Below are 114,542 nucleotides of genomic sequence, written 5' to 3' on the forward strand. Positions count from 1 at the left end.
CGCCGTCGCGGCCTGCAGGCCCGCGTGGCAGGCAGCGCCGTAGCCACGGACGTCGCAGTCGACCACCGTGGCGCCAAGCCGGGCCGCGATGTCCGGCGAGCCGTCGGTGGAACCGTTGTCGACGACAACGGCCCGTACGCCGGCCGGAAGCCTGCCGAGCACCCAGGGCAGGGCAGCGGCTTCGTTCAGGCACGGGAGGATGAGATCGACCTCTGCTGCTGGCACCCTTCGACCGTAGGGAAGATCCGGCCGCGAACGAGCCGGAACGCGGCTACGGATCGCTTACGGCAGGTCATCGGCTGCTCCTGCATGGCGCTTGGCAGCGATCGGAAGATCTACTCTCGTGCCGTGGCTACTCGCGTACTTGTGGTGGACGACGACCCGACGGTGTCCAACGTGGTCTCGGCGTACCTGACGAAGGCCGGGTACGACGCCCGCGTCGTCGCCGACGGCGTACTGGCACTCGAGGTCTGGCAGCAGTGGAAGCCCTCGGTCGTCGTACTGGACGTGATGCTGCCCGGCCTGTCAGGGCTCGACGTGCTCCGCCGGATGCGTGCTGCCGACGACAGCGCGGCCGTGATCATGCTGTCCGCCCGCGGCGAGGAAGAGGACCGGCTGGTGGGGCTGGAGGTCGGCGCCGACGACTACGTCGTGAAGCCGTTCAGTCCGCGCGAGCTGACCCTGCGGGTGCAGGCGATGCTGCGCCGTGAGGAGCGGCTGGGTGGTGTGGACCTCACGCCGACCAAGCTGACCGCCGGACCGATCACCGTCGACACAGCGGCTCGCAGTGCTTACCTGTCGGGTGCCGAGCTGTCTCTGACGCACCGCGAGTTCGACCTGCTCGCCTTCCTCGCCGCACACCCTGGCAAGGCCTACACGAAGGCGGAGCTGCTCCGGCGGGTCTGGGGCTGGGACTTCGGTGACTCCTCGACAGTGACCGTGCACGTCCGCCGGTTGCGGGAGAAGATCGAAGTCGATCCGTCCGACCCGCAGTTGGTGCTCACCGTCCCGCGCACGGGCTACCGGTTCGCGGGGGTGGCCGAATGAACCGCGACACGATGACGATCCTGGCGTTGACCACGCTGTGGACCCTGGTGGTCGCTGCGCTCGGCGGTGCGATCCTGTGGCAGTTCCGGCGTCGCTCCCTGCGGATCACCATGATCGTCGCCGCGCTCGCACCGATGGCGGCCGCGCTGGCCGCAGTACTGCAGAGCGTTCGGGCGATGTTCATCTCGCAGCACGACTCGCTGGTGGTGCTGTGGACATTGGCGTTCTCGGCCCTGCTGGGACTGGCCATGTCGGTGCTGCTGGGGCACTGGATCACGACGGGCTCACGCGATGTCGGGCTTCGCCTGCGACACCTGGGTACGTCGTACGAGCCTGCTGTCGTCGGCAGTAGGGGCAGCGTGCCAGCAGAGCTTGCCGCGCTTACCGATGAGCTGGAGATGACCCGGAAGCGGCTGGCGGCGTCGTCCGAGCGGGAGCGCGCTCTGGAGACCAGCCGGCGAGAACTGGTCGCCTTCATGTCCCACGACCTCCGTACGCCGCTCGCCGGGCTGCGGGCCGTCTCCGAAGGGCTGGAGGACGGGGTGATCGAGGACGTGCCCGGAGCGCTCCGGCAGATGCGGAGCACGGTCGACCGGATGACCGGGCTGGTGGACGACCTGTTCGAGCTCTCGCGGTTGTCGGCCGCGCCGCCACCGCGGCGCAGGTCCGCGGTGAGTCTGCGGGAGTTGGCCGAGGACGTGGCGGGGGAGACGTGTGAGCACGCGCGATCGGAAGGCGTCCTGCTGACCGTGGACGCGCCTGATGGGGACGACCGGCTCGCTGTGCACGGGGACGCGGACGAGTTGACCCGCGCGGTCACGAATCTGGTCGGCAACGCGATCCGGCACACCGAACGCGGCGGGACCGTGCGGTTGTCGGTCGGTCGCGAGTCCGACGGCCGGGTCCGGCTGGCCGTGACCGACGGCTGCGGCGGCATCCCCGACGACGATCTCGAGCGCGTCTTCGACATCGGCTGGCGGGGTGACGAGCAGCGTACGCCGGCGAACAGCAGCACGGCCGGCAGTACGAGCAGCAGTGGCGGTGGTCTGGGCCTGGCGATCGCCCGCGGCGTGGTCGAGTCCCACGAGGGCACCATCGGCGTCACGAACGTTGCCGGTGGGTGCGCCTTCCAGATCGACCTACCGCCGGTCGTCGCCACCCCGTAGCAGGTCGCCACCCCGTAGCAGGTCGGCGATCCCGGTTGCCAGGTCGTAGTCGGGTTTCCAGCTGAAGGCCTCGCGGAGCCGGGCTGAGGATGCCGTGATGTGCCGGACGTCGCCCAGGCGGTAGTCACCCGTGACGACCGGCGACGGACCGCCGTACGCGCTTGCGAGTTCCTCTGCGAGGTCGCCGATCGTGCGCACGGTTCCGCTGCCCACGTTGTACGCGGCGAATGGGGGGCTCTCGTCGAGCGCTCCGGCGGCGGCACCCACGGCACTGGCGATGTCGCGGACGTGGACGAAGTCGCGGCGCTGCCTGCCGTCCTCGAAGACTCGTGGTGCCTCACCGCGGTCCAGTGCGGAGCGGAAGAGCGCAGCGACCCCGGCGTACGGCGTGTTGCGCGGCATCCCCGGTCCGTACACGTTGTGGAACCGCATGGCTGCGACCCGGCCGCCTGTCTCGCGAGCCCAGGCCGCGGCCAGGTGTTCGCCGTTGAGCTTGGTGGCGGCGTAGGTGTTGCGGGGATCGGTCGGAGCCGTCTCGTCGACCAGCCCGGGGCGCAGCGGATCGCTGCAGATCGGGCAGGGTGGCTCGAAGCGGCCGCGGTCGAGGTCCTCGATCCGGCGCGGGCCGGGTGCGACGACTCCGTGCCGGTCGCACTCGTAGCGGCCTTCGCCGTAGACGACCATCGAGCTTGCGTAGACGAGCTTCTGCACTTGGTGCCGGCCCATGGCGCGGAGCAGTACGGCGGTGCCGAGGCTGTTGCTGCTGACGTAGTCGTCCATGTCGTCGAGATCGACGCCGAGTCCGACCTTCGCCGCAAGGTGGATCACCGCGTCGACGCCGCTGAGCGCATGGTCGACGGCTTCGGGGTCGCGGATGTCGCCGACGACCAGGCCTTCGAGCTGCGGCCGGTGGTGGTGCACATCGGGGCGCAGTGAGTCGAGCACGACAATGTCGTGGCCGTCAGCAACTAGTTGGTGGTGGACGTGACGGCCGATGAAGCCGGCGCCGCCGGTGAGCAGGATCCTCACCAGAGGTCCGCCGCGGCCGTGCCGTCCAGTGAGTGTCTGCATTGGCAGTCCTCGTCGGGCTTGGGCAGTTTGCCGATCACCTCGGCCAGTAGTTCTTTGAGGCGCTCGATGCTGCGGCCGAAGACCGCGTAGACCTCTGCCTCCGTCACGCCGTCGCCTGTGGCGATCCCGGCGTCGTGATCGGTCACCACCGCGATGGAGGTGTAGCAGAGCGCCAGCTCCCGGGCGATCGACGTTTCCGGCGCGCCGGTCATGCCCACCACGGACCAGCCCTGCGCCGCGTGCCACCGGGACTCGGCGCGGGTGGAGAACCGCGGCCCGTTGATCACCACCATCGTCCCGCCATCCACGACAGCACCTTCGCCGGACCCTTGTTGGTTGCCAGTGGCAAGCACAACGGCGCGGCCGGTGGGGCAGTAGGGATCGGCGGGAGAGACGTGGACGACCGGGCGGCCGTCGGCGTACACGGTGTGTTCGCGGCCCCAGGTGCGGTCGACGTACTGGTCGGGGACGACGAAGGTGCCGGGGGTGAGCTCGGGTTTGAGGGAGCCGACGGCGCACGGTGCGACGACCTGGCGTACGCCGAGGTGGTGCAGCGCCCAGAGGTTGGCGCGGTAGTTCACCTGATGGGGTGGAAAGCGGTGGTCCGCGCCGTGCCGGGGGATGAACGCGACCTCGCGGCCGTTCACCTCGCCGATCACGGGAGGTTCGCTCGGCCGCCCGAACGGGGTGTCGAGCTCGACCGGCCGCGCGCCGGACAGGAACGAGTAGAAGCCGGATCCACCGATCACACCGATTTCCGCCATACCGCCGACCCTAGGAGCCGCAGCCGCCTCGACTACCCGATTCGGGCCGACCGTCAGCACTCCGTAATCGCGTCCCGACGAACAGGAGGTGCGTGCGCCGACGCTCTGGCTCCAGGCTCAGCGGGGCGCCGGCGAGGTGTGCGCGCCCGGTCGCCGGCTCGATGCTCATCCCGGCGCGGCAAACCGCAGTACCGGTCCTGCCTCCTGTGCGTCGGGACGAGCGCAGTGGTGTGCAATGGGGGTGTGCAGGCGTCGTGGGTGTTGGCCGTGATCGGCGGCTTGCTGTTGTTGCTCGGCGCCTACATGAGCTGGACTGCCGGGCGGCTGGATCGGCTGCATCACCGCGTCGCGACGGCGCGAGCGTCGCTGGAGACCGAGCTGGCGCGAAGGTCCGCCCTGGTCGCCGAGCTGGCCAGTAGCGGCGTACTGGATCCCGCCTCGTCCCTGCTGCTGTTGGACGCGGCGCACCGAGCTCGGACGGCCGGTCCCGAGGATCGCGAGCAGTGCGAGTCAGCGTTGAGCAGGGCGATCGCGGCGACGGGTACGGACGTGGAGCCGTGGGCAGTCGAGCTGGGGGTCGCCATGCGGCGGGTGCAGATGGCGCGGCGGTTCCACAACGACATCGTGGTGTCGACCCGCGACCTGCGGACCCGGAGGCTGGTCAGCTGGTTCCGGCTGGCCGGACATGCGCCGTTGCCGTGCACGATCGAACTGGAGGACGGCAGCTGATGACCGAGGAAGCGTTCGCCGAACAGGTGGAGCGGCACCGGTACGAGTTGCGCGTGCACTGCTATCGGATGCTGGGCTCGTTCGACGACGCCGAGGACCTGGTGCAGGAGACCTTCCTGCGCGCTTGGCGGCGGCGGGCCGAGTTCGAAGGCCGGTCCAGCTTCCGCGCGTGGCTGTACCGGATCGCCACCAACGCCTGCATCGACCAGACCCGCCGACCGCAGCGGGTGCTGCCGTACCAGCTGGAACCCGCGTCCTTCCCAGCTGCGCCGCTGCCCGCGCGCGACGACCTCCCCTGGCTGCAGCCGTTCCCCGACGTACTGCTCAACCCTGCCGAGGAGCCCGACGCAGTAGTCGTACGGCGGGAGACGATCGAGCTGGCGTTCCTGGTAGCCATCCAGCAACTCCCGGCGCGGCAGCGCGCAGTACTGATCTTCAGGGACGTGCTCGGCTGGTCGGCCAAGGAGACGGCCGAGGCAACCGAGCTGAGCGTGGCGGCCGTGAACAGTGCACTGCAACGTGCCAGGCCCGTACTACGGGAGCACCTGCCCGCTCGGCGTACGGACTGGGCGCCTGCCGCGGACCCTTCGGCCGCGGAGAAGGCGCTGTTGTCCAAGTACATGGACGCATGGGAACGGGCGGACCCGGCAGCGATCGGCGCACTGATGCACGAGGACGTGCGGCTCACCATGCCGCCGTACCCGTTCTGGTTCTCGGGACGTGCCGCCGCACACCGCGTCATGGCCGCGAACCTCGAACCCGACGGCAACAGCAACCGCGGCCACTGGCAGTTCATCCCGATCGGCGTCAACCGCCAGCCTGCTTTGGCTGCCTACCTCCGCGCCCCCGGCGACATCGTCTACCGCCCGTTCGGCGTCGACGTCTTCCGCATCGAAGACCACCTGATAGCCGAGATGACGGCCTTCGAACTAACCGACTTCAGCCCCCTCAACCTCCCCAACCAGCTTCCAGCTGAGTACTCCGTGGGCAGTTGAACGTGGTCGAGCCGGCGGTCGCGTAGTACCGGCGGCTATTTGGCGTCCGCGTAGCACTCGACGACGGCGGTGTCGAAGGGGAAGCGGGTGGGGGTGTCGCCGAAGGTGATGCGGCCGGCCAGGTCGGCGGCGGCCTGGATTGCGGCGGCTACCTGGTCGGCTTCGTCGGCGGGGCAGTGGACGATCACTTCGTCGTGCTGGAAGAAGACGAGCTCGGCCTTGAGCGTCGCGATGGACTGGCGGAGTGCGGCCATCATCAGCAGCGCCCAGTCGGCGGCGCTGCCTTGCACCACGAAGTTTCTGGTGAAGCGCCCGCGGGCGCGAGCCCGGCGGCTGTCCTTCTGCGGCTCGTCGACCGGCGGACCTTCCAGCAGCGCGGCGTCGATCGGAGCGCCGTCGGGAGGGCAGGTGCGCCCGAGCCACGTCCGCACGAGCTTGCCCTCCTCACCGGCCCGCGCGGCGTCGTCGACGTACGCGACGGCCTTCGGGAACCGCTTCCGCAGATCGGCGAGATTCTTCAGTCCGTCACCGGACGTCTGCCCGTAGATGGCACCCAGTACGGCGATCTTGGCCTTCGCGCGATCGCCGGAGAACGCCGTGTCCGAGACGGCCTTGTAGAGGTCGCCGGCGTTCCCGGCGACCTCCATCAGCCCGGGGTCGCGGGAGATCGCGGCGAGCACCCGCGGCTCCATCTGCGCGGCATCGGCGACGACCAGCCGCCAGCCGGGATCGGCGATCACGGCCCGGCGGATCACCTTGGGGATCTGCAGCCCGCCGCCGCCGTTGGTGATCCAGCGGCCGGACACCGTGCCGCCGGGGACGAAGCCGGGGCGGAAGCGGCCGTCGTGAACCCAGTCGTTCAGCCAGCTCCAGCCGTTGGCGGTGTAGATCCGGTAGAGCTTCTTGTACTCGATCAGGGGCTCGACCGCCGGGTGGTCGATGGTCTGCAACTCCCACCGACGCGTCGTCTTCAGCTGGTGCCCGGCCTGTTTGAACGCCTTCAGTACGTCGGCCGGCAGGTCGGGGCGCACCCGCCGCCCGAAAGCGGTCGACACCTGGTCGGCGAGCTCGGTCAGCCGGCGTGGCTCGCCACCGCCGGCGAACCGCTCGCCCAGGAGCTCGCTCAGCAAGGCGCGGTGGGCCTCCGCACTCCACGGCAGCCCGGCCCGGTCCATCTCGGCGGCGATCAACCAGCCGGAGGACTCCGACGCGGTGAGCAGCCGCATGCGGTCCGGATACTCCGCTTGCTGGTGGCGGCGCAGTTGCTCGGCGTACACCCGCAGCAGCGCTTCGAACGACAGCGGCTCGGTCTGGATCTCGAACAACGACGACTGCTCGCCGGGGTCGACTCCCCGCAACGGCGGATCGGGCGGCACCGGGGCGCCCGTCATCCGCGCCCACGCAGCCGCGGCCGAATGCGGCTCGCCCAGGCGTCCTTCGTGCCCGAGCAGGAGGGTTTCACTGTTCTCCACGTCGTAGCACCGCTCGACCCGTACGCCGGACGCCAGCAACCGTGGGTAGATCTCAGCAGTGGACCGCCACACCCAGCGACTCACCTGCGGACGCGCTCCGACAGCGGCCGCCAGGTCAGGCTCCCGCACCACCTCACCGGCCGGCTGCCCATCCGGATGCAGCGCGACGAGAACCGCCCCGCCACCCTCCTCCGGCGCAATCGCCCACCGCTCGTCCACACCCCGATCCTCACACCCCCCACCGACATTTGCTCCCGGCAGCTCCCCACGGCATGGGGTGGTAGTCCAGTGGTGTCAGACTGGACTTATGTGGCGGGGGAGTGATCTGGATCCGGCGGACGGGACGAAGACCGAGCAGGTCGAAGCTCTGGTGTTGCGGCGGATCGAGCGGGGAGAGTTGTCGATCGGGTCGCGGTTGCCGTCCGAGCGGGTGTTGTCGGAGCGGCTCGGGCTCAGTCGCGTCACCGTGGTACGGGCTCTGGATCAGTTGCGGTCAGATGGCGTACTGGAGACGAAGCGTGGCTCCGGCACACATGTGCGCCCGCTGGACCGGTTGCTCGACCCGATCGCGCCGGCGTCGACCGTCACCGCAGGGGATCAGCCGATGCTGGATCTGCGGTTCGCCACGACCGCTGCTCCACATGACGTAGCCGAGGTCGCAGCGCAGATCGTGGCCGAGGGATTGCCGCAGGCTATGGGTGGGGACGGCCCACCGCCTGGAGGCTCGCTGGAGCTTCGTACTGCGTTGGCCGAGCGCCTCACCAAGGAGGGTGTGCCGACAGAGCCGGGCCAGCTGACTCTCACCGTCGGCGCGGCCGCCGGGCTGAACGCGGCACTGGCAGGGCTGGACCTGGGACCCGGAGTAGCCATCACCGAGTCTCCGACGTACCCAGCGGCTTTTGACCTTCTCCGCAAGCACCGCCTCGACGTAGTGGGCTGGCCGGCCGGTGTCTGGGACACGGACCAGCTCGCCCACCTGTGCAGGCGGCACAAGCCGAAGGTGATCTACCTGCAGGCGGACAACCACAACCCGACCGGACTGAGCCTGCCGGCCGATCGCCGTACTGCGGTGGTCGAGATCGCCAGACGGTACGACGCTGCTCTGATCAGCGACGAGACCATGCGACCCCTCTGGCTGGCCAGTGGCGACCAGCCCGAGCCGCTGAGCCGCTACCCGCGCACTGTGAGCGTTGGCTCGCTCAGCAAGACCGTCTGGGGCGGACTGCGGGTCGGGTGGGTCCGGACCGGTCGGCAACTGCGCAGGCGCATCAACACCTCGGCCCAGCTCAGCGTTGTCTCGCCCAGTGCACTGGACGACCTACTGGCCCAGGCGATCCTCGGCAGGCTCGACCGGGTGATCTCCCGGCGCAAGACGCGGCTGCGAGCCAACCTGCAGGCACTGGAAGCCGGACTGAAGACGCTGGACGGAGTGGCCTGGGCGACGCCGACCGGGGGAATGACGCTGTGGCTGGAGCTGACCGACGTCCGGGCTCGGCGGGTGCTGGACGCGGCGCGCGAGCAGGGACTGCTGCTGGGTGCCGGGGATCTGTTCACGCCCGACGGTACGGACCGGCGGCACATCCGGATCCCGTTCACCGCTCCACCGGCCACACTGCGCCTGGTCGTCGCCCGCCTCGGCGCCGCGCTGGCCCAGGCTCGCTGACGAAGCGCTCAGTCCAGTTGATCTGAGGTGGACTGAAGATCGCCATACCGTTCGACCTACGCTGGGGACGTGTCCAGCGACCAGGAGGATGTAGTGACCGAGACCCAGAACAGCCCGCAGACCGGTACCGCGAAGGTGAAGCGCGGGATGGCCGAGATGCTCAAGGGCGGCGTGATCATGGACGTGGTCACCGCCGAGCAGGCGAAGATCGCCGAGGACGCCGGTGCCGTCGCGGTGATGGCGCTCGAGCGGGTCCCGGCCGACATCCGCGCCCAGGGCGGCGTCTCCCGGATGAGCGACCCCGACATGATCGACTCGATCATCAGCGCGGTCTCGATCCCGGTGATGGCCAAGGCCCGGATCGGTCACTTCGTCGAGGCGCAGGTGTTGCAGAGCCTCGGCGTCGACTACATCGACGAGTCCGAGGTGCTCACCCCGGCCGACTACGCCAACCACATCGACAAGTGGAACTTCACCGTTCCGTTCGTCTGCGGCGCGACCAACCTGGGCGAGGCGCTGCGCCGGATCACCGAGGGCGCGGCGATGATCCGCTCCAAGGGCGAGGCCGGCACCGGTGACGTCTCCAACGCGACCACCCACATGCGCCAGATCCGCCAGGAGCTCCGCAAGCTGCAGAACCTGCCGGAGGACGAGCTGTACGTCGCCGCCAAGGAGTTGCAGGCGCCGTACGAGCTGGTCAAGGAGGTCGCCCAGGCGGGCAAGCTCCCGGTGGTGCTGTTCACCGCCGGCGGGATCGCGACCCCGGCCGACGCCGCGATGATGATGCAGCTCGGCGCCGAGGGCGTGTTCGTCGGCTCCGGCATCTTCAAGTCGGGCAACCCGGCCCAGCGCGCCGAGGCGATCGTCAAGGCCACGACCTTCTACGACGACCCGGACGTGCTCGCGAAGGTCTCCCGCGGCCTGGGCGAGGCCATGGTCGGCATCAACGTCGATGAGATCCCCCAGCCCCACCGCCTCGCCGAGCGCGGCTGGTGATCAAGGCCCACGGCGCCCGTCGGGCGAACCGATGACGGGTGGCGCGGCGGCAGGGTTGGACGAGCGGACCGGACGGGAGCTGCGCGGGCTCGCCCGCGTGCTGGTCCGGTCGGGCTACGCCGACCGTGCCGCCGTCACCGCCGCCCTCACCGAGGCGGTGACGGAGGATGCGCCCAGCGCGGACCCGGCGACGCTGGTTCCGGAGCTGATCGACGAGGCTCTCCAGGCCGTGCGTGAGGACGCGAAGGGCTGGCCTGGTGAGACGGACGTCGACCGGCTGGACGTGGTACTGGGTGAGTTGGAGGCGCTGGGGGTCGTGGTGGTGCGGTACTGCGCCGATCACCACGAGGCGCGGAAGGCGCTGGAGGCAGCGGCGGATCCGAAGGGTCTGGTGTTCTTCACCGACACCGATGTCTGGCACGCGGTCGACTTCGGGATGCTGGAGTTGAAGGTCTGGCACCCGGACACGGCCAATGTCGCACCCGGCGAGCCGCTGCTGGACGACGTACTGGCTCTGCTTCATGAACGTGACCTCCCCGCGGTCTTCGACGAGGGCCGCATCGAGGTCTCCCTGGACTGGCATCGGAGGGTTCGGCTGTGACGGTGATCGGCGTGTTCGCCCTGCAGGGCAATGTCCGCGAGCATCTCGCGATGCTGGCGCAGGTCGGCGTCGAGGCACGCCCGGTACGCCGGCCGTCGGAGCTGGCCGAGGTCGACGGGCTCGTGCTGCCCGGCGGCGAGTCGACCACGATGGACAAGCTTGCCCGCTCGTTCGAGTTGTTCGAGCCGCTGCAGAAGCGGATCGCGGACGGGATGCCGACGTTCGGGACCTGCGCCGGGATGATCATGCTGGCGAACGAGATCACCGGCGGGATCGAGGGCCAGGAGACGCTCGGCGGACTCGACGTGACCGTACGGCGGAACGCCTTCGGGCGGCAGGTGGACTCGTTCGAGGCCGACCTGAAGTTCGCGGCTTTCGACTCGCCGTACCACGCGGTGTTCATCCGGGCACCGTGGGTGGAACGGGTCGGTAGGGACGTCGAAGTACTCTCGACGGTGAGGTCGGGCCCCGCCGAAGGTAGGATCGTCGCGGTTCGCCACGATCGGCTGCTGGCCACGTCGTTCCACCCCGAGATGACGGGTGACGCCCGGCTGCACGGATACTTCGCCGATCTGGTGCGCGACCTCTAAGTCAGCAGCAGGCGGTAGAAGGGTTGGGTTCGCGATGTCAGGCCACTCCAAATGGGCCACCACCAAGCACAAGAAAGCGGTCATCGACTCGAGGCGCGCCAAGCTCTTCGCGAAGCTGATCAAGAACATCGAGGTGGCCGCCCGGACCGGCGGCGGTGATCTGGCCGGCAACCCGACCCTGTACGACGCGGTCCAGAAGGCGAAGAAGTCGTCGGTCCCGAACGACAACATCGACCGCGCGGTCAAGCGTGGCTCCGGCGCCGAGGCCGGTGGCGCGGACTGGCAGTCGATTACGTACGAGGGCTACGGGCCGAACGGCGTCGCGATGCTGATCGAGTGCCTGACCGACAACCGGAACCGGGCCGCGGCCGACGTCCGGACCGCGATGACCCGCAACGGCGGCTCGCTCGCGGACCCGAACAGCGTCGCGTACCTGTTCAACCGCAAGGGCGTCATCGTGCTCGCCAAGGAGCAGGACGGCAAGAAGTTCACCGAGGACGACGTGATGGAGGCCGTCCTGGAGGCCGGCGCCGACGAAGTGAACGACCTCGGCGAGTCCTTCGAGGTGATCAGCGAGGCCTCGGACCTGGTCAAGGTCCGGACCGCGCTGCAGGAGGCCGGGATCGACTACGAGTCGGCCGACGCGTCGTTCGTGCCGTCGATGACGGTCGAGCTGGACGCCGAGGGCGCCGGCAAGATCTTCCGGCTGATCGACGCGCTCGAGGACAGCGACGACGTGCAGAACGTCTACGCCAACTTCGACATCTCCGACGAGGTCATGGAGCAGGTCGGCTGAGCCGACCCTCCGCTTGAACAGCAGGGCGTGTCTGGAAACCAGACACGCCCTGCTGTGCTTCTGTCATGACTTCACGACCGGTACGGCGGTCGCGCTCAGTCCGCCCAGTAGCGGTCGCCCACCAGCCCGAGCTCGCGGAGTCCGACGGCGACCAGGTCGGCATAGACGGTAGCGCCGTACTCCGGCGTGTGCGTGTCGTCCCGCTTCTCGCGGGTGAGGTAGAGCGCCTTGGCCTGCTCAGGACCGAGCCCCTCCACCACTGCTCGGCTCCGGGCCGTCAGATCGATCAGCGGCACGGCCTCGGTCGCCGCGACCGACCGCATCTCCGCAGGCAGGTCCACGCCCAGTCCGTTGACGATCAGCCCGGTCGAGTTGAGCGTGCTCCCGGTGAACCAGCGCCGGACGATCGGCGTCACCAGCACCGGCGACGCCCCACTCGCACGCACGCCCCGCACGATCTCGGTCAGATTGGCCCGGAACTGTTCGGCGGTCGTCTGCTTGTCGTTGTGGCCGAACTGGACCAGTACGACGTCGCCCGGTCGCAACTGAGGCTGCAGACCAGCCCACATCGCCGGCTCGGCCAGGAACGACACCGAGCTCTCACCCGAGCCGGAGTGGTTGACGACCGACAGTCCATGCCGGAACCACTTCGGAAGGCGCTGACCCCACCCGGTGTACGGCGGTGTCTCCTGGTCGGTCACGGTCGAGTCGCCGGCCACGAACAACCGGGGCGTCGCCGAAGCAGCCGACGCCAGACCGATCCCGCTGACCTTCGGCGCCGACCCGGAGAAGGTCAGCGTGAGCCCCGGCGTACCGGGGCCGCCGAAGCCGTTCTGCTGTCCCTCGGGTGACCTGACGTTCACGGTGAACGTACGCCGTACCAGCTCGCCTGCCCCCGTCTCGGTCGAGGCAACCATCAGCCGGCGCGCCTCGGCGTACACCTCGGTCCGAGCAGCCTCGTGCCGGTCGCCGAGCATCACCGTCACGTCGTAGTGACCAGGCGGTACGTCGAAGGTGCACGTGATCGGCTGTACGCCGCTGCAGTGCGAGAGCAACGCGGGGTCGGGATGCGGCGCCGGGCCGAGACCGCCGGCCGCCGCTGGCTGCGTGAAGGTCAGGCCGGCGCAGAGGGCCAGTGCGCCGGCGACGATGCGCGGGGTCATGGGTTCACGATCTGGTCGCCGACCAGGGCCAAGGTCTGGATCGCAGCAAGGCCGTAGAGCGCTGTGGTGTTGGTAGAGACCCACGTGGCGGCCTGTGTCGGGTTGAGCGTCTTGGTGACGGGCTGCGCGCTCCACGGCAGCGTCGGTGCATAGCCGTCGCCGGTGTAGAACTCCTTCCAGGCACGAGCGGCGAGGTCGTCCCGGTTGAGTCGTGCCGCCGCGTAGGCGGTGAGTCGCGCGTGGCCCTGCCGCAGGATGAGGTTGGGGAAGTACGCGCCGCACTCGGCCGTCTGCTCCTCGCGGGTGGCGTTGTAGAGCCGGCAGTACTGCAGCCAGGCCTTCTCGAACGCCGGCAGCTCCACCAGGTCGAGTAGTTCGGCGCAGATCTCCACCTGGCCGAACATCGCGCTCAGGTGCGAGACGTTGACCGTCTTCTCGGTGACCGGCGCGAACCGCCCGGTGTCCAGGTCGTACAGGCCGCTACCCGTCACGAGGCCGTTGGGCATGGCACCGATGGTCTCCATCGTCGCCAGCAACTTGGTCTTCGCCAGTTCGGCCTTCGGCCCGTGGCGTTCCCACTCGGTCAGCCAGGCGGCCGCCAGTCCACTCCAGTCGGTGCCGAGCCCGATCGACAAGGCATGCGGGTCCGGTGTGTACGGCTCGGTGCGGATCTTGCGGAGCGGGTCCAGTACCAGGAAGGTCCGGTCGGAGTCGACCAGTTCGGACAGTAGATCACCGGTGCGTTCGTCGGCCGTGAGGTAGTAGTAGAACCGCCGGTAGATCGCAGTACTGATCCGCTGTTGTTTGGCGCTGTCCGCCCAGTGCTGTACGCCGTGCCGCGTCCCCAGGCCGGCCCACTGGCCGAGGTGGTAGACGTCGACCTCACCAGTGTGTCGCGTCATCGCCTCGGCGAAGCGGAAGATGTCGGCCCGGCCGGACCGCAGGAACGAGTACCAGAGCCACAGATCCGGTGACAGCTCCGAGTTGTCCCACGCGTAGCCGCCCACGTCGTACCGCCAGACCAGCCGGTCCTCGTCGAACGTGTGCATGATGTCGCCGTAGTCCCAGAACCCGTACCAGTGCCGCTGCTCCACCTGGCCGCGGTAGTAGTCGAACAGGAAGTCCAGGTGGTCCTCGATCGCCTTCTTCGCCGGGTGCGAGCGGTCGACCGGCGTGACGAGGCCACCGAACACCTTCGTCGACACCAGTTGGTCCACCGGGTTCACCAGCTGCGGCGGAGTCCGCACCTGGTCGGCCATCGAGCTGAGCCGCTCGGCCGTCGGCGTCGCGGCCAGCGCCCAGAACGTCAACTCGCTGGTCCTGGCGATCCCGTACGGCGTACCGAAGCCCGGCTCGTAGTCCTCGTAGGTGATGTTGAGGCCCTCGAGCTGCTCCGGATAGGTGTCCTCGCCCATGTCGTCGTGGTAGAACCGCGTGTCCATCGCCCCGGCGTCGGGCGACCAGAGCCACACCGTCACCTCGGCTTCGGCGGTGTGCGCGTCGCGGATGTCGAGCTGGGTCGGATGCCGCTGCCAGAAGTCGCGCAACCCGAACGCCAGGCCACCACTGACCCCGCCCACGTAACCGAGACCGGGCGCGCGTTTGCCCTGGTCGACCGCGATCCAGCCGTACCCCTTCTTCGTCCGCTTCTTCACGGTGAAGCCGTCGGCCGACAGCTGGCTCAGCGTGTAGTCGCCCCATTCTGGGATGTACTGCAGCCGCGTCGTCACCCGCTGGTCCCAGGTAGCCGGATCGGGCAGCTTGGTCCCGGCGATCTGTGCAGCCCGGACAGCAGCCCCCGGATCGCGACGCAGCCCCGTGATGCCCTTCACCGCTTCGCTCAACGCGCCACCCGACTCACCGGCGAAGCGGATGTGCCGGTCGTACGACGCGTCGCGCAGCGGCACCCGGAACCGCACACCGAGCCCGGCGATGTAGTCGTGCTGACCATCGCGGTCGTACACGAACGTGTGCATCATCCGGACGTTCTCAGCGCCCGCGTAGAAGTACAGCCGGACCGTGAACGGCAGCCACGCCTTTCCCTTGGTGTTGGTGGTCGTGTGCTTGCCGGTGATCCGTACGACGGCGCGAACCGGACCGGACTGCTCGACGACCACGCTCTCGACGGAGCTCTCGAACCGCTCCCGGCTGACGCTGCCCTGCTCGTCCTCGGCGATCTTGTCCTGCTTGAGGTTGACCAGGGTGCCCTTGCGCGCGATCTCGACCCCGTCCCGCCAGAGCTGGCTGATCAGCTCCGAGCCGCTCTTGCGGATGCGAGCCTTGATCACCCCTGTGTCGACGTCGAGGTAGCTCTTCTCGTCCTTCACCGTCACAGCCGTGGCGGGTACGGCCGCAGTACCGGGCGCCAGTGTGTAGGAGTGAGCAGGGTTCGACGCGGCAATGGCGTGTGCGCTCCACTTCAGCGTGCCGTCCGGCCAGTACGCCGTCGGCCAGCTCTGCACCGGTACTGCGCTGCCGTCCGCCGCGGTGAGCGAGAACGTCTGCTCCGCACGTACCGCTCCCTTAGGCCAAGGCGTGCCCCACGTCGTCACGGCCGCGCTCGCCGGCCGGCCTTCGAGCCACGTCAGGTTCACCGCCGGTACTGCGGCCGGCCGCGCGGCCGCGGTGGGCAGGTCGATCAGGGAGGCCACCGGGGCGGCAGCCAAGGTGGCTAGGATTTGTCGACGGGTGATCTCCATGCTGTGGCACCTCTGTCAGGTCGATGGTCGGGGCGGTGTTCTCGAACGAGGGCAAGGTTCTGGATGGCGGCCAGGCCGTACTGGGCCGCGTCGTTGGTGCTCACGAAGGGCGCCTCGTCGACGGGCATCAAGGCACCGTCGATCGCGGTCGTTCGCCAGGCCGGTTCGCGTTGCAGGGCGTTGCGGTTGAGCTGGTCGCCTTCGTCGAGGAAGAACTTGCGCCAGGCCAGCTCCGCGAGCCCCACGTCGCCGGTGCGCGCGGCGGCGTACGCGGCGAGGCGGCTGTGCGCCTGGACCAGCGAGATCCCGGTCAACGCGTGGCCCAACTCTGCGACCTGCTGCTCGGCAGGAGCGAGGTACAGCCGGCAGTAGTCGAGCCATGCCTTCTCGAACCCTGGTACGTCGAGGTCGAGGTCGATCAGCTCGGAACAGATCTCGGGTAACCCGAAGACGGCAGACAGGTGCGACACCGAGACCGCCTTGCGGCCGGTGCCGAAGCGGCCGGTCGACAGGTCCAGCAGCGCTTGTCCGGTGAGGAATCCGTACGGCAGTGCGGCGATGTCGGCCATGGTTCCCATCAAGCGGGCCCGCGCCCGCTCGTCGCCGTACCGCTCCCACCGGGTCAGCCACGCCGCGGCCAGTGCTCCCCAGTCCACTCCCAGCCCGACCGACAGGGCCTGCGGGTCGGGAGTGTAGACATCGGTCCGCACCTTGCGCAGCGGATCGACCGCCAGGAAGGTGTTCTCGGCGTCGGCGAGCTCGTCGAGGAGGTCGCCGGTGCGCTCGTCGGCGGTCAGGTAGTAGTAGAAGCGCCGGTAGATCGCGCTGGAGATCCGGAGCTGCTTGCAGCTGCAACCCCAGTGCTGCACGTTGTGACGGGAGCCGAGCCCTTTCCAGCGGCCCAAGTGGTGTACGTCGACCTCGCCGGTGTGCCGCGTCATCGCCTCGGCGAAGCGGAATACGTCGGCGCGACCAGTGCGCAGGTACTGGTACCAGAGCCACAGATCCGGCGAGAGCTCCGAGTTGTCCCAGGCGTACCCGCCCACGTCGTACCGCCAGGTGTGCCGGTCGGCGTCGTAGGTGTGCATGACGTCGCCGTAGTCCCAGAAGCCGTACCAGCGACGCTGCTCGCGTTGACTCACGTAGTACTGGAAGAGGAAGTTCAGCCGGCCTTCGATGTCCTGGTGGTCCGAATCCGGGAGATCCCAACTGCCGAAGACACCGGCCTCGAGCAGGCGAGCGGGTGAGGCGGTCAGGAGACCGGGGGAGTTGAGGAGTTCCCCGTGCTCGGCCAGGTCGGCGGCAGTGGGGGTGGTGTCGTGGGCGCGCAGCGTGAGTTCGTGGGTGCGGGCGATGCCGTGGGCGTTGCCGAAACCCGGTTCGTAGTCCTCGTAGGTGATCTCCAGGCCTTCGAGTTGCTCGGCGAAGCTGTCCTGGTCCATCCCGTCATGCCAGTAGCGCAGGTCCATCGCCGGTGCGCTCGGCGACCACATCCAGACGGTCGCGGTGGCCGCGTCGGTCGCGGCGCCGCGGATGTCGAGGCGGGTCGGGTGCAGCTTCCAGAAGTCCCGCAGGCCGAAGCCGAGACCGCCGCTGACACCACCGACGTACCCGTACCCCGGTGACCTCGTCCCGGCCGGGATCGTCACCCAGGCCTGGCCCGGGCCGGTCCGCTTGCGAAGGGTGAAGCCGTCGGCGCTGCTCTGGTCCAGCGTGTAGTCGTTCCACTGCGGGATCAGGTGCAGACGCTCGGACACCTCCCGATTGCCGATCTCCCCGACCGGACGCCCGGCCACCTGCGCCCGCCGTACTGACTCGCCCGGGTCGCGGCGCAACCCGGTCAGGCCGCGCACCGCCTCGGTGAGAAATCCGGCCGGCCCAGCCAGCCGGACGTGGCGGTCGTGCGGCTCGTCGGACAGGGGTACGTCGGCGCTGAGTCCCAACCCTGCAAGGAAATCCCGGTCCGGATCACCGTCCCAGACAAAACTGTGAACGATCCGTACGTCGGTCGCGCCGGCGTAGAAGTAGAGGCGAACCGTGTACGGCAGCCAGTCGCCGTGGCGGCCTTCCAACCTGACCACCGCACGCACCGGGCCGTCCTGCTCTACGACGATCCGGTGCGTGGTCGCGGTCGTCTCCTGGCGGTCGCGACTGCCGTCCTCGTCCGGGGCGTCCTGGCGGAGGCTGACCAGCCGGACGTTCCGCGAGACCTCGCGCTCGCCGTACCGGATGGACGCGATGAGCTGCGGCTTCCGTAGTACCCAAGTGATCTCACCGGTGCTGACCCGGATCTCGTCATCGGTCGTGTTCACTTCGACCGGGTCGTCGGGAGCCGACGGCCTCTGGTTCGGCACGAGATCGTAGGAACCCGCCGGGTGTGCGGCCGGGCCGATTGCGTGGGCCGACCACTTGACCGAGCCGTCGGGCCAGGTCGCCGTGACCCAGCTCTGCAGCGCGGTGCCGTCGGCCAAGGCGAAGGTGCTGTCGGCAACGACCGTCCCACGCGGCCAGGGAACGCCACAGGTAACGCCTTGCCTGCAAGGGGTTTCGAGCCAGTGCAGGGTCGTCATTCCTTCACCGACCCGATCAGCACACCCTTGGCGAAGTGCTTCTGCAGGAACGGGTAGAACAACAGGATCGGCAGCGTCGCGACCACCACGACCGCGAACTTCAGGCCCTGCTCAGGGAACGACACGGTCTCCAGTTGCTGCAGTACGTTGGCCGAGTCCGCGTTCGCCGCGGTGAGTTGGCGGACGATCATCTGCAACGTCCACTTCTTGCTGTCGTCGATGTAGAGCAGCGGTGACATGTAGTCGTTCCAGATCGCCACCGCGTAGAACAGCGAGAAGGTCGCGATGATCGGTTTCGACAGCGGCAGCACGATCCACCAGAACACCTTCAGCTCGTTGCAGCCGTCGATCCGGGCCGCTTCTTCCAGCGCCTCGGGGAGTTCCTGGAAGAAGCTCTTCACGACGATCAGGTAGAACGGGTTGATGGCCAAGGGCAAGATCAACGCCAGATAGTTGTCCAGCAGGCCGAGATCACGCACCACCAGATAGGTCGGGATCATCCCGCCGCTGAAGACCAGCGTGAAGATCACCAGATTGAGGACCAGAGCCCGGCCCGGCAGGTACCGCTTGGCCAGTGGGTAGGCCATCGTCAGCGTAAGCAGGAGTTGCACGACCGTGCCGACGGCCGTCACGCAGATCGTCGTCAGCAGCGCCCGGACGAAGGTGTCGGTGGAGAAGATGTACTGGTAGGTGCTGATGACGAACTTCTGCGGCCAGAGGAAGAACGGCCGGGAGCTGATCTCGGACTCGGAGGCGAACGAGCCCGCGAGGACGTAGAGCAGCGGCAGCACCGTGACGACGGCCAGTCCCGTCAGCAGCAGCACGTTGGCGATGTCGAACGCGCGGCTGCCGGGGGAGTCGTAGTACCGGACGGTTTGTTTTCTCGCCATGATCACAGCCCCTTCTCAGAACAGTCCCCGCTGGCCGAGACGCTTGGCCAGCCGGTTGGAGCCGAAGATCAGTACGACGCCGATGACGCCCTTGAACAGGCCGACGGCGGTCGCGTAGCTGAACGAACCCTGGGTGATGCCGACGTAGTACACGAAGGTGTCGAACACGTCGGCCACGTCGCGGTTGAGCGAGGTCGTCATCAGCCAGATCTGCTCGAAGCCCGAATCCATCAGGTGGCCCGAGGTGAGGATCGCCATCACCACGATGGTCGGCTGGATCGCCGGCAGCGTGATGTGCCAGAACTGCCGCCAGCGGCCGGCGCCGTCCACCCGGGCCGCTTCGTACAGCTGCGAATCGACACCGGCCAGCGCCGCGAGGTAGATGATCGTGCCCCAGCCGGTCTGCTTCCAGAGCAGTTGCAGCACGATCAGCGGCCGGAACCAGCCGGCCTGCGCGACGTAGTCCACCTTCGGCCCGCCGGTCAGGCTGTGCACCCAGCCGGCGATCACGCCGAAGTCCACCGAGAACAACAGGTAGGTCAGCGACGCGACGATCGTCCAGGACAGGAAGTGCGGGATGTAGATCAGCGACTGCACGGACCGCTTGACGACCTTCATCCGCAGTTCGTTCAGCATCAGCGCGACCACGATCGGTGCCGGGAAGACGAACACGATCGTGAGCAGCGCCAGCAGCAGCGTGTTGAACATCAACCTGCCGAAGTCCGGCCCGGTGAACAGTTCGCGGAAGTGCTCGAGTCCCACCCACTGGCTGCCGGAGTAGCCGAGGAAGGGCACGTAGTCCTTGAAGGCGATCGTCAGGCCGTACATCGGCAGGTACTTGAAGAGGGCGAAGTACGCCAGGCCGGGCAGCAGCATCACGTACAGCCAGCGGTAGCGCAGCAACTCGCGTCCCAGCGGTCGTCGCGGCTTCCGCGGCGGGGCCTGCTTCACCTCAGCGGCGGGGGGCACCACCTGGTTCGGCGCCAGATCGGTGGCCATGGCGCCCTCCCTTCGGATCGAGGGGGCCCGGACACCTCCGGGCCCCGCGCAAGTGGGTCAGCCGCCGACCTTGGCAGCCAGCTCGTTGGTCTCCTTGGCGATCTGCGTGCCGCCGCTGTCGTACCAGCGCTTGATCTCCGCCTTCAGCTGGTCCTCGGTGATCGCACCGGACAGGTACTTGATCCGCGCGTCGGGGATGATGTTCTGCAGCGACTGACCCTTCGAGATCGAGGTCGGCGCGATCACCCCGAGCACCGGATTGAACACCGCGGTCTTCAGGTCCTCGTTCATCAGCACGTCGAACTCCTCCCGCATCGCCCGGCTGGCCGCGTCGTTCGGCTTCAGCTGGTAGGCGCCCATCCCGACGCTGGCCCGGGTGCCCAGCTGGATGAAGGCCTTGTCGACGTCGTTCTGGATCGCCTTCACCTTCGGGTCGTCCTGGTTGATCGGTACGGCGTACTTGCCGTCGGCCTTGAAGTTGCGGCCCTCGATCCCGTTGGTGAGCAGGACCGAGCCCTCCTTGGACTCCAGCTTGTCCAGCGCCTGCAGCACCTGGTCGAGCTGCTCCTCGGTGCGGATGTGCTGCTTGGAGACCGCGATCACCATGTTGTAGCCGGTGAACGGGTAGGAGTACTTCTTGCCGTCGGGAAGCGACAGGTTGCCGACCAAAGTGACCTTGTCGAAGTCCTTGGGGTTCTTCTCCTTGAACAGGTCGAGCAGCTGGGTCGCCCGGACGTTGACGTCGATGATCATGCCGCCCTTGCCCTGCACGAACGGGTCGTTCCAGTTCGCGCTGTCCAAGGTGGCGAAGTCAGGATTCACCAGGCCCTCGGTCACCCACTTGCGCAACCAGCGCTCCGCCGTGAGGAACTCAGGCGTGTCGAAGCCCGGGACCAGCTTGCCGTTGCGCTCGCCCCAGCCGTTCGGCGCACCGAACCAGGTCTCGACCACGTCGTACGGGCTGGCGCTGGCGTAGAAGCCGGGCCACTTCGGGATGATCAGGCCGTAGGTGTCCTTCTTGCCGTTGCCGTCCGGGTCGCGCTCGGTGAACGCCTTGGCGACGGCGTACAGGTCGTCGACGGTCTTCGGCTCCTGCAGGCCGAGCTTGGCCAGCCAGTCCTTGCGGATCACGATGCCGGAGCGCAGCAGCGGCCGGACCCGGTAGATGCCGTAGGTCTTGCCGTTGACCGTGGTGTTCTTGGCGGTCTGCTCGTCGGCGGGCTTGAGGTTCGGGTACTTGTCGAGCTTGCCGGTCAGGTCCCAGAAGGCGCCGGCCTCGGCCGCCTTGACGAACGACGGGCCCTTCTCGTTGACCACCATCAGGTCGGGGATGCTGTCCGAGGCCAGCGTGACGTTGGTCTTGTCGCCGTACTCCGCGTTCGGCACCCAGGTGATCTTGAGTTTCTTGCCGACCAGTTTCTCGACGGCCTGCTGCAGTTCGCCGCTGGGGTCGGGTGCGGTGCCGAACAGCGGCGCCATCACCGTCAGTTCGTTGCTCGAGGCTTGCTGTTCTTTGTCGCCGCTGCCGGAGCAGGCGGTGGCGAGCAGTGCCGTCGCGGAGACGACGGCGACGGCGAGGCGCCGACGGGACAGGATGGTCATGAGTTCCCTTTCAGATGCAGGCGCGCCTCGTTCTCGGCGAAGAAGCGCAGGCAGAGCCAGGTGTTCAGCTGGATCCAGCCGCCGGCCGCCAGGACCAGCCCGACCACCGGCAAGGTCGTGGACAGGTAGGCGATGGTGACGAAGACGAAGAGCAGGACGACGGACGACGCCGGGTGCGAGATCGCCATCAGCGAGGCCTTGGGCAGCAGGTCGCGCGGCCGGAGGTCGTAGTGAACGGCCATCGGCAGCAGGTAGGCCGCGATCACCGTGAGCACGCCCAGCGCGACGAAGCAGGCGAGCCGGGGGATCGACGCCCGCGCCCCGAGGGACGCGAAGTACAGGTAGTTGCCGGTGAGGACGACCGCCACGGTCAGCAGCGGCAGCACCACGACAGCGCCCCGGGCGAATTCCCGGCGAAAGCCGGCCCGGAAGGCAGGCAAGGCGTGAAACGATTCACCCGAAGACCTGCGTCTGGCCAGGGAATATGCTGTGAGCGTGGCCGGGCCGACACCCAGCGCGACACCGCCCAGCAGCGTGAAGGCGAGCAGGAGGAAGTTGAGCTTGATCGCCCAGACGAGTTCGTCCGCCGCGTCGTAGAGACGGATCGACCAACCCTGCGTACTCATCTGCGGCCAGGGCCGGGCCGCGGCCACGTCCTGATCGGGGTTTGTTTCACGGACCTACCTGCCTTGAGACGAGGCTGTTACGGGTGAAAAGTGTTGTGACCGTATAGTTGAATCGTCTCAATGTCAACGCTTCGGAAAGCGTTTGTCAGGCATCGGGCAAGCGGTTGCCCGAAGCCGTTCTCAGGGCCGGGAAATCCGCAGGTTCGCGTACTCGCCGATCATCGGCGCCATCTGCCGGAAGCCGAGCTTGCCGCCGCCGAGCGGATGCTCGTCGCGCCAGCTGAACGAGACCAGGCCGTTGATCGCGAAGGTGATCAGGCCGTCCTGGATCGACAGCCTCAGTGCGTACGGGCCTGCGGCGTCCATGACCGAGGGGAGCGGGTCGGGTCCCTGGGCGACGAGGTGAAAGCCGTAGCTCTTGCGCAGATTGCAGGTGTGCAGAGCGCGCTCGGCCGGCCAGCGGCGGCGGAAGTACGACACGTGATAGGTGTCCAGGTCGCCGTGGTGGTACTGCTCGTACGGCCCGGTCCTCGGTGCGAGGTCGAAGAGATCCTCGCCGTCGCGGCCCTTGGCGTGGAAGAACAGGATGCACAGCCCGGGCTCGCGGATCGGCCAGAAATCCCACTCCACCGTGACGTCGGGCCCGAAGTCCTCCGGGCACCAGAGCACGACGTTCGCATCCTGCCCGTCCGCCGGCGGACGCTTGCTCTCCAGCCGCAGCCGGCCGAGCGGGAAGGAGACCGCGCCGTCGCCTTCCAGTCTCCAGCCGTCCAGGTCGGCAGCCGAGGCCAACGCGTTCCGGTAGCTCATCATCAGTCCCGGGTGTAGTCGCTGGACTGGCGGACGACGAGATCCGGCTGGAAGATCACCTGGCGGTGGCTGTGCCGCTCGGCGTCCTCGACCTCCTCCTGCAGAAGCTGCATCGCGGTCCGGCCGAGCTGCCCGGCCGGCTGCCGGACCGACGACAGCGGTACGGCGGCAGCGGCGGCGAACCCGATGTCGTCGTACCCGACGATCGCCATGTCCTGCGGCACCCGGAGACCCGCCGCGGCCATCGCCTGCAGGAATCCGAGCGCCAGCAGATCGTTGCCGCAGAAGGCCGCGGTCGGGCGGGAGCGGCGAGGGAGGGCGGCGATCTTCTCGCCGGCCTCGCGACCGTGCGCGACGCCCATGACGGCGACCTCGAAGGTCTGCAACTCGACGTCGCCGGCCTTCTCGACGGTGCCGGTGATCCCGGCCAGCCGGTCCGCCACCTGTTGCATGCCGAGCGGTCCGCCGATGAAGGCGATCCGCCGATGGCCCGACTCGATCAGGTGCTGGCCGGCCAGTCGTCCGCCGACCTGGTCGTCCACCGAGACCGAGCACAGGCCGCTGTCGGCGGTTCGGTCGACGAGGACCACTGGCGTACCGCGGGCGACCAGCGCGTGCAGACCTGGGTCCGTGCTGTCGTACGGCGTGATGAGAATGCCGAACACGCGTTGCTGTTCGAGCTGGTCGAGGTGATGACCCTCGCGCACCGGATCGGTCTTGCTGTTGCAGAGCATCACCACGATGTCGTGCTCGTAGGCGACCTCGTCGGCGCCTTCGGCGAGGTCGGTGAAGAACGGGTTGGCCACGTCGAACACCACCAGGCCGACGGTCCGGCCGCGACCGAGGCGCAGATGCCGGGCGGCCTCGTTGCGCACGAAACCGAGCTCGCGGATGGTGTCCAGCACCCGTTGCCGGGTCTTGGGCGCCACGATCGACGGACGGTTCAGGACATTGCTGACCGTCCCGACCGAGACCCCGGCGTGCTGCGCGACCTCCTTGATGCTGGGAGTTGCCATCGCTCCTCATGTCACCGCCGCCGACTCGGACGACCAGCTTATCGGCGCCGGATTGAATCGTCTAAATCACCGGTTCAACGCCGCTCGACAAGCTAAGTGACTGCCGAGTAACATCCTCGCCATGGCCACTCAAGTGCTCGGCATGTGGGAGAGACTGCGCGGGATGCCCGGTGGGACGAGGCTGTTCTCGGTCGCGTTCACCTGGAAGGCGCCCTACTTCCGTTCGGTCCGGCCGCGGTTCGTGCAGGTCAGCCCGAACTACGCCGCACTCGTGCTGCCGAAGCGGCGGGCGGTGCAGAACCACATCGGTACCGTGCATGCCATTGCCGTGTGCAACGGTCTGGAGGCGGCCATGGGTGCCCTTGCCGAGGCGACGGTGCCCAGCGGGAAGCGCTGGCTGCCCAAGGGAATGGAGATCGCGTACCTCGCCAGGTCGACCTCGGATCTCACCTGCTCGGCCGAGACCGACCCGGACGCCTGGAGCGCCGGTCCCGACGTACCGGTGCGGGTGAAGGCGGTCCGCTCCGACGGTACCGTGGTGGTCGAGGGCACGATCAACCTGTGGGTCACCGACCGGAAGAAGTAATGCCCTCGCCTGGCCTCAACCAGGCGTCGTAGGGTCGTGCCGTGACTGATGCTTTGCGACTCGTCGACATCGCCGCCGAACACCTCGACGACGTGGTCCGGGTCCGGTCCAGATCGTTCGGCCCACTGGACGCGGCCAGCCGGGAGAACTGGATCAAGGACGCCAAGGAGTTCGTCGACGACGGCCGTTTCCTCGGGGTGACGGACGGCGACGAGGTCGTCGCGGGCGCCCGGTTCTGGGACTTCCAGCAGTGGTGGGGCGGCCGGCAGGTGCCGATGGCCGGAGTCGCGGGAGTCGTCGTCTCACCGGAGTACAGAGGTCGTGGCGTCGGCAGTCTGATGATGCGCGGCGTGCTGCAGCGAGCGGTGGAGAAGGGGTATCCGCTGACCGCGCTGTATCCGGCGACCACGGTGATCTATCGCCAACTCGGGTACGAGTTCGGTGGCGGGCGCTATCGGTTCAGCTTCCCCGCGGCCGGCCTGCGAGCCCTTGGTGGCAAGGAAGTCGCCGTACGCCGGGCAGGTGCCGACGACGCCGCTCGGATCCTCGAGTTGGTCGCCCAGGCACACACTGCGGGTCGTACCAGTGGTCCGCTGGTCTGGGCAGAGTCCAAGGTCGCCGACTGGCTCGCGGACGACGACAACTTCGGTTATCTCGCAGAAGACGGCTTCGTCGTCTACAACTGGGACGGCGGCGACCTGCGGGTCGACGAGATCATCGCCGGCTCCGAAGCGACCGCACGCGCTCTGTGGGCCACTGTCGGCTCCGGCTCGTCCATCGCCCGCACTGTGAATGCGTACGTCCCACCCACCGACCCGATCCATCTCCTGATCGAGCACGAGGCCGACAAGCAAGCGCAGCTCCAGCGATGGATGCTGCGCCTTCTCGACGCACCCGCAGCCATCGCGGCCCGCGGCTTCGCGCTCGGAGCGTCGCTGGAGGTCGACTTGGAACTCGACGACCCCGAACTGCCGAGCAACACCGGCCGCTGGCACCTGTCCGTCGCTGACGGCGCCGGCGCGCTCACATCCTCCACCGCCAGCGGCGAGGCCCTTCGCCTCAACGCCCGCGGCCTGGCCGCCCTGTACGCCGGTACGCCGCTCGCCACCCTGCGCCGCGCCGGTCTCGCCCTCGGCGGCTCACCGGCGAACGATCCCGCTCTGGACACCGCCTTCACCAGCGCGTCGTACATGCTCGACTACTTCTAAGCAGCGGCTAAGAATCGCGTCCCTACTCTGTGCCCTCCTCAACTTCTACAGGAGGGCACCGCCCCATGTTCGACACGATCAACGGTCTGCCGATCCATCCCCTCGTGGTCCACGCCGTCGTGGTCCTGTTGCCCGTCACGATCCTGGGCGTGCTCGCCCTGGTGATCCGCCCGGCCTGGCGAGCTCGGTACGGCGTGCTGGTTGCCGCCTGTGCTCTGGTCGTCACCCTGCTCATCCCGGTAGCCACCTCCAGCGGCGAGTCTCTGGAGAAGCACGTCGGGGATCCGGGGGAACACGCCGAGCTGGGTGACCAGCTGATCTGGTTCGCCGTGCCGTTGCTGATCACGGCCGTCGCTCTGGTGCTGGTCGACCGGGGGATCACCGACCGGATCGCACGACGCCCGCTGGCGGGGACTGTGATCTCTGTGGTCGCAGTGCTCGCGGCAGTTGCCGCAGGCGTACAGGTCTACCGGGTCGGCGAGTCGGGAGCACGGGCTGCCTGGGGCGACCAGGTCGGCGGGCAGGCACAGCACCGCTGAGCGGTCGGCGCGTCGATTTCTTGGTGGGCGAGTGGGCTACTAGGGTTGTCGAACACACGTTCGGAGGTAGTCCATGCGCGTACTGGGTGTCGACCCTGGTCTGACCAGGTGCGGCCTCGGCGTCGTCGAGGGGACCCCCGGACGGCCGCCGAGGCTGATCGCCGTCGGCCTGATCAAGACGCCCGCCGACCTGGACGTGGCCAAACGGCTGGTCCGGATCGAGGCCGGGATCGACGAGTGGATCACCGAGCATCAGCCGGACGCGGTCGCGGTCGAGCGCGTGTTCGCGCAGCACAACGTGCGGACGGTGATGGGGACGGCCCAGGCCTCCGGGGTCGCGATGGTGGTTGCTGCCAGGCGTGGCTTGCCGGTGGCGCTGCACACGCCGAGTGAGGTGAAGGCTGCCGTCACCGGATCGGGTCGCGCCGGCAAGGAGCAGGTGACGACGATGGTCACCCGGATCCTGAAGCTCGATGTGCGTCCGACCCCTGCCGACGCCGCGGACGCGCTCGCCCTGGCGATCTGCCATGTCTGGCGCGGTGGCGTGACGAGCAGGCTGCAGGAGGCCGCTGGAAGCCGGGCCGAGCTGGAGGCGAAGGCCCAGGCGCAGTCCCGGCTGCAGGTGGCGAGGCTGCGGGCCGCGGTCGCGGCGCAGAGTGGGCAACGATGACGACGGCGGCGCGCCTGTTCGCAGTACGGGACGGCGGCGCGGCTCTTGGTAGGACGCAGGCGACGGCGGGCGGTCGGCCCGCAGTACGGGGAGGTTGGCGATGATCGCGTTCGTGCGTGGCCCGGTGGCCGCGATCGGGCTGGACAGTTGCGTGATCGAGGTCGGGGGAGTGGGGCTGCAGCTCTACTGCCACCCGGGAACGCTGGCGACGCTGCGGCCGGGGCAGGAGTTCAAGCTGGCCACCTCGATGGTGGTGCGGGAGGACTCGCTGACGCTGTACGGGTTCGCGGACGCAGACGAGAAGGAGCTGTTCGAGCTGCTGCAGACCGCGTCGGGTGTGGGTCCGAAGCTGGCCCAGGCGGCGCTCGCGGTACTGAGCCCGGATCAGCTGCGACAGGCTGTCGCGCACGAGGACCTGGCGATGCTGGTGAAGATCCCAGGCGTAGGTAAGAAGGTCGCGCAGAGACTCGTGCTGGAGTTGAAGGACAAGATCGGTGCGCCGTCGCGGGTGGTGGCCGGACGGCCGCTGCACTCGAGCGAGGCTTGGCGCGAGCAGGTTCATGCCGGTCTGGTCGGCCTCGGCTGGTCGGCGCGCGACGCGGACGACGCGGTCATCGCGGTGTCGCCATTGGCCGCGGACAGTACCGAGCCGTCGGTGCCCGATCTCCTTCGGGCCGCCCTGCGCGCCCTGTCGAAGGCATAAGGGATGGAAGACAACGTCCGGCCGCTGGTGTCGGCAGACCTGGCGGATCTCGAGGAACGCAAGATCGAGTCCGCGCTGCGACCGCGCACGCTGGCGGAGTTCGGCGGTCAGCGCCGGGTGAGCGAGCAGCTCGAACTGGTTCTGCACGCGGCCCGCGGTCGCAACCGGGCTCCTGATCACGTGTTGCTGTCCGGTCCGCCCGGGCTCGGCAAGACCACGCTGGCCATGATCATCGCCAGCGAACTGTCGGCGCCGCTGCGAGTGACGAGCGGGCCGGCGATCCAGCATGCGGGTGACCTCGCCGCGATCCTGTCCGGGCTGAACGAGGGCGAAGTGCTGTTCCTGGACGAGATCCACCGGATGTCGCGTCCGGCCGAGGAACTGCTCTACATGGCGATGGAGGACTTCCGGGTCGACGTGATCGTCGGCAAGGGGCCGGGCGCGACCGCGATCCCACTGGAGATCCCGCCGTTCACGCTGGTCGGGGCCACCACCCGGGCGGGCCTGCTGCCGGGGCCGCTGCGGGACAGGTTCGGGTTCACCGGGCACCTGGAGTTCTACGAGGCCGCCGAGCTGGAGAAGATCATCAAGCGCTCGGCCGCGCTGCTCGAGGTCGACATCACCAACGAGGCCGCGGCCGAGATCGCGTCCCGGTCCCGGGGCACACCCCGGATCGCGAACCGGCTGCTCCGCCGGGTCCGCGACTTCGCCGAGGTGCGGGCGGACGGAATCGTCACGATCGCCTTGTCGAGATCCGCGCTCGAGCTGTACGAGGTGGACAAGATGGGCCTGGACCGGCTGGACCGGTCGGTGCTGGAGGCGCTGTGCCGGCGCTTCGGCGGGGGACCGGTCGGCCTGTCCACGCTCGCGGTCGCCGTCGGCGAGGAACGCGAGACGGTGGAAGAGGTCGCCGAGCCGTTCCTGGTCCGCTCCGGCTACCTGGCCCGTACGCCGCGTGGCCGGGTCGCCACCCCGGCGGCCTGGCGGCACCTCGGCCTCGCCGTACCGAAGGGTGCGACGTTCGCCGACACCCTCTTCGACACCGAGGACGAGTAATTCCGCGTCGGTACGGTCGTTTCGACCCAGCTTGCAGCTTTTGACATCGGTCCCGGGCGCGGGTCGGATGGTGGGCACGATCCGGCCGCCGGGGTCGTTGGAAGGGGTGACGAGTAACGCAAACGTGACCCCCTGTCATGAGGTACTTCTCGCCGCTCAGGGTTAGACTCCCCGGTGGCCTGACCTCGGCCATCCCGCCGTACCCTGCGCGCCTGAGCAGAGCGCGCAGGACACCCGTACTCTCGACGAAGGATTCTGAGTCCCGATGCAACTGATCGCCGTACCGATGGCCTCCTCCGGCGGAGGGGGCATCACGCTCCTGCTTCCGCTCGTCCTGATCGTCGGGATGATCTGGTTCATGAGCCGGACCCAGAAGAAGCAGCGCCAGAAGCAGGCCGACACGGTCGCCATGCTGACGCCCGGCACCAAGGTGATCACCACCAGCGGGATGGTCGGCATCGTCGAGGAGGTCGACGACGAGTACGTGACGCTGGAGATCTCCGAGGGCGTCCTGATCCAGCTCGTCAAGGCCGCGGTCGGCCGCGTGATCCCGGACGACGCCGAGGCGCCGGCCGACGAGGCCGCCGGCACCGAGGAGCCGGCCGACGAGGTCGCGGCGGAAGAGGCCCGTGACACGGTCGACGTACCGGAGACCGGTGGCAAGGTGCAGGACAAGGCGAAGCTGCCGCCCACGCACACCGAGAACTGATTTTCCGTCCTATCGGCGTGCGGCGCGCAAGCGTCCTGGTGACCCTGCGGCGCGCCCAGTAACGCAAAGGTTGAATCTGACGTGGCAACGACGACGACATCCCGCCCGGGACGGCTCCTGATCGTCCTGGCGGTCATCCTGGTCCTGCTGTTCGGGATCATGGGGCTGACCAGGTCCTGGAAGCCCAAGCTCGGCCTGGACCTGCGCGGTGGCACCACCATCACGCTGACCGCGAAGTCATCGGCCGGTGGCGGCCAGGTGACCGCCGACCAGCTCTCCGAGGCGAAGAACATCATCTCGCAGCGGGTGAACGGTGCGGGTGTCGGTGAATCCGAGATCACCACGTCGGGTCGCAACCTGATCAACGTGGCGGTGCCGGGCTCGAACCAGGAGAGCCTGATCAAGCAGGTCGGCCAGACCGCGCTGCTGTACTTCCGGATCGTGTACGACGCGCAGGCGGGCGGCCCGGTGCCGACGCCGACGGCCACGCCGACCGGTACCCCCAGCGGAAAGCCGTCGACCAGCGCCACCCCGAAGCCGAGCTCGACGATCAAGCCACCGTCGACTCCGGCGACGACGCCGAAGGGCCGGGCCTGGAGCAGCGTGCTGTCCAATGCCACGCCGACCCCGACTCCCAACCCCAGCGCGACGCCGACGGCCACGCCGAAGCCCAGCACGCCGGCCACGCCCGCCGCGGAGCTGCCGAAGGTCACCGGTGACCCGCTGAAGTGGACGCCGGACGCGACCACCCAGGCAGCGTTCGCGGCGGCCCAGTGCGCGACGCTGAACAAGGACGACCCGAACCGGGACCTGCCGGACAAGCCGCTGATCTCCTGCGACAAGGCCGGTACGTCGAAGTACCTGCTCGGCCCGGCGATCCTCAAGGGCACCGATCTGTCGGACGCCTCGGCGGGCATCCCGCAGGGTGGGTTCGCCTGGCAGGTCAACCTGAAGTTCACCGGTGACGGCGGCAAGAAGTTCCTCGACGCCACCACCAACATCTCCCAGCGCGGCCAGGGCCAGAACCTGTTCGCGATCGTGCTGGACGGCGTCTCGATCTCGACCCCGAGCGTGTCCGGCCCGATCCCGGGTGGTCAGGCGCAGATCACCGGCTCGTTCACCGAGTCCGAGGCGCGCGACCTGGCGAACGTCTTGAAGTACGGCGCGCTGCCGGTCACCTTCGACCTGTCCTCGGTCGAGACGATCTCCCCGCAGCTCGGTGGCGACCAGCTGTCGGCCGGCATCACGGCCGGCATCATCGGCCTGATCCTGGTGCTGATCTTCTCGTTCCTGTACTACCGCGGTCTGGGTCTGGTAGTGGTGCTGTCGCTGGCCATCTCGGCCGCGCTCACCTACGCCTCGGTCGTACTGCTCGGCAAGGCGATCGGCTTCACGCTGACGCTGGCCGGTATCGCCGGTCTGATCGTCGCCATCGGTATCACCGCGGACTCGTTCGTCATCTACTTCGAACGGCTCCGTGACGAGGTCCGCGAAGGCCGCAGCCTGCGCTCCTCGGTGGAGACCGGCTGGGCCCGCGCCAAGCACACCATCATCGCGGCCGACTCGATCTCGCTGCTCGCCGCCGCGGTGCTGTACATCCTCGCGGTCGGCGGCGTGAAGGGCTTCGCGTTCACGCTCGGCCTGACCACCCTGATCGACCTGCTGATCGTGTTCATCTTCACCAAGCCGCTGGTGACCCTGCTGGCCCGGACCGACTTCTTCGGCCACGGTCACAAGCTGTCCGGGCTCGACCCGGAGCATCTCGGCGTCGAGCGGTTGCCCGGCCAGATGAAACCGACAGCCCGTCCGGCCAAGCCGTCGACGCGTAAGCCCGTGGGAGGCGAGGTCTGATGTCGAAGCTCGGAAGCATCGGTGCCAAGTTGCACCGTGGCGAGGTCTCCTACGACTTCATCGGCCACCGCAAGCTGTGGTTCAGCATCTCGATCGCGCTGGTGGTCATCTCCCTCGGCGGCCTGTTCGCCCGGGGCCTGGCCCTCGGAATCGAGTTCAAGGGCGGCGTCGAGTACCAGACGACCGTGAAGGTCACCAGCAACACCATCGACGACTTCACCGCCGCGGTGAAGTCCACGAACGCACACGACCTGGGCGACCCGGTCGTCACCACGGTCGGCTCCGACAAGGTCCGGGTGCAGACCCGGCCGCTGAGCCAGGACGACGTGGTCAAGGTCCAGGCGGCGATCGCCAAGGAGGCCGGCGTTCCGGCCTCGAACGTGAGCCGTTCGCAGATCGGCGCCTCCTGGGGTGACCAGATCGCGAACAAGGCGATCCTGGCCCTGGTCGTGTTCCTGATCCTCGTGTTCGGGGTGATCTGGGTCTACTTCCGGGAACCGAAGGCGTCGATGGCCGCGATCATCGCGCTGATCCACGACGTCACCATCACGGTCGGCGTCTACGCGCTGATCGGTTTCGACGTCACGCCGGCGACCGTGATCGGCGTCCTGACCATCCTCGGTTACTCGCTGTACGACACCGTCGTGGTCTTCGACAAGGTCCGCGAGAACACCCGGGCCATCACCGGGAACAACCGCTTCACCTACAGCGACGCGACCAACCTCGCCGTGAACCAGACCGTCGTACGGTCGATCAACACCACCTTGATCGCGCTGCTGCCGGTCGGGTCGATCCTCGTGGTCGGCACCGTGGTGCTCGGCACCGGACCGCTGAAGGACCTGTCGCTGGCGCTGTTCGTCGGTATCGCCGTCGGTGCGTACTCCTCGGTCTTCATCGCCCCGGCCCTGCTGGCCACCTTCAAGGAGCGTGAGCCGGGCATGCAGGCGCTGCGTCGCCGGGTCGAGGCCAAGCGTGGCGGGACCGTCGCTGCTGCCGCAAGCAAGCCGGTACCGGCCGCCGCTACGGCAACGGTCGCGACGAGCGAACCGGCAGCCCGCAAGCAGGACCGCCCGAAGGCCGGTACGCCGGTGACGTCGAGCCGGCCGGTCAAGTCGTCGACCGGGGCAGGCCGCCCGCAGCCGACCCGCAAGCCGCGGTCCAAGCGCGGTAAGTGATGCGCTCGCTCGAGAAGGTCCTCACCGACGGCATCCGCGACATCCCGGACTACCCGCAGGCAGGGGTGGTGTTCAAGGACATCACCCCGCTGCTGGCGGACCACGAGGGATTCAGCCTGGTCGTCCAGGCGCTGGCCACCGCCGGCCGGGACGCCGACGGGAAGGTCGTGATCGACAAGGTGGTCGGGATCGAGGCCCGCGGCTTCATCCTGGCCGCTCCGGTCGCGCTCGCCCTGGGCGCCGGGTTCGTCCCGGTCCGCAAGAAGGGCAAGCTGCCGTCGGCGACGTACGAGGAGTCGTACGCGCTGGAGTACGGCGAGGCGACCATCGAGGTGCACCAGGACGCCTTCGAGCCGGGTGACCGGGTGCTGGTGATCGACGACGTGCTCGCCACCGGCGGCACGGTCGAAGCCTGCCTGCGGCTCATACGGCGGTGTGGCGCCGAGGTCGTCGGGACGACGGTGTTGCTGGAACTGTCCTTCCTGCCGGGCCGCAAGCGGCTCGACGGGGAGCAGGTCAGCGCTCTCGTCACTGTCTGAAGTCGGCCCGCCGGGCACCTTCGCCGTCGTACCAGCGGGGCCGGGTCGGCGTGTTGTCCACAGGCCGTGTCTGACTCGTTGACGCCTTCCCCCTAGACTGGTGGTCTGTCGGCGGAGGGATACGAAGTGGGCGAAGACCCGGCGATGACTTCTGCGGTACCGGATGTGGTCCCGCACGAGCCTCCGCGCGCGCCTGCCGCCGTGCGCCCGGTGCCCAATCCATCGCCGCCCGCTGCCGCTCCACCCAGTGCTCAGCCGCCGCGGATCGCGCCCGCCCGGGTGCGAGCCCGGCTGGCCCGGCTCGGCGGCACCCGGCATCCGAACCGGGCACCGATGCTCGAGCCGCTGTTCCGGGTGGTTCGCGCCACCCACCCCAAGGCCGACCTCGCGATCATCGAGCGCGCCTACCGGACGGCCGAGAAGCACCACACCGGCCAGCTCCGCAAGAGTGGCGACGCCTACATCACGCATCCGCTCGCGGTGGCGACCATCCTGGCCGAGCTCGGTATGACGGCGCCGACCCTGTGCGCGGCCCTGCTGCACGACACGGTCGAAGACACCGACTACACGATCGACGAGCTGAAGAAGGACTTCAGCGAAGAGATCGCGATGCTGGTCGACGGCGTCACCAAGCTGGACAAGGTCAAGTACGGCGAGTCCGCGCAGGCCGAGACGATCCGCAAGATGGTCGTCGCGATGGCCAAGGACATCCGGGTGCTGGTGATCAAGCTCGCCGACCGGCTGCACAACATGCGCACGCTCGGCTTCCTGCGGCAGGAGAAGCAGGAGCGGATCGCCCGCGAGACGCTCGAGATCTACGCCCCGCTGGCGCACCGGCTGGGTATGAACACGATCAAGTGGGAGCTCGAGGACCTGTCCTTCTCGACCCTGCACCCGAAGGTGTACGACGAGATCGTCCGGCTGGTCGCCGAGCGCGCCCCGTCCCGCGACGAGTACCTGGCGTCCGTGATCGACCAGGTGCACGAGGACCTGCGCGCGGCCAAGGTGAAGGCGACCGTCACCGGCCGGCCGAAGCACTACTACTCGATCTACCAGAAGATGATCGTCCGCGGCCGCGAGTTCGGCGACATCTACGACCTGGTCGGCATCCGCGTGCTGGTCGAGTCGGTCCGGGACTGTTATGCCGCGCTCGGTGTGCTGCACGCGCGGTGGAACCCGGTGCCCGGCCGGTTCAAGGACTACATCGCGATGCCGAAGTTCAACATGTACCAGTCGCTGCACACCACCGTGATCGGCCCCTCGGGCAAGCCGGTGGAGCTGCAGATCCGGTCGTTCTCGATGCACCGCCGCGCGGAGTACGGCATCGCCGCGCACTGGAAGTACAAGGAAGACCCGAATTCGCCGGCCCCGGAGGCGGGCGCCCCGCCGACCACCGACGTCAGCACGCCGAACGAGATGCCCTGGGTGCGGCAACTGGTCGACTGGCAGCGGGAGACCTCCGACCCGTCGGAGTTCCTCGACTCGCTGCGGTTCGAGATCAACAACTCCGAGGTCTACGTCTTCACCCCGCGTGGCGATGTGATGTCGCTCCCGACGGGGTCGTCGCCGGTCGACTTCGCGTACGCCGTGCACACCGAGGTCGGCCACCGCTGTATCGGCGCCCGGGTGAACGGGCGGCTGGTGCCACTGGAGAGCACGCTGGAGAACGGCGACGTGGTCGAGGTGTTCACCTCGAAGGCGCAGGGCGCCGGCCCGTCGCGTGACTGGCTCACCTTCGTCAAGAGCCCGCGCGCCCGCAACAAGATCAAGCACTGGTTCTCGAAGGAACGCCGCGACGAGGCGATCGAGCACGGCAAGGACGCGATCGCGAAGCAACTCCGCAAGGAGGGCCTGCCACTGCAGCGCCTGCTGTCGCACGAGACGTTGACCGCGGTCGCGAACTCACTGCGCTACCCGGACGTGACGGGTCTATACGCCGCGGTCGGCGAGAGCCACGTGAGCGCGCAAGCCGTAGTACGGCGTCTGATCGAGACGTATGGCGGTGAGGAAGGCGCGGCCGAGGATCTGGCCGAGGGGCTGCGGTTGCCGCAGACCCGGGAGCGCCGCAAGCGCACCGCTCGCGGCGATGCCGGTGTCATCGTCAAGGGCGCGACCGACGTGCTGTCCAAGCTCGCCCGCTGCTGTACGCCGGTGCCGGGCGACGAGATCATCGGCTGGGTCACCCGTGGCGCCGGCGTCTCGGTGCACCGGGCCGACTGCGCCAACGTGGAGAACCTGCAGACCCAGCCCGAGCGCATCGTCGAGGTCGAATGGGCCCCGACCGCGCAGTCGGTCTTCCTGGTCGCGATCCAGGTCGAGGCGCTGGACCGGGCCCGGCTGCTGTCGGACATCACCCGGGTGCTGTCCGACTACCACGTGAACATCCTGTCGGCGGCGCTGACGACCACCCGCGACCGGATCGCCAAGTCCCGTTTCACCTTTGAGATGGGCGATCCGACGCACCTCGGCCATGTGCTCAAGGCCGTTCGCTCGGTGGAAGGCGTCTTCGACGTCTACCGGGTCACCCAGTAGCGGGTCGATCAGCAGGCCGCAGCTGACCAGGCGCGGCCTGCTGCTGCTCGGCGCCGGCGCACTGGCGGGCTGCAGCGACGGCTCGGGTGGCTCGGGTGGCTCGGGTGGTGATGGCGGCGGCTCGAAGCCGTCGGCATCCTTCGCGGGGCCGACGCCGTCGGGTCCGCTGACACCGACACCAGCGGGTCCGGTGACGCCGACGACTTCGGGCCAGCTGACGCCGGCGCCTTCCGCTTCCTCGACTGTGCTTCCGACGCCGCCGGTGACTCTGCCGTCTGTCAAGGAGTGGACGCCCGGCCCGGGGGAGATCAAGCCCGAGGTGAAGGCTGCCGCAGTACGCGCGGTGCAGGGCTTGCTGATCCAATCGGGGACGCCGTCCGAGGTCGAGGTCATCGACGCGCAGTACGGCGGCATCCTCTCGGACTCAGCCAGTGTGCTCGTGGTCTGCCGCCAATACATGCTTGCCAGGGGCAACTTGATCACCGGCGGCACGACGGTCGACGTACGGCTCACCCGGTCAGGTCGGACCTGGCGGGTGACAGCGATGCACCCAGCTCGGCCGGGCGCGCCCGCGAAGACGCTGACTGCGGCCGCCCGCCAAGTCCTCGCGAACGATCGCATCTCGCTCCCACCGGCTTCGGCAGCCGACGTCCGCTCCGGCACGATCCACGACACCGTCCTCACCGCGATGCTCCAACTGGCCAAGACCTACCGAATCGGCATCTCGGTCATCCGCTCCGGCCACCCTCTCGACGTCTTCGGCACCACCCGCCCCAGCGACCACCCCCGAGGCCGAGCCTTCGACACCTGGCAGATCAACGGTCGCGCCGTAGTCGACCCGGCCACCCCCCGCGCCCTCATCACCTCCTACATGCACGCCGCCGCCTCCACCGGCTCCTACAACGTAGGCGGCCCCCACCAACTCGCCGGCCCAACGTACTTCTCCGACAACACCCACCACGACCACATCCACGCCGGCTACCGCACCTGACCCTTTCGCGCTGCGCTCGCTCCTGCGTCGCTCACTCGCCGGCTCACCCACCCACCCCCGCGGTCGCGGGCCTCCTACGTCGCCCCGCTGGCGAGAACGACCCCGTCGCGCGTCGGCCATGTCGCGAGACGTTGCTCGGGTTCTCCGGAGGATCGCAACCTGCTTCGCGCTCGACCCGCCAACCGGTACGAGGCCCCCTTTCGCGCTGCGCTCGCTCCTGCGTCGCTCACTCGCCGGCTCGCCCACCCACCCCCGCGGTCGCGGGCCTCCTACGTCGCCCCGCTGACGAGAACGACCGCATCGCGCGTAGGCCATATCGCGAGACGTTGCTCGGTTCCTCCGCAGGATCGCAACCCGCTTCGCGCTCGACCCGCCAACCGGTACGAGGCCCATTTCGCGCTGCGCTCGCTCCTGCGTCGCTCACTCGCCGGCTCACCCACCCACCCCCGCGGTCGCGGGCCTCCTACGTCGCCCCGCTGGTGAAGACGACCGCATCGTGCGTCGGCCATGTCGCGGGATGTTGCTCGGGTTCCTCCGCAGGATCGCAACCCGCTTCGCGCTCGACCCGCCAACCGGTACGACTCGTGTTCGCTTCTCCTGCTCACCATCTGCGGGGCAATCGTGGTTGGCGGCAGAGGAAGCTGCCCACAGCCAACTCAAGGGCTGGATAGGAGCCCCACAGATCGGGCCGCCGGACAGAGATGATGTGCCAGCCGAGCGCTTCCAATTCTGTACGGCGTGCTTCGTCGCGCACCTCTTGGTGGGGTCGGGAGTGCCAGCGGTCGGAGTCGTATTCGAGGCCGAGGCGGCGGCCGTCGTCGAGGGGGTCGGGATAGCCGAGGTCGATGAGGTAGTCGCGATGTGGGCCGCGAACCCGGACTTGCAGATCGGGTTGGCCGAAGTCGGCGTCGATCAGGCGTAAGCGCAGCCAGGATTCGCCGGGCGAGGCGGCCCGGCGGTCGGCGTACCGGAGGATCTGGCGAGCCTGGATGATGCCGGGTCTGCCCTCGTAAGCAGCGGAAGCGGCGCGCACCGCCCAGCGGTCGGCGATCCCCGAGCGAAGCATGGCGTCCACCGCTGACAAGGCGAACGGACGCGGAAGTTGCATGGCGAGTTCAACCGTCGTGGCGATCGGACTGGTCACCTTCAGTTCGCCCACCTGCACCACGTCGGTGGCCTCGCGGGTCCACTGCACGCCGACTTCGCCCTTGGCATGCAGCGCTGTGGTCTCGATGCCGTGGACCCAGGCGGCGGTCCGCCCGCAAGCGATGCCGTCCGGAGGTAGTAGCAGCGCAACCGCCGCGGCGCGGAGGTCGACCGTGTCAGGCACGCGCACATCGACATAGACGTCACTGAGTACCTGGCGGATCTCGCCAGCGCCGAGCAGCCAGCCGAGCTTCTTGCGGACCTGATGGGCTCGGAAGGGGAGGCCGCAGAAGTACAGCGGGAACTCAGCAGGCAGCATCCGAGAAGGATGACTGAATCAGCAGATCCGCTGCGTTGCGTTGTCCACAGGCTTGCGCCACCGCCTGCTTGGGTCGCCGGCATCACCTGGCCCGGGCCGTCGCGGACTGACGGTTCAGGCACTCCGCGACGGCACGATTACGCGGGCGTTGATTCGCCAGCCGTTCGTTGTCCGTACCACCTCGTCCTCGTAGATGACGGTGCCCGCGTGGCCGTTCGCCATTACCGAGAGTCCTTTGGAACGCACTGTGGCGCGGTCGTCGAGTTCGGGGTCGGCTGTGACTATCACGTTGGTGACGTGATGTCCGACGGGCTGGTCGCCGGGGGCGGACTTGAAGAGGTCGATCAGTGCGGGCAGTCCGCGGACAATGCCCAGCCCGTAGGCAGATACGTCGTACGACGCGTCGGGTGTCAGTAGTAGCCCAAGGTCGTCGGATCGGCGATCGTCCGCGAGGTGCCCGTGTAGCGACACCAGTTCGTGTATGGCCAGCCGGTCTTCGGTGGTCAGTGGCATCGGCACTCCTGAGCGGTCGTGGGGGAGGATGGTGGGGATGACTGATCATAAACGGGGCGCGCGCCCCGCTTCAACTGGGCCTCGCCGAGCTGATGCCATCGCCAATCGTGCCAAGGTGGTGGCGGCGGCCCGTGAGGCGTTCGAGGCAGAGGGACTCAGCGTGTCCCTCGACGAGATCGCCCGGCGGGCCGGCGTCGGTGCGGGCACGGTTCACCGGCACTTCAGGACGAAGGCGGAGCTCGTCGACACGGTCCTCGCCGCCGCGGTTGAGGACCTTGTGGTGGCGGCGAACTCCTATGCCGCGTCGGACGACGCCGGCTCGGCGCTGCGGGACCTTCTGGTGCGACTGGTCACCGAGGGAGCAGCGGCCCACGAACTCGCCGCGCGGCTGCAGATCGGCGCAGGCAGCGTCGAGGCGGCAGTGTCGGGACCGGTCGCCGAGCTGAACCGTGCGATGGGCCTACTGCTGTCCCGCGCCCGCGACTCGGGAGCTGTACGTCACGACGTCGATGACCGCGACCTGGCCGCGCTCATTGCCGCCGCGCACGCCGCGTACGTCCATCCCACCGGCGGCGACCACGCATTGATGCTGGTGCTGCGATCGCTCGAGGCCCCCACTTGAGGACCTGAGCTGATCTCGCCGGGGCTGACGGTCCCGGACGAGGCGCGAGGTAGGAGCGCGGTACGCCGTGGCGTTGCCCCCGGGTGTGGACACCCGGGGCTTGGCCGCTGTCGGGTGGTGGTGTGTGAGTTCGTATTGGGCAGAGCTAGTCATGCCGTCGGCGGGGCGGCCGGGGGCGGCGGCGAAATGGGTACGCCTTGCGTCTGAGCCGCGACGGAGGAGCGGCGAGCTGGGGTGGGTGGGTGAGCCGGTCAGTGAGCGACGGAGGAGCGAGCGCAGCGCGAAAGGGCGTCGTACGAGCGGGCCGGACTGCCGGCCCGCTCGCGGCAGGCTCAGCTGAATTCGGCTAGGGCGTTTTGGGCTTGGGTCAGCCATTCTCGGCGGGCTGCGATGGATTCGCGGGCTTCGGTGGCCTTCTTGGTGTTGCCTTGGGCCTCGTGTTTGGCGGCTTGTTTCTCCAGGTCGGCGATGAGCGACTGGAGTTGCTTGACGGTGGCTTCGGCGCGGGCGCGGGCCTCGGGGTTGCTGCGGTTCCAGACCTCGTCCTCGGCGGACTTGACGGCTTGCTCGACGGCGCGCAGGCGGGCGTCGATCGAGCGCATCGAGTCGCGCGGGATCTTGCCGATGGCGTCCCAGCGGTCGAGCAGGTCGCGGAGTTGCTCGCGGGCCGCCTTGGCGTCGGTGACGGGCAGGATCGCCTCGATCTCGACCAGGAGCGCTTCCTTCAGAGCCAGGTTGGCGACCTGCTCCTGGTTCTCCTCGGCCTGTACGGCGTCGCGCGCGCCGAAGAACGCGTCCTGGGCGCTGCGGAAGCGGGCCCACAGCTTGTCGTCGACCTCGCGCGGCGCGGGACCGGCAGCCTTCCACTGCCTCATGAGGTCGCGGAAGCGGCCCGACGTCGGTCCCCAGTCGGTCGACGACGACAGCGATTCGGCCTCGGCGGCGAGGCGTTCCTTCACCACGGCCGCCTCGTCGCGCTTGGAGGACAGCTCGGCGAAGTGCTGCTTGCGGTGCCGCGTGTACGTCGTCCGCGCGGAGGAGAACCGGTGCCACAGTTCGTCGTCGCTGGACTTGTCGAGCCGGGGGAGCGCCTTCCATTCGTCCAACAGCTCGCGGAGCCGGGTGACGCCGTGCCGCCAGTCGGTGCCGGCGGCGATCGTCTCGGCCTCGACGGCGATCTTGGTCTTGGCCTCGCGGGCCTCCTCGACCTTCGCCGCGCGCTCGGCCTTCTTCTTCTCCCGCTGCTGGGCGACCAGTGGGGTGAGCGCGTCGAGCCGGGCCCGCAGCCCGTCGAGGTCACCGACGGCCTGGGCCTCGTCGATGGCGGCGGTCACCTTCTTCACGGCCGCGCGGGCGTCGTCGGGGGAGACCGTGCCGGCCTGGACCCGCTTCTCCAGCAGGTCGACCTCGAAGGCGAGGGCGTCGTACCGCCGGGTGTAGAAGGCGAGCGCCTCGTCGGGGTTGGCGTCCGGCCACTGGCCGACCGCTCGTTCGCCGTCCTTGGTCCGTACGAAGACCGTTCCGTCGTCTGCTACCCGGCCCCAGCTTTCCTCGGCCACAACTCGCCCCTTCCGGCGGTATGTACTGCGCTCGTGCCCATTCTGGTCAGTCGCCGGTTCAACCGGGTCAACAGGGGTCCAGCCGGGCGCGTCGGGACCTGTCCCGACGCTTATCCCTGAACAATCACAAACTCGCCGCCGCTACGCAACGGGGTTGCCGTCACAATCGGGGACAATCGCGCGAGCGACCGGGCCCGATCGCGGTCCAATCCGGTGCGGAGCCGGTACCACGGGACCGGTAACCTTGGCTGGTCCCCATCTGTTCCAGGAAGGTCAGTCGTGCTCATCGCCGGGTTCCCCGCGGGTTCGTGGGGTACGAACTGCTACGTCGTCGCCACCGGCCAGGGCGCGGAGTGCATCGTCATCGATCCCGGCCAGGACGCGGCCGCGGGTGTGGACCAGGTCGTCCGCGAGAACAAGCTGAAGCCGGTCGCGGTCCTGCTCACGCACGGCCACATCGACCACATGTTCTCGGTCCTGCCCGTCTGCGGCAGCTACGACGCCACCGCCTGGATCCACCCGGACGACCGGCACCTGCTCAGCGACCCGATGGCCGGGATCAGCCCGGAGAGTGCCCGGATGCTGCTCGGTGGGAACCACACCTTCGCCGAGCCGGACGACGTGGCCGAGCTCAAGGACGGTCTGAGCGTCGAGCTGGCCGGCCTGCGGTTCGCGGTCGACCACACCCCGGGGCACACGAGAGGCTCGGTCACCTTCACCACGCCGTACGACGGGCCCGAGGACGTACCAGCGATTCTTTTCTCCGGTGACGTGTTGTTCGCCGGGTCGATCGGCCGGACGGATCTGCCAGGCGGCGACCATCCGGCGATGCTGCATACGTTGGCCACCAAGATCCTGCCGATGCGCGACGAGATCGTCGTCCTGCCGGGTCATGGCGGCCAGACCACGATCGGCCGGGAAAAGGCGACCAACCCTTACCTGCAGGACCTGGAGATATCGAAATGAGCAAGGCGGCATGAGCAAGATCGGCCCCATGAGCGGGTTCCCCGAATTCCTTCCCGCGGATCGGATCGTCGAGCAGCACTTCCTCGACGTGATCCGCGAGACCTTCGAGCTGCACGGTTTCGCGTCGATCGAGACGCGGGCGGTGGAGCCGGTGGAGCGCCTGTCCAACCAGGGCGAGGACGCGGACAAAGAGATCTACGGCGTACGACGGCTCGCCGCGGCCGCCGATGACGAGGGCCCGGGCATCGGGTTGCACTTCGACCTGACAGTGCCGTTCGCGCGGTACGTGCTGGAGCACGCCGGCAAGCTGGTGTTCCCGTTCCGGCGCTACCAGATCCAGAAGGTGTGGCGGGGTGAGCGCCCGCAAGAGGGCAGGTATCGCGAGTTCACCCAGGCCGACATCGACATCGTGGACATCGGCACGCTGCCGAGCCACTACGAGGTCGAGTTGCCGCTGGTGATCGCCGATGCGCTCCGCAAGCTGCCGGTGCCCGAGTTCGTCATCAAGGTGAACAATCGCAAGATCCCCGAGGGCTTCTACCGCGGTCTCGGCCTGGACGACGTGGCGACCATGCTGCGGATCGTCGACAAGATCGACAAGATCGGTCCGGAGAAGGTGGTCGAGCGGCTGATCGAGGCGGGCGCGACCGACAAGCAGGCCAAGCTCGCCGTCCAGTTGGCCGACATTTCCAGCACCGACACCTCGTTCGTGGAGAAGGTCCGGGCGCTCGGGGTCGAGCACGAGATCCTCGACGAGGGTCTCGAGCAGCTCAGCCAGGTGATGGCTGCCGCCGAGGAGCACGCGCCCGGGTTGCTGATGGCTGACCTGCGGATCGCTCGCGGACTGGACTACTACACCGGTGCGGTCTACGAGATCTACCTCGTCGGCCAGGAGTCGTTCGGCTCCGTCGGCGGCGGTGGCCGGTACGACGCGCTCGCCAGCGACGGCAAGACGACCTACCCCGGTGTCGGGATCTCCATCGGCATCTCGCGGCTCGTGCACCGGCTGGTCAGCCAGGGCCTGCTGAAGAGCACCCGCAGTACGCCGACCGCGGTACTCGTTGCCCTCAACAACGAAGACGAGCGCTCCGACGCGCTCCGGACCGCGGCGGTGCTGCGCGGCCGGGGGATCCCGGTCGAGGTGGCGCCGGCGGCGGCGAAGTTCGGCAAGCAGATCAAGTTCGCCGATCGCCGCGGGATCCCGTTCGTCTGGTTCACCACCGAGAACGGACCGGAAGTGAAGGACATTCGCAGCGGTGAGCAGGTGCCGGCCGATCCGGCGACCTGGGCCCCGCCCGCGCACGACGTACGACCCAGTATCGAAACCCCTCAGGAGAACTCGTGATCCGTACCCATTCCGCCGGCTCGCTCAGGGCCGAGCACAACGGGCAGACCGTCACGCTGGCGGGCTGGGTCGCGCGGCGGCGTGACCACGGTGGCGTGGCGTTCATCGACCTGCGCGACTCCAGCGGCACGGTCCAGGTCGTCATCCGCGACGAAGAGGCCGCGGGCGAACTGCGCGCGGAGTACTGCCTGAAGATCGTCGGCGCGGTCTCGCCGCGGCCCGAGGGCAACGCGAACCCGAACCTGCCGACCGGTGAGATCGAGATCATCGCCAGCGAGGTCGAGGTCCTCAACGAGGCCGCCCCGCTGCCGTTCCCGGTCGAGGAGCACCACGCGACCCCGGTGAACGAGGAGGTCCGGCTGAAGTACCGGTACCTCGACCTGCGCCGCCAGGGTCCGGGGGCCGCGCTGCGGCTGCGGAGCAAGGTGAACAAGGCGGCCCGCGACGTGCTCGCCAGGCACGACTTCGTCGAGATCGAGACGCCGACGCTGACCAAGTCGACGCCGGAAGGCGCCCGGGACTTCCTCGTCCCGGCCCGACTGAACCCGGGTTCCTGGTACGCGTTGCCGCAGTCGCCGCAGCTGTTCAAGCAGTTGCTGATGGTGGCCGGGATGGAGCGCTACTACCAGATCGCCCGCTGCTACCGCGACGAGGACTTCCGCGCCGACCGGCAGCCGGAGTTCACCCAGCTCGACATCGAGATGAGCTTCGTCGACCAGGACGACATCATCGCGCTGTCCGAGGAGATCCTCACCGAGCTGTGGAAGCTCGCCGGCCACGAGATCCAGACCCCGATCCAGCGGATGACGTACGCCGAGGCGATGGCCCGCTTCGGCAGCGACAAGCCCGATCTGCGGATGGGCCTGGAGCTCGTCGAGTGCACGGACTACTTCAAGAACACGCCGTTCCGGGTCTTCCAGGCTCAGTACGTCGGCGCTGTGGTGATGCCGGGTGGCGCCGACCAGCCGCGCAAGCAGCTGGACGCGTGGCAGGACTGGGCCAAGCAGCGTGGTGCGCGCGGTCTCGCGTACGTGCTGGTCGGCCAGGACGGCGAGCTGGCCGGTCCGGTCGCCAAGAACCTGTCCGAGGAGGAGCGCGCCGGCCTGGCCGACCACGTCGGTGCGAAGCCGGGTGACTGCATCTTCTTCGCCGCGGGCGCGGTCAAGGCCTCGCGGGCACTGCTCGGCGCGGCCCGGCTGGAGATCGGCCGCCGCGGCGGGCTGATCGACGAGTCGGCCTGGTCGTTCGTCTGGGTGGTCGACGCCCCGCTGTTCGAGCCGGCCGACGACGCGACGGCCGCTGGTGACGTCGCCGTCGGTTCGGGCGCCTGGACCGCGGTGCACCACGCGTTCACGTCGCCGAAGCCGGACTCGCTGGCCACGTTCGACACCGATCCGGGCAGCGCGCTCGCCTACGCGTACGACATCGTGTGCAACGGCAACGAGATCGGGGGTGGGTCGATCCGTATCCACCGCGAGGACGTGCAGAAGCGCGTGTTCAAGGTGATGGGGCTGACCGACGAGGAGGCGACCGAGAAGTTCGGCTTCCTGCTCGACGCGTTCAAGTTCGGCGCGCCGCCGCACGGCGGGATCGCGTTCGGCTGGGACCGGATCACCGCGCTGCTGGCCGGCGCCGACTCGATCCGCGACGTGATCGCGTTCCCGAAGTCGGGCGGCGGCTTCGACCCGCTGACCTCGGCCCCGGCGCCGATCACCCCGGCCCAGCGCAAGGAGGCCGGCGTCGACGCCAAGCCCGAGCCGAAGGGCGAGGAGAAGGCCGAAGCCAAGCAGTAGCCAGTGCTGCTCCCGAGCGGGAGACTACGCAGCGTGCCGTGGCAGTTACCTGCCACGGCACGCTGCATTCGGGTGGAAAGGGTTGAGCTTCCCACTGGGCCGGTGGAAAGTAACTGCATTGCCACGCGCGATAGGCAATTTTTCACCACGTGGTTCCCAGAGCCCTCCGCCCCGCCCGGGAGAAGTCATGCCGAAACCTCGAATCCGCCGTCTGCTCAGCTCGGTCCTGGCCTTGGCCGGGATCACCGCCGCCGGCCTCGTCGCTGCCACCCCCGCCCACGCCGCCGTCTTCCAGACCTACGGGAGCGGGGTCAACGTCCGCGCCGACGCCTACCTCTCGTCGGCGGTGGTCCGCACGCTGTCCGGCCCGACCTCCATCGACGTGGACTGCCAGAAGGAAGGCGACCTGGTCACCGTCTCCGGTGGCTCCAGCAAGTGGTGGGCACACATCCCCGCCTTCGGTGGCTACGTCACGGTCGCCTATGTGGCGATCCCCGAGGACAAGCTGCCCGGCGTACCGGAGTGCGGAGGCGCTGACCCGAATCCGCCGAGCGGTGACGTCACGCTGGCCGACGTACAGGCCATGTTCGGCAGCCGGATCGCGAACCCGTCGATCGTGGAGACCGGACTGCCGTCGCTGAACCAGGCGATGCGGGACGCGAACATCACCACGCCGTACCGCAAGGCAGCCTTCCTGGCCACGCTGGTGCACGAGTCGCGGCTCGAGTACAACATCCGCGAGATCGGCGACACCCGGCTGTACGGCGGTCGCGGCTACATCCAGTTGACCGGCGACTTCAACTATCGCCCGGCCGGTCAGTACTTCGGGATCGACCTGCTCGGCAATCCCGAGCTGGCCCGTTCGCTGCAGTGGAGCGCCCCGATCGCCCGCTGGTACTGGACTGTTGCCCGCAACATCAATCCGTACGCCGACGCGCTCAACATGGGCAAGGTGGACGCGGCGATCGGCTTCCCGGCGGGTACGGAGGACCAGGGTCGCTGCGACTCCTTCAAGAACGCCCTGCGCTACCTCACCGGCTCGGTCCCGGCCGGCGTGATCTGCACCCGGTCGAAGGCGCTCGCCGGTGACACCAGCAAGCTGAGCCGCGCCCAGTTCGACGCCCTCGGCAAGGTGGGCACCGGCCTCGGCTGATCCCACCACAACCGAAGCCGGCCAGACGCGCCCCAGCCGGGTGATCGCCGGGATCGCGAGGAAGGTGAAGCCGGCGTACAGCTGGGTCGTGTTGCCGTCGGGCCACCTGGCGGTGGTTAGCCTCGAGGGGTGGAGGTGTCTGTGGAGTTGTTGCCGCATCTTCGGCGTGCGCGGGATGTCGCCGATCGCGACTTCGCGGGATCGCTCGACCTGGCTGGTCTGGCAGCGGCGGCCGGTGTCTCGAAGTACCACTTCCTGCGGTGTTTCGCCGCGGCGTACGGCGAGACGCCGATGCAGTACGTCACCCGGCGCCGGATCGAGCGGGCGACCGATCTGCTGCGCGCCACCAATCTCACCGTCACCGAGGTGTGCGAGCTGGTCGGCTATGCCAGCCTCGGGTCCTTCTCGCAGCGCTTCGCCGAGCTGGTCGGGATGAGCCCGTCGCAGTACCAGCGCACGCAGACCGGCGCGCGGATCCCCGGCTGCTTCGTCTTCATGCTGGGGCTGAACTCCGCAATTCCGGAGAAGCCGTCACCAACCGGTACGCCGTAGTTTCGGAGCACCGGTCAACGACGAGGAGGAACCGTGATCACCAATGTCAGCCTGGTCACCGTGTACGTGGACGACATCGACGAGGCGAAGGCGTTCTACACCGGCAAGCTGGGCTTTGTCGTGAAGGACGACATCACGCTGAGCCCGGAGTTCCGCTGGTGCACGGTGTTCCAGGCCGATCACCCCGAACTCGAGCTCGCGTTGCGGGTGCCCGGTCCGCCGCTCGATCAGGAGTCGGCCGACTCGATCCGCCGCATCATGGCGAAGGGGTCGATGCACGGCTTCGGGATCGCCACCGACAACTGCCGCAAGACCTTCGACGAGCTGGTCGCGAAGGGCGTCGAGTACCTGCAGGAGCCCGCCGACCGCCCGTACGGCGTGGAGGCCGTGCTCCGCGACAACTCGGGCAACTGGCTGGTGCTGGTCGAGTCCAAGCCCTACACGCCGGAAGACTTCAGCTGACCGTTTGACGCCGGGTTGTTTGTCGCAATTCAATTGGGACAAACAACCCGAGGGGACGACGTTTGTGAAGCTCTCAGTCGATCCGGCTGCCGCGAAACCGCCGTACGAGCAAGTGAAGGATCAGCTCGACGCGTTGATCCGGCGCGGGAAGCTCGCGCAGGGGACACGGTTGCCGACCGTCCGGCAGTTGGCCGGCGAGCTCGGGCTGGCCGTGAACACGGTGGCGCGGGCCTACAAGGAACTGGAAGCCGATCGCCTGATCGAGACCCGTGGCCGCAACGGCACCTTCGTGCTGGCGTCCCGCAGTCAGGTCGACGACGAGGAGACCCTCGCCGCCGCCACCGCCTTCGCCCGGGCCGCCCGCCGGGCCGGCCTCAGCGTCGCCGAGGCAACCCGGATCCTCCAGCAGGCCTGGTAACCGGCTGCGCAACGCACAGCCGGAAACGATTCCAAAAATCTGCCCGACAACGTTGTCCGAGCTATCGACACGTGCCGTCGCCGTTGTTAACCTCGCCGTCATTTGACAGCGATGTCAACGACAGGGGAGTGGTCACGATGGTCTCGAGACGAACGTTCCTGGCGGGCAGCGGCGCGGTGACGGCGGGCGGGTTCGGGTTGCTCCCGGTCGTCGCTCCGGCCGCGCAGGCCGCCACCTCTTCGACGTCCGGCAGTCCCGCCCGGCTGCTGCCGGCCTTCGAACGCCCCAAGCACCTGCACTACGGCGACGTCAGCAAACTCAGCGGCGGCGACCAGACGCTGCTGACCACGTTGCAAGGCGTCGTCAACCGCACCCGGCCCGAGCTCTACTTCAGCTTCGACACCGGCACCATGAGTACGCCGGACGCCAAGTGGCTGGCCGACATGCACCTGCCCACCACGACGTACCAGAACCCGCTGGACCTGGTCGCCAAGTACCGCCATCGCGTCCGCGGCGCGATCGTCCACGACCCCGCCGTACCGGACTCGCTGAACGTCGCGACCACCCTGGCCGGTCTGGAGGACGCGGTCGTCGCCGACGCCGATCAGGCCAAGGCGCACGGGCTGCGGATCGTCAAGGACCTGCGCGGGATGTTCGACGACGACCGGGTGAAGACCTACCGGTGGCAGCTCGACCACCTGTTCCCGCGGGTCACCCACAAGTTGCTGGCCGGCCTGCCGCCGACCCGGGTGGTCGCCGTCGAGAACGTGCAGTGGAAGGAGATCGCCCGCGAGGCCCGGCAGATCCGCGACTCGTCGAACCGCGGCAGCTACGACCTCGACGTGTCGGCCGCGCTCGGCAAGGAGGCCGTCTTCGTCCGGTTCGCCGACTCGTTCACCGACGACGGCTGGGGCGCCTCGGTCTCCGAGGTCACCGTGAAGGCGAACGGGACCCAGATCGCGCACTTCCTGCCCGGTACGCCGGAGGAGGCGCCGTACCTGTTCGACGGCGTCAACTCGTCGATCGGCGGCGAGTCCAACCGCTTCAGCGACGGCGGCGGCTACTTCATCTACCGCTTCGAACCACCGGCCGGTACGACGTCGTTGGTGGTCACCGTGACGATGTGGAACCAGTACCTGGTGGCGGCCACCGACACCTCACCGACCCGGATCGAACCGTTCGCGTACTTCCGTGACTACGTGGTGGCCACCAAAGCCCTGGTGAGCTGGCTACCGCCGGCCGGCGAGACCGGCGAGTTGCTGATCGAGCACTTCGCGAAGTACCCGACGCTCGCGCCGTACATGGGCTGGTTCGCCAACGACGTCTCCGGCGAGTGGGACGGCGTCGATCTCGCATCGCAAGGCGGTTCGCCGGTGATCGCGGCCGACTTCTACATGAACGGGACCGTCCACGCCGGGTTCACCGCACCGATCTCGGCCAAGGTCCGGCCGGTACGGCGGATCAGCAAGCCGAAGAACAAGGTGTACCTGACGCTGACGTTCGGCGAGGGCGACAACATCCAGTACTGCCAGCGGCACCTGCGCGATCTGTGGGACGACCCGAAGCGCGGCGAGGTGCCGACGAACTGGACCATCAGTCCCTTGCTGCTGGAGACCGGCCCTGGTCTGTTCAGTCACTTCCAGCGGACGGCGACGGCGAACGACCTGCTGGTTTGCGGTCCTTCTGGTGCGGGCTACACGTACCCGGGTTCGTGGAAGGCCGACCAGTTGACCCAGTACCTCAAGCTGACCGGGTCGACGCTGCGGCGTACCGGGATGGACCAGGTGTACTCCTACAGCAGCCGGGCCGACGACAAGTGGGTCCTGTTGTCCGAGGAGATCGCCCGGGGCTACGCGGAGTACACGCCGCTGAAGGGGATCATGCAGACCTGGGACGGCGACATCCTGGTGACCCGCCGGGGTGGTCTGCCGATCGTCGGCATCTGGGGCGCGCCCGGCAAGGGAGCGGAGTACAAGGCCGCCCTGGACGCGCACATCGCGAGCTGGGACGGCTCACACCCGCTCTTCATCGCCGGCCTGATCAACGCCTGGTCGTGGACCCCGTCGGACATGGCAACGCTCGCACCCCTCCTGGGCGATCCGTACGAACTGGTCCTGGCCAACACCTTCTTCGACCTGCTGAACCGCACGCTGTAAGGAGGGCGCGGCCGGTCGAGGCGACCAGGGAGGGCGGACTGCCTTCCCTGGTCGCCTCAGGTCGGGGACTGCCGACACAGTCACCTCTGCTCGCCGGGCGGCCATCCGGCCTGTCCGGTTGGGGCCGTTGTGCTCTGACGATCGAGCGCGCGACGCGGAGGCTGGAAGTGGAGGTGGACCGTGCTCGCTTTCGATTCGGCGGTGAAGCGGTTCGGTCCGGTGGCTGCGCTCGACGGATGTACGTTCGAGGTCCAGCCCGGCCGGATCACGGGATTCCTGGGCCCCAACGGGGCCGGCAAGACCACAGCGATGCGCGCGGTGTTCGGGCTCGCCCGGCTGGACGCCGGTACGGTGTCGTGGCGCGGCGCTCCCATCACAGGACAGGAACGCGCACGCTTCGGCTACATGCCTGAGGAACGGGGCCTGTACCCACGCATGCGGGTCCGGCAGCAGTTGCTGTATCTCGGCCGGCTGTGCGGACGCAGTGACAGCGACGTACGCCGGGTGGCCGACCGGTGGCTCGGACGGCTCGGACTCGCCGATCGGGCCGGAGATCGCGTCGACACGCTGTCGCACGGCAACCAGCAACGGGTCCAGCTGATCGCAGCGCTGGTCAACGAGCCGGAGTTGCTCGTCCTCGACGAGCCGTTCTCCGGCCTCGATCCCATCGCCATGGCGGCCATGGCCGACCTGCTGGCCCACCTCGCCGGCGCCGGCGCGACCGTGCTGTTCTCCAGTCACCAACTCGATCTTGTCGAGGAACTGTGCGAGGACGTGGTCATCATCGACCACGGACGCATTGTGCTCGCCGGTGACCTGACGGATCTGCGGGCGGCCTTCCCGCAACGGTTCGTGGACGTCCGCTATCGCGGGCTGGCCCCCGACTGGTCGCGATTGGCAGCGGCACAGGTCGTCGAGGCCCGAGCCGGGCAGACCCGGCTGCGGATCGGCCGCGACACGGACCTGGCAGCGGTTCTGGCGGCCGCCCGCTCCGGTGGCGATGTCATCTCCTTCGCATATCAGCCCCCGACGCTGTCGGAGCTGTTCCGCCAGGCGGTGGCGGCATGAACGGCGTACGGCAGGCCTGGCTGGTCGCCCTCCGGGAGATTCGTGAGCGGAGCCGCTCACGGAGCTTCCGCGCCGGGCTGATCGTGATGCTCGTGGTCGTCATCGCCATGATCGTGGTGCCGGCAAACCTGGACGCCGACCGGGGAGCCAGGGACGTGGGGATGACCAGCCCTGTCCCCAGCGCGCTGGCGTCGGCCGTCGTCGCTCAGGGCGAGGCAGTCGGTCTCACCGTTCACGTGCACCGGTACGGCGACGTCGCCGTGGGCGAACAGGCCGTCCGCGCGGACACCGTGGACGTACTCCTGGTCGACACCCAGCGGCTCGAGTGGCCCGGGCGGGTCGATGAGCAGCTGCGCGCCGTCGTCACCGGCGCCGTTCAGCTGGTCGCCGTTCAGGAACGCGCTGCTGCCGCCGGCATCGATCCCGGCGACCTCCGCGCGATGCTGGTCCCTGTCCCCGTGGAGGACGTCGAACTCGGGCTGGTCGCCGGGCGAGGTCCCGGCGACGAGCTGGCGGCCATCGTGATGACCGCGCTGTTGCTGATGGCAATCGTCATCTACGGGAACCTCGTCCTGACCGGCGTCGTGGAGGAGAAGTCCAGCCGGGTCGTCGAGGTGCTGCTGGCTCGCATACCCGCCCGTGTCCTGCTGGCCGGCAAGGTGATCGGCATCGGACTGCTCGGGCTCGCCCAGTTCGTCCTGACCGCGGCGGCGGCGCTGGTCGCCACCCTCGTCGTCGACTCTGCCGATATTCCGGCCGTCAGCGCCGGCGTGCTCACCTGGGCGGTCGTCTGGTTCGTACTCGGCTATGCCCTTTATGCGATGGCGTACGGGGCGCTCGGTTCCCTCGCTTCACGGACCGAGGACGCGCAGAGCGTGGCCGGACCCATCGGCTACGTACTGATCGCGTGCTTCTGGGGTTCGTTCCTCACGGTCAGCGGGGATCCCGACGGTTTGTGGTCACGGCTCCTCTCACTGTTCCCGGTGACGGCGCCGTTCGCCATGCCGGGCCGGATAGCGCTCGGATCGGTCAGCTGGTGGGAACCTCTGCTCGCCGTTGCCCTCACGGTGGTGGCTATTGCCTGGCTCGTCGCCCTGGCCGGACGCGTCTACACCAACGCCGTACTGCACAGCGGCAGCACCCTCCGGCTACGCGATGCCTGGCACAGCGAGCAGTTGCAGCCGCCGGTGGCCTCCGCAACGACAGCCGGTGAGCCGTCGACCGAGAAGCCTCACGAGTTCAGCGGAGGTCGGCGTAGCTCAGGGGAATGACGATCGGCGCGGCAGCGGGCAGGATGGCGTCTGATGACACCTGAGGAGCTTCTCGACGTGTTCCACCGCCGGATCCGCCTGCCGGACGCCGACACGATCCCGGGCTGGAAGGTCGAGCATGTCGGCCCGGTCCACCGTTCGTACCTCGAAGGGCCGGGCGGCGGCGGGTTCGTCGAAGCGCCCCGCGGGCTCGGCGACGATCCGGAGGCGGTGATCGCCGGCGAGGTCGCGTTCTTCCGCGAGCGCGGGCTCTCGTTCGAATGGAAGACCTACGCGTACGACGAACCGGCCGATCTCGGCGCGCGCCTGGTCGCGGCCGGGTTCGTGCCGGAGGATCCCGAGACGCTGATCCTCGGCGAGGTCGATCGCATCCTGGCCCGGCCGTCCGCACTGCCTTCGAAGGTGGTGCTACGCGATGTCGAGGAGCAGCAGGACTTCCACCGGATCGCCGTACTGATGGACACCTTGTGGCACAACGGACTGGAGCGGATCGAGGAGCGCCTCTCCGCCGAGGCACGGATGTTCCCGGACAGGTTGGTGGTCAGCCTGATCGAGGAGGCGTTGAAGGGGCCTGATGGCCCGGCCCTGACCGCTGCCTGGATCCGCTTCCACCCCGGCACCGGCTTCGCCTCGCTGTGGGGAGGCGGCACCCTGCCGGAGTGGCGTCGCCAGGGCCTGTACTCCGCGATCCTGGTCCACCGGGCCCGGATCGCCCGAGCGCGCGGCTACGCCTTCCTCCGCGTGGACGCCTCCGAGGACTCCCGCCCGATCCTGCAGAAGCTCGGCCTGCACGCGGTCACCACCACCACGCCGTACACCTTCACGATCTGAACACGCGGGGTTGGTGCACGGAACGACCGGGTGAGGTTGTACGTTGCGGAGACCATGGCACTGACGAAACTCACCTCGCGCTTCCGCCGGCTCCTGCAGCGCCCCGGCTCGATCGACCTCGGCCCGTACGAGCGGCTGACCCAGTTGGTCGCCGAGGCGGAGGAGTCGGTCCAGGGCCTGTCCGACGACGAGCTCACCGAGGTCGTCACCGAGATGCGGACGACCGGTGGGCTGGACGAGGACAACCTGATCGAGTTCCTCGCGCTGGCCCGCGAGGCGGGCAAGCGCGCGATCGGCGAGCGGGCGTTCGACGGCCAGATCGTCGGCGCCCTGGCGCTGCTGCGCGGCCGGATCGTCGAGATGGCCACCGGTGAGGGCAAGACGCTGGCAGGTGCCTTCGCCGCCGCCGGGTACGCGATCGGTGGCCGGCGCGTTCAGGTGATGGCCGTGAACGACTACCTGGCCCAGCGCGACGCCGAGTGGATGGGCCCGATCTACGCCCTGCTCGGTGTCACCGTGAGCCACATCGGCCAGGCCTCGACGCCGGAGGAGCGCCGCGCGGCGTACCAGGCGGAGGTCTGCTACGCCCCGGTCACCGAGCTGGGCTTCGACGTACTGCGGGATCGGCTCGTCACCGACGTCGCGGACCGGGTCACTGTGAAGCCTGACGTCGCACTGGTCGACGAGGCGGACTCGGTGCTGATCGACGAGGCTCGCGTGCCGCTGGTGCTGGCCGGCGCGACCCGGACCGAGGAACTCGACGACGACGTGGTGGCGCTCGTCCGCACGCTGCGGGCCGGGGTCGACTACGAGATCGACGGCGACGGCCGGACCGTGGCGCTGACGGACAAGGGCACCGACACGGTCGAGAAGCACCTCGGTGACATCAACCTGTACGAGGACGAGAACCTCGACCGGCTCACCCAGATCAACGTCGCGCTGCACGCCGAAGTACTGCTGCGCAAGGACGTCGACTACCTGGTGCGCGACGGCAAGGTCAGCTTGATCAACAACAGCCGCGGCCGGATCGCCAAGCTGCAGCGCTGGCCCGACGGCCTGCAGGCGGCCGTGGAGGCCAAGGAAGCTGTGCCGATCAGTGACTCCGGTGAGGTGCTGGACAGCATCACGGTGCAGGCGCTGGTCAGCAGCTACCCGACCCTTTGCGGCATGACCGGTACGGCGGTCGTCGTCGGCGAGCAGTTGCAGGAGTTCTACAACGTCGAGGTGGCGGTGGTGCCGCCGAACAAGCCGAACATCCGGATCGACGAGGCGGACCGGCTGTACCTGACCATCGAGCAGAAGAACGTCGCGCTGGTCGAGCACATCAAGGAGATCCACGAGACCGGGCGGCCGATCCTGATCGGGACGCACAGTGTCGAGGAGTCCGAGCAGCTCAGCGAGCGGCTCGAGGCCGCCGAGGTGCCGCACGTCGTCCTGAACGCCAAGAACGACGCCGAGGAGGCCGCGATCGTGGCCGAGGCCGGCGTACCGGAGACCGTGACGGTGTCGACCCAGATGGCCGGCCGCGGTACCGACATCCGGCTGGGTGGGCGCGACGGTTCGCACGACAAGGACCGCGCCGCAGAGCTCGGTGGGCTGTATGTGATCGGGACCGGCCTGCACGCGTCGCAGCGGCTCGACGACCAGCTCCGCGGTCGTGCCGGGCGGCAGGGCGACCCGGGCGGATCGCTGTTCTTCGCCAGCCTCGGCGACGAACTCGTCACCCGGTACTCCGTGACCTCGGGTCTGCGCCCGTCGCCCGACGAGACCGGCCGACTGACCGACCGCAAGGCGATCGCGATGCTGGAGCACTCCCAGCGGGTCGCCGACGGCGCGAACGCCGAGCTGCACCGTACGACGTGGTCGTACCACCGGCTCACCGGGCAGCAGCGCGCGATCCTGCTCGACACCCGCGAGAAGGTGCTGACCGAGGATCTCGCCGCCGAGGAACTCGCCGAGCGGGCCAAGGAGCGGTACGACGAGTTGGTCGAGGAGATCGGCGAGGACAAGGTGAAGGACGCGGCGCGCAAGATCGCGCTGCACCACCTGGACCGGAAGTGGACCGACCACCTCGCCTACCTCGCGGACCTGCGCGAAGGCATCCACCTGCGTTCGCTGGCCGGCGGCATCGTGCACATGAAGCCGATCGACGAGTTCAACAAGTCCGCGATCGCGTCGTTCGACCCGCTGATCGCGGACGCCTGGAACGACGCGGCCGAGACCTTCAAGGAAGCCGAGATCACCGCCGACGGCTTCGACGAGGAGGCCTCCGGCGTACCGCGTCCGACGGCGACCTGGACCTATCTGGTCAACGACAACCCGTTCGGCACCGAGGCCGACCGCATCCTCGGCCGGCTCCGCAACGCCATCAAGCCGGGCGCCGCGGCGGAGTCGGAGGAGATCCTGCCGGAGGAGTTCGAAGAACTCCCCGAGGAACTCCGCGACCTGGACGACGACGACCTGTCCGACGAGCTGCCGGAGGAACTCCGCGAGGCGGACTCGGGGGATGACGCGTCGGACGCCAAGAAGGCCGACGACAAGGACTGACGACCGGCGAGCAGCCAGCCTCAGGAAGGGCTGTCTGCTCGCTGTTTCTCAGGAGTTGACGCCGGGGGCGGTGACGACGCGGTTGCGCCCGGCGTTCTTGGCGGCGTACGTCGCCGTATCTGCCGCGAGCAGCAAAGCGTCCATGCTGAGACCCGCGACGGGATAGGTCGCGGTGCCGATCGAGCAGGTCAGTCCGTCCACGGTCGCGGACCCCGACTGAGTGGTGACGCCGACCGAGAGACTCGCGATCCGGCGGCGGATGCGCTCGGCTGCTTCCGCTGTCTCGCCCACGCTGGTCTTGGGGAGCAGGATCGCGAACTCCTCGCCGCCGAGCCGACCGACCAGATCGTCGGTGCGGACCTCGTGCTTCAGTTCCGCCGCGATCGCCTTCAGGACCTGGTCGCCGGCCTGGTGACCGTAGGTGTCGTTGATGGCCTTGAAGTGGTCCAGGTCGAGATAGAGCACGCCGAGTGAGGTGTGCTCGTGCTCGGCGCGCCCCAGTTCCTTGGTGGCGATCTCGTGCCAGAACACGGTGTTCGCCAGGCCGGTGTGCGGATCGGTGCGGGCCGCGAACTGGAACTGGCCGACGAGCAACGAGCGGTGCAGACCCAGCACGGTGACCAGCAGGGCGACGATCAGCCAGGGCTGATAGGTCAGCAGGGTCGCCGTGGCGACGCCGAGCCCGAGAGCTCCGAACACGATGAGCTGGTCGGAGAGTTGCCCGAGTGCCTTGCGGCCGTTGGCCTCTGGATTGGACAGCAGCACGGCGCCGACGACCAGGGCGAAGTTGATGAACCAGTACGCGACCGCGGCGACTGTGACAGTGACCAGCCCCAGCGCGCCGGGTGGCAGATCGGGATAGGTGGCGGGGCTGATCGCGTTGATACAGACGCCGGCCGCCGCCGCACCCAGCAGAACGGTCGCGGTGGAGAACGCCCAGCGATAGGGCGGAACTCGACGCAGCCGCAGCCACGAGTGCAGATACACCCAGAGGATCAGCGCGACGGCCAGCGGCGGGGGAAGGCTCAGCACCGCGGCGAACGTCCACATCCCCTTGAGATTCGCGTAGGGGACGCCCTCGGTGGCGTGCCAGCGGATCCGCTCGATGCCGTGACTGGCCTCGACATGGACGGCGGACAGCAGCGCGAGCACCGCGAGCCGGATCCAGTCGCCTGAGCCGATGTCGACGATCCGCGCGGTCACGCCGACGACGACGAGTGCCAGCAGGTCGACCGCCAGCACATACCCCAGGACAATCGGAGGCGCAGACCACAAGGCCCACTGGGTGGGGGTCCAGGACCGGCGGGCGTCATTGCGGCGACGATTTCTGCGCCGCAGGTTCCAGTGCCGGATACTCGTCATGAAACGTTTCCCCCAAACCCCACTCGTCCTCACAGCCAGCGTAAACGCGATATCACGCAATGTCATCGCGCCGGCGGCTTCCTGTGGACGATCCGGACAGCGGGAGGAGGTGCGTCGCGATGCGGAACAACGACTGGACCTGATCCATTCACCGCCTGCCACCGCCATCCCTCGGTCGACCAGCAGCCTACGGGCGTTGGTAGCCGCGGGCGCCGCCGGCTGCGAAGGCGATTCCACAGAGACCAGCAGCCGCGACGACCAGAGGTGGCTGCCACTGGTCGGCCGCCGCCCCGGCGACCAGGACCCCTATGCCCTGAGAGACGATCAGCGCAGTGCGGGCCAGGCCGATTGCCTGACCGCGCTGCGCGTCCGGGATGTCTTGGACGAAGGTGGCCTGGGCTGTCACCAGGTAGGCCGCCGACAGTCCTGACAATGCCCAGAGCGCGACGGTGGGCCACAGCCCGGGCTCGAAGACGCAGAAGACGAGGGGTACGCACGTTCCGATCGCGAGGCGTCCCATCCAGGCCTGCCGCCGTGACGGGATCATGCGTGAGAACAGCAGGATGCCCACCACCTGCCCGGCAGGGTTCGCCGCGAAGAGGACGCCGACCGCCAGTGGCCCGCCACCGACGGCCGCGGCGTACGGGGCGGCTAGGCCCTCTACGGTGATGTAGAAGCCGGGTACGCAGATCAGTGCGGTCAGGTAGCGCAGTCTGCGGTCGCCCCAGACGAGCCGTGCACCTGCCGACAGCGAACCCCACCAGCTCGGCTTCACGGCCGGATCGGCCCCGACAGGCACAGGCCGTTCCCGTACGCCGAGTTGCAGGAGCACCGCCGACAGCGCAAAGGAAGCGGCGTTGAGAGCAAGCGCCTGACTCGTACCGAGTGCCGCAACCAAGCTGCCACCGGTGACGAACCCGATGAGCTGCGCGGTCTGACTGGTGACAGCAGACAACCCTGTTGCTGCTTTGAACTTGTCACCGGTCATGATCGACGCCAACATCGCCGCGCGCGCTGACTGGAAGGGCGCCGCGAGCAGCTGTACTACGACCAGCAGTACGCACAGGATCCACAGCGGTGCGCCGGGGATCGCCATCAACGCGACCAGTACCGCACGGGCGGCGTCGCAGCTGACCATGACCCGGCGACGGGGATAGCGGTCGGCCAGACCGGACAGCAGCGGGCCACCGGCGATGTCCGGCAGGAACGTGAGTGCATAGGTGAGCGCAGACAGCCCGGCCGATCCCGTCCGGTCGAACACCAGGATGGCGAGCGCGACGCGCGCTAGCTGGTCACCGATCACAGACCCCAGCAAGGCCGCCCACAACCACCGGAACTCGGCCACGGCGAACACTTCGCGATACGTGGCCGGCCTGTCGGCAGGGTCGGTCGTAGCGGGGTCACGGGGGCGGACCATGCCGTTCAAAGTACCGAGCCCCCAGGACCCGTGCTTTCCCCGCCGGTGAGCCGTTACCGCTTCGACGCCGTACCAGGTAAAAGAGCGCCCCTACGTGTACCGACGGACAGGAGGTGTCGTGTGTACGGCGGATTGCCACCCCTCCTCCGATCCTCACCGAGGGCGCCACCTGAGCACACCTCCTGTCCGTCGGTACGCCGCCGCGGGCCGCCGCGGGCCGGCGGGGACGCGGGGCGCGGGGTTGTCGGTGGGCGTCTGTAGGCTCGTCGGGTGAGTGATGGTCTGTTCGATCTGCCTGGGAGCCCCGCGCCTGCCCGAGGTGGCGGGAGTCTGGCGGATGCCGACCACACCTCGGCTCCGCTGGCGGTCCGGATGCGGCCGCGCAGCCTGGACGAGTTGGTCGGCCAGCAGCACCTGCTGGCGCCCGGGTCGCCGTTGCGGCGGCTGGTCGAAGGCGACCAGCCGATGTCGTTGCTGCTGTGGGGTCCGCCCGGCACGGGGAAGACCACGATCGCGGCCGTCGTGTCGCACGCGACCAACCGGAAGTTCGTCGAGTTGTCGGCTGTCACGGCCGGAGTGAAGGAAGTCCGGCAGGTGATCGACGGCGCGCGCCGGGATCTGTCCCGCCCGGGCAACACCGTCGAGACCGTGCTGTTCATCGACGAGGTGCACCGCTTCACCAAAGCTCAGCAGGACGCGTTGCTGCCCGGCGTGGAGAACCGCTGGGTCACCCTCGTCGCAGCGACCACGGAGAACCCGTTCTTCTCGGTCATCTCGCCGCTGTTGTCGCGGTCGCTGCTGCTGACGCTGGAGTCCCTCACCGACGACGACATCGCAGTACTGCTTGATCGGGCGCTCGAGGACGAGCGCGGGCTGAACGGCGAATACGAACTGGCCGACGACGCGCGCGACCACCTGCTGCGGATGGCCGGGGGAGACGCGCGACGAGCGCTCACCTACCTGGAAGCAGCCGCCGGCGGCGCCAAGGCGAAAGCGAGCGCGGAAGCCGCGAAGACGCGGTCGTCCGCAAACCGCGACAACGCGAAGTCCACCGAGGACGGCGACGGCGCGGAGGGCGACGTCGTACGGCGTGCTGTGATCGATCTGAAGACGCTGGAGACCGCGGTCGACCGGGCCGCGGTGCGGTACGACCGGGCCGGTGACCAGCACTACGACGTGGCGTCGGCGTTGATCAAGTCGATCCGCGGCTCCGACGTCGACGCCGCGATGCATTACCTGGCCCGCATGATCGAGGCCGGTGAGGATCCTCGGTTCATCGCCCGGCGCCTGGTGATCTCGGCCAGTGAGGACATCGGCATGGGCGACCCGACCGCCCTCGGCGTCGCGGTCGCGGCGGCCGACGCGGTCCAGTTGATCGGTATGCCGGAAGCCCGGATCAACCTCGCCCAGGCCGTCATCGCCCTCGCCCTGGCACCGAAGTCGAACGCGGTGATCATGGCGATCGACGCCGCCATCGCCGACGTGAAGGCCGGCAAGGTCGGCCCGGTCCCGGCCCACCTCCGCGACGCGCACTACGCCGGCGCGAAGAAGATCGGCCACGGCTCGTCGTACCAGTACTCCCACAACGACCCCCGCGGCGTGGTCCCCCAGCAGTACGCCCCGGACGTCGTCGACGACGCCGAGTACTACAAGCCCACCCGCCGCGGCGGCGAGGCGACGTACGCCGACCGTCTGGCCGGCATCCGCAAGATCCTGAAAGACCGCTGATGGACCGCGCGGCAGCCCACGTCGAGGCCTTCAACCAGGCCGTCACCACCGGCGCCTGGGCCACCTTCGCGACCCGCTTCGCCGAGGACGCCGAGATGTCCTTCCCCGGCCTCCCGATCGGCCCGTACGCCGGCCGCGCCGCGATCGCCCAGGCCTACCGCGACAACCCGCCCACCGAGACGATGACCATCATCCCCACCGAAGCCGAAGCCGAAGCCGAAGCGACCCGCGAAGCCGAAGCCGGGGCCACCGGCGAAGCCGACGTGGTCCGCTTCCGCTGGGCCTCGGGCTCCACCGGCTCGATGCGGCTCACCTGGACCACCGACGGCCAGGTGCGGGAACTCGCCGTCCGCTTCGACTAGTCCGGCCTTCCGCGCAAGGGGCTGGACCGAGTTGGTGAGGGACTGTGATGTGGGGGAAGGTGTCCAGTGGGGGAGTGAGTGGGGACGCGCGATAAAGTCGGGCGGTCCACGAGGTGTCAACGGAAGGTGGATCGTTTCCCATGAGCGTCGGTGAAGTCGCGGGGCTGATAGCTGCCTGCGCGCTGCTCATCCTGGTGGGGCTGCTGGCCTACCCGATCCTGAAGCTCGGCAAGGTGCTGGACGAGACCCGGATCATGGTCAAGGGCGTCTCGGATTCCAGCGTGCCGCTGCTCGGTGAGGTGACGAACACCGTGGCGACCACCAACGCCCAGTTGGCGAAGGTGGACGTGATCACCGACAACGCGAGCACCGTGACAACCAACGCGGCCGCGCTCACGTCTTTGTTTGCGGCGACGGCCGGCGGTCCGCTGGTGAAGGCGGCCGCTTTCACCTACGGCGTACGGCGGGCGCTCGGTGAGAGCCAGCGTCGCGATGTCTCCCGCCGGGTGAAGGACGAGATGAAGGCAGAGCGCAAGGCGAAGAAGCGCGGTGACGTGCGGTGAAGCGGATCCTGTGGTTCGTGATCGGCACCTTCGTCGGCGTCTACGTGGTGACCCGGCTGAAGAAGCGGGTCCAGGTGCTCGCGCCGGAGAGTCTGCAGCAGTCGGCGGAGAAGGTGGCGGCCGCGATCCGGCACTTCGGCGACGAGGTGCGGGTCGGGATGGCCGAGCGGGAGACCGAGTTGCGGGACGCGCTCGGGATCGAAAATACGGAAACTCAGCGTGAGGACTACCGGTAACACCCATGGAAACAAGTGAGATTCGCCGGCGGTTCCTGAACTTCTTCGAAGAGCGCGGCCACACGGTCGTGCCGAGCGCACCGTTGCCGTCGCCGGACCCTAACCTGCTGTTCAACGTCGCCGGGATGGCGCAGTTCGTGCCGTACTTCGTCGGCCAGCAGACCCCGCCGTACCCGCGGGCCACCAGCGTGCAGAAGTGTGTCCGGACCCTCGACATCGAGGAAGTCGGCAAGACCACCCGGCACGGCACGTTCTTCCAGATGAACGGCAACTTCTCCTTCGGCGACTACTTCAAGGAACAGGCCGTCCAGTACGCCTGGGAGCTGGTCACCAAGCCGCAGAGCGAAGGCGGCTACGGGTTCGACGAGTCGGTCCTCTACGCCTCGGTGTACTACGAGGACGACGAGGCGATCGACATCTGGAAGCGGGTCGCCGGGCTGCCCGACGACCGGATCGTCCGGCTCGGGATGAAGGACAACTTCTGGTCGATGGGCATCCCGGGTCCGTGCGGCCCGTGCTCGGAGATCCTGATCGACCGGGGCCCGGAGTTCGGCGCCGACCGCGACTGGGAGGCGGGCGACCGCTACCTGGAGTTCTGGAACCTCGTGTTCATGCAGAACATCCGCGGTGAGGGCGGCGGCAAGGAGGGCTACCCGATCCTCGGTGAGCTGCCGAAGAAGAACATCGACACCGGCCTCGGCCTGGAGCGGGTCGCGTACCTGCTGCAGGGCGTCGACAACATGTACGAGATCGACGAGATCTACCCGGTGATCGAGCGGGCCTCGGAGCTGACCGGCCGCAAGTACGGCGTCGACCAGGTCGACGACGTGCGCTTCCGCGTCATCGCCGACCACGTCCGCAGCGCGCTGATGCTGATCGGCGACGGCGTGAACCCGGGCAACGAGCAGGGCGGTTACGTACTGCGGCGCCTGCTGCGCCGCGCGATCCGCTCGGTCCGGCTGCTCGGCTACGAGGACCCGAGCCTGGTCGAGCTGCTCCCGGTCAGCCTGGAGCAGATGAAGAAGTCGTACCCCGAACTGGTGGCCGACTTCGGCCGGATCAGCCAGGTCGCCTACGGCGAGGAGGAGGCCTTCCGGCGTACGCTCACCGCGGGCACGAGCATCTTCGACCTGCACGTGCAGAACCTGAAGTCCGCGGGCAGAGCGCAGCTGGCCGGCGACCAGGCGTTCCAGCTGCACGACACCTACGGGTTCCCGATCGACCTGACCATCGAGATGGCCGCCGAGCAGGGCTTGCAGGTGGACACCGAGGGCTTCCGGTCGCTGATGAAGGAACAGCGGGACCGGGCCAAGGCGGACGCGCGGGCCAAGAAGGCCGGCCACGCGGACACCTCCGGCTACCGCGAGCTGCGGGAGAAGGGCGTCACCGAGTTCACCGGGTATCAGGAGCTGGCGACCGACTCCCAGGTCCGCGGGCTGCTCAAGGACGGCGTGGTCTCGACCGCTGCCGAGCAGGGCGAGACCGTCGAGGTCGTGCTGGAGAGGACCCCGTTCTACGCGGAGTCCGGCGGCCAGATCGCCGACGAGGGCCTGATCGTGGCCGACGGGGTGAAGCTGAAGGTGCTCGACGTCCAGCGGCCGGTCAAGGGCCTGATCGTGCACAAGGTCGAGGTCGTCGAGGGACTGCTGACGCCTGGGCTCGACGTGCACGCGCAGGTCGACCACGAGTGGCGGGTCTCGGCCTGCCAGGCGCACTCTGGCACGCACGTCATCCACGCCGCGCTGCGCCAGGTGCTCGGCCCGAACGCACTGCAGAGCGGTTCGTACAACAAGCCGGGTTACCTGCGGCTCGACTTCGCCTGGTCGTCGGCACTGGACCAGGCGACGCGTAGCGAGATCGAGGAGGTCGCGAACCTCGCCGTACGGCAGGACCTTCCGGTGTCCGCGCAGTACATGACACTGCCGGAGGCTCGCGAGTGGGGCGCGCTGGCGCTGTTCGGCGAGACGTACGACGAGCAGGTCCGCGTGGTCGAGATCGGCGGCCCCTGGTCGCGCGAGCTCTGCGGTGGCACGCACGTGAAGCACTCCTCGCAGGTCGGCGCGCTGACCGTCACGAGCGAGTCGTCGGTCGGTGCGGGTGTCCGCCGGCTCGAGGCCTTCGTGGGCATGGAGGCGCTGCACTACCTGGGTAAGGAGCGCGCCCTGGTCCGGCTGCTCTCAGAGAACCTCAAGACTCGGCCGGAGGAGCTGCCCGCCAAGGTGGCTGACCTGGCCGATCGGCTGCGGATCGCGGAGAAGGAGCTGGAGAAGGTCCGGGCCGGTCAGGTGCTGGCTGCCGGGGCCGAGCTGGCGTCGAAGCCGAAGGACGTCTTCGGGGTCGCGTACGTCGGCCACCGGGCGCCCGACGGCGTGAACGGCGGGGATCTGCGCAAGCTGGCCCTGGACGTTCGCGGCCGGATGCCGGCCGACAAGCCGGCCGTGGTCGCGCTGCTGAGCGTGAACGACGGCAAGCCGGCCGTCGTGGTCGCACTGAACGACACCGCTCGTGAGTGGCGGCTCAAGGCCGGCGACCTGGTCCGGGTCGCGGCCGAGCAGCTCGGCGGTCGGGGTGGCGGCAAGGACGACGTCGCGCAGGGCGGTGGCACGGACGCGAGCGGTGTCGACAAGGCACTGGCCGCGGTCGAACATTCCATCGGTCAGCTCGTCACCGGCTGACACCATGACGCGCTTCGACTGCCCCCGGGCGAGCACGAACAGACGCCCGTGGGGCAGCGCTGCGTCATCAGCGTTGCCACCCTGCCCCCGGGGTAGGGCACACTGATGCGCCGGGGGGTACGGGTGGCACTGGACATCGGTGATGCGCGCATCGGGGTGGCGAGTTCTGATCCGCACGGGATCCTCGCGACGCCGGTGGAGACCGTACGGCGTGGTCCGGGCGACCTGGACCGGATCGCGGCCCTGGTCGGCGAACTCGAGGCGTTCGAGATCGTGATCGGCCTGCCGCGGTCGTTGTCCGGCGGTGAGGGCCGGGCCGCGGTGAAGATCCGCGAGACCGCCGAACTGGTCCGGCAGTTTGTGCTGACCCACGCCGTAGGGGATGCTCCCGAGGTGCGACTGGTGGACGAGCGGTTCAGTACGGTCACCGCCGAGCAGCAGTTGCGGGAACGTGGCAAGAAGGGCTCCAAGCGGCGGGCCGTGGTCGACCAGGCCGCGGCGGTCGTGATTCTGCAGCACGCGCTCGACTTCGAGCGGGAGACCGGGAACCCGCCTGGGAGGCCCCTGTGAACGGACCATCGGTGGACGAAGACCTCAACGAGGGCGACAACCTGCCGGACAGTCTCGGTCTGCGCCCGGAGACCAGGGTCGAGCGGCGGGCGAACCGGCGCAAGGCCCGGACCCGGCGCGGCTTCGGCTGCTTCGCCGGGCTGGTCTCGTTGCTGGTGGTCGGCGGGCTGATCGCCGGGCTGGCCTTCGGCTTCGGCAAGGGCCGCGACGCGCTGGAGAAGGTGTTCTCGGCCCCGGACTACTCCGGCACCGGGACGACCCCGGTGACGGTCGAGATCACCCAGGGGCAGAGTTCGCAGTCGATCGCGGACACCCTGGAGAAGAAGGGTGTGGTGAAGAGCGCCCGCGCCTTCGAGCGGGCGGCCCGCGACAACCCGAAGTCCCGTTCGATCCAGGCGGCGACGTACACGCTGAAGAAGGAGATGTCGGCCAAGGCGGCGCTGGACCTGCTGCTGGACCCGGCCAAGTCGGTGCTGGTGACCCGGATCGGATTCCCCAGCGGGCGGACCAAGGCCGAGATCACCGACATCCTGCAGAAGGCGAAGGCCGCCAAGCTGCCCCCGGGTGCGGCCGCGGCCGCGATGGCCAAGCCGTGGGCGCTCGGCCTGCCGTCGTACGCGAACAACAACCCCGAAGGCTTCCTCTACCCGGGCACGTACGACGTACCGAAGGGCGCCACGGCGTACACGATCCTCAAGCTGATGACGACGCAGTTCGCCCGGACCTCGGCGGAGATCAGGCTGCCGCAGACCGCCCAGCGCAAGAAGGTCGACCCGTACCAGGTGGTGATCATCGCCAGCATCATCGCGGCGGAGACGAACCGCAAGGAGGACTACGGCAAGGTCGCCCGGGTCATCTACAACCGGCTGGCGGGCAATCAGCGGCTCCAGATGGACTCCACGATCCACTACGTCACCGGGCGCAACGGCAAGGTCTTCACCTCCGACGCCGACCGGCAGATCGATTCGCCGTACAACACCTACAACCGCAGCGGGCTGCCGCCGACGCCGATCAACTCGCCCGGCCGGGACACCCTGCTGGCCGCGCTGAACCCGACGCCGGGCGGCTGGAAGTACTTCACGCTGGTCAACCTCGACACCGGTGAGACCGCGTTCGCGTCCACGCTGTCGGAGCACCAGCGGAACGTGCAGAAGCTGCAAGCGTGGTGCGCGGCTCACGCCGGTAGGTGCTGATGACTCGCTGTGCCGTTCTCGGTTCGCCGATCGCACACTCGTTGTCGCCGGCGATGCACCGGGCCGCGTACGCCGAACTCGGGCTGGTCGACTGGCGCTACGAGGCCCACGAGGTCGGTGAGCAGGAGCTCCGCGGATTCCTCGGCACGCTCGGAGACGACGTGCGCGGACTGTCCCTCACGATGCCGTTGAAGCGGGTCGCGCTGGAGTTGGTGGACACCGTCGACCCGGTGGCCGAGCTGATCGGCGCCGCGAACACGATGCTGTTCGAGCCCGACGGCTCCCGGTCGGCTCACAACACCGACGTACCCGGGCTGGTCGCTGCCTTCGCCGAGCGGGGGATCACGGGCGCCGACACGGCCGTAGTACTGGGTGGTGGGGCGACCGCTGCGTCCACGCTGGCCGCGTTGCGGGGTCTCAAGGTGTCGGAGGTGACGCTCGTCGTCCGGGATCCGTCGAAGGCCGCCCGGCTGCTGGATCTCGCGGCGGAACTCGGACTGAAGACGTCGGTCGCGGACTTCGGCCAGGTCGAGCAGATCGGCGGCTTCGACCTGTGTGTGTCCACGTTGCCCGGTGGCGTGGTGGATCCCTGGGCCGAACACTTCGCGGCCGTCGCGCCGGTGGTGTTCGACGTCGCCTACCATCCGTGGCCGACGCAACTGGCGATCGCGGCGCACCGGATCGGTACAGAGCTGTTGAACGGCCTTGATCTGCTTGTGCATCAGGCGACCCTGCAGGTGGAGATGATGACCGGTAGGTCGCCCGCGCCTCTGGCGGCCATGAGGGCCGCCGCGCGTGAGGAGCTCGACGATCGTGAGCCAAGTTGACCGCCGCACACTTCTGAAGACCGGCGGTGCGCTCGCCGCCGTTGCCCTGACCAGCTGTTCGGGGAACAAGCCGGCCAGTGCCGGACCGGACAGCCTGACCGCCGCCGCCGGACCCGACTGGAACGGCTTCCGCAAGGGCCTGACCGGCAAGCTCTACCGCCCCGGTGACGCCGGCTACGCAGGCGCACATCAGGTCTTCAATCCGAGGTTCGACTCGATCCAGCCGGCCGGCGTGGTCCGGATCTCCACGGTGGACGATGTGCGCGAGTCGATCCTGTTCGCCCGGAAGAACAAGCTGGTCTGCGTCCCGAAGGGCGGCGGCCATTCGTACGTCGGCGGTTCCACGGCCGGGAACGGCCTGGTCGTGGACGTCGGCTCGGCCCGCGGGATCAGTTACGCCAACAACGTGGTGACGATCGGCGCCGGCGCGAAGCTGTACGACGTGCACGCGTACCTCGACAAGTTCGGCCGCTCGATCCCGACCGGGACCTGCCCGACCGTCGGGATCGCCGGGCTGACGCTCGGTGGCGGGATGGGGATCCACACCCGGACGTACGGGCTGACGCTGGACCGCGTGATGTCGATGCAGGTGGTGACCGCGGACGGCGTGTTCCGGACGGTCAGCCCGACGCAGGAGCCCGAGTTGTTCTGGGCGCTGCGCGGCGGTGGCGGCGGCAATCTCGGGATCGTCACGTCGTTCCGGCTGGCCACGATCGGCGCGGGCAAGCTCGGGTTCTTCCGGCTCACCTGGCCGGAGGCGAAGGCGGCCGCCGTCGTACGCGGCTGGCAGCGGTTCGCGCACGAGGCGCCGGCCACGGCCTGGGGCAACCTGCATATCGATGCCCAGAGCAACGGAACGTTGTCGATCCACATTCTCGGGGTGTCCACGACCGGTTCGGCCGGGGCCGTTGCGGCGCAGGTGGAGTCGTTCGTCGGATCGAAGGCCACGACCCGGTCCATCACGGTGAAGACGCACATGGAGGCCGTTCGCTACCTCGGGGGCGGCACGACCAGCCCGCGAACCGGGTTCCTGGCCGGATCCGACGTACTGCGTGGGCCGATGGACGCCGGCACGATCAACGGGCTGCTCGGCGCTGTGAAAGCTGCTGCGCGGGCGAAGGTGCCGGCCGCGGCGATCCTCGATCCCCTCGGGGGACAGGCGGCGAAGGAGCCCGGACCCGGTACGGCGTGGCCGTGGCGATCCGCGCTCGGCGTGATCCAGTGGTACTGCGGGACCGCGGCGCATCCGACGTCGGCCCAGGTCGGGGCAGCGCAGAAGTTCGTCACGTCCGGACATCACGCGGTCGCCAAGGCCTCGGCGGGCGGCTACGTGAACTATGTCGAGGCCGGCCGCTCGGGCAACTCGTACTACGGCGCCAAGCTCGGCCGCCTCCGGGCCGCGAAGAAGAAGTACGACCCGACCAACTTCTTCCGCACGCCGTACACCCTTGGCTAGTTAGGGTGCGGCCATGAAGCTGTGGCGGATGGTTGCGGGAGTGCTCGGATTTGCCGCAGTGGCAGTAGGCGTCACCCCCGCTTGGGCGTGCGCGTGCGGCGGCTATCTGCCGGACGCCGAGTCGCGCGCCCGGGCGTACGGGGAGAACGCGCTGGTCCGGTACGACGGCCAACGCGAGCAGATCGTGTTGTCGATGGCGGTCCACGGCGTGTCGAAGAAGGCGGCCTGGATCATGCCGGTGCCGGCCGCGGCCGAGGTGAGCCTCGATGACAAGAACACCTTCTACGGGCTGGAAGCGATCACCGCACCGAAGGTGGTGACCCGTACGACGTACTGGCCCTTCCGGAATCTCAAGATCACCGACCGGGACGGCTCGGTCGGCGGCGCGCCCCGTGGGCCGGCCGCGGTCGACGTACGGCAGCAGATGACGCTCGGCCCGTTCCAGGTCGCCCGGCTCGGTGGGAGCAGCGCGAGCGCGGTGACGAACTGGCTCCGGGTCAACGGGTACGTCGTACCGGCGACGCTGGCCACCAACCTCACGCCGTACATCACCGAGAAGTGGGAGATCGTCGCGGTCAAGCTCGCGCCGAAGGAGACGAGTGGGAGTCTGTCCGGCGCGACCCCGCCGCTGCGGCTGAGCTTCGCGTCGGCGCGGATCGTCTACCCGATGCGCCTGAGCAAAGGCGCCACCACCCAGCAGACGGTCAGCGTCTACGTCGCCTCGGACCATCGCGTGGACGCCTCGCAACTGCCCGATCCGTCCGTGCAGCCGAAACTCCTGTACGCCGGCCGGGTGACCGACCGACCGGAGCTGACCGGATCGCACAACTACCTGACCGCCTACACCGTCTCGTACGCCGATCCGTCGCGCATCACCAACGACTTCACCTTCACCCCGGCGGCGAACGACGACGAGTTCCAGCGGATCACCTACGTCACCGAGAACGACGGCTGGCCGAGCACGCTCGCGATCGTCCTGCTCGGCCCGCTCCTGATCGGCGTCGGCGCGGCCCTGCTCGCCCGCCGCTCGGTGCGGAAGTCCCGCGCCTGAGCCAGCGGCGCGGGCGGTTTCGCGGTGTGCGTCAGCCGAGTTCGGCCGCCAACTGTTGGTAGCCGGCGAGGAGGGCCTGCCATCGCGCGCCGACGTCGACAGGGGCGCCGCCCACGAGATAGGCGGCGAGGTTCTCGGCGTGGATCTGCCACCCGGCCCCGAAGGAGGCGACGCGGTCGAGCGGTAGGCCGCGGACCTCGATGACCAGTAGCGCGCGGTCGCCCTCGGCGCTGAGAGTGGCCTCGACGGTCTGGTCGAACGGCGCCGGCCCCTGTCCTCGCTGCCACGATTCGTCGGTCTCTCTGGTGCTGACCAGCAACCGATGGGGTGGCTCGCAAGCCTCGACCCGCCCCGTGCTGTCGAGGTCGGCAGGGTCGAGGTGAATGCGGAACGTTCCACCCGGCCGAAGGTCGCCCTCCACCCGGCCGTACCACCGGGCGAGGCGGTCGGGGTCGACGACGGCGGACCAGAGGTCGTCGATGGTGGCGTCGTAGCGCTGTTCGATGCGCACGACTCCCTTCCCGGCGACGGCCGCGAGACTGCCGGTGAGGTCCTCGTCGCCACGGATGTCGCTGCTCATGCGGTGCTCCTTCGTGCGCGCTTCGCTCGCGCCGGCTCAGGCCTCCAGGCTCGAAGGACTGCTGTCTGGCGACAACGTAACCAGGCACATGTATAAGTGTCAACCTATATAAGCCGAGTCGTATCGAGGCCGGTGCTCTGTCGACCGTCCACAGGCCGCGTGGTCGGGGCAGCGGGGCAGGGCTCTGATCGTCTAGGCTCCTGGATCGTGTCGGCAGAGAACGCGTTGCTCGCCGCGGGTGCCGGCGTGGTGCTCTGCGGACCTGCGGCGTTCCTGCTCGGCCCCTGGCTGATGCGGCGGATCCCTGAGCCGGTGCTGGACGAGGGCGAGACCAAGACGCCGTACGCCGAACTCGCCGGCCGCGGCTTGGCGAGCAGCGCGGCGTACTGGTGCGGTGGAGCGGCCGCCGTCGCCGGTGGACTGCTCGGGTGGAGTCTCGGGACCTCGCCCGCACTGGCGGCCTGGTTGCTGCTGGCCGTTGCCGGGGCAGTGCTCGGGTACATCGACACCCGGACGAGATTCCTGCCGTCGGCCATCATCTGGCCGACGTACTTCGTGGTCGGCGCGGCCCTGATCGTCGGGGCGGCCGTGTCGGGGGAGTGGGGGTCGCTGCGCCGGGCCGCGATCGCCGGGGTGATCGGGTTCGGGGTGTTCTACCTGCTGTGGTTCGTGTTCCCGCGCGGCGTCGGCTTCGGCGACGTCCGGCTGTCCGGGTTGCTCAGCATGGCGCTCGGCTGGCTCGGCTGGGGACAACTCGTCACCGGCCTGTACGGCGGGTTCTTCCTCGGCGCCGTGATCGGCATCGCGCTCACGCTGGCCAAGGTCTTCCGGCGCCGGCAGATGTTCCCGTTCGGCCCGTTCATGCTCATCGGCGCCCTGGTCGGGGTGTTGATGGGCGGACCGCTGGAGCACCTCTACCTGGGCTGATATCTGGGGGTTACCAGCCGGGATAGCGGACGTGCCAGCCGGTCTGCGGGCCGTACTCGCTGTGCAACTCGCCGGTCCGGGTGAACTCGAGGGCCAGGTCGTCGGCCAGCTGCAAGATGGTGCCGCGGCCCTCCACGGCGTACACGAGCTCCGCCGGGAGAGCGGTCTCTCCGTGCAGAGCGCCGAGGACGTTGCCGCAGATCGCGCCGGTCGAATCGCTGTCGCCCGAATGCGTGACAGCCAGCGCGAGCGCGTCGAGGAACTGCTCGGGCTCGGGACAGGCCAGTGCCGCGTACACTCCGATCGCGAGCGCTTCCTCAGCGATCCAGCCGCCGCCGAGCCGCTCAACGGTGTCCGGACCAGGCGCGGTCTCGCTTGCCGCCAACTGGCGCGCACCGGCAAGCGCAGTACTGGTTTCTTCGTGGTCCTGGTGGGTGGCGAGCAGCTTCTGCGTCTCGTCGAGGGCAGCCTCGAGGTCGGCGCCCTGGCAGAGCTGGTGGACGATCGCGGCGAGCGCACCCGAGGCGAGCTGGCCGGTGGGATGACCGTGGGTGTAGCCGGCTGCCTCGGCGGCCGCGTCGAAGGCCCATTCCAGCCCGAAACCCTTTGCTGCAGGCAACAATCCGAAGGGCGCCGCGCGCATCACGCCGCCGCAGCCCTTCGAGTTGTTCACCGCCTGCGCTCCGAACTGCGGGATCCGGTCCATTCCCTTGCGGGCCTTGCCGAGCGCCGACAGGCAGGTGTTGCCGGGTGCGCGGCGGGCGTACAGCCAAAGCTCTGCCTGCAACCATCCGTCGCGCCGTCCACTGGGTGCCGGTAGCAACTGAGTGTCGAGCCAGCGGTCGTACGCGTGCTGCACGACCGCTACCGTGAACCCGATCCCGCGATCGGTCCGTACGCCGGCGCGGATCAGCCCTTCTACCGTGAACAACGTCATCTGGGTGTCGTCCGTGACCGTCCCCGGCGGCCAATCGGCGCCCCCGGCAACGAACTCGCGCAGCCCACCTGGATGGGCGGTCACGATCTTCTGACCTTCGTCGAACTCGACCGGGCCACCCAGCGCGTCCCCGATCGCGCCGCCGAGCAAGCAGCCGCGGATCCGAGAGCGATACCCCTCGTCGCCTTGTCGCGTGATCGGGTCCTCCGCGCGCTGTGCCATCGACGCCTCCCAGTCGTTGAGCAGTCGCACGAGGGTATCCGGGGGTAGTGCTAGCGCTACCCCCAAGACGGGTCCCAAAGCCAGTTCTTCCGGCGCCGCCGGCTTCTAAGTTCGTAGTACAGAACAACCGGACCGCAAGGAGCACACCATGAGCATCTCCCTCCGCCGCACCGCCACGCGACTGGCGGCCGCGGGCCTGGCCACGATCGCGCTCGGCGGCGCCGCGGTGGTCGGTGCCCAGGCCGCCCTGCCCTCCAGCACCCCGTGCAGCGCCAACCCGGTCAGCAAAACCCTCGACGTCCTCCTCACCGTCCGCTCCATGAACAACGACACCACCACCTGCCCCACCCACTGACGAAACACCCGGCGAGTACTACGCCCCACGCGGCTCCTCCATCGCCCTGCCCGGGGTCGCGGCTCCCGCATGAAGTGGGTGCTGGGTGAGACTGGGCGCGGGGCCGACGGGTGCGCGTGAAAGAATCGCGGCATGCTGCGCTGGCTCACCGCCGGCGAGTCGCACGGACAAGCGCTCGTCGCCGTACTCGAAGGTCTTCCCGCTGGGGTCCAGGTCACCACTGATGACGTGGCCGATGCCCTGGCCCGTCGTCGTCTCGGCTACGGCCGGGGTGCCCGGATGAAGTTCGAGCGGGACGAGGTGACGTTCCTCGGCGGATTCCGGCACGGGTTGTCGCTCGGCTCGCCGGTCGCCATCCAGGTCGGCAACACCGAGTGGCCGAAGTGGGAGCAGGTGATGTCCGCCGACCCCGTCGATCCGCAGGTGCTGGCCGATCTCGCCCGCAACGCCCCGCTGACCCGGCCGCGCCCCGGTCACGCCGATCTCGCCGGCATGCAGAAGTACGGCTTCGACGAGGCCCGCCCGGTGCTCGAACGCGCCAGCGCCCGGGAGACCGCGGCCCGCGTCGCGCTCGGCGAGGTGGCGGCGCGGTTCCTGCAGCAGGCGTACGGCGTGACGATCGTGAGCCACGTCGTCGAACTGGGCACGGTCAAAGCGCCGTACGGCGTGATCCCGTCGGCGGCCGACGTCGCCCGGCTCGACGCAGACCCGGTGCGCTGCCTCGATGCGGATGCGAGCAAGGCGATGGTCGCCGAGATCGACGCCGCGCAGAAGGCCGGTGACACTCTCGGCGGTGTCGTCGAGGTCATCGTCGACGGTCTCCCGCCCGGCCTCGGCAGCTACGTGCACTGGGACCGCCGCCTCGACTCCAAGCTGGCCGGCGCCCTGATGGGCATCCAGGCGATCAAGGGCGTCGAGCTGGGCGACGGCTTCGAGCTCGCCCGTACGCCGGGTTCGCGCGCACACGACGAGATCGTCGCCGAAGACGGTGAGGTACGCCGTACCAGCGGTCGCTCGGGCGGCACCGAGGGCGGGATGAGCACGGGGGAGACCCTGCGGGTGCGCGCCGCGATGAAGCCGATCGCGACGGTGCCGCGCGCCTTGCGCACGATCGACACGGTCACCGGCGAAGCCGCGTCGGCCCATCACCAGCGCTCGGACGTCTGCGCCGTACCGGCCGCCGGCATCGTCGCCGAGGCGATGGTCGCGCTGGTCCTCGCGGACGTCTCGATCGAGAAGTTCGGCGGCGACTCGGTCGCGGAGTCCTCGCGCAACCACAAGTCGTACCTCGCGAGCCTGCCGGCCACGATCACCCCGCGCGAGTGGAGCGGAGAGTGAACTCAGCGTCCGCTTCTGCCGAGTCCGCTGCGCCCGGGAGCGGCCCGGTCGTCGTACTGGTCGGGCCGCCCGGATCCGGGAAGTCGACGATCGCGCAACTGCTCGCCGGCAAGCTCGGCCGGGCACACCGCGACACCGACACCGACGTGGAAACCCAAGCAGGTAAGGCGATCTCGGACATCTTCGTCGACTCCGGCGAGCCGGCCTTCCGCGCGTTGGAGCGGGCCGCGATCGTGGCCGCGCTCCAGGACGACGGGGTAGTACTGTCGCTCGGCGGCGGCGCGATCCTCGACCCGGACACCCGGGCGGACCTGGCCGGACACAACGTCGTCTTCCTCAACGTGACGGTCGGCGAAGCCGCCAAGCGCGTCGGCCTCGGCGTCGCCAGGCCGCTCCTGCTCGGCAATGTTCGCACCCAGCTGCGAAACCTCCTCGAGGCCCGCCGCCCGTACTACGAAGAGGTCGCCAAACTGACCGTGGACACGGACAACCGCACGCCGGCCGAGATCGCCGACCAAATCCTGGAGCAGCTGGGATGACGGAGCAACACCCGACCGACGGTCCCGCAGTCGAGCGGCCGGTCGATGCTTCCGCGGACGAGCCGCGGCGCATCCGGGTCGCCGCCGCCGCGCCGTACGACGTTGTCATCGGCAACAACCTCCTCGGCGAACTGCCCGGCCTACTGGGCACCGACGTACGCCGCGTCGCCGTGATCCACCCGCGTGCCCTGCGGACCAGTGGCGACGCGATCCGCGACGACCTGACGTCGGCCGGGTTCACCGCGCACGCGATCGAGATCCCGGACGCCGAAGAGGCCAAGTCCGCGGAGGTGCTCGCCTACTGCTGGTCGGTGCTCGGTCAGGCCGGGTTCACCCGCTCGGACGCGATCGTCTCGATCGGCGGCGGTACGACGACCGACCTGGCCGGCTTCGTCGCCGCCACCTGGCTGCGCGGCGTACGAGTGGTGCACATCCCGACCACCCTGCTCGGCATGGTCGACGCGGCCGTCGGCGGCAAGACCGGGATCAACACGGCCGAGGGCAAGAATCTGGTCGGCGCGATCTGGGAGCCGGCCGGCGTGCTGTGCGATCTGGCCGCGCTGGAAACCCTGCCCCGCAACGACTACGTGAGCGGCCTGGCCGAGGTGGTGAAGTGCGGGTTCATCGCCGATCCGACGATCCTCGACCTGGTCGAGAAGGACCCGGCCGGCGCTTCGAGTCCGGCGTACGAGCACACCGAGGAACTGATCGCCCGCGCCATCCAGGTGAAGGCGGACACGGTCGGCGGTGATCTGCGCGAGCGGACCACCGCGCTCGGCGGAGCGATCGGGCGCGAGGCGCTGAACTACGGGCACACGCTCGGCCATGCGATCGAGCGGCTCGAACGGTACAAATGGCGGCACGGTGCGGCGATCAGCATCGGGATGGTGTTCGTCGCCGAGCTCGCCCGGGCCGCGGGGAAGCTCGACGACGCGACGGCCGACCGGCACCGCGCAGTACTGGAGTCCCTCGGCCTGCCGACGTCGTACCGGGCCGACGCCTGGCCGCACCTGCAGGACGCGATGAAACTGGACAAGAAGACCCGGGCCGACCGGCTGCGCTTCGTCGTACTGGACGGGTTGGCCAAGCCAACCATCCTCGAAGCCCCCGACCCGAGCCTCCTCATCGCCGCCTACGCCGAGATCAGCTGAGTTCGGTTCAGCCGGCGGAGGACAGCGTGGTGTAGCCGTCGCCGGAGAGGCCCTTCACGACAACTCGGCGGTCGATCACCACGGGGCCGACCAGGTTGCCGTCCTTGTCGAGCCGCCGGGTCTCGACCTGCGCCTTGTCGCCCAGCCTGAGCGTGGCGGAACTCCACGAGCGGATGTAGGCGAGACCGTCGACCACGTCGGTGGTGAACCACGGACCTGGCTTGCCCTTCATGACCATCCGGCGCTGCACGGTGGTGACACCAGGCGCGACCGTCACCCACCGGCTGGACGGGAAACCGGTCAGGGTGCCGTCCGGTTTGCCGATGCTTCCGAGGTTGTCGCCCGTACCGCCGAGGCCGTCGGGATACTTCCGGCTGAACGTGCCGAAGTCGTAGTTGCGCCGGACGCGTCCGTCGGGGTCCTTGGTGGTGATCGTGCCGACGCAGGCATAGGTGCTGCCGCCGGAGTCCACCGCAACTGTCCAGTCCGTGCTGCGATCGGAGTCGGCGACCTTGGTCGCGTGCCGGATCTTGCCGATCTTGGCGCCCATGCCGGGCCAGTCCAGCGGCGCGGTCTCATAGGTCTGCCCGGGGACGTCGTGCGAGCCGACCCACTTGATGCACTCGGTCGCGAACGCCTTCGCCTGGGTGGCGGTCAGCTGGCCCCGATCGACCGAGACGGTGTTCTCGGCGGCCTTCGGCTTCGTCGTCGCCGCCGAGCTGGCGCCGCCGCCCTTTCCGGCCGGGGCCGGACCTGGATCGGACTTCAGCATCGACGGCACCGTGAGCGCGCCGGTGGCGATGACGGCGATCGAGGCCGCGGCCGTGACCGGGAGCAGCCAGGCCTTGCGGCCGCGTTTCTCGTCGTGGTCGGCCAGGACGCGGTCGAGGATGACAGTCTTGTGGGGGAGCGGTCGCTCCGCGGGGATCTGCCTGGTCATTCGAGGCCCTCCGTGGTGCCGAGGTCGAGGAGGCCGGCCAGGCGCGTCCGCGCCCTGGCCAGCCGGGATTTGACGGTGCCTTCCGGTACGCCGAGGGCTCTGGCCGCCTCGGCGATCGAGCACTCCGACCAGATGACGAGTTCGACGACTTCGCGCTGCTTGGCCGGGATCCGGTCGAGCAAGCGGCGGGTCTGGCTCATCGAGCGTTCGTCGTCGACCCGGGCGGCTGCTTCGCCGGAGTGGTCGGGGACGGTGCCGGTGCGGTCGATCAGCTCGATGCGGTCGGTCAGCGCCGCCTGCCGCCGCGAGGCGCGGAGTACGTTGCCTGCTTCGTAACCGGCCATCACCAACAGCAGCGGCCGGGCGCTGGCCAGCGTCAGCCGGTCGATCTTTCCGGCCCGGGCCCGGCGCCAGAGCGCGACAAAGGTGGCCTGAACCACGTCCTCCGCGCTCGCCCACGACGACGTACGACGGAACGCGAAGTTGTAGACCGCGTCACTGTGGCGATGAAAGAGATCGGCCAGAGCCGCCTCGTCGGCGACCCGGAGCCGTTCCCAGAGGTCTTGGTCGTCAGTGACCGCGTACCGGGGTCTGGCCGCCATCCGCCGCACTCCCGTCGTCGCTGTATGTGTGCTCACACCGGGAAGAGTCCGGCAACCATCCGCCGGTTCCATTTCCTCAGCCCAGTTCGGCCGGCAGCGGACGGTGGTAGAGGACGTCGAGCCGGGAAACCGCTCTCGTCAGCACAACATAGAGGCGGTTCAGCCCACGGGTTTCCGCCTCGGCGATCGCGGCCGGCTCGACGGCGATCACATGGTCGTACTCGAGCCCTTTCGCAAGGCTCGCCGGCACCAACGCCACCCGGCCGTCTCCGTCGGGCGCGACGGTCTCGATACCGTCCGCGTGGAGTGCCGCGGTGAGTTCGGCGATCGCCTCGTCGGCCGCGATGACGCCGATCGACCCCTCTTCCTTGAGAGCACCTCGTACTGCGTCGACGCAGCCGGCTGCCAGGTCGTCGGTGTGGCTCAGTGCGAGCCGCCCGTCGGTGCGGAACGATCGCGTCGCCGGGACCTTCGCCTGGAGACCTGCGAGCAGCCGGTTGGCGATGGCGACCACAGCGGCGGGGACTCGGTACCCGGTGGTCAGGGCGATCACCTCCGCTTCGGGCTTGCCGAGATGGCTGAGCTGCTGGGCCCAGTCGCCCGCTGCCCAGGGCGTCGTACCCTGCGCGAGATCGCCGAGCACGGTGATCGATCCGTGCTCGCTGCGTCGCGCGATGGCTCGGCACTGCATGGGGGAGAGGTCCTGTGCTTCGTCGATGATCACGTGGCCGTAGCTCTCGCCGCGACCCACCAGAGCGCTGACCTCGTCCAGCAGGACCAGATCCGCAGCGGTCCAGAGAGCGCTCCCTGCCTTTCTCGGCCGTTTCCAGGCGATGACCAGTTGCTCTTGTTGGCTGAGAATGCCTTCGGCCGCCGGAGCTGGATCGCTCAGAAACTCAGCCAGAACCTCAGCTGGTTTCACGGCCGGCCAGACCTCGTCGACGGCGGGTGTCACCGCCCGCGCCATCCGGCGGAGCCAAACACCGTTGCAGTTCTGCCCACGTGCCTCGGCCTGCCGCTGCAGCGCCGCCACCAACCGCGAGATCACGCGTTCCCGCCCGATCCCGTATGCCGTCGCTTCCTCGCGAGCGTCTTCCACCATCTGCGCGAACTCGTATTGGTTGACCCGCCACCGATACGAACTGTCCGGTACGACGACGGCCTCGCGCGGCACCCGGACTCGGCCGTAGAGCGCTCTCTGAAGGATCTCGGCCATCCGCCCATCGTGTTTCACCAAGGCGGCCGCGGGCTCGTCGGCCGCTCGTACAGTGAGCTTCTCGCCGATCAGCAAGTCGTCGACGGTCGTCTGCTCGACATCCACCTCACCCAGCGTCGGCAGCACCGCCGAGATGTAGTGCAGGAAAGCCCGGTTGGGCCCGAGCACCAGCACCCCGTTGCGCTGCAACCTCGCCCGGTGCGCATACAACAGGTACGCCGCCCGATGCAGCCCGACGGCAGTCTTCCCCGTGCCCGGCGCCCCTTGCACACAGATCGACGCCTCCAACTCAGCCCGAACCAACTCGTCCTGCTCCGGCTGAATAGTCGCCACGATGTCCCGCATAGGCCCCACCCGAGGCCGCTCGATCTCCGCCCGAAGAATCCCCCCAACCGCACCCCGCCCAACCCCAGCCACTCCAGGAACTTCAGCTGGAACGTCGGAGGATTGTCGGGAGAGTTGCTCGTCCTCGAAACCAGTGAGTGTTGCGTTCGACCACCCGTAGCGCCGGCGTACTGCGACGCCCTGCGGATCCCGAACGCCGGCCCGGTAGAACGCCGTCGACACCGGTGCCCGCCAGTCGATCACGAGCGGCGGTCGCCCGATCGCATCCGAGATGTGCCGCCGCCCCAGGTAATAGGCCTGCCCGCTGTGCTCACCAGCCGACGCACCCACGCCGTACTCGATCCGTCCGAAGAACGGCGGACTGTCACCCTCATCCGCGAGCTCTCGGGCAAGGCTCTTCAAGTAGTAGCCAAGCCGCTCGGCCGTATACCGATCTCCCCAGGTCAGCTCGCCGACGACCACATTCTCCCGCGCACCCGCCACCATCGCCCGCAGCGCTTCGCGGCACCGCCCCGCATACGCCTGCTCTTCCTCAAGCCCCCGCATCCACCGCGCCCTTCTTATCAAAAGGTTAACCGGGTTAAATCTTTGCCCAGGTTAACATTTTGCTACCCTCAGCGCATGGCCGAACTCCGGAACCGCAAGAAGCAGCAGACGCACGACGCCTTGTCGGCCGCCGCGATAGCCCTGTTCCTCGAGCGCGGCTTCGACCAGGTCTCGGTCGCCGACATCGCCGCCGCCGCCCACGTCTCCAAACCGACCCTGTTCAAGTACTTCGCCACCAAGCAGGACCTGGTCCTCCACCGCATCGCCGACCACGCCCACCAATCAGCCCACCTCCTCCACCAAGCCGCCACCTCCGCCCCCACCGCCCGCACCGCCCGCACCGACCCGACTCCTCCCGCCAACCCGAACTTTTCGACCGCCGACCCGAACTCTTCGACCGCCGATCCGACTGCGCCGGCCCCCGACTCGACCGCTCCGGCCGCCGACTCAACCGCCTCGACTGCCACGGCTGCTCCGACCGCGGACCCGGCCGCCTCGGCCTCCCCAGCCGCCGACCCGACCGCTCCGACCGCCGGCGTGAAGGCTCGGCCGAGCGCCGCCCGACCGGGCGCGTCGGGTCCTCTAACCGCATCCCCTTCGGTGACTCTGCCCGGGGACGGCGGTGGGCGGATCGCGTGGGCGGCGGGAGTTCTGCGAGACGCGTTTCTTGCCGGCCTCGAGCAGCGAGATCCGGTGACAGGATTGAACGACCACCCGGAGGTGCTCGCGTACTACCGCCTGGTGTTCGAGACCCCCGCGCTGGCGATCCGGGTACAGCAGTTCATCGCCGACGACCAAGCCGCCCTGGCCGATGCCCTAGGCAACGACCTGACCGCGGAGGTCGCCGCCGCCCAACTCATCGCCACCCAACAGGTACTAGCCAAACGCAACTACCGCGCCATGGCCGCCGGCATCACCGCCGACAACCAATACCCCACAGCCCAAACCGAAGCCCAAACCGCTTTCGCCACCTTCTCCATCCCAACCCCATAGTCACCTCCCGCCCGACCGCCCGTCTCCCGCGAGATCGTCCAATCGCACGACTGCCCGCCAGCAACACCCCGTCAGCCACCCCCGCCACCATCCCGGCATGCACCCGGGGAAGCCACCTACAACAGACAAGCCACGTCAGCCACCTGAGGCGGGTGCCTCTGGCAGTCACCTCGCCCGCAATCTCCGGCGGGCGTCTTCGGGCGGCCCACCCCGTCCGCCACCTTCGGCGGGCACGCCACGTTGGTCACCTGCGGCGGGTGCCTTTGGCAGCTCGCTCGCAATCTCCGGCGGGCGTCTTCGGGCGGCCCACTTGTCCGCCACCTCCGGCGGGTCCCCGTCCGGCGTGCCCGGTTAGTCAGCTGGCGGGCAGCGGTGGGGCACTAGGGTGGGTGTGTGACTGATCTGCTTGATGGGCGACGAGTGCTCGTACTGAACGGACCCAACCTCGGTCGGCTCGGGTCGCGGGAGCCGGATGTGTACGGCGCGATGACGTTCGCGGATCTCGTCGCGGACTGCGAGAAGACCGGCGCCGAGCTCGGGCTCGCGGTCGAGGTCCGGCAGACCGACGACGAGGCCGAGCTGGTCGGCTGGTTACACGAAGCCGCCGACTCAAAGACGCCCGTCGTACTCAACCCCGCAGCCTTCACCCACTACTCGTACGCCCTCCGCGACGCCTGCGCCCAGCGCACCGCACCGCTGATCGAGATCCACATCAGCAACCCGGCCGCGCGCGAGGAGTTCCGCCACACCAGCGTCGTCGCCGCCGTCGCCACAGGCACCATCGCCGGCTTCGGCCCCAACTCCTACCGCCTAGCTCTCCGCGCCCTAACCACCCTCACCGACTAGCGCACCACCTCTGCCGAGCCGAGCCGCCCAACCACCGGTTCCCGCACCCCGTCGCGCCCTCACGACTCTCACCGACCAGCTCGCACGTCCCGCCGAGCTTGAGTGCTCGATTCATCGGTCGCCGCATCCCGTCGGTCGGCCTCGTCGAGTTGTCGCGCCGAGTTGGGGTCAAGCGGTGGGGGAGGACGGGTGGTCAGCTGATGGTGTGTGGTGGGCGACGGTGAAGCGGGTTTGGTGGTGGTGGGGGTGTTCGGCTTCGTCTACGAGGGCGACGGCGAAGTCTTCCATCGAGATGGTGGAGTTGCCTTCGGCATCGAACAGGAGGTGGTCCTTGCCGAGGCGGTAGCGGCCTGTCCGGATGCCCGGTTCGAGGAGAGCCGGTGGGCTGACGTACACCCAGTTGACCTGAGCTTCGGCGCGCAGTACGGCGAGTTGCTCGTTGCAGGCCTCGGCGATCGGGTGCCAGTCGGCCGGGAAGTCCGGTCCTTCGAGGACCGTCGTACCGGTGGGGAGGAGAAGGCTCGCGGCACCGCCGACGACGATGAGGCGTGTCCGAGTCTGAGCGAGTCCGCCGAGGAGGCCTTTGGTGGCGATGGCGAGTTCGGGTTCGTGGCCGGGGAGAGGTCGGGTGGCGCTGATGACTACGTCCTGGTCAATGCTCAGTTCAGCGACGTCTTGTGGATCGGCGGCATCGCCGCGGCGTAGTCGGGCTGCACGGGGGAGGGCGGCTAGCCGGTCAAGGTTGCGCCCGACAGCGGTCACCTCGTGACCGCGAGAGAGCGCTTCCTGCGTTACTCGACTGCCAACCGCACCCGATGCCCCGAAGACGGTGATGCGCATCGTGTCAGTTCCTTCCGCTGGTGAGGTGGTCATCGACGGCCCGGACGGGCGCCTGGGTCGAGGGAACGCTCGGGCGCCGGCCGGGCAGGTCGGGTGCCGCCAGGGTTGCCGAACTCACCGGGGTCGCCAGGGTTGCCGAGGTCGCAGAGGTCGCCGAGGTTGCTGGGTTCGCCGGAGTTGCTGGGATCGCCGGGGTCGCTGGGGTCGCCGATGTTTCTGGGATCGCCAAGGTTGCTGAGGTTGCTGAGGTTGCCGGACTCGCCGGAGTTGTCGGAGTTGTCGCGATCGCTGCGGTTGCTGGGGTCGCCGGGATCGCTGCGGTTGCTGGGATCGCCGGGGTTGCCGGGATCGCCGGGATCGCTGCGGTTGCTGGGGTCGCAGAGGTTGCCGGGTTTGCTGGGGGTTCAGGGGTCGCTGCGGTTGCTGGAACGGTGGATGGCTTGGTTGTGGGCGTTCGCTTCAGTTGGGCGGTTATCAGGGCGGCGAGGACGATCAGGGCGCCGGTCAGTTGGGCGGCGGTGAGGCGTTGGTCCAGGGCGAGCCAGCCGAGGAGGGTGGCTACGACCGGGCTGAGGAGGCCGAGGAACGTGACGTCGGTGGGGGAGAGAGCGCGCAGGCCGCGGAACCAGAGGGCGTAGGCGACTGCGGACCCGATGATCGTCAGGTAGGCGTACCCGGCGAGGTTGGCGATGGTGAGAGACGCAGGAAGCGCTCCCTCGACGATCAGCGCGACCGGGAGCAGCAGGAGACCGCCGGCCACCAACTGCCAACCTGTGGTCGCGAGCAGTGGTGCGGGAGACTTCCATCGCTTGCTCAGGACGACGCCGGTCGCCATCACCACAGCGCCGCCCAGCGCGGCCAGGACGCCCCAGCCATCCAGCCGCGCACCGGCACGCAATACGAGGAGACTGACTCCGGCAACGCCGGCGATCGCGGCGAGAGTCGTGCGAAGGGTGAGGCGTTCGGAGAGCAGCGCGGCCGAGAGAACGGCCACCAGCAAGGGTTGGAGAGCGCCGACCGTCGCGGCGACGCCGCCGGGCAGACGGTACGCCGCTACGAAAAGCAGTGCGAAGAATGCTCCGATGTTGAGCGCGCCCAGGACGAACGCGCGGAGCCACCAGATCCCTTGCGGGAGCCGCCGAGTGAGCGCGACCAGCAGGATCCCTGCGGGCAGGGCGCGGATGACACCGGCGAGCAGAGGACGGCCGGCCGGCAGTAGTTCTGTGGTGACCAAGTAGGTGCTGCCCCACAGGGCAGGAGCGATGGCGGTGGTGAGGATGAGGGTGACTCGATTGCTTAGCACTAAGACAAAGTATCTCAGCGCTAAGCAATTGACCAGATCTCTCATCGCTAAGTGATCTACCTCACCGCTAAGAGATCCACTACGCTGAGGGCATGGCAGACCACGTCGACCTGGTGCTCGCCCAGTGGAGTGAGCGGCGGCCTGACCTGGACGCGTCGCCGATGGCGGTGATGGGGCGGCTCAAGCGGCTCGCCACGCTCGTCGACGGTGAGCTCCGGCGCAACTTCGCCGCCCATGACCTCGACTCGGCGTCGTTCGACGTACTGGCCACGCTTCGCCGCAGCAACGCCGAACACAGCCTGACCCCGGCCGGCCTGATGCGGTCGTCGATGGTGACGTCCGGTGCGATCACCCAACGGCTGGACCGGCTGGAAGCGCGCGGGCTGGTGACCAGGAAGCCGAGTGAGACGGATGGCCGCGGGGTCCAGGTGACGCTGACCAAGGCCGGGCTGGACCTGATCGACGCCGTACTGCCGGCCCATTTAGCCACCGAGGACCGGTTGCTCGCCGGGTTGTCGGCCGAGGAGCGGAGCCAGTTGGCCGACAGTCTCCGGACCCTGCTCGAATCACTGGGCGACAAGACGGACTGACACCATGGATGCCGGCGGCAACCAACAGGCGGAGTCGCTGCGGGCGGCACTCGTCAGCCAGATGGTTGCCGAGGGCTCCCTTCGGGACAACCGGGTGGCCGCTGCGTTCCTGGCCGTGCCGCGGCATGCGTTCGTGCCGATGGTTCCGCTGGCGGTCGCGTACGCCGACGATGTGGTGCTGATGAAACGTGACGAGGCGGGTGTGGCCATCTCGTCGGTGTCCCAGCCGTCCGTGGTCGCGCTGATGCTCGAACAGGCCGGGATTCAGCCCGGACACCGGGTGCTCGAGATCGGTTCCGGCGGGTACAACGCCGCCTTGCTCAGCGAACTGGTCGGGCCCGAGGGAACGGTCACGACGATCGACATCGATCCTGAGGTGATCGAGCGGGCTCGGCACGGCTTGGCCGCTGCCGGGTACCAGCAGGTGCGCGTGGTGCTCGCCGATGGGGAGTTCGGATCGCCGGAGAGCGCTCCCTACGACCGGATCGTGGTCACGGTGACAGCCTGGGACATCGCGCCGGCCTGGGTCGCGCAGTTGGCCACGCGCGGGCGGATCGTCGTACCGCTGAGGTTCCGCGGGCAGACCCGGTCGATCGCGCTGGATCTGGTGGACGGGCGACTGGAGAGCCGGTCGATGAAGCTCTGTGGATTCGTCTGTATGCAGGGAGCCGGAGCGAGCTACGAACGGGTGGTCTCGCTCGAGAACGACACGGTGCGGCTCGGCTTCGACACCGACCAGGAGATCCTCGAACCGCCTGCCGACGTACTGCGGCAGCCGTCCAGCCAGGTCTGGTCAGGTGTCGGCGCAGATCGCGAGGAAGCGCTCTCTGACTTGAATCTGTGGCTCGCCGCCGCGCTCGATCAGTACTGCGTACTCGCAGCCGACCGCTCGGCGGTCAAGAAGCACCGGGTCTCGCCGACTCCGCGCTGGGGCACCTCCGCGACGGTCTCCGACGGCACCCTCGCGTACCTGACGTCGCGGCCGGGCAAGGACAGGGACACGTTGGAACTGGGCGCCGTCGCTCATGGCCCGGCTGCTGAGGAGCGCGCAGAACACTTGGTCCGCCAGATCCAGACGTTCGACGCCCACCACCGCCACGGCCCACCACCGTTACTCACGATCTATCCCGCATCTGCACCCCACGAGGCTGAACAAACGCCCGAACTCGATCGAGAGGCTGGTCGGATCGTCGATCCGCCGACCACCTCGGCCCGAGCGGCCGACGGGGGTGTGGAGCCAGCGGGTAGTCCGGTCGGGGCGAGCGGGGTGGATGGTGAGCCAGCGACCTCGGTTGGGGCGGGCTGGGTGGATGGTGAGCCAGCTACCTCGGTTGGGGCGGGCCGGGTGGAAGGTGAGCCAGGGAGTTCGGTTGGGGCGGGCGGGGTGGATGGTGAGCCAGGTACCCCGGTCGGGGCGGGCGAAGTGGATGGCGAGCGGGCGGGTAGTTCGGTTCGGTTGCGGATTGAGCGGCCGCATACCCGGATGATCGTCAGTTGGCCTTCGTCCAGCTGATCTCGTCCGGGCGGGAGGTTCAGTTGGCGGGTGGTTGGGGGCGGCCGGCGTTCTGGACGGTTTGCCAGAGTTCGTCGATGTCGGTGCGGTCCTCGAGTTCGGGCTTGTCGACCCAGCCGCTGGCCCAGACGTTGTCGTCCTCGCGGGTGTCGAAGACAGACTCGGCGAACGCGGCAGACCCGACGTACCGGGCGTCCTCGTCGGTCTTCTCCTCCACAAGGCCGGCGGGCGCAGGCGTCGTACTGCGTGCTTTGGCCGGCCCGTCGACGACCGAGCGGGCGTACTTCTGGGCGTCGATGATGCCCAGGTCCTTCTCGTCGCAGATCAGCCGGACCGCGGCGACCTCGTTGCCGGTCGCCATCAGTTCGCGGATCCGGGCGTCGAGATCACCCTTGTTCTGCGGTGGCCGTTTGGCCTGCGGCGGCTGGTATGCCGGGACCCACGGCGGCGGAACCGCCTGGAACGACGCCGCCTGAAACTGAGGCGGCTGGAACTGGCCGGGCGGTGTGTAGCCGGTCTGCGGCCCCGGATACTGCTGACCCGGACCGGGCTGACCTTGCTGCCCCGGCCCCGACTGTTGGGCATATTGTCCCGGCCCGGTGATCTCCTGACCGAAGCGGCCCGCCGTCTGCCCCGCCTGCATCAGTTGCTGGAGCATCCCCGACAACTGGGCCGAGGCCTGCGCGCGCCCGGGATCTTGCACCGGTCCGGTCGGTCGCACCACCTGCCCGGCCGAGTTGACCACCTGGCCGGGTGCCGGCGGACCGGAGGTCGGCTGGGTGAACTGGCCCTGGAACTGGATCGGCACGTTCCCGCCCTGCTGGGCCTGGATCCGCTCGATCAGCTTCTGGACCCGCGGATTCGGCGTACCGGGATTCCGGCCGCCGGTGCCGGTGGTCTTCTTGTTCACCGCCTTGACGATCAGGCCCACGACGATGACCACCACGAAGATGATGAACTGCTCCACCGCGGGCCTCCCGATCCACGCTCGCGGACCCGCTGACGGCGGATCCCGCGTCCCTGCACCTCAGCGTAGAGCCCGCCAGGGTGAGCGAGTCACCTCATACCTGCGCCGACCGCTACAATTCGGCGTACCGCTGATCACTTTCGAAGGGGAATCCCCGCGTGGCATCGACGAACGACCTCAAGAACGGCATGGTGCTCAACCTGGATGGGCAGCTGTGGTCCGTCGTCTGGTTCCAGCACCACAAGCCCGGCAAGGGCGGCGCCGTGATGCGCACCAAGCTGAAGAACGTGCTGTCCGGGAAGGTCGTCGACAAGACCTTCAACGCCGACGTCAAGGTCGAGGTGGCCAACGTCGACAAGCGCGACATGACGTACCTGTACAACGACGGCGGCTCCTACGTCTTCATGGACAGCTCCACCTACGAGCAGGTCCACATCAGCCCCGAGGTCGTCGGTGAGGCGTCGCACTTCCTGCTGGAGAACCAGGACGCGATCGTCGCCGTGCACGAGGACCTCCCGCTGTACGTCGAGCTCCCGGCTTCGGTCGAGCTCCTGGTGGAGTACACCGAGCCCGGGCTGCAGGGCGACCGCTCCACCGGCGGCACCAAGCCGGCCAAGCTGGAGACCGGCTACACGATCCAGGTTCCGCTGTTCCTGACCACCGGCGAGAAGGTCAAGGTGGACACCCGCACCGGGGACTACCTCGGCCGCGTCACGTCCTGAGCCCTCGACGCCGAAACAGGAGCTGACAACAGAACATGTCTGCCCGGAGCAAGGCCCGTAAGCGCGCCCTCGACGTCTTGTACGAGTCGGAGGTGCGGGGGCTGCCTGTCGGTGGCACCCTGGCCGACCGGGTAGCCGACAACGACCCGCCGGTGAACGAGTTCACCGTGGCGCTGGTCGAGGGTGTCTCGGAGCACATCGACCAGATCGACGATCTGCTCGGTGCGCACTCGGTCGGCTGGACGCTGGACCGGATGCCGGCCGTGGACCGCAACATCCTGCGGATCGGGACGTACGAGCTGTTGTTCGACGAGCAGGTCCCGGATGTGGTCGCGGTGAGCGAGGCGGTCTCGCTGGCGCGGGATCTGTCCACGGACGAGTCGCCGGCCTTCGTCAACGGCCTGCTGGCCCGGCTGCTGCAACTCAAGCCGACCCTCGGGGTCTGAGACCCCGGACGACACCCAGGGCCGACAGCTCAACAGGCCGCGGAAGTCGTCAGGCCCGGAGAACTCACGGCCCTGGAAATTCTTCAGGCCCGGTACCGCCACGGTGCGGTGCCGGGCCCTGTCAGCGTCCCCGTTCGTCGGCGCGGGGGGAACGGCCCCGGCCTGGTGGTGCTCACAGCGGTGTTCGACTTTCTTCGGTTCAGCGGCCCGTCCCTGTGAAGAGGGGCGGGCAGGCGGCCGCGGGCAAGCTGCTACGAGCCCCGGCCGTCTCTCATTCCCGGTGAAGCCTCAGGCGCCGGCTGCTTCGGCGTCCTCGACCTCTCCGCGGGCCTCCGGGTTCAGAACTCCCCAGGAGATGAAGCGCTCGGTCAGGGTGGTCGGCGACTCGTCGTAGATGACCGCCAGCGTGCGGAGGTCGTCCTGCCGGATCGACAGCACCTTGCCGTTGTAGTCTCCGCGCTGGGCCTGGATGGTGGCCGTGTAGCGCATCAATGGGCCTGCCTCGCTCGTGTCGAGGTGCTGAAGCGCCTCCAGGTCGAGAATCAACCTGGGCGGTGCCGCAGCGGCAGCGGCCGCGCTGGCCGAGCCGGGCAGCAGCTCACGCATCGGCACACCGAAGAAATCGGCGAGCTCGGCGAGCTTCTGAACGGTGACAGCACGGTCGCCACGCTCGTACGAGCCGACGACGACCGCCTTCCAGCGACCCTTGGACTTCTCCTCGACTCCGTGCAAGGACAAACCTTGCTGCTGACGGATGGCGCGTAGTTTGGCGCCGAGTGACTTCGCGTATTCGCTAGGCACGCTGGATCTTCCCTCCAACTTTGTCTTGTCCGGCTCGTCATGGAACGGCCGGGTTGGCGAAACCCCCCATGGTTACACAGAGTAACAATATTCTGGTCGCGAGGCCAGCGTCAAGACGGCGTGTCACTTCCGATACGATGTCAAGCGGTCCGAACGTCCTTTAAAGACCCGTCCAGAGAGGCGGGAAAGGAGGAACGGTAGCGATGAGCCCTGCCTCGGTACCTGTACCGCGCACAGTGCTGGATGCTTCCGACATTTCCCGGGCACTGACCCGGATCGCGCACGAGATCCTCGAGCGCAACCGGGGTGCCGACCCCGTCGTACTCCTCGGCATCCCCACCCGCGGGGTGGGACTGGCGAGCCGGATCTCCGAGCGGATCGCGGCCGTCGAGGGGCAGAGTGTGCCCACAGGGTCACTCGATGTGACGATGTACCGCGACGACATCGGCCTCAAACCGGCTCGTGCGCTCGAGCACACCGACATCCCGCCCGGCGGTATCGACGGCAAGGTCGTCGTGTTGGTCGACGACGTGCTGTTCTCCGGCCGGACGATCCGGGCCGCGCTGGACGCGATCGGCGACATCGGCCGGCCCAAGGCGGTCCAGCTGGCCGTCCTGGTCGACCGCGGCCACCGCGAACTGCCGATCCGCGCCGACTACGTCGGCAAGAACCTGCCGACCTCGCTGGTCGAGCGGGTCACCGTGCACCTGACCGAGTACGACGGCGCCGACGCGGTGCTGATCGCCGACAAGACCCCTGCAACGTCCGAACAACCGAGGGTCAAGACCAACGGTTCTTCGGACGCAAGGGACGAGGTGAGGTTCTGATGCGCCATCTGCTGAGTGCCGGCGACCTGAGTCGCGACGAGGCCAACCTGATCCTGGACACCGCCGAGGAGATGCGCTCGCTGGCGGACCGGCCGATCAAGAAGCTGCCCGCGCTGCGCGGCCGCACGGTGGTGAACCTGTTCTTCGAGGACTCCACCCGGACCAGGATCTCGTTCGAGGCGGCGGCCAAGCGGCTGTCGGCCGATGTGATCAACTTCTCCGCCAAGGGCTCCAGTGTGAGCAAGGGCGAGAGCCTGAAGGACACCGCGCTGACGCTGCAGGCGATGGGCGCGGACGGCGTGGTCTGCCGACACGGCTCCTCGGGTGCGCCGCATCTGCTCGCCACCTCGGGCTGGATGACCGGCTCGGTGGTGAACGCCGGCGACGGGACCCACGAGCACCCAACGCAGGCGCTGCTCGACGCCTTCACCATGCGCCGGCACCTCGGCTCGCTGGACGGCCGCCGGATCACCATCGTCGGCGACGTCCTGCACAGTCGGGTGGCTCGGTCGAACGTGTTGCTGCTGGCAACACTCGGCGCTGAGGTCACCGTGGTCGCGCCCCCGACGCTGCTGCCCGTCGACATGTCCGGCTGGCCGTGCGCCACGTCGTACGACCTGGATGCGACTCTGCCGAAGAGTGACGCGGTGATGATGCTGCGGGTGCAGCGTGAGCGGATGGGGGAGGCGTTCTTCCCTAGCGCTCGCGAGTACACCCGGCGGTACGGGCTGGACGTGCACCGGATGGCGCAGCTGCCCGACGAGGCCATCGTGCTGCACCCCGGCCCGATGAACCGGGGCATGGAGATCAGCGCCGAAGTGGCCGACTCCACCCGCTCGGTGATCGTCGAGCAGGTCACGAACGGCGTGGCCATCCGGATGGCCGTCCTTTATCTGCTGTTGTCAGGAAGTAACGAAACCAGCGAGGAGCCGCAAGCATGACCGCGTACCTGATCACCGGGGCATCAATCGTCGGGGAAGGTGTCGCGGACCTGCTGATCGAGAACGGCGCGATCGTGGCCATCGGCAACGATCTGGCCCGGCCGGACGGCGTCGAGATCGTCGACGGGAGCGGCAAGATCGCGCTCCCCGGCCTGGTCGACCTGCACACCCACCTGCGGGAGCCGGGCCGCGAGGACGCGGAGACCGTTCTCACCGGGACCCGGGCCGCCGCGATGGGCGGGTTCACCGCGGTCTTCGCGATGGCCAACACCGATCCGGTCGCCGACACCGCCGGCGTGGTCGAGCAGGTCTGGCGCCTGGGCCGCGAAGCCGGGTACGCCGATGTCTACCCGATCGGCGCTGTCACGGTCGGCCGGCAGGGGACTCAGCTGGCCGAGCTGGGCGCGATGGCCGACTCGGCCGCCCGGGTCCGCGTGTTCTCCGACGACGGGGACTGCGTCTGGGACGCGGCGCTGATGCGGCGCGCGCTCGAGTACGTGAAGGCCTTCGGCGGCGTGATCGCCCAGCACGCGCAGGAGCCGCGGCTCACCCAGGGCGCGCAGATGAACGAGGGAGCGCTCTCCGGCGTTCTCGGCCTGACCGGCTGGCCGAGTGTCGCCGAGGAATCGATCATCGCCCGCGACATCCTCCTGAACGCGCACGTCGGCTCCAAGCTGCACATCTGTCACCTGTCCACCAAGGGCTCGGTCGAGATCGTCCGCGCGGCGAAGAAGCGCGGCCTCGAAGTAACCGCCGAGGTGACGCCGCACCACCTGCTGCTCACCGAGGACCTGCTGACCTCGTACAACCCGGTCTTCAAGGTGAACCCGCCGCTGCGGACCAAGGCCGACGTCGAGGCGGTCCGCGAGGGCCTGGCCGACGGCACCATCGACATCGTCGCCACCGACCACGCGCCACACCCGGTGGAGGACAAGGACTGCGAGTGGAGCGCGGCGGCCTTCGGGATGACCGGGCTGGAGACCGCTCTCTCGGTGGTCCAGCACGCGATGATCGACACCAAGCTGATGACGTGGGCCGACCTCGCCGACCGGATGAGCTACCGGCCGGCCGCGATCGGACAGATCGGCGAGCACGGGCGGCCGCTCGAGGTCGGCGCGCCCGCGAACGTGACCCTGATCGACCCGGCGGTCGAGCGCACCGTCGTACCGGGGGAGTCGGCTTCGCTGTCGCGGAACACTCCGTTCGCAGGCATGAAGTTGCCTGGTCAGGTGGTTGCCACCTTCCTGCGGGGTACGCCGACCGTTCTGGACGGGAAGCTGACCCGGTGCGGTATCAACTCATGAGGCCAGTCCTGGCAATACTCGGCACGCTCGCGGTGATCGGGGGTGGCTGGTACGGCATGTACCGCGGCTGGCGCAATCGCCAGGCGCGGCAGGCCGATCTCGCCCCGCTGCCACCGGTGCCGCCGACCGACAAGATCACCGGTGTCGAAGGCGTGTACGTCGCGACGACCACCTCCGGCGACTGGATGGACCGGATCGCCGTGCACGAGCTCGGTGTCCGCAGCAACGCCGACCTGGACGTCAACCCGGCCGGCCTGATCTTCCACCGCCAAGGCGCCGCGGACGTCTTCATCCCGGCCGACCGGCTGACCGGCGTACGGACCGACCGTGGCATCGCCGGCAAGGTGACCGCCGAGGCGTCCGGCCTGGTGGTCGTCACCTGGAACCACGACGGGCATCAGTTCGACACCGGGTTCCGGCCGCGCCGCAAGGCCGACACCGCTTCCCTGACCGATTCCATCTCGACCCTGATCGGAGCCGAGCAATGAGCCAGGCTGCCCATAATCCGGCCCTGCTGGTCCTCGAGGACGGCCGCGCGTTCGCCGGTACGTCGTACGGTGCGACCGGCGAGACGTTCGGCGAGGCGGTGTTCACCACCGGCATGACCGGCTACCAGGAGACGCTGACCGACCCGTCGTACCACCGGCAGATCGTCACCCAGACCGCGCCGCACATCGGCAACACCGGGGTGAACGACGAGGACGACGAGTCGAGCAGGATCTGGGTCGCCGGGTACGTCGTCCGCGACCCCGCCAGGGTCTCGTCCAACTGGCGCGCGAAGCGCTCTCTCGACGAGCAACTCAAGGCCCAGGGCGTCGTCGGGATCTCCGGTATCGACACCCGGGCGCTCACCCGGCACCTGCGCGAACGTGGTGCGATGCGGGCCGGGATCTCGACCGAGATCCTCGACCCGGCCGCGTTGCTCGCGAAGGTGCTCGAGCAGCCGCAGATGGCCGGCGCGGATCTTGCCGCCGAGGTGACCGCGGCCGAGGCGTACGTCGTACCGGCCGAAGGCTCGAAGAAGTTCACCGTCGTGGCGCTCGACCTGGGCATCAAGACGATGACGCCGAAGCGGATGGCCGAGCGCGGCATCGAGGTACACGTCCTGCCTGCAACGGCCTCGCTGGAGGAGGTGCTCGCGGTGAAGCCCGACGGCATCTTCATGAGCAACGGCCCCGGCGACCCGGAGACTACCGAGCACCCCACCACGCTGCTGAAAGCCCTGCTGGAGCGAGAGATTCCGTACTTCGGGATCTGCTTCGGCAACCAGGTCTTCGGCCGGGCGCTCGGACTCGGCACCTTCAAGCTGAAGTACGGGCACCGGGGAATCAACCAGCCGGTGCTGGACCGGGCCACCGGGAAGGTCGAGATCACCGCGCAGAACCACGGCTTCGCCGTCGACGCGCCGCTGAACGAAGGCGTGGAGACGCCGTACGGCGTCGCCGAGGTGAGCCACGTGTCGCTCAACGACAACGTCGTCGAAGGGCTGAAGCTGACCGGTCGCGACGGGAAGCCGCTCGCGTTCTCGGTCCAGTACCACCCTGAGGCAGCGGCGGGTCCGCACGACTCGGCGTACCTTTTCGACCGTTTCGTTTCGTTGATGGAAGGACGTAGCTGATGCCACGCCGTACAGATATCGACTCGGTGCTGGTGATCGGTTCCGGCCCGATCGTGATCGGCCAGGCCTGCGAGTTCGACTACTCCGGGACCCAGGCCTGCCGGGTGCTGAAGGAGGAGGGCTTCCGGGTCATCCTGGTGAACTCCAACCCGGCCACGATCATGACGGACCCGGAGTTCGCCGACGCGACGTACGTGGAGCCGATCACCCCGCAGTTCGTGGAGAAGGTGATCGAGAAGGAGCGCCCGGACGTCCTGCTCGCCACCCTGGGCGGCCAGACCGCTCTGAACGCAGCAATCGCTCTCCACGAGAACGGCGTGCTGGAGAAGTACGGCGTCGAGCTGATCGGCGCCTCGGTGGACGCGATCCAGCGCGGTGAGAACCGCGAGTCGTTCAAGGCGATCGTCGAGAAGCTGGGCGCCGAGACCGCGCGTTCACACGTCTGCCACACGATGGACGACGTGCTCGGCGCGGCCGACGCGATGGGCTATCCGCTGGTCATCCGGCCGTCGTTCACCATGGGCGGCGTCGGGTCGGGGATGGCGTACGACGAAGCCGATCTGCGCCGGATCGCCGGAGCCGGCCTGACCGCCAGCCCGACGACCGAGGTGCTGATCGAGGAGTCGATCGTCGGCTGGAAGGAATACGAGCTGGAGGTGATGCGCGACAAGGCGGACAACGTCGTGATCATCTGCTCGATCGAGAACGTCGACCCGATGGGCGTGCACACCGGCGACTCGGTCACGGTCGCGCCGGCGATGACGCTGACCGACCGTGAGTACCAGACCATGCGGGACCTTGCCATCGGCATCATCCGCGAGGTTGGCGTCGACACCGGCGGCTGCAACATCCAGTTCGCGGTGGACCCGGCCGACGGCCGGCTGATCGTGATCGAGATGAACCCGCGGGTGTCCCGGTCGTCCGCGCTGGCGTCGAAGGCGACCGGCTTCCCGATCGCGAAGATCGCGGCGAAGGTTGCCATCGGCTACACCCTGGACGAGATCCCGAACGACATCACCCAGCAGACCCCGGCGAGCTTCGAGCCGACGCTGGACTACGTGGTGGTGAAGGTGCCGCGGTTCGCGTTCGAGAAGTTCCCGGCCGCCGACGCGACGCTGACCACGCACATGAAGAGCGTCGGTGAGGCGATGGCGATCGGCCGCAACTACACCGAGGCGCTGCAGAAGGCTCTGCGGTCGCTGGAGAAGCCCGAGGCCCGGTTCTCCTGGGCCGAGCCGCCGGCGTCCGAGCTGGAGCCGTTGCTGGAGGCAATCAAGACGCCGCACGACGGCCGGCTGCGCACGGTGATGGACGCCATCCGGGCCGGCGCGACGCCGGAGCAGATCAACGACGCGACCAGGATCGACCCCTGGTTCATCGACCAGCTGTACCTGATCCACGAGACCGCCGGTGCCGTCGCGGCCGCGCCCCGGCTCACTCCGGAGATCCTGAAGCTCGCCAAGCGGCACGGTTTCTCGGATCTCCAGCTGGCCGAGATCCGCGGGTTGACCGAGGACGTCGTACGGGGTGTGCGGCAGGCGCTCGGGATCCGCCCGGTCTACAAGACAGTGGACACCTGCGCGGCCGAGTTCGCCGCTGCCACGCCGTACCACTACTCGTCGTACGACGAGGAGTCCGAGGTGGCGCCGCGGGACAAGCCGGCCGTGCTGATCCTCGGCTCCGGGCCGAACCGGATCGGGCAGGGGATCGAGTTCGACTACTCCTGTGTGCACGCGTCGATGGCGCTGCGCGAGGCCGGCTACTGCACGGTGATGGTGAACTGCAACCCGGAGACGGTCTCGACCGACTACGACACCTCCGACCGGCTGTACTTCGAGCCGCTCACCTGCGAGGACGTGCTCGAGATCGTGTACGCCGAACTGCAGGCCGGCCCGGTCGCCGGGGTGATCGTGCAACTGGGCGGGCAGACCCCGCTCGGGCTGGCGCAGCGGCTGGCGGACGCGGGCGTGCCGATCGTCGGGACGTCGCCGGAAGCCATTCACCTGGCGGAGGAGCGGGGCGCCTTCGGCAAGGTCCTCTCCGACGCGAATCTGCCGGCTCCCAAGCACGGCACCGCGATGTCCTTCGACGAAGCGCAGGAGATCGCGGCAGAGATCGGTTTCCCCGTTCTCGTCCGGCCGTCGTACGTGCTCGGCGGCCGCGGCATGGAGATCGTGTACTCCGAGGGCGAACTGACCGCTGCTCTGAGGCGGCTCAGCGGCGACGCGCTCGCGGCGAACTGGGAGCACCCGGTGCTGATCGACCGGTTCCTGGACGACGCGGTCGAGATCGACGTCGACGGGCTGTTCGACGGGACCGAGCTCTTCCTCGGCGGTGTGATGGAGCACATCGAGGAGGCGGGCGTGCACTCGGGCGACTCGTCCTGCGCGCTGCCGCCGATCACCTTGGGGAACGCGGATATCGAAAAGATCCGGGTCTCGACCGAGGCGATCGCCCGCGGCGTCGGCGTACGGGGTCTGCTGAATGTCCAGTACGCGCTGGCGGGTGACGTGCTCTACGTGCTGGAGGCGAACCCGCGCGCCTCGCGGACCGTGCCGTTCGTCTCCAAGGCGACCGCGACGCCGCTGGCCAAGGCTGCCGCGCGAGTGATGCTTGGGGCAACGATCGCCGTACTGCGTGAGGAAGGCATGCTGCCCGCCGTCGGTGACGGTGGGACGCTGCCGGTCTCGACGCCGATCGCGGTCAAGGAAGCGGTGATGCCGTTCAACCGGTTCCGGACTATCGACGGCTCGTCGGTCGACACCGTGCTCGGACCGGAGATGCGCTCCACCGGTGAGGTGATGGGCATCGACGAGACCTTCGGTACGGCGTTCGCCAAGTCGCAGGCCGGCGCCTCGCAGCCGTTGCCCGGGTCGGGCAAGGTGTTCGTGTCGGTCGCCAACCGGGACAAGCGGCACATGATCTTCCCGGTCAAGAGGCTGGCGGATCTGGGCTTCGAGATCTACGCGACCGAAGGCACCGCCGACGTACTGCGGCGCAACGGGGTCGAGTCGGTCACCGTTCGCAAGAGCAGCCAGGGACCGGGGCCGAACGGCGAGCCGACCATCGTGCAGATGGTCCACGACGGCGAGCTGAACCTGATCGTCAACACCCCGATCGGGATCACCCAGGGCGGTTCGCCGCGGATCGACGGCTACGAGATCCGCAGCGCGGCGGTGGCGCGGAACATCCCTTGCATCACCACCGTGCAGGGGCTCGCGGCCGCGGTCCAGGGCATCGAGGCGCAGCAGGCCGGCGACATCGGAGTGCGCTCTCTCCAGGACTGGGCCTCCCGGATCCGCGGCCTCGCCGACACGGCGGCCGGCGGCTCAGGGACCGGCGGGGCGGCGGCCGGTGGCTCAGCGGGCGGCGGCGCGGTGGCTGATGCCTCGGTGGAAAGCTGAGCGGCGTGACCGCGTTTCCCCTTTACCGCAAGGTGGTCCGGCCGGTGCTGTACCGGCTGGGCCACGGGGACGCGGAGATCGCGCATGAGCAGACGCTGCACGGACTGCGCCGGCTGAGCCGCGTTCCCGGCGCGGTGAGCGCTCTCTCGCGCAGCTACGGCTCTCTCCCGGCAGGCCTGGCCCGCACCGTCTTCGGGGTGCGTTTCCCAAGTCCGGTCGGGCTCGCGGCGGGGATGGACAAGAACGGGATCGCGCTACCGGCCTGGCGGGCGCTCGGCTTCGGCTTCGTCGAGGTCGGCACGGTCACGGCGCAGCCCCAGCCGGGGAACCCGAAGCCGCGCTTGTTCCGCTTGGTGCAGAGCGAGGCCGTGATCAACCGGATGGGGTTCAACAACCTCGGCTCGGCGGCACTGGCGGAGCGGCTCGCGGCGTACGGCGATCTCGGGTACCCGCTCGGCATCTCGATCGGCAAGTCGAAGGTGACGCCACTGGAGGACGCGGTCGAGGACTACGTCACCTCGCTGCGAAGGCTCTACCGGTACGGCGACTACTTCGCGGTCAACGTGAGTTCGCCGAACACCCCGGGATTGCGCTCTCTGCAGGACTCCGGTCACCTCCGCGAGCTGCTCGGCGCGCTGCATACCGAGGCCGGCTCCCTGGCGACCGGCGGTCGCGGCCCGAAGCCGATCCTGGTCAAGATCGCACCGGACCTGACCGAGCCGGCGATCGACGAACTGCTCGGTGTCTGCACCGACGTCGGCGTCGCCGGGATCATCGCGACCAATACGACGATCGGCCGGTCGGGTCTCGCTCCTGCCGACGAACGGCTGGCCGGCGAAGCCGGCGGGCTGTCCGGCAGACCGCTCACCGAGACCTCGGCCAAGGTGGTCGCGCACATCCACGCGGAAACGCAGGGAGCGCTCCCCATCATCGGCGTCGGCGGGATCCTCGATCCGTCCGACGCCGCCCGCCTGCTGGACGCGGGCGCGAGCCTCGTCCAGCTCTACACCGGCTTGATCTACCGCGGTCCCGGTCTCGTACGCCGGACGAACCGCCTTCTGGAGGATCGATGAGAGAGCGAGAACGCCCTATGAGCAGCCAGCCCTTCGGCATCCGTCTGCGCGCCGCGATGAACCAGCGCGGCCCGCTCTGCGTCGGGATCGACCCGCACCAGCACCTCCTCGACCAGTGGGGCCTGCCCGACACCGCTGAGGGCCTGGCGTCCTTCACGTACGGCGTGGTCGACGCGCTGGCCGAGCACGTCGCGGTATTCAAGCCCCAGTCGGCGTTCTTCGAGCGCTTCGGCTCGGCCGGCATCGCAGTACTGGAACAGGCCACGATCCGCCTCCGGGACGCCGGTGCGCTCGTGATCATCGACGCCAAGCGCGGCGACATCGGCTCGACGATGGCCGGCTACGCGGCCGCCTACCTGGCCGAGAAGGGCCCGCTGGCCTGCGACGCGCTCACAGTCAGCCCGTACCTCGGCTTCGGCTCGCTGCAGCCGGCGATCGACGAGGCCCGCGCTGCCGGTGCCGGTCTCTTCGTCCTCGCTCTCACGTCGAACCCCGAAGGCCCCCAGTTCCAGTCCGCCCGTACGACGGCCGGCCCGACCGTGGCAGGCGCCGTACTCGACGGTCTTCGTGAGCTCAACGCCGACGCCGAGGACCTCGGTTCCTTCGGTGCCGTGGTCGGCGCGACCATCAAGTCCACCGGCGAGGACCTCGACATCCGCGGCCCCCTCCTCGCCCCCGGCCTGGGCGCCCAGGGCGGCACCGCCGCCGGCCTCACCGAGGTCTTCGGCACCGCGGTCCGCAACGTCGTCCCCTCCAGTTCCCGCGAAATCCTCGCCGCCGGCCCCGGCGCCACCGCACTCCAGGACGCGGCGGCCCGCTCCAACGACGCCTTCCGGACAGTCCTCGGCTACTGAGGCATCGGCGCATCAACGGGGCAGCGACGCCGGAGGTTACGGGGTGGTTCCAGTCCGGGGGTGCGATGTTGTTCACGGCGTGGCCTGCGGGCAGTTGACCCCGGGATTCGGAAGGGTTACGCCGACGGGGAGAGACGGTCTTCCCGCGGGCAGTTAGGAACGGAATGCGTAAGGTTGCGGCCCTGGTGGCGGTAGTGACATTGAGCGTCGGCACGTTGACGGCGTGCTCGGGCGGCGACTACTGCAGTGAGCTGCAGAACTATGCCGAGGCGGTCAAGGGCCTCGACATCAAGGACAAGGCCGCGGTCGACAAGATGCGCGGTGAGGCGAAGAAGCTGTCCAAGTCGGCGCCGGACGACCTGAAGGACGACTGGAAGACCGTGCTGGACTACGCCGACAAGGCCAAGGACGCCAACGGCGACACCGCCAAGCTGACGGACCTGGCCAAGAAGGACGGCGAGAAGATCGCGGCCGCCTCGCAGGCGATCGCCAAGCAGGCGAAGGACACCTGCAAGGTCAACATCGAAGGCTGATCACCGGACCCACGAACGCGCAGTACCGGATCGCCGGTACTGCGCGTCGTTGTGCTGCGAGCCGGTTCGCGGGGTTTGTGCCGACCGGTAGCGTCGGGGGTTCATCCCGACCGACCGACAGCGAGGACGAGAACCAGATGCGCACTGTTGTGATGACCGCCGCGATGATCGCGGCGGCCGCCGGTCTGACCGCGTGCACCGAGGAGCAGGCGTACTGCGTCGATCTCGCCGGGTACGCCGCGTCCGCGGTGAACGTGGATCCGCAGAAGCCGGCCGACTACGTGAAGATCCTGGACGACGCCAAGAAGCTGCAGGACTCCGCGCCGAAAGAGGTGAAGGACGACTGGGCCGCGATCGTGGCGTTCGCCGAGAAGGCACAGAAGGCCGGTACCGATCGGGTTCAGCTGGCCCGGCTGAGCAAGGAGACGGGCGCGGTGACCACGGCGTACCAGCAGATCGCCAGCCATGCCAAGGATTCCTGCAAGGTGGACGTGCCCGCGCTCAACTGACCGTGTCCGCGACCTCACGCTGCCGGTCGGAGCCGCGGCCCTGGCTCCCTTATCAGCACGGAGTTCGGACGAGCCCTCCTGAGCCTGTCCCGGGGCCGTCCGAAGCCGTGTTAGGTTCACGTTCGAAGCCACAAACGGGACAGGTGAAACGGTGCCACTTCCTTCTTTGACCCCGGAGCAGCGAGCGGCGGCTCTGGACAAGGCCGCGGCGGCGCGGCGCGAGCGTGCGGAGATCAAGAACCGGATCCGCCACTCCGGAGCGTCCCCGACGCAGGTTCTGCACGAGGGGCAGGTCAACGACGTGATCGGCAAGATGCGGGTCAGCGCGCTGCTGCAGTGCATCCCCGGCGTCGGCAAGGTGCGGGCCCAGCAGATCATGGAGCGGGCCGGCATCTCCGAGACGCGCCGGGTCCGCGGTCTGGGCACGAACCAGATCGCCGCGCTCGAGCGCGAATTCGCCGAGTGAAGCTGATGTCGGTCACGAGGACTGAACCGAGCACGAATCGGGCGGAGACGGGCCGGGAGATGGAATCGGACACGGGGAACGCAACACCAGCCGACAGCGGTACGGCGATCTCGCGCGGCAACCCGTCCGGCCGGACCGGCCGCGGCGTCGGCGGCGCGCGGCTGACCGTGCTGGCCGGCCCGACCGCCGTCGGCAAGGGCACGGTCGCCGCGGACATCCGGGAGCGCTTCCCCGAGATCTGGATCTCGGTCTCGGCGACCACCCGCAAGGCGCGGCCGGGCGAAGAGCACGGTGTGCACTACCTGTTCGTGACCGACGACGAGTTCGACCGGATGATCGCCGACGACGAACTGCTCGAGTGGGCGGTCGTCCACAAGGCCGCCCGGTACGGGACGCCCCGGCAGCCGGTGCTCGACAAGCTGGCCGAGGGCCGGCCCGCGCTGCTGGAGATCGACCTGCAGGGTGCCCGGCAGGTCCGCGAGACGATGCCGGACGCGCATTTCGTCTTCCTCGCCCCGCCGAGCTGGGACGAACTGGTCCGCCGGCTGGTCGGCCGGGGCACCGAAACGGCCGAGGAGCGGGAGCGCCGGCTGGAGACGGCTACTCTGGAGCTGGCGGCCGAGAAGGAGTTCGACGTCACGATCGTGAACGCCTCGGTTCGGGAGGCGGCCGATCAGTTGGTAAAGTTGATTCGATCACCCTCCATCTCTGGAAAGAGCTGACCTTGTCTGGCAACCAGCCCGTCGCCATCGGCATCACCTCCCCGCCGATCGACGACCTGCTCACCCGTACCGACTCGAAGTACAAGCTGGTCCTGTACTCGGCCAAGCGGGCCCGGCAGATCAACGCCTACTACTCCCAGCTCGGCGAAGGCCTGCTGGAGTACGTCGGACCGCTGGTCGAGACCCACGTCCAGGAGAAGCCGCTCTCGATCGCCATGCGCGAGATCAACGAGGGCGTGCTGACCTGCACGGACATCGACCCCGAGGCCGAGGCGGAAGCCGCCGCAGCCGCGGAGAAGTCCGAGTAGTACCGGCTCGATGACGCAGCCACCTCCGACCCCCGGCGAAGCCTCGGCCCCGGGGGGTTCGGTCGTTCCCACCACCAAGCCGAACGTGGTGCTCGGCGTCGGTGGTGGCATCGCGGCGTACAAGGTCTGTGATCTGCTCCGGCGGCTGACCGAGTCGGGGCATCGGGTCCGGGTGGTGCCGACCGCGGCCGCGCTGGAGTTCGTCGGCGCGGCGACCTGGGCGGCGCTGTCGGGGCAACCGGTGACTGCCGATCCGTTCGACGACGTGCACGAAGTGCCGCATGTCCGGATCGGGAAGGGTGCCGATCTGGTGGTCGTGGCGCCCGCCACCGCGAACCTGATCGCCAAGGCCGCCCACGGTCTGGCCGACGACCTGCTCACCAACACCCTGCTGACCGCGCGCTGCCCGATCCTGTTCGCGGCCGCGATGCACACCGAGATGTGGGAGCACCCCGCCACGCAGGCGAATGTGGCGACGCTGCGGTCGCGCGGCATCACCGTGCTCGATCCCGCGGTCGGGCGCCTGACCGGCAGCGACACCGGCCGCGGCCGGCTGCCCGAACCCGCCGAGATCTTCGCGATCAGCCAGCTGATGCTCGCCGACGAGACCGCCCGGGCGGCGGGTCAGTCCGTCGCCGACCTGACCGGCAAACACGTCCTGGTCAGCGCCGGTGGAACGCGCGAGCACCTTGACCCGGTCCGGTACCTGGGCAACTCCTCCTCCGGCAAACAGGGCTACGCCCTCGCCCGGATCGCGGCCGCCCGCGGTGCGAAGGTCACGCTGGTCGCCGCCAACTCGGAGCTGGCCGATCCGGCCGGCGTCCAGGTCGTCCCGGTGACGAGCACCCGCGAGCTGTACGACGAGATCACCGGCCGCGCGGTGGACGCCGACGCGATCGTGATGGCAGCGGCCCCGGCAGACTTCCGGCCGGCCGACGTCGCGGGGCACAAGATCAAGAAGACGGCCGACGGCTCGGTGCCCGCCGTCAGCCTGGTGCAGAACCCGGACATCCTCGCGACCATCTCGCACGACCGGCGACGGACGGACCAGGTGATCGTCGGCTTCGCGGCCGAGACCGGCGACGAAGAGCACAGCGTGATCGAGCTGGCCCGTGCCAAGCTCGAACGCAAGGGTTGTGACCTGCTGGTGGTCAACGACGTGTCCGGCGGCAAGGTCTTCGGCAGCGACACCAACGAAGCGGTCATCCTGGACCGCGACGGCGGCGCGCTGCCCTTCCCCTCCGGCAGCAAGGACGCACTCGCCGGTGTCATCTGGAACTTGGTCGCCACCCACTGGCACTGATCGCCGGTGAGGACGACTGATCGCCGGTTGAGGACGGAAGCTGGCCGCTTCTCGTTCTAGCGTTCTCGGCATGAGCGGCTTGGCGTGGGAAGCGATCGTGGCGCGGCGGATGCGGCGGCACTACCTGGACGTACCAGCGGCGGGAAGCCCGACGGACGTCGTACGGGCTATGTCTGGGGCGCATGCGCAGGTGCTGTCGGCGGCGGAGATCTCTGTTGCGCTGCGGATGGAGAAGGCGACGCGGGCCGACGTCCAGCGTGCGCTGTGGGAGGACCGCACGCTGGTGAAGACTTTCGGGCCGCGGGGGACTGTTCACCTGTTGCCTGCGGACGAGCTTTCGCTGTGGATGCGGGCGTTGTCGGTGTTGCCTCGGTCTGGTGGTCAAGCGGCACCGGCTGCGCGCATGACCAGCGACCAACTGGCCGAGGTGATCGAAGCAATCGGGAGCGCGCTCTCTGCCGGCGATCTGACGATGGAAGAACTCAGCGAACAGGTGATCGCCCGGACCGGTTCCTGGGCGGGCGATCTGGTGATGCCGGCGTTCCAGGAGTTCTGGCCGCGCTGGCGCCAGGCGATCCCAGCGGCCAGTAAGGCGGGTGTCCTCTGCTACGGCCCGAACCGGGGTCGCAAGACCACCTACTCCAACCCGCAGCGGTTCGCGCCGTTCGCACCCGGGAACGGCGAGGAAGCGCTCTCTGAGGTTCTCCGGCGGTTTCTGCACACGTACGGCCCGGCCACTCCGCAGCAGTTCGCGAAATGGCTGAGTGCGCCGCCGGGCTTTGTGGCGAAGGTGTTCGCGACCACCGCGGGCCTCGAGCAGGTGGAGGTGAACGGCACCACGGCGTGGCTGAAGGCCGGCGACACGGAGTTGCCCCCCGAGCCGGTTCGCGGCGTACGACTGCTGCCGTACTTCGACGCGTACGGCGTGGGCAGCCATCCGCGCGAACTCGTGTTTCCCGGCGAGGCGTACACCCGCGCACTGGCAGGCGGGCAAGCCGGCAACTATCCCGTCCTGCTGGTCGACGGCATCGTCGCCGGAGTGTGGCACCAGAAGCGCTCAGGCCGCCGTCTGCAGGTGACGGTCGAAACCCTTCGCCCGTTGAAGCCTGCCCAGCTCCGGTCGCTGGACGAACAAGTCGAGCGCTTGGGTGAGATCGTCGGCGCCACGCCGGAATTGACCCTCGGCAAGGTCACCGTCGGACCACATGCGTGACCAGCATTCGGTCGCCGATTCCGCGATATGGACGGATCGGCGGGGCCGACCTGACCGTCGACCGAAGTGCTGGCATACTGCCCAGGAGCATCGCTCGAGCCGATGCGAGGTGGGGTACGGCTACCCGCCGTACGACAGACAAGAAAACCCGAGGGAGAACCGTGGCGAGGCGCCTTTTCACGTCCGAGTCGGTGACGGAAGGTCATCCGGACAAGATCGCTGACCAGATCAGCGACTCCATCCTCGATGCCCTGCTGGCCGAGGATCCGAAGAGCCGCGTCGCGGTGGAGACCCTTGTCACGACCGGCCTGGTGGTCGTGGCCGGCGAGGTCACCACGTCGGCGTACGTGGACATCCCCGGGATCGTCCGCAAGCGGATCCTGGACATCGGCTACGACTCGTCGCTGAAGGGCTTCGACGGCGCCTCCTGCGGCGTCTCGGTCGCCATCGGCAGCCAGTCGCCCGACATCGCCCAGGGCGTCAACACGGCGTACGAGACGCGCACGGACGCCTCCGTCGACGAGCTCGACCTGCAGGGCGCCGGCGACCAGGGCCTGATGTTCGGCTACGCCACCAACGAGACGGCCGAGCTGATGCCGCTGCCGATCACCATCGCGCACCGGCTGTCCGAGCGGCTGTCGGAGGTCCGCAAGGACGGCACGATGGCGTACCTGCGTCCCGACGGCAAGACCCAGGTCACGGTCGAGTACGACGGTGACAAGGCGGTCCGGATCGACACCGTCGTGGTCTCCAGCCAGCACGCCGCCGACATCAGCCTCGACTCGATGCTGACGCCGGACGTGAAGAAGCACGTCGTCGACCCGATCCTCGAGCAGTTCGACATCGACTCGACCGACTACAAGCTGCTGGTGAACCCGACCGGCCGGTTCGAGATCGGCGGCCCGATGGGCGACGCGGGTCTGACCGGCCGCAAGATCATCGTCGACACCTACGGCGGCATGGCCCGCCACGGTGGTGGCGCGTTCTCCGGCAAGGACCCGTCGAAGGTCGACCGCTCGGCGGCGTACGCGATGCGCTGGGTGGCCAAGAACATCGTCGCCGCGGGGCTCGCCGCGCGGGCCGAGGTCCAGGTCGCCTACGCGATCGGCAAGGCCAGCCCGGTCGGCGTCTACGTCGACACCTTCGGCACCGAGACCGTTCCGGTCGACAAGATCAGCGACGCGGTGCTCGAGGTCTTCGACCTGCGCCCGGCCGCGATCATCCGCGACCTCGAACTGCTCCGGCCGATCTACGCCCAGACCGCCGCCAACGGCCACTTCGGCCGCACCGGCGACGACTTCACCTGGGAGCGCACCGACCGCGTCGACGCCCTCAAGGCCGCCGTCGCGAAGTAGTTCACGCACGCTGACTGCCCGCCGACCTCCCGAGGCCGGCGGGCAGTTGCACATCCCGTCCCCGCGCGCTCCTCGTCCCCGCGCGCTCCTCGTTCCCGCGCTCCCCGCGCTCCCCGCGCCCCCGCGTGCCCCGCGTGCTCCGCGCGCTCCGCGCGCTCCCCGCGCCCAGCGCTCCCCGCGCTCCCGCCCCACCTGCTCCTGCTCCTGCGCTCTCCGCGCACCGCGCTCCGCGCAGGCGTGCTTCCTCGTCTTTCCGTCCTTGTCCACAGGCCTCCCGGCATCTGTCGGGTGGCCCGACTAGAGTTCACCGGTGGCACAGAACGGGGACTCACCTGAGCAGTTGACGCTGCTCCGCGAGACCGTCCGCCGTTCCCGCACGAAGGCGCCGGCCGGGATCACCTCCGCGCTGCCCGTCGCGCGCATCGCGGTCGACGTCTCGCTGCCACACCTCGACCGTCCGTTCGACTACCTGGTGCCGGACGATCTCGCCGATGCCGCCCAGCCCGGAGCCCGGGTGAAGGTGCGGTTCGCGGGCAAGGACCTGGACGGCTTCGTCCTCGAACGGCTGGAGTCGTCCGACCACGACGGCAAGCTGGCCCACATCCGCAAAGTCGTCTCACCCGAGCAGGTGCTGACACCCGAGGTCGCCGACCTCTGCCGCGCTGTCGCCGACCGGTACGCCGGAGTGCTCTCCGACGTGACCCGCCTCGCCGTGCCACCACGGCACGCGAAGGTCGAAGCCGAGCCGCTGAAATGTACGCAACCGATCCAGCCGGTCGTCTCGACATCGGTGTCCGAGTGGTCGCCGTATCCGCTCGCCCCGGGTTTCCTCGACGCGCTCCGCCGTTCCGAGGCGCCGCGCGCGATCTGGACCGCGGTACCAGGTGCCGACTGGGCGATGGGCTTCGCGCAGGCCGCGGCCGTCTGCGCATCGGCCGGCCGGGGAGCGCTGCTGCTCGCCCCGGACGCGCGTGATCTCGAGCGACTCGCCGCCGCCTGCTCCGAAGTACTGGGCCCGGACGGGTACGTGACACTGTCCGCCGACCTCGGTCCGACTGCCCGGTATCGCGCTTTCCTCGCCGCTCTGCGGGGCTGCACCCGAGTCGTGATCGGCACCCGTGCCGCCGCCTTCGCGCCCGTCACCGACCTCGGCCTGGTCGCGTTGTGGGACGACGGCGACGACTCGTACGCCGAACCGCGCGCGCCGTATCCCCATGCGCGCGAGGTGCTCCTGCTGCGCGCCTATCGGCAGAAGTGCGCGTTCTTGCTGGGCGGGTTCGCGCGGTCGGCGGAGACTGCGGCCTTGCTGGAGTCGGGTTGGGCGGGTGAGCTGATCGCGGATCGGGCGGTAATTCGTGCGGCCGCGCCGTCGGTTCACATCGCGGGGGAGTCGGACACGGAGCTGGCTCGCGATCCGGGGGCTCGTGCCGCGCGGTTGCCGCATCGCGCTTTCGAGATTGCTCGGGAGGGACTTCGATCGGGTCCAGTGCTCGTGCAGGTTCCGCGCGCGGGGTACTTGCCGAGCCTGGTCTGCCAGACGTGTCGTGCTCCGTCGAGATGCTCGACCTGCGGCGGGACGTTGCGGCGTACCGGTGGATCGGGGCCGGCGAGTTGCAGCGTGTGCGGGCGACCCGCGGCCGATCACCGTTGTCCCGAGTGCGGCGACACCCGGATGCGGGCTGCGGTGGTCGGTGCGCGGAGAACGGCTGAGGAACTGGGGAGAGCGTTTCCTGGCTTTCTCATCCGGACGTCGGGCGGCGACAACATGCTGGACACTGTGTCTGACCAGCCGGCGTTGATCGTCACCACGCCGGGCGCAGAGCCGGTGGCTTCCGGTGGTTACAGCGCAGCCTTGCTGCTGGACACCTGGTTGTTGCTCGCGCGGCCAGATCTGCGGGCGCCGGAGGAAGCCGTACGCCGCTGGTTCAACGCGGCCGCCTTGGTTCGTCCTGCTCGTGAGGGTGGGACGGTGATCATGGTGGGGGAGCCGTCGGCCACGCCCTTGCAGGCGGTCGTGCGGTGGAGTCCTGAGGGATTCGCGACCCGCGAGCTGAGCGAACGCCGTACTGCGCGCCTCGCGCCGGCCGCCAAACTCGCCGAGCTGACCGGCCCGACCGAAGCGGTCGCCGACTTCCTCGGTCGGTTGCGCCAACTCATGGATCCTCAAGCAGGCTTGGAGATCCTGGGCCCGGTCGCTCTGGACGACGAAACAAGCCGGGCAGTGGCCCGTACGCCGCGTGCCTCAGGCTCGACCTTGGCTCGCACCCTCAAAGAAGCCCAAGCCGCCCGAACCACCAAGAAACTCCCCGGCTCGGTCCGCATCCAGATCGACCCCGTCCACTTCGGCTAACCCCTCCGCGGTGCTGTGTCCGTCTGCTGTCGGGCTCAGGCGCTGTCGGCCAGCGGCGTGGGGGAGGAGAGGTTGAGTAGTTGGGTGCCGATCGGAGTGCGGTAGTAGAGGACTGCGCGGCCGTCGCGGCGGGAGTCGACGACGCCGGCTGCGCGGAGGATGCCGAGGTGGACGCTGAGCGTCGGCGCGGAGATGCCGAGTTGGTGGGCGAGGTGGGTGGTCGACATCGGCAGGTCGAGGTGGCTCATGATCGCCGCGCGGGTCCGGCCGACCAGATCCGCCAGCGGGGATTCACTCGCGTCCTGCTGGCTCTCCCACAACCGGCCGAGACCGCGCGGCGGATAGGTGATCGTCGGCACGTGCGGCGCCGCCATCACCGAAAGCCCGGCCGGCCAGGTGAACACGCACGGCACCAGCAGCAATCCCTGTCCGGGCAGCGGAACGCCGTCACACGAGTAAGGCCGGTCGATCTCGACCCGGTTGCCGCTGAAGCTGATCGACGGATGCAGATTGCGGAACAGCCGCTCCACCCCGCCGGCGGCGAGTTCGTCCAGCCGGAACGCCAGATCCTCCTGCAGCAACGACCGCATCCAGCGCCAGTCCGGTTCGATCGTCCGTCGCCAGTAACTGTCGAGCGCGCCCGTGATCCGCTCCAGCGCCTTCGCCGGAGCTGCGATCAACTCCGGCAGCACTGGATGCGGATGCTCGTCATGCAGCTTGCCGAGCTCCTCGACCACCAGCTGGTGCGGCGTCGCTGAGATCGCGGCCAGGCCCGACTCGAAGCTCGTCGACCGTCGCGGCGGTGCCGGCGTGATGAAGTCCGGGATGTAGCCCACCGGCGGAATGAGTGCCCTGAGCAACGTCAGGTCGTCGCCCGCCGCGACCGGACCGATCTTGCGCAACCACGGGCCGTGCACGCTCCGAGCCGAGTTGTTGCTGAGTGCCCGGACGCTGGTCACCGCCTCCCAGACCGGCGAGAATGCGAACCTGATCCGGCTCACGTCGTCCGTGCTGAGCCTGATGGTGATCACTCCCGCACTCTAACTCCGATCTCGCCGATTAGTCCTGTGCCTAATGTTCGACAGCACGGCCGAAGCATCGGAGAGTGGTTCCATGAGTGAGACCGTCGCCACGCCAGAGAGCGCTCCCCGCCTTCCCCGCGCTTTCTGGGCGCTCTGGGTCTGCCAGTTGGTCAACCGCCTCGGCAGTTTCGTCCAGCCGTTCCTGGTGCTCTACCTGACCCAGGACCGACACCTCTCCGCCGGTACCGCGGGTGCCGTGGCGGCGGCGGTCGGTGCGGGCTCGGTGATCTCCCAACTCGTCGGAGGCTGGGTCTCCGACCGCTTCGGACGGCGCCGCACGATGCTGATCGGCTTCCTCGGTACGGCGGCCGCGCTGATCCTGCTCGGTTCGGCCCGGTCGATGGAGACGATCTGGGCCGCTGCCTTCGTGGTCGGCCTGCTGGGTGACATGTTCCGGCCCGCCGTGTCCGCGACCGTCGCCGACCTGCTCCAGCCCAAGGAACGCGTCCGCGCGTACGGGCTGCTCTTCTGGGCGATCAACCTCGGCTTCTCCGTCTCGACCGTCAGTGCGGGCGTCCTGGCGAGCGTCGGCTACAGCCTGCTGTTCTGGATCAACGCCGGTACTTCGGTCGTCGCGGCGCTCGTGATCTGGCGGATGGTGCCGGAGACCAGGCCGGTGAGCTCCGACGGCTCGCGACGGCCGTTGCTGCCGGTGGCGCTGCGCGACACCACGTTCCTGCTGATGATCCTGCTCCAGGTCGGGTACGCGACCATCTACTTCCAGGGCTACTCGACGCTTCCGCTGGCGATGGCGGGGGACCGGCTCAGCAGTTCGACGTACGGGCTGGTGATCGCGTTGAACGGTGTGGTGATCGTCGTGGTCCAGCCGTTCGTGAACCGGCGGCTGGCCACCTTCGACCGGCCGAAACTGCTCGCCTCTTCGATGCTGATCGTGGGCCTCGGCTTCGGGCTGGGCGCGGTCGTGCACAGTTGGTGGGGCTACGCGCTGTCGGTGGTGGTCTGGACGATCGGCGAGATCGGTTTCGCCGCGGTGATCGGCGCGGTCTTCGCCGACCTCGCCCCAGCGGACCTGCGCGGCGGCTACATGGGTCTGGCCGGCAGCATGTCCTTCGGCCTGGGCAGCGTCATCGGCCCACTCCTGGGCACCAACGCCCTCGAACACGCCGGCCCCACCGCCACCTGGCTCGCCTGCGCCGCCCTGGGCGCCGTCATCTACGTCGGCCAACTCGCCCTGGCCCCCGCCCTCCACCGCCGAGCCGAACTCAACGCCCTCGCCGAGGTGGCCTGACCCCTCGCCGACATGGAGCTCGCCCACGCCCTCGCCGAGGTGGCCTGACCTCTCGCCGACGTGGAGCTCGCCGACGACCTCGCCCGAGGGGGCTCGACCCCTCCGGCCGGGATCTTGCCGGCGCCCTCGCCGACGTAGATCTTGGGGACGCGCTCTCCGTTCGTGACCCGGTCTGTGAGGGGGCGGGCAGGGGTTTCGTAGGGTTGCGTCATGAGTGAGCAGAGGGTGGATGTTGTCGTGTTCGACATCGGTGGGGTGTTGCTGGACTGGAGTCCGGACTACCTGTACGGCGAGCTGATCCCGGATGCCGCACAGCGCGAACACTTCCTGGCCAACGTCGCCACCAGCGAGTGGAACAGGCAACAGGACGCCGGGCGTAGCTGGTCCGAGGCGGTTGCCGAACTCTCGTCGCTGCACCCGGAGCACGCCGAGTGGATCGAGGCGTACGACAAGGGCTGGTTGAAGATGGTCAACGGTGTCTTCGAGGACACCGCCGAGTTGGTCACCGAGATCCGCGAACTGGGGATTCCGAACTACGCGCTGACGAACTTCTCCCACGAGAAGTGGGAGATCGCCAAGGAAGCGTTCCCGATCCTCACCGGGTTCGACGGTGAGGTTGTGTCGGGCGTCGAGCTGACAACGAAGCCGGAGGAGAAGATCTACCGGATTCTGCTGGACCGGTTCGACCTCGATCCGGCGCGCACGTTCTACACCGACGACGTCCAAACCAACGTCGACGGCGCCCGCGCGGTAGGCATCGACGCCGAACTCTTCACCGACGCCCCCACCCTCCGCCACCACCTCAGAGCCCGCGGCCTCCCCCTGACCGCCTGACCACTCGCTACACATTTCGGCCGTACGTCGTGCTGGCCCGGCTGCTCTGCGCAGACCCCGAGAGCCCGATCTCCGATGGAGCGACGGACGCAGCCGAGGCGGGCTGGAGCGTTAGACCGACGGCTGTTCTGTCGTGCGGCTTCGGAGAGCGCGATCTCTTGTTGAGGGGCTCGGGTCAGGTTTGGGGGGCTTGGCTCAGGCGGTGGTTGCTTGGAGGGCTTCTGTGTACTTCGGGCCGGCGCCCAGGTGGGCGGCTTCGAGGATGAGGGTGTTGTTCTGGCAGGTGGGTGCGGTCAAGGCGGTGTCGGGTGGGGTGGCGTAGATCCGTTGCGGCCGGAGGAGGCCGGGTTGCCAGCGTTGGAGTTGGAAGGACTCGGTGCCGTTCGTGACGGTCCGGACTTCCCAGTGGATCCAGTTGCCGCAAGCAATGATCGTGCCGGTGATGATCTGGCCGAGCGACTGGGCGGGGCTGTCCGCACCGGTCCGTAGATAGGCCTTGCTCTGGTACTGGTCCGGGTCCGCGGCGCCGACCTCCGACCAGATGGTTGCTCCACGCAACGAGGCGCCGCTCCACTGGATGCAGTTCTTGGTTGCCGCGATCGGCCGGGCCGGGCCGCCCGAGAGCGCGGCGGTGAAGAGGCGCTTACAGCGTTGCGGAGTCGACGGCGCGGTGATCTGGCTGAACGTGACGGAGTCGGCCGATACGACCGGATCGGCGAGGTAGCCAGGGTCGGCGACGCATGTCACGCTGCGGGTTTTCAGCGACGCCAGTTCGGCGACGATCAGGCAGGAGCGTTTGCGGCTGTCCGTCGAGCTGTAGGCGAACACGCCGTCGTACGCGCCGATCTCCGGTTCGGAGATCCGGGGGAGCGCTCTCTGCTGGGCCAGATCCGTTCTCGCGCCGGAGGACAGGTCGTATCGGTAGGCCCGGATCTCCGGCGACGGCCCGTCCGAGCGGATCTCTTCGACCAGCGCCCATCGATCGTCGATCACCACCGGCGACTGGGCGACGAACCCGGCCGGCGGTACGTGGCGGACGATGACTCGCCGGCTCGCGCGTTCGGTGATGGTCGTGGTGCCGGCTTCGTCGCTGCCGCGTGTCACGAGGTACTTCGGGAGAGCGGTCACCACATGCTGCCCGTCCACCGGTTGCCGGAGCAGCTTGGTCCATTTCGGCGGGCCACCGGGCTTGGCCGAGCTGCCCGGCGGAGTGCCTGGAGTGGAGCCAGGCGTCGTGGTCGGCGAGCTGCTCGGCGACTGGGTGCCGCCTGGCGTGCTGGTCGCAGTACCGGACGGGCTCTGCGAGGGAGCGCTCTCCGGTGAGGACGAGCATGCGCTGAGCACCAACGCGAGCGCCACCACACCGCCCGCCGCCGCCAACACCAGCCGATTCCTGGCAAGTGGCGTGCTGTCGAACGGCTTTGTGGTGAACGAGTCTTGACGGGGTTTGTTCAGGTGCACTGGATCAGAGGCCGATGTTCTTGAAGGAGTTGGCGAGGGTGGCGTTGAACATGGCCGAGGCCGGGATGTTCTTCGGGCCGTTGGTGGTGTTGCCGCGGCTGTTGAAGCGGCGTTCGTTGAACACCTCGAAGATGCCGATCGTGCCGTTCTTCATGTCGTAGCCGCGGCCGACCTGGTAGTGGCCGCTGTGGTTGAAGGCGAGGTACGGGAAGTACCGCTTCAGCAGCTGCACGTGTTCGATCACCGGCGCGGGCGCAGCGTCGCCCAGGTGCTTCTGGTGGACGGCGAGGAACTTCTGCGAGTTCCAGCCGCTGACGTTCTGCACGATGTAGGTGCCGGCGGCAATGTCCCACTTCGTCTTCAGGTTGGTCTGCTTCACCATCGACGAGATCCCGGTCCCCGAACTGGTCGAACCGAGGTCCTTCGCCCACGACGCCTGGGTGTCCTTCTGCTTGTCGTCCGCCCAGTCGATCGACTGGAACGTCGCCGGGCCGCACCAGTAACCCTTCTCCTGCGAGACCTCGAAGCCCTTCATGATGTACGCCGAACTCGGCAGCGGCTTGCTCACGACGGGCGTACTCGGAGCCGACGGCGTCGACCGCGTCGGCTCGGGCGTGCGCGGCGGCGTACCGGGCGTGCCGGGCGTACTGGGTGCACCGGGGGTGCCGGGTGCACCGGGGGTGCTGGGCGCGCTGGGTGGCGAGGTCGGCGTACCGGTTGTTCCGGGTGTCCCGTTCGCGGTCGAGGAAGCGTCCATCAAGCGCAGGGAGCGGGCCTTGTCGCGGCCGTCCCAGGCGGTCTGCATCTCCTCGAGTTCGGCGGCGATCCGGAGAGCCTTCGGCATCGCGGCCCGTTCGGTGACGAACACCGCAGGCGACTGGTCACCGGTGGCGATGCCCTGCTCCACGCCGACCTCGCCGACCTCGCCGACCTTGCCGCTCGCCGAACTGCTCGCCCGGCCGGCCGTCGCGTCATCAGAGGGCGACTCGGTCACGGCCGCGCTGATCTGAGCGCCGCTCGGCATCTTGTCGACGAAGCCGAGTCCGAGGCAGTAGTTCTCCTCGTCCAGCTTGAAGCAGCGCATCACCTGGGCGGCCTGCTCGGCCGTGCTGACCCGGAGCATCAGGTCGTTGGGCGAGGTCTGCTGGACCTGCTGCGCCAGTTCGCTCCACGAGTGCGCGGCCGGCTCGGGCCGGTCGTCCACGGCAGTCGGGTCCGGTTCCGGCGGGATCGTCGGCGTGTCCGTCGGTACGGCGGTCGGCGTACCGGTGGGTGCCCCAGTTGGTGCCGCGGTCGGCGCCAGCGAGGGCTGCGCGGCCGGGGTGTTCCCATTGGTGGAGCGGTAGGCAGGATCGCGCGGTTGATATGCGGCGGCGGTTCCGGCCAGCGGCGCCTGCGCGAGCAGTGCGCCGAGGAGGATCAGTGCTGCTCCCCCCCGTGTCGCTGTGGGCATGGTGGTCTCCCGTTGGGCGTGTGTGACTGTAGTGACTGTAGGTACGCCTGAGACCACAGTACGTGCTCACAGCAACAATCAACACCCCCACCAACCCCACCGGCCCCGCCAATCACCATGCCTATGCAAGAGGAATGGGTGCTTGCGTGCCGGGGGAGTGAGCGAGCGCACTAGACTGTTTCGGTCCCCCTGTCTGTGACTGCTGTGGAGTTTGTGTGTCGGTCCAACCCATCCGTTTGTTCGGCGATCCCGTCCTGCTCACCAAGGCCGATCCCGTCGTCGACTTCGACGCAGAGTTGCGCCGGCTGGTCGCCGATCTCACCGACACCATGCAGGCCGCGCCCGGCTCCGGCCTCGCCGCTCCGCAGATCGGTGTCGGCCTCCGCGTCTTCACGTACTTCGTCGAAGGAGAGCTCGGCCACCTGGTCAACCCGGAGCTGAGCCTGTCGACGGAGGACCAGTTCGGCCCGGAGGGCTGCCTGTCGATCCCCGGCCTCACCTTCGACTGCCGCCGCGCGCTGAACGTGATCGCCAAGGGCTTCAACATGTACGGCGAACCTGTGGTGATCGAGGGCTCCGACCTGCTCGCCCGTTGTATCCAGCACGAGACCGACCACCTCGACGGCGTACTGTTCGTCGACCGGCTGGACACCGAGACCCGCAAGGCCGCGATGAAGGCGATCCGCGAGGCGGACTGGCTCGGCGGCCCGCCGCAGCTCAAGGTCTCGCCGCACCCGACGAACGGATTCGGTCTGTGAGAGTCGTCTTCGCCGGCACCCCCGAGGTGTCGGTCACCGCACTGAAAGCCATCGTTGCCAGCAGCCATGAACTGGTTGCCGTCGTCACCCGTCCCGACGCGCCCGCGGGTCGCGGCCGCAAGCTGGTCGCGTCCCCGGTCGCGCAGTACGCCGAGGAGCTCGGCGGCATCGAGATCCTCAAGCCGGTCAAGCCGAGCGACCCCGAGTTCCTCGCCCGGCTCACCGAGATCGCGCCGGACTGCTGCCCGGTGGTCGCGTACGGCGGGTTGCTGCCGCAGGCCGCGCTCGACATCCCGCCGCACGGCTGGATCAACCTGCACTTCTCCGTGCTGCCGGCCTGGCGTGGTGCCGCGCCGGTGCAGCAGTCGATCATCTCCGGCGACGACGTGACCGGGGCGAGCACGTTCCGGATCGTGAAGGCGCTCGACGCCGGACCCGTGTACGGCGTGCTGACCGAACGCATCGGCCCGAAGGACACCGCCGGCGATCTGCTCACCAGGCTGTCGGTCTCCGGCGCGAAGTTGCTCGTCGACACTCTCGACGGGATCGAGGCCGGTGTCCTCGAAGCGCGGGAGCAGCCGACCGACGGGGTCACCCTCGCGCCGAAGATCACCGTCGAGGACGCCGAGCTGGACCTGGCCGCGCCCGCGCAGCGAGTGGACCGCCTCGTGCGCGGCTGCAACCCGTCGCCAGGCGCGTGGACCACCTTCCGCGGCGAGCGCCTCAAGGTCCTCGAGGTCAATCCGACCGACGAGGAGCTGAAGCCCGGCGAGATCCGCGCCACCAAGTCCTCGGTGCTGGTCGGCACCGGGAGCAAAGCGCTCGAGCTCGTCACGGTCCAGCCGCAGGGCAAGAAGCCGATGGCCGCGGCCGACTGGGCGCGCGGCGTACGGATCGTCGACGAAGACCGTCTGGGCTCCGAGTGAGCGACCGCAGTCCCCGCAATCGCGCACCGCAACGCCGTCCGGACCCGGTCCGCCAGCTCGCCTACCGGGTGATCCGCCAGGTCACCGCCGAAGATGGGTACGCCAACCTCGTTCTCAACAAGACGCTGCGCGACCAGCGGATGAGCGGCCGGGACGCGGCGTTCTGCACCGAACTGGTGCACGGGACGCTGCGCTGGCAGGGGACGTACGACGCGGTGCTCGCGCGCTGCGTGTCTCGTCCGCTCCCCGAACTGGACGCGAACCTGCTCGACCTTCTTCGCCTCGGCACCCACCA

At 68.8% G+C, this 114,542-nt stretch carries 108 protein-coding genes (2 of these 108 cut by a window edge); 78 read left to right on the plus strand and 30 right to left on the minus strand.

Going from position 1 to position 114,542, the window contains the following annotated elements; translation table 11 throughout:
- Positions 1-225, minus strand: the start of a protein-coding gene (locus EV138_RS28995) for a glycosyltransferase family 2 protein (protein ID WP_133982642.1). It extends 435 nt beyond the left edge of the window; only the first 225 of its 660 coding nucleotides appear in the window; its start codon is at positions 223-225; its stop codon lies off the left edge, out of view.
- Positions 226-348: 123 nt separating this feature from the next.
- Between EV138_RS28995 and EV138_RS29000 the strand changes: the two genes are divergently transcribed.
- Positions 349-1,047 carry a response regulator transcription factor gene (locus EV138_RS29000; RefSeq protein WP_238158487.1) on the plus strand — a complete coding sequence of 233 codons (699 nt, stop codon included), beginning with the start codon at positions 349-351 and terminating at the stop codon, positions 1,045-1,047.
- Positions 1,044-2,213, plus strand: coding sequence for a sensor histidine kinase (locus EV138_RS29005; protein ID WP_133982646.1), 1,170 nt, complete (start codon positions 1,044-1,046; stop codon positions 2,211-2,213). Before EV138_RS29000 ends, EV138_RS29005 begins: the two co-directional genes overlap by 4 nt.
- On the opposite strand, the gene EV138_RS29010 is transcribed toward EV138_RS29005, so the two are convergent.
- Positions 2,187-3,284 carry an NAD-dependent epimerase/dehydratase family protein gene (locus EV138_RS29010; protein ID WP_238158488.1) on the minus strand — a complete coding sequence of 366 codons (1,098 nt, stop codon included), beginning with the start codon at positions 3,282-3,284 and terminating at the stop codon, positions 2,187-2,189. The two genes, EV138_RS29005 and EV138_RS29010, sit on opposite strands and share 27 nt — an antisense overlap.
- Positions 3,239-4,048 carry an S-methyl-5'-thioadenosine phosphorylase gene (locus tag EV138_RS29015; RefSeq protein ID WP_133982650.1) on the minus strand — a complete coding sequence of 270 codons (810 nt, stop codon included), beginning with the start codon at positions 4,046-4,048 and terminating at the stop codon, positions 3,239-3,241. The genes EV138_RS29010 and EV138_RS29015 overlap by 46 nt, the downstream gene beginning before the upstream one ends.
- A gap of 243 nt (positions 4,049-4,291) precedes the next feature.
- Between EV138_RS29015 and EV138_RS29020 the strand changes: the two genes are divergently transcribed.
- Positions 4,292-4,777, plus strand: a complete 486-nt coding sequence (locus EV138_RS29020) for a hypothetical protein (protein ID WP_202866992.1) — start codon at positions 4,292-4,294, stop codon at positions 4,775-4,777.
- Positions 4,777-5,772, plus strand: a complete 996-nt coding sequence (locus EV138_RS29025) for a sigma-70 family RNA polymerase sigma factor (RefSeq protein WP_133982652.1) — start codon at positions 4,777-4,779, stop codon at positions 5,770-5,772. Before EV138_RS29020 ends, EV138_RS29025 begins: the two co-directional genes overlap by 1 nt.
- 35 nt (positions 5,773-5,807) lie before the next feature.
- Here the strand turns inward: EV138_RS29025 and EV138_RS29030 are convergent, their stop codons facing one another.
- A complete protein-coding gene (locus EV138_RS29030; protein WP_133982654.1) occupies positions 5,808-7,463 on the minus strand; it encodes a bifunctional 3'-5' exonuclease/DNA polymerase in 1,656 nt (551 codons plus the stop codon).
- 88 nt (positions 7,464-7,551) lie between these two features.
- Between EV138_RS29030 and EV138_RS29035 the strand changes: the two genes are divergently transcribed.
- The 5 genes from EV138_RS29035 (at position 7,552) to EV138_RS29050 (ending at position 11,890) form a co-directional block, all read left to right on the plus strand.
- Positions 7,552-8,907 carry an aminotransferase-like domain-containing protein gene (locus EV138_RS29035; protein ID WP_133982657.1) on the plus strand — a complete coding sequence of 452 codons (1,356 nt, stop codon included), beginning with the start codon at positions 7,552-7,554 and terminating at the stop codon, positions 8,905-8,907.
- Between the two features lie 69 nt (positions 8,908-8,976).
- Entirely contained in the window at positions 8,977-9,903 is a 927-nt protein-coding gene (pdxS, locus tag EV138_RS29040) for a pyridoxal 5'-phosphate synthase lyase subunit PdxS (RefSeq protein ID WP_439649018.1), read from the plus strand.
- Positions 9,904-9,934: 31 nt separating this feature from the next.
- A complete protein-coding gene (locus EV138_RS37440; RefSeq protein WP_166678785.1) occupies positions 9,935-10,504 on the plus strand; it encodes a DUF6891 domain-containing protein in 570 nt (189 codons plus the stop codon).
- Positions 10,501-11,094, plus strand: coding sequence for a pyridoxal 5'-phosphate synthase glutaminase subunit PdxT (gene pdxT, locus EV138_RS29045; RefSeq protein WP_133982661.1), 594 nt, complete (start codon positions 10,501-10,503; stop codon positions 11,092-11,094). Before EV138_RS37440 ends, pdxT begins: the two co-directional genes overlap by 4 nt.
- Before the next feature lie 34 nt (positions 11,095-11,128).
- Positions 11,129-11,890 carry a YebC/PmpR family DNA-binding transcriptional regulator gene (locus tag EV138_RS29050; RefSeq protein ID WP_133982663.1) on the plus strand — a complete coding sequence of 254 codons (762 nt, stop codon included), beginning with the start codon at positions 11,129-11,131 and terminating at the stop codon, positions 11,888-11,890.
- A 95-nt stretch (positions 11,891-11,985) separates the two neighbouring features.
- Here EV138_RS29050 and EV138_RS29055 read toward each other — a convergent pair whose 3' ends face one another.
- From EV138_RS29055 to EV138_RS29095, 9 genes are all read right to left on the minus strand, one after another.
- Positions 11,986-13,053 (minus strand): rhamnogalacturonan acetylesterase, encoded by a 1,068-nt coding sequence (locus tag EV138_RS29055; protein ID WP_133982665.1) that lies wholly within the window; start codon positions 13,051-13,053, stop codon positions 11,986-11,988.
- Positions 13,050-15,752, minus strand: coding sequence for an exo-rhamnogalacturonan lyase family protein (locus EV138_RS29060; protein WP_133982667.1), 2,703 nt, complete (start codon positions 15,750-15,752; stop codon positions 13,050-13,052). The genes EV138_RS29055 and EV138_RS29060 overlap by 4 nt, the downstream gene beginning before the upstream one ends.
- Positions 15,725-18,322, minus strand: coding sequence for an exo-rhamnogalacturonan lyase family protein (locus EV138_RS29065; RefSeq protein WP_133982669.1), 2,598 nt, complete (start codon positions 18,320-18,322; stop codon positions 15,725-15,727). Before EV138_RS29065 ends, EV138_RS29060 begins: the two co-directional genes overlap by 28 nt.
- On the minus strand, positions 18,319-19,212 hold the full coding sequence (locus tag EV138_RS29070) for a carbohydrate ABC transporter permease (protein ID WP_133982672.1): 894 nt from the start codon (positions 19,210-19,212) through the stop codon (positions 18,319-18,321). The genes EV138_RS29065 and EV138_RS29070 overlap by 4 nt, the downstream gene beginning before the upstream one ends.
- A 15-nt stretch (positions 19,213-19,227) precedes the next feature.
- A complete protein-coding gene (locus EV138_RS29075) occupies positions 19,228-20,211 on the minus strand; it encodes an ABC transporter permease (RefSeq protein ID WP_133982674.1) in 984 nt (327 codons plus the stop codon).
- A gap of 57 nt (positions 20,212-20,268) precedes the next feature.
- Positions 20,269-21,813 (minus strand): extracellular solute-binding protein, encoded by a 1,545-nt coding sequence (locus EV138_RS29080; protein ID WP_133982676.1) that lies wholly within the window; start codon positions 21,811-21,813, stop codon positions 20,269-20,271.
- Positions 21,810-22,439, minus strand: a complete 630-nt coding sequence (locus tag EV138_RS29085; RefSeq protein WP_133982678.1) for a YesL family protein — start codon at positions 22,437-22,439, stop codon at positions 21,810-21,812. Before EV138_RS29085 ends, EV138_RS29080 begins: the two co-directional genes overlap by 4 nt.
- Before the next feature lie 180 nt (positions 22,440-22,619).
- The gene (locus tag EV138_RS29090; protein ID WP_238158489.1) at positions 22,620-23,252 is read right to left on the minus strand and encodes a DUF1961 family protein; all 633 of its coding nucleotides are present in this window, start codon (positions 23,250-23,252) and stop codon (positions 22,620-22,622) included.
- Entirely contained in the window at positions 23,252-24,265 is a 1,014-nt protein-coding gene (locus tag EV138_RS29095; RefSeq protein WP_133982680.1) for a LacI family DNA-binding transcriptional regulator, read from the minus strand. The genes EV138_RS29090 and EV138_RS29095 overlap by 1 nt, the downstream gene beginning before the upstream one ends.
- 121 nt (positions 24,266-24,386) lie before the next feature.
- Between EV138_RS29095 and EV138_RS29100 the strand changes: the two genes are divergently transcribed.
- The 12 genes from EV138_RS29100 to EV138_RS37745 all read left to right on the plus strand — a co-directional run bounded on the left by EV138_RS29100 (position 24,387) and on the right by EV138_RS37745 (position 36,824).
- A complete protein-coding gene (locus tag EV138_RS29100) occupies positions 24,387-24,851 on the plus strand; it encodes a hotdog fold domain-containing protein (protein WP_133982682.1) in 465 nt (154 codons plus the stop codon).
- Between the two features lie 41 nt (positions 24,852-24,892).
- A complete protein-coding gene (locus tag EV138_RS29105; protein ID WP_133982684.1) occupies positions 24,893-26,059 on the plus strand; it encodes a GNAT family N-acetyltransferase in 1,167 nt (388 codons plus the stop codon).
- Between the two features lie 65 nt (positions 26,060-26,124).
- On the plus strand, positions 26,125-26,598 hold the full coding sequence (locus tag EV138_RS29110) for a DUF2231 domain-containing protein (RefSeq protein WP_133982686.1): 474 nt from the start codon (positions 26,125-26,127) through the stop codon (positions 26,596-26,598).
- 82 nt (positions 26,599-26,680) lie between these two features.
- The gene (gene ruvC / locus EV138_RS29115) at positions 26,681-27,268 is read left to right on the plus strand and encodes a crossover junction endodeoxyribonuclease RuvC (protein ID WP_202867054.1); all 588 of its coding nucleotides are present in this window, start codon (positions 26,681-26,683) and stop codon (positions 27,266-27,268) included.
- 100 nt (positions 27,269-27,368) lie between these two features.
- Positions 27,369-27,971, plus strand: coding sequence for a Holliday junction branch migration protein RuvA (ruvA, locus tag EV138_RS29120; RefSeq protein WP_133982690.1), 603 nt, complete (start codon positions 27,369-27,371; stop codon positions 27,969-27,971).
- 3 nt (positions 27,972-27,974) lie between these two features.
- Positions 27,975-29,027, plus strand: coding sequence for a Holliday junction branch migration DNA helicase RuvB (ruvB, locus tag EV138_RS29125; protein ID WP_133982692.1), 1,053 nt, complete (start codon positions 27,975-27,977; stop codon positions 29,025-29,027).
- A 265-nt stretch (positions 29,028-29,292) separates the two neighbouring features.
- Positions 29,293-29,736, plus strand: a complete 444-nt coding sequence (yajC, locus tag EV138_RS29130; protein ID WP_133982694.1) for a preprotein translocase subunit YajC — start codon at positions 29,293-29,295, stop codon at positions 29,734-29,736.
- An 81-nt stretch (positions 29,737-29,817) separates the two neighbouring features.
- Complete coding sequence (gene secD / locus EV138_RS29135) at positions 29,818-31,587, plus strand: protein translocase subunit SecD (RefSeq protein ID WP_133982696.1); 1,770 nt, start codon at positions 29,818-29,820, stop codon at positions 31,585-31,587.
- Positions 31,587-32,762, plus strand: coding sequence for a protein translocase subunit SecF (gene secF, locus EV138_RS29140; RefSeq protein ID WP_133982698.1), 1,176 nt, complete (start codon positions 31,587-31,589; stop codon positions 32,760-32,762). Before secD ends, secF begins: the two co-directional genes overlap by 1 nt.
- Positions 32,762-33,301 (plus strand): adenine phosphoribosyltransferase, encoded by a 540-nt coding sequence (locus tag EV138_RS29145; protein ID WP_133982700.1) that lies wholly within the window; start codon positions 32,762-32,764, stop codon positions 33,299-33,301. The genes secF and EV138_RS29145 overlap by 1 nt, the downstream gene beginning before the upstream one ends.
- A 144-nt stretch (positions 33,302-33,445) precedes the next feature.
- A complete protein-coding gene (locus EV138_RS29150) occupies positions 33,446-35,833 on the plus strand; it encodes a RelA/SpoT family protein (RefSeq protein ID WP_439649019.1) in 2,388 nt (795 codons plus the stop codon).
- 262 nt (positions 35,834-36,095) lie between these two features.
- On the plus strand, positions 36,096-36,824 hold the full coding sequence (locus EV138_RS37745; protein ID WP_238158490.1) for a hypothetical protein: 729 nt from the start codon (positions 36,096-36,098) through the stop codon (positions 36,822-36,824).
- Positions 36,825-37,425: 601 nt separating this feature from the next.
- Here EV138_RS37745 and EV138_RS29160 read toward each other — a convergent pair.
- Both EV138_RS29160 and EV138_RS29165 read right to left on the minus strand, forming a co-directional pair.
- The gene (locus EV138_RS29160; protein ID WP_133982707.1) at positions 37,426-38,289 is read right to left on the minus strand and encodes a putative endonuclease domain-containing protein; all 864 of its coding nucleotides are present in this window, start codon (positions 38,287-38,289) and stop codon (positions 37,426-37,428) included.
- A 114-nt stretch (positions 38,290-38,403) separates the two neighbouring features.
- Positions 38,404-38,802, minus strand: a complete 399-nt coding sequence (locus tag EV138_RS29165) for a nuclear transport factor 2 family protein (protein WP_133982709.1) — start codon at positions 38,800-38,802, stop codon at positions 38,404-38,406.
- A gap of 37 nt (positions 38,803-38,839) precedes the next feature.
- On the opposite strand from EV138_RS29165, the gene EV138_RS29170 reads away from it, so the two are divergent.
- Positions 38,840-39,424, plus strand: a complete 585-nt coding sequence (locus EV138_RS29170; RefSeq protein WP_166678786.1) for a TetR/AcrR family transcriptional regulator — start codon at positions 38,840-38,842, stop codon at positions 39,422-39,424.
- Positions 39,425-39,756: 332 nt separating this feature from the next.
- Here the strand turns inward: EV138_RS29170 and EV138_RS29175 are convergent, their stop codons facing one another.
- Positions 39,757-40,983 carry a DUF349 domain-containing protein gene (locus EV138_RS29175; protein WP_133982713.1) on the minus strand — a complete coding sequence of 409 codons (1,227 nt, stop codon included), beginning with the start codon at positions 40,981-40,983 and terminating at the stop codon, positions 39,757-39,759.
- A 279-nt stretch (positions 40,984-41,262) separates the two neighbouring features.
- Here EV138_RS29175 and EV138_RS29180 point away from each other — a divergent pair, with 279 nt between their 5' ends.
- The 12 genes from EV138_RS29180 to secA2 all read left to right on the plus strand — a co-directional run bounded on the left by EV138_RS29180 (position 41,263) and on the right by secA2 (position 55,545).
- The gene (locus EV138_RS29180) at positions 41,263-41,949 is read left to right on the plus strand and encodes an MBL fold metallo-hydrolase (RefSeq protein WP_133982715.1); all 687 of its coding nucleotides are present in this window, start codon (positions 41,263-41,265) and stop codon (positions 41,947-41,949) included.
- Between the two features lie 10 nt (positions 41,950-41,959).
- The gene (gene hisS / locus EV138_RS29185; protein WP_133982717.1) at positions 41,960-43,294 is read left to right on the plus strand and encodes a histidine--tRNA ligase; all 1,335 of its coding nucleotides are present in this window, start codon (positions 41,960-41,962) and stop codon (positions 43,292-43,294) included.
- Positions 43,291-45,087: an aspartate--tRNA ligase gene (aspS, locus tag EV138_RS29190; RefSeq protein WP_133982719.1), complete on the plus strand. Its 1,797-nt coding sequence runs from the start codon at positions 43,291-43,293 to the stop codon at positions 45,085-45,087. The genes hisS and aspS overlap by 4 nt, the downstream gene beginning before the upstream one ends.
- A 187-nt stretch (positions 45,088-45,274) precedes the next feature.
- Positions 45,275-46,240, plus strand: coding sequence for a glycoside hydrolase family 19 protein (locus tag EV138_RS29195; protein WP_133982721.1), 966 nt, complete (start codon positions 45,275-45,277; stop codon positions 46,238-46,240).
- Positions 46,241-46,369: 129 nt separating this feature from the next.
- Positions 46,370-46,792 (plus strand): helix-turn-helix transcriptional regulator, encoded by a 423-nt coding sequence (locus EV138_RS29200; protein WP_202866993.1) that lies wholly within the window; start codon positions 46,370-46,372, stop codon positions 46,790-46,792.
- Between the two features lie 33 nt (positions 46,793-46,825).
- The gene (locus EV138_RS29205; RefSeq protein WP_133982723.1) at positions 46,826-47,254 is read left to right on the plus strand and encodes a VOC family protein; all 429 of its coding nucleotides are present in this window, start codon (positions 46,826-46,828) and stop codon (positions 47,252-47,254) included.
- Between the two features lie 64 nt (positions 47,255-47,318).
- On the plus strand, positions 47,319-47,672 hold the full coding sequence (locus EV138_RS29210; RefSeq protein WP_133982725.1) for a GntR family transcriptional regulator: 354 nt from the start codon (positions 47,319-47,321) through the stop codon (positions 47,670-47,672).
- A gap of 137 nt (positions 47,673-47,809) precedes the next feature.
- Positions 47,810-49,828 (plus strand): GxGYxYP domain-containing protein, encoded by a 2,019-nt coding sequence (locus tag EV138_RS29215; protein WP_133982727.1) that lies wholly within the window; start codon positions 47,810-47,812, stop codon positions 49,826-49,828.
- 180 nt (positions 49,829-50,008) lie between these two features.
- Positions 50,009-50,896, plus strand: a complete 888-nt coding sequence (locus EV138_RS29220; protein WP_133982729.1) for an ABC transporter ATP-binding protein — start codon at positions 50,009-50,011, stop codon at positions 50,894-50,896.
- A complete protein-coding gene (locus EV138_RS29225) occupies positions 50,893-52,167 on the plus strand; it encodes an ABC transporter permease (RefSeq protein ID WP_133982731.1) in 1,275 nt (424 codons plus the stop codon). The genes EV138_RS29220 and EV138_RS29225 overlap by 4 nt, the downstream gene beginning before the upstream one ends.
- A 33-nt stretch (positions 52,168-52,200) precedes the next feature.
- Positions 52,201-52,998 (plus strand): GNAT family N-acetyltransferase, encoded by a 798-nt coding sequence (locus tag EV138_RS29230; RefSeq protein ID WP_133982733.1) that lies wholly within the window; start codon positions 52,201-52,203, stop codon positions 52,996-52,998.
- Between the two features lie 54 nt (positions 52,999-53,052).
- Positions 53,053-55,545 (plus strand): accessory Sec system translocase SecA2, encoded by a 2,493-nt coding sequence (gene secA2, locus EV138_RS29235; protein WP_133982735.1) that lies wholly within the window; start codon positions 53,053-53,055, stop codon positions 55,543-55,545.
- Positions 55,546-55,593: 48 nt separating this feature from the next.
- Here the strand turns inward: secA2 and EV138_RS29240 are convergent, their stop codons facing one another.
- Together EV138_RS29240 and EV138_RS29245 are read right to left on the minus strand one after the other, a co-directional pair.
- Positions 55,594-56,907, minus strand: a complete 1,314-nt coding sequence (locus EV138_RS29240) for a GGDEF domain-containing protein (RefSeq protein ID WP_166678787.1) — start codon at positions 56,905-56,907, stop codon at positions 55,594-55,596.
- A 187-nt stretch (positions 56,908-57,094) separates the two neighbouring features.
- Positions 57,095-58,324 (minus strand): MFS transporter, encoded by a 1,230-nt coding sequence (locus tag EV138_RS29245; protein ID WP_238158491.1) that lies wholly within the window; start codon positions 58,322-58,324, stop codon positions 57,095-57,097.
- Between the two features lie 270 nt (positions 58,325-58,594).
- On the opposite strand from EV138_RS29245, the gene EV138_RS29250 reads away from it, so the two are divergent.
- The 10 genes from EV138_RS29250 to EV138_RS29295 all read left to right on the plus strand — a co-directional run bounded on the left by EV138_RS29250 (position 58,595) and on the right by EV138_RS29295 (position 68,985).
- Positions 58,595-60,052 carry a replication-associated recombination protein A gene (locus tag EV138_RS29250; protein ID WP_202866994.1) on the plus strand — a complete coding sequence of 486 codons (1,458 nt, stop codon included), beginning with the start codon at positions 58,595-58,597 and terminating at the stop codon, positions 60,050-60,052.
- Positions 60,052-60,414 (plus strand): nuclear transport factor 2 family protein, encoded by a 363-nt coding sequence (locus EV138_RS29255; protein ID WP_133982739.1) that lies wholly within the window; start codon positions 60,052-60,054, stop codon positions 60,412-60,414. The genes EV138_RS29250 and EV138_RS29255 overlap by 1 nt, the downstream gene beginning before the upstream one ends.
- Before the next feature lie 140 nt (positions 60,415-60,554).
- Positions 60,555-60,977: a DUF948 domain-containing protein gene (locus tag EV138_RS29260; RefSeq protein WP_133982741.1), complete on the plus strand. Its 423-nt coding sequence runs from the start codon at positions 60,555-60,557 to the stop codon at positions 60,975-60,977.
- The gene (locus EV138_RS29265) at positions 60,974-61,213 is read left to right on the plus strand and encodes a DUF6167 family protein (RefSeq protein ID WP_133982743.1); all 240 of its coding nucleotides are present in this window, start codon (positions 60,974-60,976) and stop codon (positions 61,211-61,213) included. Before EV138_RS29260 ends, EV138_RS29265 begins: the two co-directional genes overlap by 4 nt.
- A gap of 5 nt (positions 61,214-61,218) precedes the next feature.
- On the plus strand, positions 61,219-63,888 hold the full coding sequence (gene alaS, locus EV138_RS29270) for an alanine--tRNA ligase (protein WP_133982745.1): 2,670 nt from the start codon (positions 61,219-61,221) through the stop codon (positions 63,886-63,888).
- Positions 63,889-63,993: 105 nt separating this feature from the next.
- Positions 63,994-64,458 (plus strand): Holliday junction resolvase RuvX, encoded by a 465-nt coding sequence (gene ruvX, locus EV138_RS29275; protein WP_133982747.1) that lies wholly within the window; start codon positions 63,994-63,996, stop codon positions 64,456-64,458.
- Entirely contained in the window at positions 64,455-65,651 is a 1,197-nt protein-coding gene (gene mltG, locus EV138_RS29280; protein WP_133982749.1) for an endolytic transglycosylase MltG, read from the plus strand. Before ruvX ends, mltG begins: the two co-directional genes overlap by 4 nt.
- The gene (locus tag EV138_RS29285; RefSeq protein ID WP_133982751.1) at positions 65,651-66,478 is read left to right on the plus strand and encodes a shikimate dehydrogenase; all 828 of its coding nucleotides are present in this window, start codon (positions 65,651-65,653) and stop codon (positions 66,476-66,478) included. The genes mltG and EV138_RS29285 overlap by 1 nt, the downstream gene beginning before the upstream one ends.
- Positions 66,465-67,934 (plus strand): FAD-binding oxidoreductase, encoded by a 1,470-nt coding sequence (locus EV138_RS29290; RefSeq protein ID WP_133982753.1) that lies wholly within the window; start codon positions 66,465-66,467, stop codon positions 67,932-67,934. Before EV138_RS29285 ends, EV138_RS29290 begins: the two co-directional genes overlap by 14 nt.
- Before the next feature lie 13 nt (positions 67,935-67,947).
- Complete coding sequence (locus EV138_RS29295) at positions 67,948-68,985, plus strand: DUF2330 domain-containing protein (RefSeq protein WP_133982755.1); 1,038 nt, start codon at positions 67,948-67,950, stop codon at positions 68,983-68,985.
- 31 nt (positions 68,986-69,016) lie between these two features.
- Here the strand turns inward: EV138_RS29295 and EV138_RS29300 are convergent, their stop codons facing one another.
- Complete coding sequence (locus EV138_RS29300; RefSeq protein WP_133982757.1) at positions 69,017-69,565, minus strand: SRPBCC family protein; 549 nt, start codon at positions 69,563-69,565, stop codon at positions 69,017-69,019.
- Between the two features lie 207 nt (positions 69,566-69,772).
- Between EV138_RS29300 and EV138_RS29305 the strand changes: the two genes are divergently transcribed.
- Positions 69,773-70,492, plus strand: a complete 720-nt coding sequence (locus EV138_RS29305) for a prepilin peptidase (RefSeq protein ID WP_238158492.1) — start codon at positions 69,773-69,775, stop codon at positions 70,490-70,492.
- Positions 70,493-70,502: 10 nt separating this feature from the next.
- Here EV138_RS29305 and EV138_RS29310 read toward each other — a convergent pair whose 3' ends face one another.
- Positions 70,503-71,681, minus strand: coding sequence for an ADP-ribosylglycohydrolase family protein (locus EV138_RS29310; RefSeq protein WP_238158493.1), 1,179 nt, complete (start codon positions 71,679-71,681; stop codon positions 70,503-70,505).
- Between the two features lie 118 nt (positions 71,682-71,799).
- On the opposite strand from EV138_RS29310, the gene EV138_RS29315 reads away from it, so the two are divergent.
- The 4 genes from EV138_RS29315 (at position 71,800) to aroB (ending at position 75,034) form a co-directional block, all read left to right on the plus strand.
- Positions 71,800-72,006, plus strand: a complete 207-nt coding sequence (locus EV138_RS29315; RefSeq protein WP_133982761.1) for a hypothetical protein — start codon at positions 71,800-71,802, stop codon at positions 72,004-72,006.
- Between the two features lie 132 nt (positions 72,007-72,138).
- Positions 72,139-73,344, plus strand: coding sequence for a chorismate synthase (gene aroC, locus EV138_RS29320; protein WP_133982763.1), 1,206 nt, complete (start codon positions 72,139-72,141; stop codon positions 73,342-73,344).
- Entirely contained in the window at positions 73,341-73,883 is a 543-nt protein-coding gene (locus tag EV138_RS29325; protein WP_202866995.1) for a shikimate kinase, read from the plus strand. The genes aroC and EV138_RS29325 overlap by 4 nt, the downstream gene beginning before the upstream one ends.
- The gene (gene aroB, locus EV138_RS29330) at positions 73,880-75,034 is read left to right on the plus strand and encodes a 3-dehydroquinate synthase (protein ID WP_238158494.1); all 1,155 of its coding nucleotides are present in this window, start codon (positions 73,880-73,882) and stop codon (positions 75,032-75,034) included. The genes EV138_RS29325 and aroB overlap by 4 nt, the downstream gene beginning before the upstream one ends.
- A gap of 7 nt (positions 75,035-75,041) precedes the next feature.
- Here the strand turns inward: aroB and EV138_RS29335 are convergent, their stop codons facing one another.
- From EV138_RS29335 to EV138_RS29345, 3 genes are read right to left on the minus strand one after another with little or no spacing between them, the layout of a single operon-like run.
- Positions 75,042-75,974 carry a hypothetical protein gene (locus EV138_RS29335; protein ID WP_133982767.1) on the minus strand — a complete coding sequence of 311 codons (933 nt, stop codon included), beginning with the start codon at positions 75,972-75,974 and terminating at the stop codon, positions 75,042-75,044.
- Positions 75,971-76,612: an RNA polymerase sigma factor gene (locus EV138_RS29340; protein WP_238158495.1), complete on the minus strand. Its 642-nt coding sequence runs from the start codon at positions 76,610-76,612 to the stop codon at positions 75,971-75,973. The genes EV138_RS29335 and EV138_RS29340 overlap by 4 nt, the downstream gene beginning before the upstream one ends.
- Before the next feature lie 40 nt (positions 76,613-76,652).
- On the minus strand, positions 76,653-78,683 hold the full coding sequence (locus EV138_RS29345) for a HelD family protein (protein ID WP_133982770.1): 2,031 nt from the start codon (positions 78,681-78,683) through the stop codon (positions 76,653-76,655).
- A 75-nt stretch (positions 78,684-78,758) separates the two neighbouring features.
- Here EV138_RS29345 and EV138_RS38300 point away from each other — a divergent pair, with 75 nt between their 5' ends.
- A complete protein-coding gene (locus tag EV138_RS38300; RefSeq protein WP_133982772.1) occupies positions 78,759-79,676 on the plus strand; it encodes a TetR/AcrR family transcriptional regulator in 918 nt (305 codons plus the stop codon).
- A 402-nt stretch (positions 79,677-80,078) separates the two neighbouring features.
- Positions 80,079-80,522: a type II 3-dehydroquinate dehydratase gene (aroQ, locus tag EV138_RS29355; protein ID WP_439649026.1), complete on the plus strand. Its 444-nt coding sequence runs from the start codon at positions 80,079-80,081 to the stop codon at positions 80,520-80,522.
- Positions 80,523-80,690: 168 nt separating this feature from the next.
- Here the strand turns inward: aroQ and EV138_RS29360 are convergent, their stop codons facing one another.
- Together EV138_RS29360 and EV138_RS29365 are read right to left on the minus strand one after the other, a co-directional pair.
- Complete coding sequence (locus tag EV138_RS29360) at positions 80,691-81,395, minus strand: NAD(P)-dependent oxidoreductase (protein WP_369410842.1); 705 nt, start codon at positions 81,393-81,395, stop codon at positions 80,691-80,693.
- Positions 81,367-82,665 (minus strand): EamA family transporter, encoded by a 1,299-nt coding sequence (locus EV138_RS29365; RefSeq protein ID WP_238158496.1) that lies wholly within the window; start codon positions 82,663-82,665, stop codon positions 81,367-81,369. Before EV138_RS29365 ends, EV138_RS29360 begins: the two co-directional genes overlap by 29 nt.
- 92 nt (positions 82,666-82,757) lie before the next feature.
- On the opposite strand from EV138_RS29365, the gene EV138_RS29370 reads away from it, so the two are divergent.
- Positions 82,758-83,255 carry a MarR family winged helix-turn-helix transcriptional regulator gene (locus EV138_RS29370; RefSeq protein ID WP_133982779.1) on the plus strand — a complete coding sequence of 166 codons (498 nt, stop codon included), beginning with the start codon at positions 82,758-82,760 and terminating at the stop codon, positions 83,253-83,255.
- Between the two features lie 4 nt (positions 83,256-83,259).
- Positions 83,260-84,768: a methyltransferase, FxLD system gene (fxlM, locus tag EV138_RS29375; protein WP_202866996.1), complete on the plus strand. Its 1,509-nt coding sequence runs from the start codon at positions 83,260-83,262 to the stop codon at positions 84,766-84,768.
- A 19-nt stretch (positions 84,769-84,787) separates the two neighbouring features.
- Here fxlM and EV138_RS29380 read toward each other — a convergent pair whose 3' ends face one another.
- The gene (locus EV138_RS29380; protein ID WP_133982781.1) at positions 84,788-85,735 is read right to left on the minus strand and encodes a hypothetical protein; all 948 of its coding nucleotides are present in this window, start codon (positions 85,733-85,735) and stop codon (positions 84,788-84,790) included.
- Positions 85,736-85,893: 158 nt separating this feature from the next.
- Between EV138_RS29380 and efp the strand changes: the two genes are divergently transcribed.
- Positions 85,894-86,457 (plus strand): elongation factor P, encoded by a 564-nt coding sequence (gene efp, locus EV138_RS29385; RefSeq protein ID WP_112238079.1) that lies wholly within the window; start codon positions 85,894-85,896, stop codon positions 86,455-86,457.
- 35 nt (positions 86,458-86,492) lie between these two features.
- The gene (nusB, locus tag EV138_RS29390; protein WP_133982783.1) at positions 86,493-86,903 is read left to right on the plus strand and encodes a transcription antitermination factor NusB; all 411 of its coding nucleotides are present in this window, start codon (positions 86,493-86,495) and stop codon (positions 86,901-86,903) included.
- A 288-nt stretch (positions 86,904-87,191) separates the two neighbouring features.
- Here nusB and bldD read toward each other — a convergent pair whose 3' ends face one another.
- Positions 87,192-87,704, minus strand: a complete 513-nt coding sequence (bldD, locus tag EV138_RS29395) for a transcriptional regulator BldD (protein ID WP_112238083.1) — start codon at positions 87,702-87,704, stop codon at positions 87,192-87,194.
- Between the two features lie 203 nt (positions 87,705-87,907).
- On the opposite strand from bldD, the gene pyrR reads away from it, so the two are divergent.
- From pyrR to EV138_RS29480, 17 genes are all read left to right on the plus strand, one after another.
- Positions 87,908-88,531, plus strand: a complete 624-nt coding sequence (gene pyrR, locus EV138_RS29400) for a bifunctional pyr operon transcriptional regulator/uracil phosphoribosyltransferase PyrR (protein WP_133982785.1) — start codon at positions 87,908-87,910, stop codon at positions 88,529-88,531.
- Complete coding sequence (locus EV138_RS29405) at positions 88,531-89,472, plus strand: aspartate carbamoyltransferase catalytic subunit (RefSeq protein WP_202866997.1); 942 nt, start codon at positions 88,531-88,533, stop codon at positions 89,470-89,472. Before pyrR ends, EV138_RS29405 begins: the two co-directional genes overlap by 1 nt.
- On the plus strand, positions 89,469-90,776 hold the full coding sequence (locus EV138_RS29410; protein ID WP_133982789.1) for a dihydroorotase: 1,308 nt from the start codon (positions 89,469-89,471) through the stop codon (positions 90,774-90,776). The genes EV138_RS29405 and EV138_RS29410 overlap by 4 nt, the downstream gene beginning before the upstream one ends.
- A complete protein-coding gene (locus EV138_RS29415; RefSeq protein ID WP_133982791.1) occupies positions 90,773-91,264 on the plus strand; it encodes a PH-like domain-containing protein in 492 nt (163 codons plus the stop codon). Before EV138_RS29410 ends, EV138_RS29415 begins: the two co-directional genes overlap by 4 nt.
- Positions 91,261-92,394 carry a glutamine-hydrolyzing carbamoyl-phosphate synthase small subunit gene (carA, locus tag EV138_RS29420; protein WP_133982793.1) on the plus strand — a complete coding sequence of 378 codons (1,134 nt, stop codon included), beginning with the start codon at positions 91,261-91,263 and terminating at the stop codon, positions 92,392-92,394. The genes EV138_RS29415 and carA overlap by 4 nt, the downstream gene beginning before the upstream one ends.
- Positions 92,394-95,798, plus strand: coding sequence for a carbamoyl-phosphate synthase large subunit (gene carB / locus EV138_RS29425; protein WP_166678788.1), 3,405 nt, complete (start codon positions 92,394-92,396; stop codon positions 95,796-95,798). The genes carA and carB overlap by 1 nt, the downstream gene beginning before the upstream one ends.
- 5 nt (positions 95,799-95,803) lie before the next feature.
- Positions 95,804-96,871: a quinone-dependent dihydroorotate dehydrogenase gene (locus EV138_RS29430; RefSeq protein WP_133982795.1), complete on the plus strand. Its 1,068-nt coding sequence runs from the start codon at positions 95,804-95,806 to the stop codon at positions 96,869-96,871.
- A 17-nt stretch (positions 96,872-96,888) separates the two neighbouring features.
- Positions 96,889-97,725 (plus strand): orotidine-5'-phosphate decarboxylase, encoded by an 837-nt coding sequence (gene pyrF, locus EV138_RS29435; RefSeq protein ID WP_133982797.1) that lies wholly within the window; start codon positions 96,889-96,891, stop codon positions 97,723-97,725.
- A gap of 185 nt (positions 97,726-97,910) precedes the next feature.
- Complete coding sequence (locus tag EV138_RS29440) at positions 97,911-98,258, plus strand: hypothetical protein (protein WP_232828145.1); 348 nt, start codon at positions 97,911-97,913, stop codon at positions 98,256-98,258.
- A gap of 137 nt (positions 98,259-98,395) precedes the next feature.
- Positions 98,396-98,767: a hypothetical protein gene (locus EV138_RS29445; RefSeq protein WP_133982799.1), complete on the plus strand. Its 372-nt coding sequence runs from the start codon at positions 98,396-98,398 to the stop codon at positions 98,765-98,767.
- Between the two features lie 151 nt (positions 98,768-98,918).
- Positions 98,919-99,233: an integration host factor, actinobacterial type gene (gene mihF, locus EV138_RS29450; RefSeq protein WP_112238105.1), complete on the plus strand. Its 315-nt coding sequence runs from the start codon at positions 98,919-98,921 to the stop codon at positions 99,231-99,233.
- A gap of 59 nt (positions 99,234-99,292) precedes the next feature.
- Positions 99,293-99,955 (plus strand): guanylate kinase, encoded by a 663-nt coding sequence (gmk, locus tag EV138_RS29455; protein ID WP_166678789.1) that lies wholly within the window; start codon positions 99,293-99,295, stop codon positions 99,953-99,955.
- A gap of 2 nt (positions 99,956-99,957) precedes the next feature.
- Positions 99,958-100,263 carry a DNA-directed RNA polymerase subunit omega gene (rpoZ, locus tag EV138_RS29460; protein ID WP_112238107.1) on the plus strand — a complete coding sequence of 102 codons (306 nt, stop codon included), beginning with the start codon at positions 99,958-99,960 and terminating at the stop codon, positions 100,261-100,263.
- Between the two features lie 10 nt (positions 100,264-100,273).
- Entirely contained in the window at positions 100,274-101,566 is a 1,293-nt protein-coding gene (gene coaBC, locus EV138_RS29465) for a bifunctional phosphopantothenoylcysteine decarboxylase/phosphopantothenate--cysteine ligase CoaBC (protein ID WP_238158497.1), read from the plus strand.
- A 70-nt stretch (positions 101,567-101,636) separates the two neighbouring features.
- Positions 101,637-102,779 (plus strand): winged helix DNA-binding domain-containing protein, encoded by a 1,143-nt coding sequence (locus EV138_RS29470; protein WP_133982801.1) that lies wholly within the window; start codon positions 101,637-101,639, stop codon positions 102,777-102,779.
- Positions 102,780-102,940: 161 nt separating this feature from the next.
- Positions 102,941-104,134, plus strand: a complete 1,194-nt coding sequence (metK, locus tag EV138_RS29475; protein ID WP_133982803.1) for a methionine adenosyltransferase — start codon at positions 102,941-102,943, stop codon at positions 104,132-104,134.
- A gap of 310 nt (positions 104,135-104,444) precedes the next feature.
- A complete protein-coding gene (locus EV138_RS29480) occupies positions 104,445-106,484 on the plus strand; it encodes a primosomal protein N' (RefSeq protein ID WP_133982805.1) in 2,040 nt (679 codons plus the stop codon).
- 35 nt (positions 106,485-106,519) lie between these two features.
- On the opposite strand, the gene EV138_RS29485 is transcribed toward EV138_RS29480, so the two are convergent.
- Entirely contained in the window at positions 106,520-107,515 is a 996-nt protein-coding gene (locus EV138_RS29485) for an ArsR/SmtB family transcription factor (protein ID WP_133982807.1), read from the minus strand.
- 82 nt (positions 107,516-107,597) lie between these two features.
- On the opposite strand from EV138_RS29485, the gene EV138_RS29490 reads away from it, so the two are divergent.
- A complete protein-coding gene (locus EV138_RS29490; protein ID WP_133982809.1) occupies positions 107,598-108,815 on the plus strand; it encodes an MDR family MFS transporter in 1,218 nt (405 codons plus the stop codon).
- Positions 108,816-109,025: 210 nt separating this feature from the next.
- Complete coding sequence (locus EV138_RS29495; protein ID WP_133982810.1) at positions 109,026-109,649, plus strand: HAD family hydrolase; 624 nt, start codon at positions 109,026-109,028, stop codon at positions 109,647-109,649.
- Positions 109,650-109,844: 195 nt separating this feature from the next.
- Here the strand turns inward: EV138_RS29495 and EV138_RS29500 are convergent, their stop codons facing one another.
- Positions 109,845-110,777 (minus strand): hypothetical protein, encoded by a 933-nt coding sequence (locus tag EV138_RS29500; RefSeq protein WP_238158498.1) that lies wholly within the window; start codon positions 110,775-110,777, stop codon positions 109,845-109,847.
- An 82-nt stretch (positions 110,778-110,859) separates the two neighbouring features.
- On the opposite strand from EV138_RS29500, the gene EV138_RS37445 reads away from it, so the two are divergent.
- Complete coding sequence (locus tag EV138_RS37445; protein WP_166678765.1) at positions 110,860-111,090, plus strand: hypothetical protein; 231 nt, start codon at positions 110,860-110,862, stop codon at positions 111,088-111,090.
- A gap of 24 nt (positions 111,091-111,114) precedes the next feature.
- Here the strand turns inward: EV138_RS37445 and EV138_RS37450 are convergent, their stop codons facing one another.
- Positions 111,115-112,563: a C39 family peptidase gene (locus tag EV138_RS37450; protein WP_166678790.1), complete on the minus strand. Its 1,449-nt coding sequence runs from the start codon at positions 112,561-112,563 to the stop codon at positions 111,115-111,117.
- A 215-nt stretch (positions 112,564-112,778) separates the two neighbouring features.
- On the opposite strand from EV138_RS37450, the gene def reads away from it, so the two are divergent.
- The 3 genes in view from def to EV138_RS29530 are tightly spaced (each overlapping or abutting the next) and all read left to right on the plus strand, a layout consistent with a single transcriptional unit that may run on beyond the window.
- Complete coding sequence (def, locus tag EV138_RS29520; protein WP_133982818.1) at positions 112,779-113,321, plus strand: peptide deformylase; 543 nt, start codon at positions 112,779-112,781, stop codon at positions 113,319-113,321.
- Entirely contained in the window at positions 113,318-114,247 is a 930-nt protein-coding gene (gene fmt / locus EV138_RS29525; RefSeq protein ID WP_133982820.1) for a methionyl-tRNA formyltransferase, read from the plus strand. Before def ends, fmt begins: the two co-directional genes overlap by 4 nt.
- Positions 114,244-114,542, plus strand: partial view of an RsmB/NOP family class I SAM-dependent RNA methyltransferase gene (locus EV138_RS29530; protein WP_133982822.1) — the start only. 1,093 nt of this gene lie beyond the right edge of the window; 299 of the gene's 1,392 nt are visible here — the first part of the coding sequence; its start codon is at positions 114,244-114,246; the stop codon falls past the right edge of the window. The genes fmt and EV138_RS29530 overlap by 4 nt, the downstream gene beginning before the upstream one ends.

This window comes from Kribbella voronezhensis (assembly GCF_004365175.1).
GTDB classification, from domain to species: domain Bacteria; phylum Actinomycetota; class Actinomycetes; order Propionibacteriales; family Kribbellaceae; genus Kribbella; species Kribbella voronezhensis.

Coding starts and splice junctions, on each gene's coding strand:
- EV138_RS29005 (WP_133982646.1), top strand. CDS start 1,044: ATGAACCGCGACACGATGACGATCCTGGCGTTGACCACGCTGTGGACC.
- EV138_RS29010 (WP_238158488.1), bottom strand. CDS start 3,284: ATGCAGACACTCACTGGACGGCACGGCCGCGGCGGACCTCTGGTGAGG.
- EV138_RS29015 (WP_133982650.1), bottom strand. CDS start 4,048: ATGGCGGAAATCGGTGTGATCGGTGGATCCGGCTTCTACTCGTTCCTG.
- EV138_RS29025 (WP_133982652.1), top strand. CDS start 4,777: ATGACCGAGGAAGCGTTCGCCGAACAGGTGGAGCGGCACCGGTACGAG.
- EV138_RS29035 (WP_133982657.1), top strand. CDS start 7,552: ATGTGGCGGGGGAGTGATCTGGATCCGGCGGACGGGACGAAGACCGAG.
- EV138_RS37440 (WP_166678785.1), top strand. CDS start 9,935: ATGACGGGTGGCGCGGCGGCAGGGTTGGACGAGCGGACCGGACGGGAG.
- EV138_RS29050 (WP_133982663.1), top strand. CDS start 11,129: ATGTCAGGCCACTCCAAATGGGCCACCACCAAGCACAAGAAAGCGGTC.
- EV138_RS29055 (WP_133982665.1), bottom strand. CDS start 13,053: ATGACCCCGCGCATCGTCGCCGGCGCACTGGCCCTCTGCGCCGGCCTG.
- EV138_RS29060 (WP_133982667.1), bottom strand. CDS start 15,752: ATGGAGATCACCCGTCGACAAATCCTAGCCACCTTGGCTGCCGCCCCG.
- EV138_RS29065 (WP_133982669.1), bottom strand. CDS start 18,322: ATGACGACCCTGCACTGGCTCGAAACCCCTTGCAGGCAAGGCGTTACC.
- EV138_RS29070 (WP_133982672.1), bottom strand. CDS start 19,212: ATGGCGAGAAAACAAACCGTCCGGTACTACGACTCCCCCGGCAGCCGC.
- EV138_RS29075 (WP_133982674.1), bottom strand. CDS start 20,211: ATGGCCACCGATCTGGCGCCGAACCAGGTGGTGCCCCCCGCCGCTGAG.
- EV138_RS29080 (WP_133982676.1), bottom strand. CDS start 21,813: ATGACCATCCTGTCCCGTCGGCGCCTCGCCGTCGCCGTCGTCTCCGCG.
- EV138_RS29085 (WP_133982678.1), bottom strand. CDS start 22,439: ATGAGTACGCAGGGTTGGTCGATCCGTCTCTACGACGCGGCGGACGAA.
- EV138_RS29090 (WP_238158489.1), bottom strand. CDS start 23,252: ATGATGAGCTACCGGAACGCGTTGGCCTCGGCTGCCGACCTGGACGGC.
- EV138_RS29095 (WP_133982680.1), bottom strand. CDS start 24,265: ATGGCAACTCCCAGCATCAAGGAGGTCGCGCAGCACGCCGGGGTCTCG.
- EV138_RS29100 (WP_133982682.1), top strand. CDS start 24,387: ATGGCCACTCAAGTGCTCGGCATGTGGGAGAGACTGCGCGGGATGCCC.
- EV138_RS29110 (WP_133982686.1), top strand. CDS start 26,125: ATGTTCGACACGATCAACGGTCTGCCGATCCATCCCCTCGTGGTCCAC.
- ruvA (WP_133982690.1), top strand. CDS start 27,369: ATGATCGCGTTCGTGCGTGGCCCGGTGGCCGCGATCGGGCTGGACAGT.
- ruvB (WP_133982692.1), top strand. CDS start 27,975: ATGGAAGACAACGTCCGGCCGCTGGTGTCGGCAGACCTGGCGGATCTC.
- yajC (WP_133982694.1), top strand. CDS start 29,293: ATGCAACTGATCGCCGTACCGATGGCCTCCTCCGGCGGAGGGGGCATC.
- secF (WP_133982698.1), top strand. CDS start 31,587: ATGTCGAAGCTCGGAAGCATCGGTGCCAAGTTGCACCGTGGCGAGGTC.
- EV138_RS29145 (WP_133982700.1), top strand. CDS start 32,762: ATGCGCTCGCTCGAGAAGGTCCTCACCGACGGCATCCGCGACATCCCG.
- EV138_RS29150 (WP_439649019.1), top strand. CDS start 33,446: ATGACTTCTGCGGTACCGGATGTGGTCCCGCACGAGCCTCCGCGCGCG.
- EV138_RS29160 (WP_133982707.1), bottom strand. CDS start 38,289: ATGCTGCCTGCTGAGTTCCCGCTGTACTTCTGCGGCCTCCCCTTCCGA.
- EV138_RS29165 (WP_133982709.1), bottom strand. CDS start 38,802: ATGCCACTGACCACCGAAGACCGGCTGGCCATACACGAACTGGTGTCG.
- EV138_RS29170 (WP_166678786.1), top strand. CDS start 38,840: ATGACTGATCATAAACGGGGCGCGCGCCCCGCTTCAACTGGGCCTCGC.
- hisS (WP_133982717.1), top strand. CDS start 41,960: ATGAGCAAGATCGGCCCCATGAGCGGGTTCCCCGAATTCCTTCCCGCG.
- EV138_RS29195 (WP_133982721.1), top strand. CDS start 45,275: ATGCCGAAACCTCGAATCCGCCGTCTGCTCAGCTCGGTCCTGGCCTTG.
- EV138_RS29215 (WP_133982727.1), top strand. CDS start 47,810: ATGGTCTCGAGACGAACGTTCCTGGCGGGCAGCGGCGCGGTGACGGCG.
- EV138_RS29225 (WP_133982731.1), top strand. CDS start 50,893: ATGAACGGCGTACGGCAGGCCTGGCTGGTCGCCCTCCGGGAGATTCGT.
- EV138_RS29230 (WP_133982733.1), top strand. CDS start 52,201: ATGACACCTGAGGAGCTTCTCGACGTGTTCCACCGCCGGATCCGCCTG.
- secA2 (WP_133982735.1), top strand. CDS start 53,053: ATGGCACTGACGAAACTCACCTCGCGCTTCCGCCGGCTCCTGCAGCGC.
- EV138_RS29240 (WP_166678787.1), bottom strand. CDS start 56,907: ATGACGAGTATCCGGCACTGGAACCTGCGGCGCAGAAATCGTCGCCGC.
- EV138_RS29245 (WP_238158491.1), bottom strand. CDS start 58,324: ATGGTCCGCCCCCGTGACCCCGCTACGACCGACCCTGCCGACAGGCCG.
- EV138_RS29255 (WP_133982739.1), top strand. CDS start 60,052: ATGGACCGCGCGGCAGCCCACGTCGAGGCCTTCAACCAGGCCGTCACC.
- EV138_RS29260 (WP_133982741.1), top strand. CDS start 60,555: ATGAGCGTCGGTGAAGTCGCGGGGCTGATAGCTGCCTGCGCGCTGCTC.
- alaS (WP_133982745.1), top strand. CDS start 61,219: ATGGAAACAAGTGAGATTCGCCGGCGGTTCCTGAACTTCTTCGAAGAG.
- ruvX (WP_133982747.1), top strand. CDS start 63,994: ATGCGCCGGGGGGTACGGGTGGCACTGGACATCGGTGATGCGCGCATC.
- EV138_RS29285 (WP_133982751.1), top strand. CDS start 65,651: ATGACTCGCTGTGCCGTTCTCGGTTCGCCGATCGCACACTCGTTGTCG.
- EV138_RS29295 (WP_133982755.1), top strand. CDS start 67,948: ATGAAGCTGTGGCGGATGGTTGCGGGAGTGCTCGGATTTGCCGCAGTG.
- EV138_RS29300 (WP_133982757.1), bottom strand. CDS start 69,565: ATGAGCAGCGACATCCGTGGCGACGAGGACCTCACCGGCAGTCTCGCG.
- EV138_RS29315 (WP_133982761.1), top strand. CDS start 71,800: ATGAGCATCTCCCTCCGCCGCACCGCCACGCGACTGGCGGCCGCGGGC.
- aroC (WP_133982763.1), top strand. CDS start 72,139: ATGCTGCGCTGGCTCACCGCCGGCGAGTCGCACGGACAAGCGCTCGTC.
- aroB (WP_238158494.1), top strand. CDS start 73,880: ATGACGGAGCAACACCCGACCGACGGTCCCGCAGTCGAGCGGCCGGTC.
- EV138_RS29335 (WP_133982767.1), bottom strand. CDS start 75,974: ATGACCAGGCAGATCCCCGCGGAGCGACCGCTCCCCCACAAGACTGTC.
- EV138_RS29345 (WP_133982770.1), bottom strand. CDS start 78,683: ATGCGGGGGCTTGAGGAAGAGCAGGCGTATGCGGGGCGGTGCCGCGAA.
- EV138_RS38300 (WP_133982772.1), top strand. CDS start 78,759: ATGGCCGAACTCCGGAACCGCAAGAAGCAGCAGACGCACGACGCCTTG.
- EV138_RS29360 (WP_369410842.1), bottom strand. CDS start 81,395: ATGACCACCTCACCAGCGGAAGGAACTGACACGATGCGCATCACCGTC.
- EV138_RS29370 (WP_133982779.1), top strand. CDS start 82,758: ATGGCAGACCACGTCGACCTGGTGCTCGCCCAGTGGAGTGAGCGGCGG.
- fxlM (WP_202866996.1), top strand. CDS start 83,260: ATGGATGCCGGCGGCAACCAACAGGCGGAGTCGCTGCGGGCGGCACTC.
- nusB (WP_133982783.1), top strand. CDS start 86,493: ATGTCTGCCCGGAGCAAGGCCCGTAAGCGCGCCCTCGACGTCTTGTAC.
- pyrR (WP_133982785.1), top strand. CDS start 87,908: ATGAGCCCTGCCTCGGTACCTGTACCGCGCACAGTGCTGGATGCTTCC.
- EV138_RS29405 (WP_202866997.1), top strand. CDS start 88,531: ATGCGCCATCTGCTGAGTGCCGGCGACCTGAGTCGCGACGAGGCCAAC.
- EV138_RS29410 (WP_133982789.1), top strand. CDS start 89,469: ATGACCGCGTACCTGATCACCGGGGCATCAATCGTCGGGGAAGGTGTC.
- EV138_RS29415 (WP_133982791.1), top strand. CDS start 90,773: ATGAGGCCAGTCCTGGCAATACTCGGCACGCTCGCGGTGATCGGGGGT.
- carA (WP_133982793.1), top strand. CDS start 91,261: ATGAGCCAGGCTGCCCATAATCCGGCCCTGCTGGTCCTCGAGGACGGC.
- carB (WP_166678788.1), top strand. CDS start 92,394: ATGCCACGCCGTACAGATATCGACTCGGTGCTGGTGATCGGTTCCGGC.
- pyrF (WP_133982797.1), top strand. CDS start 96,889: ATGAGCAGCCAGCCCTTCGGCATCCGTCTGCGCGCCGCGATGAACCAG.
- EV138_RS29445 (WP_133982799.1), top strand. CDS start 98,396: ATGCGCACTGTTGTGATGACCGCCGCGATGATCGCGGCGGCCGCCGGT.
- gmk (WP_166678789.1), top strand. CDS start 99,293: ATGGAATCGGACACGGGGAACGCAACACCAGCCGACAGCGGTACGGCG.
- coaBC (WP_238158497.1), top strand. CDS start 100,274: ATGACGCAGCCACCTCCGACCCCCGGCGAAGCCTCGGCCCCGGGGGGT.
- EV138_RS29470 (WP_133982801.1), top strand. CDS start 101,637: ATGAGCGGCTTGGCGTGGGAAGCGATCGTGGCGCGGCGGATGCGGCGG.
- EV138_RS29490 (WP_133982809.1), top strand. CDS start 107,598: ATGAGTGAGACCGTCGCCACGCCAGAGAGCGCTCCCCGCCTTCCCCGC.
- EV138_RS29495 (WP_133982810.1), top strand. CDS start 109,026: ATGAGTGAGCAGAGGGTGGATGTTGTCGTGTTCGACATCGGTGGGGTG.
- EV138_RS37450 (WP_166678790.1), bottom strand. CDS start 112,563: ATGCCCACAGCGACACGGGGGGGAGCAGCACTGATCCTCCTCGGCGCA.